Raw genomic sequence first — 114413 nt, 5'->3', positions numbered from 1 at the left:
GTCATTGGTGACAGCGCTGTGGACTACTACGCCTAAGCAGACTATTGCCGGCTCAGGCTTCCTCTTGGGTAAACCCCCGCACAGGTTAGCCATCACCTGAAGCATGTGCTGGCTCAGTGTCAGCGGGTTTATCGGTGAAATCGCCATCACCGTAAAGCACTTGGTTATAGATCTGGCATAACACTTGCTCAAGCCACGTCATCCTCCTTTGAAACCCCGATGGACGACGGATTATTGGCATGGCGAAGAGCGAAGCAGTGAAAGACCCCGCCGCAAAAGGCAAACTCAAGTTGATCCTGCTGCTGGTACTGGCGCTGCTGCTGGCGGTCGGCCTGTCGGTGGGGGCCACCTGGTTCATCATGCACAAAAGTGAACCGGCCCCGGCCGCCGAAGCGGCTGCTTCCAACGTCAAGGCTCCCGCGATCTACGTGCCCTTGGCTCCGGCCTTCGTGGTCAACTTCAATCAGAACGGCCGTCAGCGCTACATGCAGCTGAGCATCACCCTGCAAGGCCGTAATCAGGCCGATCTGGATGCGCTCAGCGTGCATATGCCGGTGATCCGCAACAACCTGGTGATGATGTTCTCCGGTCAAGGTTTCGACACGTTGTCCGCCAGTTCGGTGGGCCAGGAGATGCTGCGTCAGAAAGCCACCGCAGTGGTCCAGGAAGTGGCGCAGAAAGAAGTCGGCAAGCCGGTGATCGACCAGTTGCTGTTCACCAATTTCGTATTGCAGTAGGAGTCCGCAATGGCCGTACAGGACCTGCTGTCCCAGGATGAGATCGACGCCCTGTTGCACGGCGTCGACGATGGGCTGGTACAGACCGAGAGCGTTTCCGAGCCTGGCAGCATCAAGAGCTATGACCTGACCAGCCAGGATCGGATCGTGCGTGGTCGCATGCCGACCCTTGAGATGATCAACGAGCGCTTCGCCCGCTATACCCGCATCAGTATGTTCAACCTGCTGCGCCGCTCAGCGGATGTGGCGGTCGGCGGGGTGCAGGTGATGAAGTTCGGCGAGTACGTGCACTCGCTGTACGTGCCGACCAGCCTGAACCTGGTCAAGATCAAGCCGCTGCGCGGCACCGCGCTGTTCATTCTCGACGCCAAGCTGGTGTTCAAGCTGGTGGACAATTTCTTCGGCGGTGACGGCAGGCATGCCAAGATCGAAGGCCGTGAATTCACCCCCACTGAACTGCGGGTGGTGCGCATGGTACTGGACCAGTGCTTCGTCGACCTCAAGGAAGCCTGGCAGGCGATCATGCCGGTCAATTTCGAGTACATGAACTCCGAGGTCAACCCGGCCATGGCCAATATCGTTGGCCCAAGCGAGGCGGTGGTGGTCTCGACCTTCCATATCGAACTGGACGGCGGCGGCGGCGACCTGCACGTGACCATGCCGTATTCGATGATCGAGCCCGTGCGGGAAATGCTCGATGCAGGCTTCCAGTCCGACCTCGACGACCAGGACGAGCGCTGGGTCAAAGCATTGCGTGAGGACGTGTTGGACGTCTCCGTGCCGCTGACCGCCACGGTTGCGCGCCGTCAGCTGAAGCTGCGCGACATCCTGCACATGCAAGCCGGTGACGTGATCCCGGTGGAGCTGCCCGAGCACCTGGTGTTGCGCGCCAACGGTGTGCCGTCGTTCAAGGCGCGCCTGGGTTCGCATAAAGGCAACCTGGCCCTGCAGATCATCGACCCGATCGAACGCCGCTAACGGCGTGCCGGTCGCTCTTTCCGAATTGAATGCCTGTAGAGGACATCATGGCTAACGAAAACGAGATCACTTCCCAGCAAGACCAGGCCTTGGCCGACGAGTGGGCCGCAGCCCTGGAAGAAACCGGTGATGCCGGGCAGGCCGACATCGATGCGCTGCTCGCTGCCGACAGCGGCAAACCGGGTGCCGGCCGCTTGCCCATGGAAGAATTCGCCAGCTCGCCGCGGCCCAACGAAAACGTCAGCCTCGAAGGGCCGAACCTGGATGTGATCCTGGACATTCCAGTGAACATTTCCATGGAGGTGGGCAGCACCGAAATCAATATCCGCAACCTGCTGCAGCTCAACCAGGGCTCGGTGATCGAGCTCGACCGCCTGGCAGGTGAACCGCTCGATGTATTGGTCAACGGCACACTGATCGCCCATGGCGAAGTGGTGGTGGTCAACGAGAAGTTCGGCATCCGCCTGACCGATGTGATCAGCCCCAGCGAACGTATCAAGAAGCTGCGCTGAGTGAAGAGCACGATGCGCGCCGTGATGGCATCAGCCGCGCTGCTGGCCAGCGAAGTGGCCATCGCCGCGGCAACGCCTTCTGCCAGCCCGGTGGCAACGCCAGCCGCTGCGCCCGGCAGTTTGGGTGGGCAACTGGCGCAAATGGTATTCGGGCTGTTGCTGGTAGTGGGGTTGATCTTCTTCCTGGCCTGGCTGCTGCGCCGCATGCAGGGGGCAGCGCCTAAGGGTGGGCAGGTGATCGAGGTGATCGGCAGTCGTGCCATCGGCCCGCGTGATCGGCTGTTGCTGGTGCAGGTTGGCAAGGAGCAGATTCTCATCGGCCATAGCCCAGGCAGTATCGAGGCCTTGCACGTGTTGGCCGAACCCGTCGAAGTACCCGCCAGCGCCCGTCAGGCGACACCGGAGTTCGCCCAGCGCCTGATGGAGCTGATGGGCAAGGATCAGAAGGACAAGCAGTGATGACCCGCGCCTTGCGCCTGCTGTTGAAAACATCGTTCGGCACTTTGTTGCCCATTGCGCTGCTGTTGGCAGCCCCACTGGCCTTGGCCGCCGACCCGTTGTCGATCCCGGCCATAACCCTGTCAAACACCGCAGACGGGCAGCAGGAGTATTCGGTCAGCCTGCAGATTCTGCTGATCATGACGGCGCTGAGTTTCATCCCGGCGTTCGTCATTCTGATGACCAGCTTCACCCGTATCATCATCGTCTTCTCGATTCTACGTCAGGCCCTGGGCTTGCAGCAGACACCTTCTAACCAGGTGCTGACCGGCATGGCGCTGTTTCTCACGCTGTTCATCATGGCGCCCGTGTTCGACCGGGTGAACCAGGATGCTCTGCAGCCCTACCTGAACGAGCAGATGACTGCTCAGCAGGCAATCGAGAAGGGCCAGGGGCCACTGAAAGACTTCATGCTGGCTCAGACCCGGCAGAGTGATTTGGACCTGTTCATGCGCCTGTCCAAGCGCACCGATATCGCCGGCCCCGATCAAGTGCCGCTGACGATACTGGTGCCGGCATTCGTCACGTCGGAGCTGAAAACCGCGTTCCAGATCGGCTTCATGATCTTCATCCCGTTCTTGATCATCGACATGGTGGTGGCCAGTGTGCTGATGGCCATGGGTATGATGATGTTGTCGCCATTGATCATCTCGCTGCCGTTCAAGATCATGCTGTTCGTCCTGGTCGATGGCTGGGCGCTGATCATGGGCACATTGGCCGGCAGTTTCGGTGGCATTTGACGCCGCCAAGGGGAGCCCCGCATGACACCTGAAGTAGCTGTCGACCTGTTTCGTGATGCGCTATGGCTGACCACTTTGATGGTCGCCGTACTGGTGGTGCCGAGCTTGCTGATCGGCTTGATCGTGGCGATGTTCCAGGCTGCCACGCAGATCAACGAACAGACCTTGAGCTTTCTGCCGCGCCTGCTGGTGATGCTGGTGACGCTGATCGTTGCAGGCCCGTGGCTGGTGCAGAAGTTCATGGAGTACATCACCGGCCTGTACACCAGCATCCCGCAGTTGATCGGTTGAGGCAGCCATGCTGGAACTGACCGATGCGCAGATTGGCACCTGGGTCGCCACCTTTCTGCTGCCGCTGTTCCGGGTGACCGCTGTGCTGATGACCATGCCGATCTTCGGCACGCGCATGCTGCCGGCACGCATCCGCCTGTACGTGGCCGTGGCCATTACCGTGGTGATCGTACCGGCACTGCCGCCGCTGCCCACGTTCGACCCATTGAGCTTGCGCGGCCTGCTGCTTTGCGGTGAGCAGATCATCGTCGGGGCACTGTTCGGCTTTTCCTTGCAGCTGCTGTTCCAGGCATTCGTGATCGCCGGGCAGATCATCGCCGTGCAGATGGGCATGGCCTTCGCCTCGATGGTCGACCCGGCCAACGGCGTGAACGTGGCAGTGGTGAGCCAGTTCATGACCATGCTGGTCAGTGTGTTGTTCCTGCTGATGAATGGGCACCTGGTGGTGTTCGAGGTGTTGACCGAGAGCTTCACGACCTTGCCGGTCGGTCAGGCGCTGTTGGTCAGTCATTTCTGGGAAATGGCAGGCCGCCTGGGGTGGGTGTTCGGGGCCGGCTTGCTGTTGATCCTGCCGGCGATCACCGCGCTCTTGGTGGTGAACATCGCTTTCGGCGTAATGACCCGTGCGGCACCTCAGCTGAACATATTTTCCATCGGTTTTCCGCTGACCCTGGTGTTGGGCATGGGTATCTTCTGGATCGGTTTGGCCGATGTGCTTTCGCACTATCAGGCCTTGGCCAGTGAAGCGTTGCAATGGCTGCGTGAGATGGCGAGGGCGCCCTGAGCATGGCTGAAAGCGAGAGCGGTCAGGACAAGACGGAAGACCCCACCGACAAACGTAAGCGCGACGCGCGCGAAAAAGGTGAGATCGCCCGTTCCAAGGAGCTCAATACCGTCGCCTCGACACTTGCCGGTGCCGGTGCGCTGCTGGCCTTCGGTGGCAACCTGGCGCAGACGTTGATGACGTTGATGCAGATGAACTTCTCCCTGAGCCGCGAGGTGCTGACCGATGAGCGCTCGATGGGCATGTTCCTGCTGGCTTCGGGAAAGATGGCGATCTGGGCAGTGCAGCCGATTCTGATGTTGCTGTTCGTGATTGCCTTCGTGTCGCCCATCGCCCTGGGCGGGTTCATTTTCTCGGGCAGTCTTTTACAGCCTAAATTCAGCCGCATGAACCCATTGTCAGGGATCAAGCGGATGTTTTCGCTGAACTCACTCACCGAACTGCTCAAGGCAATGGCCAAGTTTTTGGTCATTCTGGCGGTGGCACTGGTGGTTTTGAGCAACGACCGTCAGGCACTGCTGGCCATCGCTAACGAGCCTCTGGAGCAGGCGATCATCCATAGCGTCCAGGTGGTGGGCTGGAGCGCCTTGTGGATGGCCGCCGGCTTGCTGCTGATTGCCGCGGCAGACGTGCCATACCAGCTGTGGCAAACGCAGAAGAAGCTGAAGATGACCAAGCAAGAGGTCAAGGACGAATACAAGGACAGCGAGGGCAAGCCGGAGGTCAAGCAGCGCATCCGTCAATTGCAGCGTGAAGTGTCGCAGCGCCGCATGATGGCTGCCGTGCCCGAGGCCGACGTGATCATCACCAACCCGACCCACTACGCCGTGGCCTTGCAGTATGACCCGCAGAAGGGTGGGGTGGCGCCGTTGCTGGTGGCCAAGGGTACTGACTTCATCGCCTTGAAAATTCGTGAAATCGGCGCTGAGCACAAGATCCAGATTCTCGAATCGCCGGCCCTTGCGCGGGCCATCTACTACTCCACCGAAGTAGAGGGCGAGATTCCGGCAGGGCTGTACCTGGCGGTGGCGCAAGTGCTCGCCTATGTGTTCCAGATCCGACAGTACCGGGCAGGCAAGGGCAAGCGGCCGGAGCCGCTCAAAGAAGACCTGCCGATTCCTCAGGATTTGCGGCGTGACAGCTGACATAAGTTCGGTTACGGCAGGGGCCATGCTCTGCCCCTGAGGCTTCAAATCCCTGAAGGCCACCAAAGTTGGAAAGCTTCTTGCAAAGCCACGCCCAAGCGCTCCCTGGGCGTCAAAGTTTTGCATCAAGAGGACTCGCGGTGGATCGCACTCAGTTAATCAGCAATGCCCGCAACAACCTGGCCGGGCTCGGCCGGGGCAACCTGGGTGTGCCGTTGCTGCTGCTGGTGATGTTGGCAATGATGATGTTGCCGATACCGCCGTTCCTGCTCGACGTGTTCTTCACCTTCAACATCGCGCTGTCGATCGTGGTGTTGCTGGTCTGCGTGTACGCACTGCGCCCGCTGGATTTTGCCGCCTTCCCCACCATTCTGCTGGTCGCGACGCTATTGCGCCTGGCGTTGAACGTGGCATCCACCCGGGTGGTGATGCTCCATGGCCAGGAGGGCCATGGCGCCGCCGGTAAAGTCATCCAGGCATTCGGTGAGGTGGTCATCGGCGGCAACTATGTGGTCGGTGCCGTGGTGTTCGCCATCCTCATGATCATCAACTTCGTAGTGGTGACCAAGGGTGCCGGCCGTATTTCCGAAGTGAGCGCGCGCTTCACCCTGGACGCCATGCCCGGCAAGCAGATGGCCATCGATGCCGACCTCAACGCCGGCTTGATCGACCAGGCCCAAGCCAAGGCGCGACGCTCCGAGGTGGCTCAGGAAGCCGAGTTCTACGGTTCGATGGACGGTGCCAGCAAATTCGTGCGCGGTGACGCGATTGCCGGCTTGCTGATCCTCTTCATCAACCTGCTAGGCGGTATGCTGATCGGCATGCTGCAACACAACATGTCGTTCAGCGATGCTGGCAAGGTCTACGCCTTGCTGACCATCGGTGACGGTTTGGTGGCGCAATTGCCATCACTGCTGTTGTCCACTGCCGCTGCGATCATGGTCACCCGTGCCTCGGGCTCCGAGGACATGGGTAAGCTGATCAATCGGCAGATGTTCGATTCGCCCAAGGCGCTGGGGGTTTCCGCCGCGCTGATGATCATCATGGGCCTGGTGCCCGGCATGCCGCATATCGCCTTCCTCAGCCTCGGCCTGCTGGCCGGCGGTGGGGCATACCTGGTTTGGAAGAAGCAGCAGAAGGCCAAGCTCGAGGCGCAGAAAGAGGCCCAGCGGCAACAGGACCTGCTGCCCTCGCCGCAGCGCGCGCTGGACACCAAGGAATTGGGCTGGGACGACGTTACACCGATCGATATGATCGGCCTGGAAGTGGGCTATCGCCTGATTCCGCTGGTAGACCGCAACCAAGGTGGGCAGTTGCTGGCGCGGATCAAGGGGGTGCGCAAGAAGCTTTCCCAGGACCTGGGGTTTCTGATGCCAACCGTGCATATTCGCGACAACCTCGACCTGCAGCCCAGCGCCTACCGTTTGACGCTTATGGGCGTAATTCTGGCCGAAGCCGAAATCTACCCAGACCGCGAGCTCGCCATTAACCCAGGCCAGGTGTTCGGTAGCCTCAATGGCATCGCCGCGCGGGACCCGGCATTTGGCCTGGAGGCCGTGTGGATCGATATCGGCCAGCGTGCCCAGGCGCAATCACTGGGCTATACCGTGGTCGACGCCAGTACCGTGGTGGCAACCCACCTCAACCAGATTCTGCAGAAGCACTGCCATGAGTTGATCGGCCACGAAGAGGTCCAGCAACTGTTGCAGGTATTGTCCAAAGCATCGCCTAAACTTGCAGAGGAACTGGTGCCCGGTGTCATTTCCTTGTCGGGGCTGCTCAAGGTCCTGCAGGCGCTGTTATCCGAGCAGGTGCCGGTACGTGACATACGCAGCATTGCCGAGGCCATCGCCAACAACGCGAACAAGAGTCAAGATACCGCCGCGCTAGTTGCGGCAGTGCGCGTCGGATTGTGTCGCGCCATCGTGCAAAGCATTGTTGGCGTTGAGTCCGAGCTGCCTGTCATCACGCTTGAGCCAAGGTTGGAACAGATCTTGCTCAATAGTTTGCAAAGGGCCGGGCAAGGTCAGGAAGACGGTGTACTTCTTGAGCCAAGCATGGCCGAAAAGCTGCAGCGCTCGCTGATCGAAGCCTGCCAGCGCCAGGAGATGCAAGGCCAACCGGCCATCCTTCTGGTCGCTGGCCCGATCCGGGCAATGCTGTCGCGTTTCGGTCGCCTGGCTGTACCGAATTTGCATGTTCTGGCGTATCAGGAAATACCGGACAACAAGCAAGTTACCATCGTTGCCACAGTGGGCCCCAACGGCTGAGGTAGTGGGTTATGCAAGTCAAGCGTTTTTTCGCCGCCGATATGCGTCAGGCCATGAAGCTGGTTCGTGATGAGCTGGGCTCCGATGCCGCCATCATTGGCAACCGCCGCATCGCCGGTGGTGTCGAGCTGACCGCCGCGCTGGACTACAAGTTGTCCGCGCTGGCCCCGCGCGTGCCCAATGCGGAGCTCGAAGAGGAGCTGCGCAAGACTCAGTCGCGTATAGCCACTGCCCAGGCAGAACTGGATAACCGCGCCGAGGCCAGCGAAGGTAATCGCCAATTGTTCGCCGGCCAGTCCTTGACCGCTGCCGAGCCTTTGATCGAGCCGCACGTCGACGTGCCGCCACCAGCCCCGGCTGCGACGCAGCCGGCAGTCGACCCGCGCCTTTTCGATGCCATGCGTTCGGAGCTGTCTGGGCTGCGCGAGCTGCTGGAAGTGCAACTCGGTTCGCTGGCCTGGAACCAGCTGCAGGGCAGCAAGCCGGCCCAGGCCAACCTCTGGCGCCGCCTGCAACGCATCGGCCTGTCTGGCCCCATCGCCCGCGAGCTGCTCGAGCTGACCAATGGGATCGAAGAGCCCCGCCAGGCCTGGCGCATGCTGCTGGCGCACCTGGCGCGGATGATTGCCGTGCCGCAGGTCGAACCGATCGAGGAGGGTGGCGTCATCGCCATGGTAGGCCCGGCCGGCATGGGTAAAACCACTACCTTGGCCAAGCTGGCGGCGCGCTATGTGCTCAAGTACGGCCCGCAGAGCCTGGCGCTGGTGAGCATGGACAGTTTCCGCATCGGGGCTCAGGAACAACTTAAAACGTTGGGCCGCATCCTCAATGTGCCGGTCACCTACGTCGACCCGGGGCAGTCACTGGCCGCAGCGCTGGAGCCGCTGTTGCGCAAGCGTGTGGTGCTGATCGATACCGCCGGCCTGCAGGCCAGCGACCCGGCCCTGCGCATGCAGTTGGAAACCCTGGCTGGCCGTGGCATTGCTGCCAGGAACTACCTGGTACTGGCCACCACCAGTCAAAAGCAGGTGCTCACCGCTGCCTACCACAGCTACAAACGCTGCGGCCTGGCCGGCTGCATCCTGACCAAACTCGATGAAACGGCGAGCCTCGGCGACGTGCTGAGCCTGGCCATCAGTCATGAACTGCCCGTGGCCTACTTAACCGACGGCCCGCGTATTCCTGACGATCTGCACTTGCCGCGCCCGCACCAGTTGGTGACCCGCGCGGTCAATGTGCAGTTGCAGGACGAGCCCAGCGAGGAGGCTATGGCCGACATGTTCGCTGATCTCTACCACAATCCGCGGCGCGCGGGTTGAGGATGAAACGTATGCAAAGTACCTACATTTCGGGGGCTCAAGTGCTGCCCCGCGTGTGGCTTGGGACCAAGCGAAACAAGGTAAACAATAAACATGGGTAGCATGCATCCCGTACAGGTGATCGCCGTCACCGGTGGTAAAGGTGGCGTCGGCAAAACTAACGTTTCAGTGAACCTGTCTCTGGCGCTGGCCGAGCTCGGCCGCCGGGTGATGCTGCTGGACGCCGACCTAGGCCTTGCCAACGTCGACGTGCTGCTGGGCCTCACCCCGAAACGCACCCTGGCCGATGTCATCGAAGGGCGCTGCGAGCTGCGTGATGTGATTTTGCAGGGGCCTGGCGGTGTGCGCATCGTGCCCGCTGCCTCCGGCACCCAGAGCATGGTGCATCTGGCGCCGGCTCAGCATGCCGGGCTGATTCAGGCCTTCAGCGAGGTTGGCGACAACCTCGATGTGCTGGTGATCGACACTGCTGCAGGGATTGGTGACTCGGTAGTCAGCTTCGTCCGCGCCGCCCAGGAAGTGCTGCTGGTGGTGTGCGACGAGCCGACCTCGATCACCGACGCCTATGCACTGATCAAGCTGCTCAATCGCGACTACGGCATGAACCGCTTCCGGGTTTTGGCCAACATGGCGCAGAGCCCGCAGGAAGGGCGCAACCTGTTCGCCAAGTTGACCAAGGTCACCGACCGCTTCCTTGACGTAGCCCTACAATACGTGGGCGCCGTGCCTTACGACGAAAGCGTGCGCAAGGCGGTGCAGAAGCAACGCGCGGTTTACGAGGCCTTCCCTCGCTCCAAGTGCGCCCTGGCATTCAAAGCCATTGCGCAGAAGGTCGACAGCTGGCCGCTGCCAGCCAACCCGCGCGGGCACCTCGAGTTCTTCGTCGAGCGTTTGGTGCAGCCCACCAGTGCAGGGCCCGTGTTATGAATGCCAGCGGCTTCAAGATGTACAGCAAGGCGTCCAAGGATGCCCAGTTCGAACTGGTCGAGCGCTACGCGCCACTGGTCAAGCGCATTGCCTACCACTTGCTGGCAAGGCTGCCTGCCAGCGTCCAGGTCGAGGACCTGATCCAGGCCGGCATGATCGGGCTGCTGGAAGTGGCGAACAAGTACGACGCCAGCAAGGGGGCGAGCTTCGAAACCTACGCGGGTATTCGCATCCGCGGGGCGATGCTCGATGAGGTCCGCAAGGGCGATTGGGCACCCCGTTCGGTGCACCGTAATACGCGCATGGTCAGTGATGCGATGCGTGCCGTGGAAGCAAGAACTGGCCGTGACGCTAAAGATCATGAAGTTGCTGCCGAACTCCAATTGAGTCTCGATGATTACTACGGGATTTTGAACGATACCTTGGGAAGCCGGCTGTTCAGCTTCGACGACCTGTTGCAGGACGGCGAGCATGAAGGGCTGCACGAGGACGGCGCCAGTGGCCAGATCGAGCCGTCGCGCGACCTTGAAGACGAGCGCTTCCAGGCTGCCTTGACCGATGCGATCGCCAACCTGCCGGAGCGTGAGCGGCTGGTGTTGGCGCTGTACTACGACGAAGAGCTGAACCTTAAGGAAATTGGCGAGGTACTGGGGGTCAGCGAGTCGCGTGTCAGCCAGTTGCACAGCCAATGCGCCGCGCGCCTGCGCAGCCGCCTGGGGGAATGGCGGGCGCGTTGAGCCAAGGTATCGTTGCAGTCGTTTCCACGTTGTACCGAATTAGATGAATACGCGTGCTCGGGGCCGAGCGCGTTTGAGACTGCTTGGAGGTCTACTTGAACAAAGACATGAAAATCCTCATCGTTGACGACTTCTCGACGATGCGGCGGATCATTAAGAACCTGTTGCGTGATCTGGGCTTCACCAACACCGATGAAGCCGATGACGGCACCACCGCGCTGCCGATGCTCGAAAGCGGCCATTACGACTTTCTGGTGACGGACTGGAACATGCCAGGTATGTCCGGCATCGACCTGCTGCGCAAAGTCCGGGCCCATGACCGCCTGAAAACCATGCCGGTGCTGATGGTGACCGCTGAAGCCAAGCGCGACCAGATCATCGAAGCGGCGCAGGCCGGCGTAAATGGTTACGTGGTCAAGCCGTTCACCGCCCAGGTGCTCAAAGAAAAGATCGAGAAGATCTTCGAACGCGTCAACGGCTGAGACACCTCAGGGGGGCGCCATGGAATCAAAACAGTCGTCTTTGGGGGAGTTCGAATCGACCCTGAAGAAGCATGCCCAGGAATTGGTCGAGAGCCTGGAACGGGGCCGTTTCGGCGAGGCGGTGCAGCTGATCCATCAGCTCAACCAGACCCGCGATCGTGGCCTTTATCAGGAGGTCGGCAAGCTCACGCGTGAACTGCACAGCGCGATCGTCAGCTTCCAGATCGACCCGCGCATGCCGCAAGCCGAAGAAGTTTCGCAGATTACCGATGCCACCGAGCGCCTGTCCTATGTCGTCAAGCTGACCGAGGGCGCGGCCAACCGCACCATGGACCTGGTGGAGGAGAGCACCCCGGTGCTCAACGACCTGGCCAGCGAGGCTCAGAGCCTGAGCCTGGATTGGCAGCGCTTCATGCGCCGCGAAGTCGCCGCGCCTGAGTTCCGAGAGCTGGTCAAACGCGTCGACAGTTTCCTGACGCATAGCACCGAGGGTAACCGCAAAGTCGCAGGCCACCTGAACGACATTCTGCTGGCCCAGGACTATCAGGACCTGACCGGCCAGGTGATCAAGCGGGTGACGGCGCTGGTGACCGAAGTGGAAAGCAACCTGCTCAAGCTCGTGCTGATGGCCAGTCAGGTCGACCGGTTTGCTGGTATCGAACATGACCACCAGCAGCTTCGTGCTGAAAAAGATCAAGAAAAACATCCAACTCGGGGTGAAGGTCCGCAGATTCATGCCGATAAGCGTGAAGACGTGGTGTCCGGTCAGGACGACGTCGACGATTTGCTGTCCAGCCTGGGTTTTTAAGGAGCACGTTTAATGAGCTTCGGCGCCGATGAAGAAATCCTTCAGGATTTCCTGGTAGAAGCCGGCGAAATTCTTGAGCAACTGTCCGAGCAACTGGTCGAGCTGGAAAGCCGGCCTGACGATGCTGACCTGCTCAATGCAATTTTTCGCGGTTTCCACACTGTAAAAGGGGGCGCCGGCTTCCTTCAGCTGAACGAGCTGGTGGAGTGCTGCCATATCGCGGAGAACGTGTTCGATATCCTGCGCAAGGGTGAGCGCCGGGTCGACGCGGAACTGATGGATGTGGTGCTCGAAGCACTGGATACGGTCAACAGCATGTTCGGCCAAGTGCGTGAGCGCACCGAGGTGACACCGGCCACACCCGAACTGTTGGCAGCCTTGTCGCGCCTGGCCGAACCTGCCAGCGCCGATGCCCCTGCCAGCGCCGATGCCCCTGCCAGCGCCGATGCCCCTGCCGCGCCGGTGCCACAAGCAGCGCCCGAGCCCGAGCCTGCGGCCAGCGAAGCGGACATCACCGACACCGAGTTCGAACAGCTGCTCGACTCGCTCGACGCGGTGAAAGCCGAAGCTGCCGCCTTCGACGCACAGATGCAGGGCGAGACCTTGAGCAACTCGGGTGACGACATCACCGATGCCGAGTTCGAATCGCTGCTTGACCAGTTGCATGGTAAGGGCCAGTTCTCGCCAGAAGTTACCGCTACGCAATCGGTAGTCGTCGCCACGCAACCTGCGAGCGATGAGATCACCGACGAAGAATTCGAATCGTTGCTGGACCAGCTGCATGGCAAGGGCACCTTCCAGGCCGATGCCTTGCCAGCCGCCAGCGCTGGGGCACAGACCGCCAGTGCCGCCGCCGCTGGCGATGAGATCACCGAGCATGAGTTCGAAGCCCTGCTCGACCAACTGCACGGCAAGGGTAAGTTCACCGGCGAAACGGCTGCTGCCCAGGCACCTGCTGCGGTGGCTGCACCGGTTGCGCCCAAGGCGGCCAGCAAGCCGGTCGCCAAGCCTGCCCCAGCTGCGCCTGCCGAGGCCAAGCCTGCAGCTGCCGCGCCAGCTCGCTCCCCGGCACCGGTTGCAGATAAGCCTGCCAGCGAGGCGGAAACCACCGTGCGCGTCGATACCGCGCGCCTGGACGAAATCATGAACATGGTCGGCGAACTGGTGCTGGTGCGTAACCGCCTGGTGCGCCTGGGCCTGAACAGCGGCGACGAGGCCATGTCCAAGGCCGTGTCCAACCTCGATGTGGTCACTGCCGATTTGCAGACTGCGGTGATGAAGACCCGCATGCAGCCGATCAAGAAGGTCTTCGGCCGCTTCCCGCGCCTGGTCCGTGACTTGGCGCGGCAGCTTAAGAAAGAAATCAACCTTGAGCTGGTCGGCGAAGAAACCGACCTGGACAAAAACCTTGTCGAGGCCCTGGCCGACCCGCTGGTGCACTTGGTGCGCAACGCCGTCGACCATGGCGTCGAGATGCCGGACGAGAGGGAAGCTGCCGGCAAACCGCGTACCGGCCATGTGGTGTTGTCGGCCGAGCAGGAAGGTGACCACATCCTGTTGTCGATTTCCGACGACGGCAAGGGCATGGACCCGAATATCCTGCGCGCCAAGGCCGTGGAAAAAGGCCTGATGGACAAGGACGCGGCCGATCGCCTGAGCGAGTCGGACTGCTACAACCTGATCTTCGCCCCAGGCTTCTCGACCAAGACCGAGATTTCCGACGTGTCCGGCCGTGGCGTGGGCATGGACGTGGTGAAGACCAAGATCTCCCAGCTCAATGGCTCGATCAACATCTACTCGGCCAAGGGCCAGGGTTCGAAGATCGTCATCAAGGTGCCGTTGACCCTGGCGATCATGCCGACCTTGATGGTGATGCTGGGCAATCAGGCGTTCGCCTTCCCCCTGGTCAACGTCAACGAAATCTTCCACCTCGACCTTTCGCGCACCAACGTGGTGGACGGCCAGGAAGTGGTGATCGTGCGCGACAAGGCGCTGCCGCTGTTCTACCTCAAGCGCTGGCTGGTCCAAGGGCAGGTGCACGAGGAGCAGCACGAAGGCCATGTGGTGATTCTGTCGGTCGGTACCCAGCGCATCGGCTTTGTGGTCGACCAGCTGGTGGGCCAGGAAGAAGTGGTGATCAAGCCCCTGGGCAAGATGCTGCAGGGCACCCCGGGCATGTCTGGCGCCACCATCACTGGCGACGGCCGCATCGCGCTGATTCTTGACGTGCCGAGCATGCTCAAGCGTTACGCGGCACGGCGTATCTGATTTTCGGCGGAGCACCCTGGCCGGGTGCCCCGCCTAATGGAGTGTTTATGGCAGTCAAGGTCCTGGTGGTGGATGATTCCGGTTTCTTCCGCCGCCGCGTTTCGGAAATCCTCTCGGCGGACCCGACGATCCAGGTGGTCGGCACTGCGACCAACGGCAAAGAAGCGATCGACCAGGCACTGGCGCTCAAACCCGATGTCATCACCATGGACTACGAAATGCCCATGATGGATGGCATCACCGCCGTGCGGCATATCATGCAGCGCTGCCCCACGCCGGTGTTGATGTTTTCTTCGCTGACTCACGAAGGCGCGCGCGTCACCCTCGACGCGCTGGATGCCGGTGCGGTGGATTACCTGCCGAAGAACTTCGAAGACATCTCGCGCAATCCAGAGAAGGTCAAGCAGATGCTGTGCGAAAAGGTGCATACCATTTCGCGCAGCAACCGCCGTTTTGGCAGCTACGCAAGCCAAGCCCCAGCGGTCGCCGTGACATCTGCCAGTGCTCCGGCGCCGGCCAGCGTAGCGCCAGTGCGCAGCGCCATACCCGCCCGTGCCCCGGCACCAGCTCCTGCTGCGGCGCATACCCCAGCGCCCAAGCGCAAGCCTTACAAACTGGTGGCGATCGGTACCTCCACCGGTGGCCCGGTGGCGCTGCAGCGCGTGCTGACTCAGTTGCCTGCTAACTTCCCGGCGCCCATCGTGCTGATCCAGCACATGCCTGCAGCGTTCACCAAGGCCTTCGCCGAACGCCTGGACAAGCTGTGCAAGATCAGTGTCAAGGAAGCTGAGGATGGCGACATGCTGCGCCCTGGGCTGGCGCTGCTGGCCCCAGGTGGCAAACAGATGATGATCGATGGCCGTGGCGCGGTGAAGATCTTGCCTGGCGACGAACGCCTGAACTACAAGCCGTGTGTGGATATCACCTTCGGCTCGGCGGCCAAGTCCTATGGCGACAAGGTGTTGTCGGTGGTGCTTACCGGCATGGGTGCCGATGGCCGTGAGGGTGCCCGCCTGCTAAAGCAGGGCGGCAGCACCGTATGGGCTCAGGATGAGGCCAGCTGTGTGATCTACGGTATGCCCATGGCGATCGTCAAAGCCAACCTCGCCGATGCCGTGTACAGCCTGGACGAGATCGGCAAACACCTGGTCGAGGCGTGCGTCTGATGGACGTGCTGAGCCTGATTGGGCTGATTCTGGCCTTCGTCGCCATCGTCGGCGGCAACTTCCTCGAAGGCGGCCATGTCGGTGCCTTGCTCAATGGCCCGGCCGGGCTGATCGTACTTGGCGGTACACTGGCGGCGGCTTTGTTGCAGTCACCGCTGCCGGCGTTCAAGCGAGCGCTGCAGATATTGCGCTGGATTTTTTTTCCGCCGCGGGTCGACCTGGCTAGCGGCATCGACCGCGTGGTCAACTGGAGCCTGACGGCGCGCAAGGAAGGCCTGCTCGGCCTGGAAGGCGTGGCCGATGCCGAACCGGACCCCTATGCCCGCAAGGGCTTGCAACTGCTAGTCGATGGCGCCGAGCCTGAATCGATCCGTAGCATCCTTGAAGTCGACTTTCTGACTCAGGAGAGCCGCGATATACAGGCCGCCAAGGTGTTCGAGAGCATGGGCGGTTACGCGCCGACCATCGGCATCATCGGGGCGGTGATGGGCCTGATTCACGTGATGGGCAACCTGGCCGATCCTTCACAGCTGGGCAATGGTATCGCCGTGGCGTTCGTCGCGACCATTTACGGGGTGGCCAGTGCCAACCTGATCTTGCTGCCGATCGCCAACAAGCTCAAAGCCATCGTTTTGCGCCAGTCGCGTTATCGCGAAATGCTGCTCGAAGGCTTGCTGTCGATAGCCGAGGGTGAGAACCCGCGCTCGATCGAGCTGAAGCTGCAAGGCTTCATGGAGTAGCCATGCGCCGTCGCCGTCATACCGAGGAACATGAAAACCACGAACGCTGGCTGGTGTCGTATGCCGACTTCATCACCTTGCTGTTCGCCTTCTTCGTGGTCATGTACTCGATTTCCTCGATCAACGAAGGTAAGTACAAGGTCATATCCCAAGCGCTGCTTGGGGTGTTCAACGACCCCGAGCGAAGCATGAAGCCGATCCCGATCGGTGATGAGCAGCCGCTGAGCGTGAAACCGGCACAGCCATTGATCAAGGACAGCGAGCAGACCGATGCCGGGTTGGCGCAGACCAGCGTCGACCCGCTTAAGGCGATCAGCGAGGATGTGCGCGATGCCTTTGGCGACCTGATCAAGTCCGACCAGATGACCGTGCGTGGCAACGAGTTGTGGGTGGAGATCGAACTCAACTCCTCATTGCTGTTCGGCAGCGGCGATGCGATGCCCAGCGACCAGGCGTTCGACATCATCGAGAAGGTCGGCAACATCCTCAAACCGTTCGCCAACCCGGTGCATGTCGAGGGCTTTACCGACAACCTGCCGATCCGCACGGCGCAGTACCCGACCAACTGGGAGCTGTCAGCGGCGAGGGCGGCGAGTATCGTGCGGTTGTTGGCCATGCAGGGGGTCAACCCCGCGCGCATGGCCTCGGTGGGGTACGGCGAATACCAGCCGGTAGCCAGCAACGACACTGCTGAGGGGCGAGCGCGTAACCGCCGCGTGGTCCTGGTGATCTCCCGCAACCTTGAAGTGCGCCGCAGCCTGACCGGCTCGGGCACTGCCAATGCCACCCCGGATGCAGCGCTTCGCCGTGCTGGCACACAAAGTGCACCGCCAGCCCCAGCCGCGACGACGCGCCCGTGAGCCGTCAAATCTCTGTCATAGCAAACCAATTGGGGGCAGTTGTCTTGTTAGATTCATCGAAGCCTGCGCGATCATTGCGCGAGCGGGTTCATCGAGACGTCGAGCCGGTGCTTTCACAGGGGCCCTGCAACGCCTTTCAGACAAGAGTGGTGCCATGAGAGTCTGGGCAGTAGCCAATCAAAAAGGTGGCGTGGGCAAGACCACGACGACCATCGCCCTGGCCGGCCTGCTGGCCGAGGCCGGCAAGCGCGTGGTCGTCGTCGATCTCGACCCGCATGGCTCGATGACCAGCTATTTCGGGCACAACCCGGACGCGCTGGAGCACAGCTGTTTCGACCTGTTCCAGCACAAAGGCAGCGTTCCTGAAGGCCTGCCGGGGCAGTTGCTGTTGTCGACCAGCGATGAACGTATTTCGTTGTTGCCCTCTAGCACCGCGCTGGCTGTGCTGGAGCGCCAGTCGCCGGGGCAGAGTGGCCTGGGCCTGGTGATCGCCAAGAGTCTGGCGCAGTTGTGGCAGGATTTCGACTTCGCGTTGATCGACAGCCCGCCCTTGCTTGGCGTGTTGATGGTCAATGCCTTGGCGGCCAGCCAGCAGTTGGTGATTCCGGTGCAAACCGAGTTTCTCGCGGTCAAGGGCTTGGAGCGCATGATCGGCACCTTGGCCATGGTCAACCGCTCGCGCAAACAAGCGTTGCCCTACCAGATCGTGCCGACCCTGTTTGATCGCCGTACCCAGGCCTCGCTGGGCACGTTGAAGGTGCTTCGCGATACCTATGAGCAGCAAGTCTGGCAGGGTTACATCCCGGTCGACACGCGTCTGCGCGATGCCAGCCGCAATGGCGTCACGCCTTCGCAGTTCGACAACAAGAGCCGTGGTGTGATTGCCTACCGAGCACTGCTCAAGCATATGCTCACCTACAAGCCGGCCGCGCAGGTGGTTTCATGACTCTACTGGTTGGCACCAAGCCGCAAATGGCCCTGCAGTCCTACCTTGATGGGCTGTTGCAGGAGGCCACCGAGGCAGAGCAAGGCCTCGAACTGCCAGCGCTGGCCGAAGCGAGCCGCGCCGATGACGAATTTGCCGCAGCGGTGCGTGAAGAGCAGGCACGTGATGCCCGCCAGGCACCGCAGCTGGCGCCGCCTTTCGCCGAGCCCCAGCTAAGGGTGCTGCCCGCTGTGCTGCCGGTGCAAGAGCCGGTGGTGACAGTGGTCGAGGCCGACGTGCTGGCCGAGGCGAGCATTCCTGTGCTGACTGAAGTGCCTGAGCCTGCGCCGGTTGCGCCGCTGGTGGATGTGCACCTGCCGGCCGCGACCATGAACGACGCACCGGTCCCGCCGGCCAGCGTCGATGGGCGCCCGGCCTGGGCCGCAGAGCCGTTCGAATGCCTGCTGTTCGACGTGGCCGGGCTCACCCTGGCGGTGCCGCTTGTGTGTCTGGGCTCGATCTACAGCCTGCAGGGTCAGGAGCTGACGCCGCTGTTCGGCCAGCCGGACTGGTTCCTCGGTATCCTCACCTGCCAGGCAGGCAACCTCAAGGTGCTGGACACTGCACGCTGGGTGATGCCCGACCGCTACCGCGAGGATTTCCGCCAGGGCCTCAATTATGTGATTTCCGTACAAGGCTACGAGTGGGGCCTGGCTGTGCATCAGGTCAGCCGTTCGCTGCGCCTGGACCCCGCCGAGATCAAGTGGCGCAGCCAGCGTGGCCAGCGGCCCTGGTTGGCCGGTACGGTCATCGAACACATGTGTGCACTGCTTGACGTCGCAGAACTGGCCGAGTTGATCGCCAGCGGCGCGGTCAAGCAACTGCACGCCACACAGAAATAACTGCGAACACAACCGCCAACGGCGGATTAAGAGGGCTAGGGCAATGAAAAAGTCGTCTGGGCAAGGTTCTGAAGATCCGATCCTGCAATGGGTAACCTTCCGTTTGGACAATGAGTCCTACGGCATCAATGTGATGCAGGTGCAGGAAGTGTTGCGCTACACCGAAATCGCACCGGTGCCAGGCGCGCCGAGTTATGTGCTGGGCATCATCAACCTGCGCGGCAACGTGGTGACGGTGATCGACACCCGCCAGCGTTTCGGCCTGATGCCTTCGGATGTCACTGACAATACGCGCATCGTCATCATCGAGGCCGACAAGCAAGTGGTGGGCATCCTCGTCGACAGCGTCGCTGAAGTGGTGTACCTGCGTCAGTCGGAAATCGAGACGGCGCCGAACGTGGGTAACGAGGAGTCGGCCAAGTTCATTCAAGGTGTGTGCAACAAGAATGGCGAACTGCTGATTCTGGTTGAGCTGGACAAGATGATGACCGAAGAAGAGTGGTCCGAGCTGGAGAACATCTGAGTTGATCTTCGAGGTAGCGGTGATCTTCCTGGCGCTGCTGTGGGCCCTGAGCCTGTGGTTCTTCCTCAACTACAGCAAACGCCAGCGTGAGCTGGCAGCGCAACAGGCCGTGGGCGACGCGCTACGTGACCAGCGCATCAAGGACCTGGCCAAACGCCTGGACGACTACCAGAACGGTACTGTGCGGATGGGGGAGGCCATCCATGAACTGCGTGCGACCGTGGCGCCACTGCCGGAAAAACTTCAGCAGCTGGAGCAGCGCGACCCCAGCAGCGCCACCTTTACCCAAGCCGCAAGGTTGGTGGGTATGGGCGCCAGCGTGGCAGAGCTCACCGAAACTTGCGGTTTGACCCAAGCTGAGGCTGAGCTGATGAGCAAATTGCATCGTGCCGATTGAGGCCGTACAAGGCGGCGTCATGCCGCCTTGTCATTGCTCGCCGAGAGCGTCACGGCCTCAAGGCTTGGCCCACGAGTGGTTGCTGCCGATTTTGGCGATACCGTTCAGTGGCAAGTAGCGCTCCATGGCCGCTTTGTAGGCGGCGCGGTCGATGAATTGCTCAGCATTGATCGTCGATAGCGAGTCGAGGTTGGTGATTTGCCTGATCGTTTTGAGGTCAGGCAGCAGGCGGTCGGTCATGTCAGTGAGTAAAGTTGGCCCGGTCAGCCTGCTGAGGGTATTGGCGTAGCGTGCGAAACCCACCGGGTCGAGCATGGGGTCCGGCTTGCTGTTGTAGAAGTCAGGGTTGGCCTGGAACCGCGCATGCATTTCTTCGCTGATCGCCAGCAATGTCGGGTTATTGGCATGGCTGCCGATCAGGCTAGTGTTGTAGATACAGTGGATGTTCATCCGCTCGTTGGCGATCGGAGGGTAGAGCAACAGTCCATCGGGTGTGCTTTGCAGGGAGGTGGCGTCTAGGGCCTTGGCCGGTGGCCCATAGTTACGGCCGTTGATGGTCACTGCATGCTCACCCTCGGCCAGCAGCCGGTCGTCGATGTCCATGTACAGGCCCCCCTCATGGTTGAGCAAAGGGAAACGCAACACGTCCGCTGCGCTGGAGAAGTTGCGCCCGATGCCTCCATTGCCATCGATCGCGGCCCGATACTGAGGATAGTTCGCACTTTCCCTGAACTGGGCATAGAACGGCTGCTCTTCCAGCGTCAGCACCCTGACATTGGGGGCGTGCTGGGCCAGGCGTTGCAGGTTGCGCGCATAAGCAACGGGTGACTCGTTGGAGAGGTACAGGCGCAGGCTGAAACGTGAACCGGCCACCGTCTGGCTATTTTTGGCGAGGTTGGCGAGCAGGTTGTCGGGTATCGCTCGGTCGCCCACCCAGATGCTGAGGATCTGCTCAGGGATTGTGCTGCTCGCTTGCAGCGGGAATTCTGGCACCGTTACCGGCAGTGGCAGATCCACACCCAGGGCGCGCAGGCTGGCCGTGCGCATTTGATCGGTTACCGCCCTGCCTTCGGGGACTCGCACCAGGTTTCTGCTGCCCACTTGGCCACGATACAGTGTCGGGTTTACCGCATTGCGGTCGCCGCGCTGTATGAACGCATCGGCCTGGACGTCATAAAGCATATCGGCCGTATAACCTGCGATCACTCCAGTCAGGGTGTCGGGTTCGCCGTTGAATCGCGTGAGGCGGATGATCGCGTCACGAGTGGCTTGGTCAGCACCTTCGAGCGGCGCGACGGGGTCTGGGAGTTGGAAATATTCCAGGGCCTGGTCGGCGGGCAAGACAGGTGGGTCCATCGGACTCAAGGGATAGCCTAGTTGGCCATTGACCTCGCGCGGGGCAAGAAACCCCTCGGACTTGAACCGATACAGCGCCGGAGCCTTGGCCGCCCCGGCGATCAACAGCGGCAGGGCGTTGAGTACCCCGAACGAGGCTTCGCCGGCCCCAGCCGCCTGCTGGTCGACCCCCTTGGCATTGATGGCCGCGTCCAGCCCTAGGCCGAACTGAGCAATGCCGCCCACAGCGAACAGCGGCGCCAGCTCCGGCAGCACGATCGCCAGCGGCCCAAGCAGGCTGAGGGCCGAGTTGAAGTAACCGCGCCAACGCCCTTTGCTGACCTCGCTGTCGTCGGTGATCAGCGTGTCGGCATCCTGATAGCTGCGCGCCCGCTGGCGGTCAGTCAGGGCCTGGAACAGATCGCCGGTGATGGCCGGGCTGTACTTGTCGGCTCGGTAGTTGACATAGGTGCGGGGCGACCAGACGCCGTTGGTAGTGAAACCAGGGCGGTTGGGGGACAGCCGGTAAACGGCCGGGTAAACGGCAAGGCCTTCCAGTGCCGTGTGCAGGCCGCTGAAGTCCAGGCCGTCAGGCCTATCGGCGAGGGCAAAGTGCTCGGCCAGGGCGGTACGTTTGACGGGGTCTTTGCATTGCTCGGCCACCCAGTCCTTAAGGCCAGCAGGGCCGGCGACAGTGTGAAAGGGCGAGTCATTGCCTGGCACATACAGCAGAGCGTTGAGCATCTTCTTGTCGTACATGAACACCAAGTCGGTTGCACTGTAGCCATAGACGTTCAGCACGCGCATACCGAAATTGGCAGACCTGGGGAGTAGGCCTGCGGCCTGCCAGGCTAGCTGACGCCCGGTGTCGTCCAGGCTGCCTTCGCTTACCTGCTTGTTGCAGGCGGCGATGAAGGCCATCTTGGCCAAGGTCTGGTGGCTGTGGCGCGCCTCGGTCCAGTAGCGATCGAGCATGCTTTTGTAGGCGCTGTGAAAGTCCATGTTCCAGATGAACCGCTGCAGATCCTCGGCCGGAAGGCCCAGCAGGGTTTGTGGGCCATATACCTGTGGCACGGTGCGCCGGAAGACACCATTGAACACTTGGTAATTGGCACCGGCGGCGTTCCATGCCGGCGGGCGCAAGGCATCGACCACAGTGATAAGCCCTGGCAGATGCCCGGCCCACGGTTCACCAAACAGACCACCGATCAGGTTGTTGTTCGACTCGCCCTGCCAATTGGAGAGCATCGCTTGGGTCAGCGTGCTTTTGGCCGTGATCACACCGTCGATATGTACTCGATCGGCGCTGGGCTGGTAGTGAAAGGTGACCACGTCGGTTTGATCGGGGTCAAGCGCTACGCCGCGGTTGCTTGCCCACTGTTTGAGCGCGTCGTGGGCAGCGCGGTCAGGCCGTGGGAAGAGGCTCAGGTGCTGGCGAGCGAACTGGATGCCAGCGTCATTGATGAAGGCGTTGGTCATGGCTGTGGCCTTTGCTTGCGTAAGGAGCCGCAAAGGTGCCTAGCTCGGCCTTGCACGGGGTACTAAACATGTACCGGCTGCACTCAGCGTGGATGCGGCAAGCCGTTCAAGGCCGGGGTGATGTCGCGCTCTTCGGGAGGGCAGTCGACGAAGTCCACCGGGACCCTGCCGCGTAGTTGCCAGGCGAAAGCAATGATCTCGGCGATGGTCAGGTACAGTGCTTCAGGAATCTGCTCACCCAGTTCCAGGCGTGCCAAAAGGCGCACCAGGTCCGCATTCTCGTAGATCGGCACTTCGTGTTCGCGGGCCAGTGCCAGAATGGCTTCGGCCAGTTCGTCGTCGCCTTTGGCGCTGAGGGTGGGTGCCTGTTGGCCATCATAGCTAAGGGCAATGGCCTGGCGCGGTTGCTTGCTGCTCATGCGGTTTCGTCCACCCAACGTTGCTCCACCCGCGTGCGCGGGCCCTGTGGTGGGATGCCGGTATGGCACGCTAGCTCGCCAACGTCCAGGCCGCGTGCCAGCAGGCGGGCGCGTAGGTCGCCAAGCTGGTGGTCGATCAGTTGGGCAGTTTGCTCACGCTCGGCCCAAAGCTGGCCTGATAACCGGCCCTGACTCAGTTGTGCCTGCACCTGTAACGGCCCCAGCGGTGCCAGGTCGAATGCCAGGTCGATGCGCCAGAGTGCTTGCAACGGATCATTCTGCTCGCGTTGCTGGCGCTCGGCTTGTTGATCCGGGGTTTCTTCGCGCTGCAACTTTACCTGCAAGGGCACGAACTCCTGGCCGTGGCGGATGGGCACTTCGGTTTGCCATGTGCTTTGCAAGTTGCCGTTATCCAGGGTGCCCGATTGCTGCAGGCTGCTCAGGGCGTGGCTTTGCAGGCGCGAGATGGCAGCGGCGGCCAAGCGCAGCAGTTGTTGCAAGTCGCCTTCGTCCTCCATTGCCTGCAACAGCCGCGACGGTAGCGGAAAGGCGCCGGGCGGTGTTCTGGGGCTTACTCTATCGAGCATGCCCAACGCGCTGCGGGCCATGGCTGGCAGGGCCTGGGCCAGCGGGCTTGCTGCTGTTAGCGGGGTGCCCGGTGCGTTGACCGAAGCCTGCGCCACCAGCCGCAACAACTGGGCTTTTAAGTCAGTGGCGACGTTGGCACCCAGGCCGCCGAGCAGCTTGGCTTCGAGGAAGGCACCGCTGTTGTTCAGGGCCTGGGCCAGCGTTTTGCCGTCAGCCAGCTGGCGGGCATCTGGCAGGCTGGCCAACACGCTGCTGGCAGTGCTGCGCAGCTCACCATCGCTGCCCTGGCTGTCGGCAATTTGCTGCAGGGCAGCGAGCAGGCCGGGCAGGGAGGCCTGGCGGCCTTGTTGCGCCGGCAACTGCTGGGCGATGCTCAATTGATCCTGGCGACCGCTGAGCGGCACGAAGCGCAGCGACTGGTCGCCCTGCACCAAAGCGCTGAGCAGACTGCCGATCGGCAAGGGTCGCGGGCTGTCGATGGTGAGGGTGGCGCCAGCCTGGGCGGTGTTGAGCAAGCTGACCAACGAACGAAAGCTGGCCGCTTCGCCAACTGCCTGGGGCAATGCTTGGTTGGTCAGCACCTTGCCCTGCAGCAACGTGCCAATCGGCACCTTGCTGGTATCGAGCTGGGTGAGGGTGGCGACGTTGCTGGCATTGGCCTGTTGCACCATGATCGCCAGGCGGTTGCTTTCAGGCTGGCTGACGGTCAATTGGCTGCCTTGTGCGAGGGGCTGGCTGGCAGTGGCCTGCAGTTGGGTCTGGCTGCCGTTGGCCTGAATCACTTGCAACACCAACTGAAAGCTCGTGCCGCTCTGACGCATCGTTAGCACTTGGGCCTGAGCCGTCTCGCCCGGCTTGAGCAGGCCAGGTTGCGCCTGGGTCAGCTTGAGCAGTTCACCGGTCAGTTGGGCCTTGATCGCTTGTGAATTGATGGCGGTTTGTGCGCCGAGACTATTGATTTCAGTCATGATTGTATACAACCTGTGGGGCCCGCCCTCTTGGCAGCGTGGCAGCACATGCAATAATGCCTGCCGCCTGTCACTGCCAGTATAACGGCAGCAACGTTGGCGACTTGAGACGCATATAGATAAGGCGATACCGTGACCCTTCACCTCCAAGCCGCGGGCCTGGCCTGCGAGCGCGACTGGCGCCTGCTGTTCGAGCACCTCGATTTCGAGCTGCGCCCCGGCGACATGCTGCAGATCAGCGGCCCCAACGGCAGTGGCAAGACCAGCCTGCTGCGCCTGTTGGCGGGCCTGATGCAGCCCACTGCTGGGCAGATCCTGCTGGCAGGTCGGCCTCTGGGTGAGCAGCGCCATGCCTTGGCTAGCATTCTGCTGTGGATTGGCCACGCCGCCGGCATCAAGGACCTGCTCACCGCCGAGGAAAACCTTACCTGGCTTTGCGCACTGCATCAGCCTGCTACCCGCGATGCCATCTGGGGGGCATTGCAAGCGGTAGGCCTGCGCGGTTTCGAAGACGTTGCCTGCCATACCCTGTCTGCCGGCCAGCAGCGCCGTGTGGCGTTGGCCCGGCTGTACCTGCCCGGCCCGCCACTGTGGATTCTCGACGAACCTTTCACCGCCCTCGACAAGCAGGGCGTGGCCCAACTGGAAGCACACCTTGCGGCGCATTGTGAACAGGGCGGTACGGTGGTGCTGACCACGCACCACACCCTGGAGCGCAAGCCTTGCGGTTACCGCGAATTGAACCTGGGGCAGTGGGCGGCATGAGCGTATTCATCCTATTGCTGCGCCGTGAAGCACGCCTGCTGTTCCGTCGCCCTGCGGAGCTTGCCAACCCGTTGGTATTCTTTGCCATCGTGGTCGCGTTGTTTCCTTTGGCGGTAGGCCCGGAAAGCCAGTTGTTGCAAACCTTATCGCCAGGGCTGGTGTGGGTTGCGGCCTTGCTGGCCGTGCTGCTGTCCCTCGATGGCCTGTTTCGCAGCGATTTCGAAGACGGGTCGCTTGAGCAGTGGGTGCTGTCACCCCACCCGCTGGCCATGTTGGTGCTGGCCAAGGTGCTGGCGCACTGGATCTTTTCCGGCTTGGCGCTGGTATTGTTGGCGCCATTGCTGGCCTTGATGCTGGGTTTGCCCAGCCATTGCCTGCCGGTGCTGCTCGGCTCGCTGCTGCTGGGTACGCCGGTGCTGAGCTTGCTGGGTGCGGTGGGCGCTGCGCTGACGGTTGGCCTCAAGCGCGGTGGTTTGTTACTGGCATTGCTGATTCTGCCGTTGTATATCCCAGTATTGATCCTGGGCAGTGGTGCCTTGCAGGCTGCGTTGCAGAATATGCCGGCCACCGGCCAGCTGCTCTGGCTGGCCAGTCTGGCCGCCCTTGCCGTCACTCTGGCCCCCTTTGCGATCGCCGCCGGCCTAAAGATCAGCGTTGGCGAATAACGAGTCCCGGGCTACCAAGCCCGGCCAATACCGGATGCACCTGATGAAAATAAGCTGGACGTGGTTCCACAAACTGGGTTCGCCTAAATGGTTCTATGCCATCAGCGGCCGCATGCTGCCCTGGTTGGCCATTTCGGCTGCCCTGTTGCTGGTAACAGGCGTGGTCTGGGGCCTGGCCTTCGCCCCTGAGGACTACCAGCAGGGCAACAGCTTCCGCATCATCTATATCCACGTACCGGCGGCGATGCTGGCGCAGTCCTGCTATGTGTTGCTGGCCGTGGCTGGTGCGGTTGGGCTGGTGTGGAAGATGAAACTGGCCGATGTCGCCCTGCAGTGCGCAGCGCCCATTGGCGCCTGGATGACGGCCGTGGCGCTGGTGACCGGGGCCATCTGGGGTAAACCGACCTGGGGCAGCTGGTGGGTATGGGACGCCAGGCTGACTTCGATGCTGATTCTGCTGTTCCTGTACTTCGGCATCATCGCCCTGGGCCAGGCCATCAGCAACCGCGACAGCGCCGCCAAGGCCTGCGCGGTGCTGGCCATCGTCGGGGTGATCAATATTCCGATCATCAAGTATTCGGTGCAGTGGTGGAACACGTTGCATCAAGGTGCGACCTTCACCCTCACGGAAAAACCTGCAATGCCCGCCGAGATGTGGCTGCCGCTGCTGTGCACGGCACTGGGCTTCTACTGCTTTTTTGGCGCCGTACTGCTGCTGCGTATGCGCCTGGAAGTGCTCAAGCGCGAAGCCCGTGCCAGTTGGGTCAAGGATGAGGTGTTGAACAGCCTCAAGCGCAGGGCCGTACGATGAGTTTCGCAAGCTTGGGCGACTTTCTCGCCATGGGCCATCATGGCCTGTATGTCTGGTCGGCTTATGGCATTTGCCTGGCGGTGCTGGCGGTCAATGTCGCCGCCCCGCTGTTGGCCCGGCGCCGCTACCTGCAAGAAGAGGCGCGCCGTTTGCGCCGGGAGAACAACCAGTGAATCCGCAGCGCAAGAAACGTCTGTTCCTGATCCTCGGCCTGCTGGTCGGGGTTGCGGTCGCCGTGGGCTTTGCCCTGAGCGCCTTGCAGCAGAATATCAACCTGTTCTACACCCCGACCCAGATCGCCAACGGCCAAGCGCCGCTGGACACACGCATCCGTGCAGGCGGTATGGTCGAAAAGGGCTCTGTGCAGCGCTCCCAGGATTCGCTGGACGTGCGTTTCGTGGTCACCGATTTCAACAAATCGGTGCCGATTACCTACCGCGGTATTCTGCCGGACCTGTTCCGTGAGGGGCAGGGCATCGTTGCCCTTGGCAAGCTCAATAGCGAGGGTGTGGTAGTGGCCGACGAGGTGTTGGCCAAGCACGATGAGAAGTACATGCCACCTGAAGTCACCAAGGCCCTGAAAGAAAGCGGCCAGGCGGCCAGCGGCGCGGAGGCCAGGCCATGAATGCGGCATTGGTGATTCCTGAACTCGGTCAGCTGGCGATGATCCTGGCGATCTGTTTCGCCGTCGTGCAGGCCACGGTGCCACTGCTCGGCGCCTGGCGCGGCGACAGCCTATGGATGGGGCTGGCGCGGCCCGCAGCCTGGGGCCAGTTCACCTTCCTGGCATTGGCCTTCGCCTGCCTGACCCACGCCTTCATGACCGACAACTTTTCGGTTGCCTACGTTGCCAGCAACTCCAACAGTGCTTTGCCTTGGTACTACAAATTCAGTGCAGTGTGGGGCGCCCATGAGGGCTCGCTGCTGTTGTGGGCGTTGATTCTCGGTGGCTGGACCTTCGCCGTGTCGATCTTCTCGCGCCAGTTGCCGCAGGTGATGCTGGCCCGGGTGCTGGCGGTCATGGGCATGATCAGCGTCGGTTTCCTGAGCTTTCTGATCATCACGTCCAACCCGTTCCAGCGCCTGTTGCCGCAAGTGCCGGCCGACGGTCGTGACCTCAACCCGCTGTTGCAGGACTTTGGCCTGATCGTCCACCCGCCGATGCTGTACATGGGCTACGTAGGCTTTTCGGTGGCCTTCGCCTTCGCCATTGCCGCGCTGCTTGGTGGGCGCCTGGATGCAGCCTGGGCCCGCTGGTCGCGGCCTTGGACCATCGTGGCCTGGGCTTTTCTGGGGGTTGGCATCACCCTGGGGTCGTGGTGGGCTTACTATGAACTGGGCTGGGGTGGCTGGTGGTTCTGGGACCCGGTGGAGAACGCCTCGTTCATGCCGTGGCTGGTGGGCACTGCACTGATTCACTCGCTGGCGGTGACCGAAAAGCGCGGGGTATTCAAAAGCTGGACGGTACTGCTGGCGATCGCCGCCTTCTCCCTGAGCCTGCTTGGGACCTTCCTGGTTCGCTCCGGCGTGCTGACTTCCGTGCATGCCTTCGCTGCTGATCCTGCGCGTGGGGTGTTCATCCTGATCTTCCTGTTGGTGGTGGTCGGCGGCTCACTGACGCTCTTCGCTTTGCGTGCCCCGGTGGTCAAGAGCCAGGTGGGCTTTGGCCTATGGTCCCGTGAAACACTGTTGCTGGCTAACAACCTGGTGTTGGTGGTGGCGGCCTCGATGATACTGCTTGGCACCCTCTACCCATTGGTGCTCGATGCTCTGACCGGGGCCAAGCTCTCGGTTGGCCCGCCGTATTTCAATGCCTTGTTCCTGCCATTGATGGCGCTGCTGATGCTGGTGCTGAGCCTGGGTGTGGTGGTGCGCTGGAAAGACACACCTGGTCGATGGCTGGCCAACATGATGACCCCGGTTCTGCTGGGCAGTGCGGTGCTGGCGCCACTTGCAGGCATGCTGGTGGACGACTTCGACTGGCCGGTGTTGAGCACATTCGCCCTGGCGGCCTGGGTGGTGCTCGGTGGCCTGCGCGACATTCTCGACAAGACCCGCCATAAAGGCTTGGTCAAGGGTGTGGGTGGCCTTACGCGCAGCTACTGGGGCATGCAGCTGGCGCACCTGGGGCTGGCGGTATGTGCCCTGGGCGTGGTGCTATCGAGCAACAACAGCGCCGAACGCGATTTGCGCATGGCGCCGGGGGAGAGCGTAGAACTTGGCGGCTATCACTTCCTGTTCGAAGGCGCCAAACACTTCGAGGGCCCGAACTTCATCTCCGACAAGGGCAGCATCGTCGTCACCCGCCAAGGCCGCGAGGTGACCACCCTGCATCCGGAGAAACGCCTGTACACCGTTCAGCAGTCGATGATGACCGAGGCTGGCATCGACGCCGGCTTCACCCGCGACCTTTACGTGGCGCTGGGCGAACCGTTGGAAAATGGCGCCTGGGCTGTGCGCGTGCATATCAAACCTTACGTCCGTTGGATCTGGCTGGGCGGTCTGCTGACCGGCCTGGGTGGGTTGCTGGCGGCCTGCGACCGGCGCTATCGCGTCAAGGTCAAGACCCGGGTGCGTGAGGCCCTGGGCGTGTCTGGAGCTGCTGCATGAAGCGTTGGATCATGGTGGTGCCACTGGCGGTATTCCTGCTGATGGCGGTTTTTCTCTACAAAGGGCTGTTCCTCAAGCCCGACGAGCTGCCATCGGCGATGATCGGCAAGCCGTTCCCGGCCTTCGCCCTGGCCAACACCCAAGGCGACCGCAACCTGACCGAGGCTGACCTGAAGGGGCGGCCGGCGCTGGTCAACGTCTGGGCCACCTGGTGCCCGTCGTGCAAGGTCGAACACCCGTACCTGAATCAGCTGGCCCAGCAGGGCGTGGTGATCCACGGTATCAACTACAAGGATGACAACGCCGCCGCGCAGAAGTGGCTGGCCGAGTTCCATAACCCCTACCAGCTGGACATTCGTGACGAGCAGGGCAGCCTGGGGCTGGATCTGGGCGTTTATGGCGCACCTGAAACTTTCCTCATCGACGCCAAGGGCATCATCCGTTACAAACACGTCGGTATCGTCGATGCCACTGTGTGGCGCGAGCAACTGGCGCCGCTCTATCAGGGCTTGATCGATGAGGCCAAGCCATGAAGCGCTGGCTGGTAGCTGCCGCGCTGGGCTTGAGCGTGACCTGCGTGGCCAAGGCAGCCATCGACACCTACCAGTTCCGAGATGACGCCGAGCGCGCGCGTTATCAGCAGCTGACCAAGGAACTGCGCTGCCCCAAGTGCCAGAATCAGGACATCGCCGACTCCAACGCACCGATCGCTGCCGACCTGCGCCGTGAAATCTTCCGCATGCTCGGCGAGGGCAAGAGCAACCGTCAAATCGTCGACTTCATGGTCGATCGCTATGGCGACTTCGTGCGCTACAAGCCGGCGCTTAGTGGCCGCACCTGGCTGCTGTGGTTCGGCCCTGGCATTTTGCTGGTCGGTTGTTTCGTTGTGCTGGCGGTAATTGTCCGCCGGCGCCGCGGCGCTGCAGCACTGGGAGCTGCGCAACTGTCCGTCGAAGAACGCGAACGTCTCGCCAAACTGCTGGAAAAAGAACAGACCCATGACTGAATTCTGGCTTAGCGCGGGCCTGATGCTGCTCGCCGCCCTCGGCTTTTTGCTGATCCCGACCCTGCGTGGCCGCCGCCAGCAGCAGGAAGAAGACCGCACCGCCCTGAACGTGGCCCTTTACCAAGAGCGCATCGCCGAATTGTCTGCCCAGCAGGCTGCTGGCGTGTTGGACCAACGGCAACTGGCCATGGGGCGTGACGAAGCGGCTCGTGAGTTGCTGGCCGATACCGAAGGTGCCGAACCTGCGCGTCAGAGGCAATTGGGCAAGGCGCTGCCTCTGCTTGCCGCAATACTGGTGCCAGCCCTGGCGCTGGGGCTTTACCTGCACTTCGGTGCATCAGACAAGGTCGAGTTGACCCAGGAATTCGCCGCTGCGCCAAAAACCATGGAGGAGATGACCTCCCGGCTTGAGCGTGCCGTACAAGCGCAGCCGGACTCGGCCGAGGGTTTGTACTTCCTGGGGCGGGCCTACATGGCGCAGCAGCGTCCGGCAGATGCGGCACGTACCTACGAGCGCGCGGTGGCCTTGGCCGGTCGCCAGCCTGAACTGCTCGGCCAGTGGGCACAGGCGCTGTACTTCGCGGCGGACAAAAAGTGGAGCCCAGAGGTCCAGGCACTGACGGACGAGGCACTCAAGGCCGACCCCAACGAAGTCACCAGCCTTGGCCTACGGGGCATCGCGGCGTTCGAAGGTGAGCGCTATCAAGAAGCCATCGACTACTGGAACCGTCTGCTGACGCAACTGCCTGAAGGCGATGCGTCGCGCGCAGCGCTGCAAGGCGGTATCGACCGCGCCGCAGAGCGCCTTGGCCAGCCTCAGACCCAGGCTATTGCGCCGGTTCAGCTCAAGGTCCGGGTGGAACTGGCGGCTGCGCTCAAAGACAAGGTCAAACCTGACGACACCGTGTTTATCTTCGCCCGCGCCAGTAATGGCCCGCCGATGCCCCTGGCGGCCAAGCGGGTGACCGTGGCGCAATTGCCTCTTGAGGTGGAACTGACCGATGCGGACGCGATGCTGGCGCAGATGAAACTGTCGCAGTTCGCCGAAGTCCAACTTGTTGCACGTGTTTCCCGGGCTGGGCAGCCGACCCGCGGGGAGTGGATAGGCCAAAGCCCGCCGTTGGCCAACACCACTCAGGGCACCCAGCACCTGACCATCGACAGCCCTGACCAGTAAGAGAACAATGCCATGCATAGCGCCGTCCGCCTGACCCTGATGACCCTAGCCCTGGGTTTGTCCGCGTGTACCGTGCATCAACCGAACCAGGAGCCGTCGCCGCCGATCGAAACCGTGCCGCCGCGTCAGGGCCCGGTGGTCAAACCGCTGCCTGGTGGCCAGCCATCGACCCAGCCGAGCAAGCCTAGCGCTCCAGCCAAGCCGGTACCGCGCACCTCCGCCAGCTTCGCGCCACCGCCTGGCGGGGCTAGCCACTGGGACCCGAAGCTTGGGGTATATGTGTTGGACAACAAGACCAACGTGTTCTACCGCCAGCGCACCTACTACCGTTATGACAATGGCTGGAGCTGGTCGCTCAAGCCAGATGGCCCATGGCAGGACACCGACAGCAGCGGCGTGCCCGGAGGCCTGGGGCGCGCATTCAGCCAATAGCGGTCCTAGGGCGCATCCCTGCGGTGAGCACTGCTAGGGATGCGTCGCTGCCAGGCTCTACCAATACAGTACAGTTGATCTCTATTTAATCGATTGACTGTACCGCTCACCTTCCCCGCATAATGCCTCTCCCCTATCTGAGGAGTCGGCATGAACAAGACCGTCTTGGTGCTGGTAGAAACGGTAGATGATTATCTGCCTCTGCTTGAACAGGCAGGTTATCGGCTGATTCGCGCACCCACCGCGCAACTGCGAGCCGATGCCATCGAGCACCGTGGCGCCGAGATCGACGCCGTGCTCACCCGCGGCCCGCTGGGCCTGAGCGCCACCGAGATTGCCGCACTGCCCAAGCTGCAAATCATCTGTGTGATTGGTGCAGGTTACGAGCAAGTCGATTTGGCTGCAGCTGCTGCGCGTAGCATCACCGTCACCAATGGGGCAGGCGCCAACGCTACAGCCGTTGCCGATCACGCCATGGCCATGTTGCTGGCGCTGCTGCGCGACATCCCCCGCGCCGACGCCAGCACTCGCCAGGGTGAGTGGCGTCGCGTGATCAGCCCTTCGGTCAGCGGCAAGCGCCTGGGCGTGCTCGGCCTCGGTGCGGTTGGCCTGGCGATTGCCAAGCGCGCCAGCCAGGGCTTCGACATGCCTATCAGCTACCATGGCCGCACCCACCGCGCGGACGTTCCCTACACCTGGTACGCCACCGCGCAGCAGTTGGCTGAAGCGGTCGACATTCTGGTGGTTGCCACCCCCGGTGGTGCCGCTACTCGCCATCTGGTCGATGCCCAGGTCATCGCAGCCTTGGGTGCCGAGGGCTACTTGGTCAATATCGCCCGCGCCAGTGTCGTCGATACCCAAGCCCTGGTAACTGCCTTGCAGCAAGGCCAGCTCGCTGGCGCTGCGCTGGACGTGTTCGATGAAGAACCCACAGTAGCGCCGGCCCTCAAGGCATTGAGCAATACGCTGCTCACTCCCCATGTGGCGGGCCAGTCGCCGGAGGCTGCACGTGACACGGTGAGCCTGGTACTACGTAATCTGCAGGCCTTTTTTGCCGGTGAGCCAGTGCTTACGCCGGTCCATGCATAGGTCTGTTCATGACATACGCCGGCCCTGCCGGATCACAAGGAGCGTTTGATGCAACTCGAAATTTTCCAGGTCGATGCCTTTAGCACCGAGCCCTTCGGTGGCAACCCGGCAGCGGTCGTGCCGTTACAGAGCTGGCTGCCAGACGCTGTGCTGCAGCGTATCGCTGAAGAGAACAATCTTTCCGAAACGGCTTATTTCGTGCCCAACGGCCAGTCTTACGACTTGCGCTGGTTCACCCCGGCCGTCGAAGTCGACCTGTGCGGCCACGCAACCCTGGCGTCTGCCTATGTGCTGTTCGAACAGCTCGGGGAGCAAGCCCAGGTGCTGCGCTTTAATACCCGAAGTGGCGAGCTTCGGGTCAGCCGGGGGGCTGATGGCCTGCTGGCCATGGACTTCCCGGCCAAGCAACCGCAAGCGCTGGATGCTCCGGCCGGTTTGCTCCAAGCGCTTGGCCTGAGCCAGGCGGCAGCGGTATATCGCTCTGACGATTATGTGGTAGTGGTTGATGACGCTGCGTTGCTCGACCCACTCAAACCTGATTTCGCCGCACTGTCGGCCTTCGACGTGCGCGGTATCGCGGTCACTGCAGCCGGACGGGGGTTCGACTTCGTTACCCGGTGGTTTGGCCCGAGGGTGGGGGTCAATGAAGACCCGGTCACAGGTTCGGCGCACACTTCCCTGGCGCCACTGTGGGCCGAGCGCCTGGGCAAGACGGCGCTGACCTGCGAGCAGGGCGGGGCGCGCAAGGGGCAGTTGCACTGTGAAGTGCCTGGTAATGGGCGGGTGATCATCAGCGGGCGTGCGGCGCTGTACCTGCGCGGTAGCATCTACATCTGATCACTTGCCAAATTTGTACATTCCTGAGAAAAGGGCGGCTTTGTCTTTAACGATGGAGCCTGCCCATGAGCAGCGAACTGCAGATCACCGACCTGATCGAAGGCCAAGGTAAAGCCGCTGTCAAAGGTGCCCTGATCACCACCCAGTACACCGGCTGGCTGGCCGACGGCAGCGAGTTCGATTCGTCCTGGTCGCGGGGCAAGCCGTTTCAATGCGTCATCGGCACTGGCCGAGTCATCAAAGGTTGGGACCAGGGGCTGATGGGCATGCGCGTGGGCGGCACACGCAGGCTGCAAGTGCCGGCTCACCTGGGGTATGGCGAGCGCAGCATGGGCTCGATCCCACCGAATTCGGACCTGACTTTCGAAATCCAGTTGCTCGAGGTGCTGACCCGGGATGAATGACATTAGTGGCACCAAGGGTGACACATTCTTGCAACACGCCGGCGCTAAGTTCACCCATGCCTAGGGAACGGCATGCACGTCCAGGGAGGAACCAAACGGGATCGGGGCACTCTTAGTCCTGCTCGTTGCCATGGATGGCAATCACTGCACCGATGCCCCTGGCACATCCCGTAGGGCAATGTGGCGAGTGACCCGCTACTTTTTGCCACAAGAGCCCGCCTACATGCAGTTGCCCGCTTTCTTTCGACGTCGTCGCCACTTACTGGCCAGCTTGGCCTTGGTCGCCGCAGCCGTCCCTGTGGCCTTGGTAGTGCTGGACAGCCGTTCTCAACCGGTCGACGGTACCCAGACCTTGGTGTTTCTGCGCCATGCCGAAAAGCCCGGGGAAGGCCTGGGGCAACTGAATTGCCAGGGCCTGAATCGTGCGATCGACCTGGCCACCTTGCTGCCACAGCGTTTCGGTAAAGCGGATTACGTGTTTGCGGCCAACCCGACTCGGCATGTAGAGGAGGGCAGCGAGGATCAGAGTTACAGCTATATCCGCCCGCTGATGACCATCACCCCAAGCGCCATCCGCCTGGGGTTGCCGGTCAATATCGACTTTGCGGCCAACGACACCGACGAGCTTGCCGCTGAGCTGGTCAGCGAGAAATACCGCAATGCCACGGTCTATACCGCCTGGTCCCATGGTTACCTGCCAGCATTGATCAATGCCGTGGCTGGCAAGGCGTTGGGCGATCAGCGGGTAATCACCGAGGACTGGGACGGCGACGATTTCGATACGCTGTATGTGCTGACCCTGACTTGGCATGACGGTAAAGCCAGCTTACTGAGCCGCAATGTCCGCCAGGGCCTGAACGGTGGGGAGCACCACTGCCCGACCTGATCCGAGCAAGCCGGGCAGTGGTTGGCGTTATTTGGCTGCCTTGCACGCCGGGCAAGGGCTGGGGCGGCGCTTAACGCCCGAACTTCATCGGCCAGCCCAACACCTTCTTCGGCCGTGGTGTAGCGAAGGTGCGCACCTTGGACGTACTCAGCCCCATCCGCACCAACGACTCGGCAATGGTCACCGCGGCGCTCACTCCATCGATCACCGGCACTCCAGTGCGCTGGCGGATCAGTTCGTCCAGCCCGGCCATGCCACCACAGCCCAGGCAGATTACCTCGGCCTTGTCTTCACGCACGGCGCGTTCGGCTTGCTCGACAATAGCCTCGACAGCGCGCTCAGGGTGCTCTTCCAATTCCAGTACCGCCAAGCCACTGGCCCTGACCGAGGCGCAGCGGTCGTACAGGCCGGAGAGCTTCAGTCGGTCCTCGATCAGCGGTACGGTGCGGTCCAGGGTGGTGACCACCGAATAGGCGTGGCCCAGGTACATCGCCGTGCTGGCGGCGGCATCGGTGATGTCCACCACCGGCACCTCGAGCAACTCCTGCAACCCTTCGCGGCCATGCTCGCCGTACCCGGCTTGGATCACTGCATCATAAGGGCCTTCATAAGCCAGTACACGGTCCATCACGGCGATGGCGGCCAGGTAGCTTTCGAAATTACCCTCTACCGATTCGGCCCCAAACCAGGGTGTCAGGCCGATGATCTCAGTGCCTGGCGCGGCCACGCTACGCGCTTGCTCGGCGATGGCCTGGGTGATGGTTTCGGTAGTGTTCACGTTCGCGATAAGAATACGCATGGGGCAGTCTTCCTTGATCAATGGCTGCTGTGGTCGACGGCGATGCACTCGCCGCTGACATCGTGGTACTGGCGGTTACGCGGGGCGATCAGCAGGTACACCGCAGCGGCGATGCCCGCACCGATCAGCCAGGAAAACGGCGCGATGACATGGAAGCTAGGCACCAGCGCGAGGATGATCGCCAACAGCGCCGCAGGCCCAAATGCGGCCAAGGCGCGCACGTTGATGCCTTTGCTGTAGTGGTAGGCGCCTGCAGGGTGCTCGGTGTACAGCTCGGGTACGTTGATCCGGCCTTTGCGCAGCAACCAGTAGTCGGCCATGATCACCCCGTACAGCGGGCCAAGCAGTGCGCCCAGGCCCGACAGGAAGTACACGATCACCAGCGGGCTGTTGTAGAGATTCCACGGCAAGATCAGCACCGCAAGGGTTGCGCTGATCAGCCCGGCGCGGCGGAAGTTCAGATGACGCGGCGCCAGGTTGCTCAGCACGAAAGCCGGTGCCACGAAGTTGGCCATGATGTTCACCGCCACGGTAACGATCAGAAAAGCCAGGCAGCCGAGTACCAAAAATGCTGTGCTGGGGATGCTGGCGACGATTTGGGTAGGGCTGTCGATGATCTGGCCGTTGATCTGGAACTGCGCGCCGCACAGCACCACGGTGATCACGGCGAACACCAGGATGTTCACCGGCAGGCCCCAGAAGTTGCCGACGCGAATGGTCTTGGAGCACGGCGAGGAACGGGCGAAGTCACAGAAATTCAGCACCAGGGTGCCGTAGATCGCCAGCCAGAGCGCGCCACCGGCGAAAATGTTGCGCCACATCTCATAGCCGGCTAACGGCTCGGCAACCGACCAGGCGATACGTGCATCGGCCTTGAAGTACATGAATACCGCCAGGCTAGCGACGGTGAGCAGTATCACCGGGCCGGCGAAAGCTTCGTAGCGACGAACCATTTCCATGCCGTAGGCAAGGATCACCAATTGCACCAGCCAGATCGCCACGAAGCACACCCATCCCAGGCTGGACAGCCCAAGAATGCTGTCGTGGTCATAAGCGGCCACCTGGGGCCATACGGCAGTCAAGAGCACGCGCAGCACTACCGAGGCCAAGTAGGTCTGGATGCCGAACCAGGCGATGGCGATCACCGCGCGGATCAGCGCCGGTAACTGCGCGCCGTGGATGCCAAAGGCAATGCGGCTGATAACTGGGAAGGGCACGCCGGTCTTCTGCCCCATGTACCCAGAAAGGTTCATGAAGAAGTACACCAGCGCTGCGCCGATTGCTAGCGACAGCAGAACTTGCCAGCCCCCAAGGCCCAGGGCAAACAAGCCCATGGCGAAGGAGTAGTTGGCAATGTTGTGCACATCATTGGTCCATAACGCGAAGATGCTGTAGCGGCCCCAGCGCCGGCCCTGTAGTCGCGTCGGCGCCAAGTCCCGGTTGTGCAGGCGTGGGCTGAGCGCCAAGGGCGGCATCCCGTCGATATGGGTGGAGGATGGGCTAATGCTGGCAACGGAAAGTTCAGGGGCAAGATCGATGCTGGTACTCATTCCGGCAGGCTCCTGATGCACGTGGACTGCGATGAGCGGGCATGCGCACGGGCTCGCCATCTCGTCGGTGCAGCTTGGCATCACTGGGTTCTGGGCGCAGCTGCCGGTATCAAGCCGACGCTGCGGGTTATTGTGTATTTATGTTTTGTTGGTCTTGTATACAAAACACAAGCACACAAAAGCGAGTTCCATGCCAGTGTGGATACGGATTTGCGGAATCGAACTTGGCTACTAGTTCTATATGGAAGTTAAGTGGCTGTTATTGATCAAATATAAGTTGACCAATTAATCAGCTTTATTTTTCAGGAAGTAAGATTTTTTGATCGTTCGGTCAAAGTTAGGTGTCTGGGGTGTGTCACTTAACGGGGCATTGAACTGTAATCTTGCACACAAAAATGGCACCTATGGTGACATTTGTGTGTACAAAAAAAGATCTGTAAATCGATTTTATGCATACACTCAGTCCATCGGCGGCAGTCGACGTTTGACTGAGGTTTTCTTGATGATCGCGGTGTTGGTGACCGCGAGCACATTGATTCGATCAAGCAGAATGTCGAGTTGCTCCATCGAGCGCACGTGCAGACGAGCGATGAAGCAGTCCTCGCCAGTCACCTTGTCGCATTCAGTGAATTCAGGGATCGCGATGATTTGCCGCTCCACTTCCTGCAACTGGCCCGGCAATGGGCGAATGCGCACGATCGCTTGCAGCTGATAGCCGAAACTGCGCGGGTCGACATCCACCGTATAGCCGCGCAGCACCCCACGTTCCTCCAAGCGTCGCAAGCGCTCGCCGACACTGGGGGCGGAAAGGCCGCTGATCTGCGCCAGGGCTTTGAGCGAGCGACGTGAGTCTTCCATCAGTGCGTTGATCAACAACTGGTCGATTGTGTCAGTCATGTTTTTCTCAGTAGGCGGTTGAGTCAATATGCCTTGATAGTAAAGGTGAAATCGCTAAAGCGCCTTGTTTATCCGCTGGATGGCCTGGGGTGGCCATGCGCATACTAATGCCCTCATCCAAAGGAGGTGCGAGATGGACAGTTCATTACGTCGGGGCTCGTTGGAGATGGTCGCAGCCATGCTCATTTCCGGCACCATCGGCTGGTTCGTGCTGGTGTCGGGGCAGCCGGTGCTGGACGTGGTGTTCTGGCGCTGTGTATTCGGGGCGGGCACCTTGCTGCTGATCTGCGCGGCGCTCGGCTTTCTCAGGCCGGGTGTCGTAACGGGCAAGGCAGTGCTGCTGGCGATTGTCAGTGGCATGGCCATCGTCGGTAACTGGGTGCTGCTGTTCGCCTCCTATTCGAAAGCTTCTATCGCTATTGGTACGGCGGTTTACAACGTCCAGCCGTTCATGCTGGTTGGGCTGGCGGCTGTGTTCCTGGGCGAGAAAATCACTGCCGCCAAGTTGACTTGGTTGATCGTCGCTTTCTTGGGAATGCTGGCGATCATCGGTGCCCATGGTGCAGGGCAGGGCAGTGGTGAGGACTACCTGCAGGGTGTCGGCCTGGCGCTTGGCGCTGCGTTCTTGTATGCAGTTGCGGCCTTGATCATCAAACGCCTCAGCGGCACACCGCCACATCTGATCGCGCTCATTCAGGTCGCCACCGGCGTGCTGCTGCTGGCCCCCTGGGCCAGGGTGAGCGCTTTGCCGAGTGACCCAGCGGCGCTGGCAAGCCTGGTGACCCTGGGCATGGTTCATACCGGTGTCATGTATGTGCTGCTGTACAGCGCCATTCAGCGCCTGCCGACGGCGCTTACCGGTGCATTGTCGTTCATCTACCCGATAGCAGCGATTCTGGTCGACTGGCTGGCTTTCGGCCACAGGCTCACGCCGCTGCAATGGTCAGGGGTGGCCTTGATTCTGCTGGCGGCGGCAGGTATGCAGCAGGGCTGGTGGTTTCGTTCGGCGCAGGTGGCGGTCAGAGAGTAGAATGCCTGTTTTATTGCTTGCGACCTGCCATGACCTCGCCGATACAGACCCTCGAGAAACACCTGCTCACCGCCCTTGACCCTGCTCCGGCGCAAACCCGCCGCCTGTTCCACGGCCGCGGGCGGTGCTGGGAGGGTCTTGAGCAAGTCACTGTGGACTGGCTGCAAGGGGTGCTGTCGGTCGCCCTGTTTCGCGAGCCGCCCGCAGGGCAATTGCCAGCGCTCGAAGCCATGTTGCTCAGCCTGGCCGAGCGCCCGCAGTGGACGGGCCAGGCGATTCTGATTCAGCACCGGTACCTGCCCGACAGTCCAGGCCAGTGGCTGCTTGGTGAGCCCTGCCAGCAGCGCGAGGTGATCGAAGATGGTTTGACTTACCTGCTCGATCTGGGCGTGCGGCAGAACAACGGCCTGTTCCTGGACATGCGCTACGGTCGGCGATGGGTGCGGGAGCAGGCAGCGGGCAAGCGTGTACTCAATCTGTTCGCCTATACCTGCGGCTTTTCGGTAGCGGCGATCGCAGGCGGCGCCGAGCAGGTTGTGAATCTGGACATGGCCAAGTCGGCACTGGCCAGAGGCAGGGACAACCACCGCCTTAACGGGCACGATGCCTCAAGGGTCGCCTACCTTGGGCACGAGTTATTCAAGTCTTGGGGCAAGGTGCGCAAGTACGGGCCCTACGACCTGATCATCATCGACCCGCCGACCTTCCAGCGTGGCAGTTTCGTGCTGACTCAGGACTACGCCAAGATCCTGCGGCGGCTGCCGGAGCTGCTCAACGAGGGTGGCACGGTGCTGGCTTGCGTCAACGATCCTGGGGTTGGACCGGCGTTTCTGATCGACGGGATGGCCGAGCACGCGCCTGAGCTGGGCTTTGTCGAGCGGCTCGAAAATCCGCCGGAATTTCCCGATGCCGACCCTGAAGGCGGACTCAAGGCGCTGGTGTTCCGCCAGCGGTAAAACCAGGCGCTGGGTGAAGGCTGCTTACTGGTCTAGCTGCTCCGGGCTCTTCGCGGCTGAAGCCGCTCCAACAGGTCACCTCATACAGGTGCAATCCTTTTGGGGGCTTTAGCCGCGAACAGGCCCGTAGCATTGTTTGCGATTACTGCTGGTTGGTGTAGATCTGGTCGAACACGCCACCATCGTTGAAGTGTGTCTTCTGCACGGTACGCCAGTCACCGAAGGTTTTTTCTACCGACAGGAAGTCGACTTTCGGGAAACGGTCGGTGTACTTGGCCAACACGGTCGCGTCGCGCGGGCGCAGGTAGTTCTGCGCGGCAATTTCCTGGGCGGCTGGCGACCACAGGTATTTCAGGTACTCTTCGGCCACAGCCTGAGTACCTTTCTTGGCTACTACCTTGTCGACCACGCTCACCGGTGGCTCGGCCTCGGCCGACACACTCGGATAGACCACTTCGAACTGGTCGCGGCCAAACTCGCGGGCAATCATTTCCGCTTCGTTTTCGAACGTCACCAGCACGTCACCGATCTGGTTGGTCATGAACGTAGTGGTGGCAGCACGGCCACCGGTGTCGAGCACTGGCGCCTGTTTGAACAATTTGCCGACGAATTCGCGAGCCTTGTTTTCGTCGCCACCTTGCTTGAGCACATAACCCCATGCCGAGAGGTAGGTGTAGCGCCCGTTACCCGAAGTCTTGGGGTTGGGCACGATTACCTGCACACCGTCCTTGAGCAAGTCTGGCCAGTCTTTGAGCGCCTTGGGGTTACCCTTGCGCACGATGAACACGGTGGCCGAAGTGAACGGCGCGCTGTTGTTGGGCAGGCGGCTCACCCAGTTGTCCGGTACCAGTTTGCCGTTGTCGGCCAGGGCGTTGATATCGGTCGCCATGTTCATGGTGATGACGTCTGCCGGCAGGCCATCGATCACTGCCCGTGCCTGCTTGCTCGAGCCGCCGAAGGACATCTGCAGGTTGACCTTCTCGTTGTGTTCGGCTTCCCAGTGCTTCTGGAAGGCTGGGTTGTAGTCCTTATAGAAGTCGCGCATCACGTCGTAGGAAACGTTGAGCAAGGTAGGAGCAGCCTGGGCCAGGTTACCCATGGCCAGGCCTGCGGCGAGCAGTGAGGCGGTGACGAGTTTTTTCACGAAGCGTTCCTTGTCGTAAGGCAGCAGTTTGGCAATGTGCCAGCGACTATAGCGTTTCGGCGACGAGCGTTTAAAGACCCAATCGGTCTTTGCTTATGCTTTGGGTATTAAGTATCTAGCGGGGTTTGCCAAGCAGCGCTGGCTACCCTCACGGGCTCTTTTCCTGGAGCCCGAGACCATGCATAACCTACCTGCTCATCCGTCCATCGCATCAGCGTTGGAACGCCATGCACAGGCGTTTCATGACCGCTTCATCGAAGGCCGATTGCCAGCCTGGCTCAAAGCCGCCAGCCCCGAGCAGCTGCCTGGTCTGTGCCAGGCGTTGCAGCGCAGCCTTGGCCTGCGCCATCAACTGAGCGCTACCCTGGCCGGTATCGAGGGTATCGAACGTTTTGCCCAGCAGCGGCTAGAGGCGGCCTTGCAAGCGCGTTTCCAGCAGCCTTTTACGGTCAACCGCTGGAAGTTCATTACCGGTTCACGCCAGCCGGTGATCAATATCCAGCCGGTGGGTGCGCACCTGACCGAAGTGGTCTACACAGACATGCCGCTGCTCGAAGCGGCACTGCGCAATTTCACTGCCGAGCAGGCCAGCGAGGCGGGTCAGCCCCGTGGCAATCGCCTGACCAGCGCCCGCCAGGGTGGCATCAAGCCACCTTCGGCCATCGAATTTGCCCAACTGTGCCGTAGCCTGGACATCGGCGCGCAATACCAGCGCCACCTCAACAGCATCCTTTTGGCACCGGCCGCTGATGGGCAGCCGGTGTCAACCCTGCTAGGCGAGCTGCAGCGCCAGCAGATGTTGGTCGATGCTTATCGGGCTCAGCAGGCCGGGGTGTTGAATGATCAGGAGCTGCAACTGGTGGTTGGTCTGTGCCGCGATGGTACGCCGCCGCGCCTGGGGGGCGATCCTGTTGTTGCCAAACGGCTGCGTCTGCTCGACTGCGACCTTGAGCAAATCGTGCTGCTCGAGGTGATAGACGAAGGGTTGCTGCTCAATACCACCCGGCGGATCCTCGCGTACGTCCCTGGTGACCCCCATGGGCCGTGGTCGGTTTTCGACAGCCTCAGGCGTTTGGCCAACGGGTTGGGCAAACGCTTGCGCAGCAGCCAGTATCAGCAGTTTTTCAGCCGCTTCGTCCGCCGACGCGATAGCCAGCGTTTCTTCTCGATCATCATTCCGGGCTATGCCGGCCTGGCAGCGTTCGCCAACATCGACCTGGATGAACGCATGTATGCCTACCGGCTTCCGCTTTTCGAGACCCTGGGCGCTGGCCGCATCAAACAGATCAAGGACGATGCCGCCATGATCGCGGTGCCGGTGGCAGACCTGGACCGTCAGGTGCAGCAAGCCCACGACCGGCGCCTGGCGGCCGAAGGGTTGGCGTTGCTGAACCTGGCCGGGCTGTTCATTCCTGTCGTCGGTGCAGGCCTACTTGCGCTCACCGCCTGGGAGCTGCTGACCGAGGTCTATCACGGCGTCGAAGCCTGGCACGAAGGTGATACCCAGGGTGCCTTGGAGCATATGATGCACGTTGCGACTGATCTTGCCGTCATGGCTGCGCTGGGTGTTGGGGTTACCGTGGCCCGCCGTGCTTGGACGCGCTCGAGCTGGGTCGATGGTTTGTTACCTGAGCGCTTGGAGGATGGCACCACGCGCCTGGGCAATCCGCGCCTTGAGCAGTATCGCAGCCCTTTGCCGGCGCTTAAGGAGCAACCCGATGCGCAGGGCGTGTATCGCCTTGGCGAGCTGGCGTGGGTCGAAATGGAGGGGCACCATTATCCGGTCGTGCAAAGCGCCTTGGACGGGCAGTGGCACTTGCGACCGCGTGGTGGGTGCGGGCCAAGGCTCATTCATAACGGGGCGGGTGCGTGGCGGGTGTGGTTCGAGCAGCCTGGCCAATGGGAGGACCGTCTGCGCTTGTTCCGCCGCCTGGGCGGGCACCTGGGCGAGCTTGATGACGAACAGATCGAACAGTTGCTGGTTGCCCATGACCTGCAGGCCGATCACCTGCGGGCACTGCACGTCTATGGTCAGGCGCCTGATCCTGCATTGCTCGACAGCGCCCAGCGCATGCGCTTGGACCTGCGAATCAGCAGGCTGATCAGCGCCCTACGCTCGGGCGTGCAAAGCGATGACGATGGTTTGCTCGCTCAGGCCAGGGCTTTGCCGCAGGCCTCGGGCCTTTCAGACCAAGCATTGGCCGAACAGATAGCACGTCAGCGCCAGGTTTTGTTCAGCAACGCCTACCAAGCCAGCCAAGGTGCTGGCGATACGCAGAGCCAGGCATTGCGCCGCGCGTTCCCAAGCTTGCACGAGGGCGCTGCTCGCGCGCTGTTACGCGATGCCCATGTGAGCGACCGCCAGCGCTTGGCTGAAAGCGGCAGAGTGCCGCTGCGCCTCGCTGAAGCGGCGCGCGAGCAGGCCGCCCGCATACGCTTGGCCCGGGTGTTCGAAGCGCTTTACCTGCGGGTGCCGCAAACCACCGATCTGGCTCGCGTGGTCCTGGGCCTGCTCGAGCGCATGCCAGGTGGCACGCAGGTGCGTTGGTCGTTGTTCGACGGCACTGTCGATACACCGCTACAGGTCAACGCACATAGCGCTGCAGATCATTTCGGCGTGCGTCACCAGCAGGGCCAATTCACCCTGCTCAATGCCCAGGGGGCAGCGCTGGGTGAGCCGGGGGAGCTGTTCGAAACCCTGGCGGCGGCGTATGACGACCGCCAGCGGGCAGCGTTTGCAGTCGCTGAGCCATTTGCCCACAACCTGCGCGTACTGATCACTCGGCAGGCGGCGCGGCAGCGCACCGAAGTGCAGCAGTTGCTGGCGCCGGCAAGGCCCACAGGCTGGTTCCGGCCTGTGCAGCGGCTGCCCGATGGGCGGCTGGGGTATCCGTTGAGTGGCCGCCTGCCTGGCACTGGCAGCCAGACAGCCAACTACGCATTATTGGCTATGGTGCGCGAGTTGTACCCGACCTATACCGATGCCCAAGCCTTGGCCTGGGTGGAAGAGGTGCGCGGCAGCGCAGGGGATGTGCACCGAGAAATCAACCGTTTGGGTAATCAGCTAGCCATGCTCGAGCGTCAGCTTCGCCGCTGGGCACGTCAGGCACCACGCGGCGCCCAGCGTGAAGAGCGACGTTACGTTTTGCGCAGCTTGCTGGACTGCTGGCAGCGACGCGTCACAACCCATAACGACAGCTTGCTGAACACATCAAATTTTCGCCTGGCCATTTTCGCTGCAGAACCGGGCCAGTTGCCCGACCTGCCGCCGCAAGTCAGCTTTGCCCATGTCCACGAGCTGGCGTTATTGGGCATGCGCCTTGATGCGGTGCCAGAGAGTTTTCTGAGCAGGTTCCCCAACTTGCGCATTCTGGAACTCAACGGCAATCGCCTGACTCGCCTGCCGGCTGGCCTTGAGCACTTGACGGAATTGCGCGAACTGGACCTGTTCGGTAACCGCATCGTCTTGGATACGGCGCAGGCGAACGTGTTGGCGCGCTGCGAATCGCTGGAATACCTGAACCTCTCATTCAACCCACTGGGCCGCGGGTTCTCCCTTCAGCAGTTAGGTCGCCTGCGGCGCCTACATCTAAGGGGCACTGGCCAAACCGAACTGCCGCCCTCAATCTTGCGGTGTGCAGACTTGTTGCAGGTTGACCTGCGTGATAACCAGATCAGCCGGCTGCCTGCCTGGTTCGCTCGTTCGCCGGTCTGGACAAGGCGCATGATCATGTTGTGGGGCAACCCGCTGCCTGCCGCTGACCTTGAGTTGTTACGCGCGGGCACGCCATCGCTGGGCGCAGATCTTAGCGCGCCAGGTGGGACTACCCAGGTGCGGCTGCGCTGGCTGGATGCGGCCAGGGGCCTGACCCGCGACGAGCAATCGGCGTGTTGGGAGGCGGTACAGGTCGAACCTGGCAGCGCGGACTTTTTCAATTTGCTGGCGCGCCTTTTGGAAACGGCTGACTTTGCCCAGCGCCCCGAAGCACTGGCCGAGCGGGTGTTCACCATGCTTGATGCGATGCAGGAGCATACCAGCCTGCGTGAAGCCCTGTTCGAGCAGGTGACCCGCCAGCTTACCTGCCAGGACAGCGTCGCCCTGAGCTTCAGCAACCTGGAGTTGAGCTTGTTGGTCTGGCGCGCCCGGATCGAAGCCGGTGCTGGCGCCGAGCAAGCGGCGCTGTTGCAGTTGGGCCGCCAGTTGTGGCGGCTGGATGAAGTCGAGCGGATTGCATTGGCCGATATCCAGGCGCGGCGAGCCTCAGGCGCCGACCCCGACGAAATCGAGGTGGGCCTGGCCTACCGGATCGGTCTGCGCGATGCGCTGAACCTGCCAGCGCAGCCGGGTGACATGCTGTTCGCGCAAGTGTCCGGGGTGGATATGGCGCGCCTGGAAGCGGCCCGTGACCAGGTGCAGGCTGCCGAGACTGACGATGCGATAGCTGCCTCGCTGGTTCAGCGCGAATTCTGGCAGACGTTGTTGGAGCGCACTCAAGCCGATGCCTTCGAGGCCGCCGATCAACCCTTCCACGAGCGCTTGCAAGCGTTGCTCGATACCGCCGAATCGGTACCTGAGGCCGAGTACCTGGCGCGGGTAGGGGCTGTGCACGCCGAGCGTCAGGCTGCCCGCGAACGGTTACTGTTGGAGCTGACCCTCAAGGCCCTGGCCGAACCCGCTAACCCTGCTTCCTGAACAGCGCGCTGCCGCAGCGCGAACAGAACGCCGCAGCCGGCTCATGGGCCGGCTTGTGGCACGTCGGGCAGTCATGGCGTAGCTGCTCGCCGCGCATCGCGTTGGCCAGTTCAGCGGTGAAAATGCCAGTGGGCACGGCGATGATCGAGTAGCCGGTAATCATTACCAGCGACGACAGCACCTGGCCCAGCGGTGTCTTCGGCACGATATCGCCAAAGCCTACGGTGGTGAGCGTGACGATGGCCCAGTAGATGCCTTTGGGGATGCTGGTAAAGCCATGCTCAGGGCCTTCGACCACGTACATCAACGTGCCGAACACGGTGACCAGCGTCGATACACTGGCCAGGAACACGATGATCTTCTGCTTGCTGCCGCGCAGGGCTTCGAGCAGGTAGTGGGCTTGTTTGAGGTAAGGGCTGAGCTTGAGCACGCGAAAGATGCGCAGCATTCGGATCACCCGAACGATCAGCAGGTACTGGGCGTCGCTGTAGTACAGAGCGATGATCCCCGGCACGATCGCCAGCAGGTCGACCAGGCCATAGAAACTGAAGGCGTAGCGCAAGGGCTTGGGCGAGCAGTACAGGCGGGTGAGGTATTCGGCCAGGAAGATCGCGGTGAAGCCCCATTCGATACCGGCCAGCAGGCCGGCATAACCCTGGTGCACTTCGTTGATGCTGTCGAGGATCACGGTGACCAGGCTGGCCAGGATGATCAGCAGGAGAATCTTGTCGAAGCGACGGCCGGCTACGGTGTCGGTCTGGAAGACGATTACATAGAGCCGCTCGCGAACTGATTGCGGGGTTTGCATGGTTTGTGTTCCGGGTGCGTAAGCAGCAAGCCTAGAAGGTCAGTGTCCGATGCTGCAACAGGCTGAACTGGCAAAAATGCCAGTTTCAGGTATCTGAGTGTTGGCCGCAGAATGGCGTCAGGCTTGGGCGGGTGTGTGAGATGGTAATGAAAAGGAGAACTGAACTACGGGGCTTGGTATGGCGCATGCTGGGTTATACCGCTTATGGGTATTCGCAAAAGGAGCCAGCCGCTGCGTTGGGGTTCAATGGTGAGCGCAAGGACGAACTGCTGCAAGCCTATGCACTGGGCAATGGGTATCGGTTCTACTGCCCTGCACTTTTGCGCTTTTTCAGCCCGGATGTATTGAGCCCGTTCGGTAAGGGAGGGGTCAACACTTATTCCTATTGCCAAGGTGATCCGGTCAATCGCTTAGACCCGACTGGGGGAATAGGCACTTTGAGACGCTTGCCGGGGCGGGCAAGGCCAGTGGCGGTGGTCAGGCCTGTAGAAGCGATTGAAAAACGAAATTCCCCGAAGGCGATTGAGCAACGAATTCCCCTGGGGTTCAAAAATGGTCCCGGCAAGTATCAGCTTGCGAGCACTGTTCCGCGCGAAGTTGCCAAATACACCGACTTTCGCTTTACCGAACACTTCACTGAGGCGCCTGTCAAGGCGCGTCCCGTAGAAAGGGTAACAGGCGTACAGTCACAAGGGCCAACTATTGATGAGCTTGGAGAGTCTTGGTACTGGCAACACAGGCCTGGCACACAGCCGATGAGGCTGCGAGAGATGATTCCCAATCATCAGCGGGCCCAGAGCTCTCAGATTGCCGAGATCGAGCAAGCCTTGGCGTCTATCAGGGAGCAGGAAATACTCCGGGAAATAGAGATTGAGGTGCTGGCATCCTCAGGTTATTAGTAATTGACACAAGGGCTGACAAAGCCCTGCACACCTGATGTTCTGGGCCTTCAGTTATGTAGATGCCAAATATCCCGACTCAGCAAAAGCTGCCAGAAGTGCTTGCCCGAATGCATCAGCCAGCAGGCCAGTACGAACGGCGCTGTAAGCCCGGCAATGGGCATCAAGCTGAACAGCGGATGGAGCATCAAGGCCAAGGCAATGGCCAGCAGGGTCACCCAGGGCTTTTCGCCTTGTCGGCTGAAGGCCAATGCTGCCAGCGCGGCATTGAAGCCATACAGGCCCAGCCAGGCGGCTTGCACCTGGTCAGCCAGCAATGCCACGCCGCCGCCGATGGCCGAGCCGATCACGGCCCACATGGCGGCGTACGGGCTGGCGATGAGCATCCCGAGGATGATCACCAGGCCGGCCCAGGGGTTGTCGAGCAAAAAGATCTGCCCCACGCCACGCGCCAGGCCATGCAGCGGGTCGGCTTCGACTAAGCCGTTGGCTGCCGGGCTTGCGAACAGCAGAGTGACCCAGCCGAGCAGCACGAACGGTGCGGTATAGGCGATCAGCAGCTTGCCGCCACGCTTGCGCCATTGGTGGGTGATGATGCTCGACAAGCCGCCCGCGGCAATGATCAGCGGCGGCACCATGGCTGACCAGGGCAGCACGGCGCTGATCAGAATGCCGATCAGCACGCCGTTATAGCAGTACAGCCCAGCCTGGCGGTCGGCGCGGTCGTAGCCGCGGCGTTGGGCAGTGAGTAGCCCTGCCAGAGCACCGAGCAGAGCGCCGCCGACCAGGTCAGGGGCGGTCAGCAGGATGGCCAACAGGCAGCACAGGCCGCACAGTGGGTGGCGCAGCAGCAGCACTTGGCTGAAGCCGTTGAGCAGCGCCGTGGCCCAGTCCGGGCACGGGTTGACGAAGTTTTTGGTGTACATCGGGGCAGTCGATAAGGTTGATTGGGGAGCGGTGGGCCTCTTTGGGCTCCGGTTTTCCGCCGTCGCAGGGCGCGGCAACATTGCCATGGGAGCAGGCTTGCACGCTCCCACGGCAGTGATGCAGACCTTTAAACCAGGGTCTCGATCCGCAAGGTGTTGGTCGAGCCCGGCTTGCCAAACGGTACGCCGGCGGTGATCAGCAGCGTGTCGCCACGGCTGGCCATGCCTTGTGCCTGGGCAATCTCCAGCGCCGTGGATACCACCTCATCGACCTGGCGCAGGCGGTCGTTGACCACCGAGTGCACACCCCAGGCCACGCTAAGGCGGCGGGCGGTCTTGAGGTTTGGCGTCAGATTGAGAATCGGCGCCCGTGGCCGCTCGCGGGACGCACGCAGGGTGGAGGTGCCCGATTCGCTGTAGTTGACCAGCACTGCCACCGGCAGGATGCCGCTGATGCGGCGGATCGCGCAGCTGATGGCGTCCGACACGGTGGCCTCGGCCTTCGGCCGGCCGACGTCCAGTTGAGCCTGGTAGTCCGGGCCGTTTTCCACCTGGCGGATGATCTTGCTCATCATCTGCACGGCCTCCAGCGGGTAGTCACCGGAGGCGGTCTCGGCTGACAGCATGACCGCATCGGCACCTTCTGCCACGGCGTTGGCCACGTCGGTGACTTCGGCACGGGTCGGTGCCGGCGAGAAGCGCATCGACTCGAGCATCTGCGTGGCTACTACCACCGGTTTGCCCAACTGACGGCAGGTGTCGATGATGCGCTTCTGAATTTGCGGCACGCTCTCGGCCGGCACTTCCACGCCCAGGTCACCGCGGGCCACCATGATCGCGTCGGACAGCTCGGCAATCGCCTGCAACTGCTCGACCGCCGACGGCTTCTCGATCTTGGCCATCAGGTAGGCGCGCTCACCGATCAGTTGACGTGCTTCGACGATGTCCTCGGCGCGTTGCACGAACGACAGCGCTACCCAGTCCACACCCAGTTCCAGTCCGAATGCCAGGTCACGGCGGTCCTTTTCGGTAAGCGGCGACAGGTCGAGCACCGCTTGTGGCACGTTCACGCCCTTGCGGTCAGACAGTTCGCCACCATTGAGCACTTCGGTGTCGATGGCATCACTGTGCTTGGCGGTCACACGCAGGCGCAGGCGGCCGTCGTCCACCAGCAGGTCCATGCCCGGCTCGAGCGCGGCGATGATTTCAGGGTGGGGCAGGTTGACTCGGCGGCTGTCCCCAGGCGTCTTGTCCAGGTCCAAACGCAATGCCTGGCCGCGTTGTAGCTGCACCTTGCCCTCGGCCAGGCGACCTACGCGCAGCTTTGGCCCTTGCAGGTCCATGAGGATGCCCAGCGGGTAGTTCAGTTGCTGCTCGACTTCGCGAATCCACTGGTAGCGCAGGGCGTGGTCGGCGTGCTCGCCGTGGCTGAAATTGAGGCGGAAGATGTTCACCCCCGCTTCGACCAGCTGGCGGATGTCGTCGATGCCTTTGATCGCAGGGCCGAGGGTGGCGAGGATCTTTACTTTTTTATCAGGCGTCATGATTGGGCAGTCTCGAGAATCAGAATGGCGCGAAAGTCGTTGACGTTGGTGCGCGTTGGCTCGGTGACGATCAGTGCGTCGAGCGCCGCGAAATAGCCGTAGCCGTTGTTGTTGTCCAGCTCATCGCTGGCCGACAGGCCCAAGCCTTCGGCGCGGGCGTAGCTGTCCGGCGTCATGAAGGCGCCAGCGTTTTCTTCCGAACCGTCGATGCCGTCGGTGTCACCGGCCAGTGCATACACCCCAGGCAGGCCCTTGAGGCTTTCGGTAAGGCTGAGCAGGAACTCGGCGTTGCGCCCGCCACGGCCATTGCCGCGCACGGTCACGGTGGTTTCGCCGCCGGAGAGGATCACGCAGGGTGCCTTGAGCGGCTGGCCGTGCAGGACGATCTGCCGGGCGATGCCGGCGTGGACCTTGGCCACTTCCCGCGACTCACCTTCCAGGTCACCGAGAATCAGCGGGCTGAAGCCGGCCTGGCGGGCTTTCACCGCAGCAGCTTCGAGTGACTGTTGGGGCTTGGCGATCAGCTGGAAGTGGCTGCGGGCCAGGGCCGGGTCGTCGGCCTTGACGGTCTCCGAGGCGGGGTTGTTGAGCCAGTCGATCACCGATTGCGGTGCTTGGATGCCGTAGCGCTTGAGAATCGCCAGGGCATCGGCCGAGGTGCTCGGGTCGGCCACGGTCGGGCCGGAGGCGATGACCGTAGCCAAGTCCCCTGGTACGTCGGAAATGGCATAGGTGTAGACGGTGGCCGGCCAGCAGGCCTTGGCCAGGCGGCCGCCCTTGATCGCCGAGAGGTGCTTGCGCACGCAGTTCATCTCGCCGATGGTGGCGCCGGATTTGAGCAGCGCCTTGTTGATCTGTTGCTTGTCGGCCAGGGTCAGGCCTTCGGCAGGTAACGCCAGCAGGGCAGAGCCACCGCCGGACAGCAGGAAGATGACGCGGTCGTCTTCGGTCAGGTTGCTGACCAGTTCCAGCACGCGTTTGGCCACGGCCAGGCCGGCGGCGTCGGGGACCGGGTGAGCGGCTTCGACCACCTCGATCTTCTGGCAGTTGGCGCCGTGGCCGTAGCGGGTGACGACCAAGCCAGAGACTTCGCCCTGCCAGCATTTCTCGACCACTTCGGCCATGGCGGCTGCGGCTTTGCCGGCGCCGATGACGATGACCCGGCCGCTACGATCGGCGGGCAGGTACGGCTCGAGAACTTGGCGTGGGTGGGCGGCGGCGATGGCTGTGTCGAACAGGTCGCGAAGAAGGGTTTGCGGATCGACCGACATGGCAGGCTCCCAGTTATTGTTGTTCTACAGAATCGAAAACGCCCCTGGAACTGCCTCCGTGCAGGCCGAACCAGGGGCGGGTGTTGCTCGGTGTCACTGCCTGGCCTGTGGTCGCAGGGCAGGCAGCGTGTGCTTCATCGCGAGCTTTGCTCGCTCCTACGGGCCTTACGCTGATCCTGTAGGAGCGAGCGCAGCTCGCGATGAGACCAGTAAGGTCTTACTTGTCGTCGCGAATCGAGAAGTTGGCCATGTGCTCCAGGCCTTTGATCAGCGCCGAGTGGTCCCAGTTGCTGCCACCAATGGCCGCGCAGGTGTTGAACACTTGCTGGGCATTGGAGGTGTTGGGCAGGTTGATGCCCAGCTCCTTGGCGCCTTGCAGGGCCAGGTTCAGGTCCTTCTGGTGCAGGCTGATGCGGAAGCCTGGGTCGAAGGTGCCTTTGATCATGCGCTCGGCATGCACTTCGAGGATCTTCGACGAAGCGAAGCCACCCATCAGTGCCTCACGTACCTTGGCCGGGTCGGCGCCGTTCTTGGCGGCGAACAGCAGGGCTTCGGCAACGGCCTGGATGTTCAGGGCGACGATGATCTGGTTGGCGACTTTGGCGGTCTGGCCGTCACCGTTGCCACCGACGCGGGTGATGTTCTTGCCCATGGCTTCGAACAGCGGCAAGGTGCGCTCGAAGGCTTTCGGGCAACCACCGACCATGATGCTCAAGGTCGCGGCCTTGGCGCCGACTTCACCGCCGGAGACCGGGGCGTCGAGGTAGGCTGCGCCGGTTGCCTTGATTTTCTCGGCGAAGGCTTTGGTGGCGGTTGGGGAGATCGAGCTCATGTCGACCACCACCTTGTTCGGGCCCACGCCTTCGACGACGCCGTTTTCACCGAACAGCACGCTTTCGACCTGCGGGGTGTCCGGCACCATGATGATGATGAACTCAGCTTCCTGGGCCACTTCCTTAGGGTTGGCCAGGGCCACCGCGCCAGCGGCGAGCAGGTCGGCTGGGGCTGGGTCGTGGTGAGTGGAAACGAAGATGCTGTGACCTGCTTTCTGCAGGTTCTGGGCCATGGGCTTGCCCATGATGCCGGTGCCGAGGAAACCGATTTTAGCCATGAGAAATTACCTCTTTTATATTTGTTCGCGTGCCCGGTGCGAGCAGGTGATTCAGATCGCGTTGTGTGATTTCAGCCAGCCCAGGCCCGCTTCGGTTGTGGTCAGCGGCTTGTACTCTGCGCCTACCCAGCCCTGGTAGCCGATGCGGTCCAGGTGCTCGAACAGGAAGCGGTAGTTGATCTCGCCGGTGCCGGGTTCGTTGCGGCCTGGGTTATCGGCCAGCTGGATGTGGTTGATCAGGTTCAGGTTGGCTTGCATGGTGCGAGCCAGGTCACCTTCCATGATCTGCATGTGGTAGATGTCGTACTGCAGGAACAGGTTGTCGCTGCCGACTTCGGCCTGGATTTCCAGGGCCTGTTGCGTGGTGTTCAGGTAGAAGCCCGGGATGTCGCGGGTGTTGATCATTTCCATGACCAGGCGGATCCCGGCGGCCTTGAGCTTGTCAGCCGCGTAGCGCAGGTTTTCCACGAAGGTCTTGCGCACGGTGGCGCAGTCGGGGCCTTGCGGACGAATGCCGGCCAGGGCGTTGACCTGGGTGTTGCCCAGCACCTTGGCGTATTCGATGGCCTTGTCGACACCGGCGCGGAATTCTTCGATGCGGTCAGGGTGGCATGTAATGCCGCGCTCTCCTTTGGCCCAATCGCCGGCCGGCAGGTTGAACAGCACCTGCGTCAGGCCGTTGGCATCGAGCTGCTGCTTGATTTCGGCTGCGCTGAAGTCATAGGGGAAAAGGTATTCGACGCCGCTGAAACCAGCGTCGGCGGCAGCCTTGAAGCGGGCCAGGAAGTCCTGTTCGGTGAACAGCATGGACAAGTTGGCAGCGAAGCGAGGCATGGGTTGTCTCCTTGCGATGAAGGCCCCCAGCGCAGGCGCATGGGGGCGTCAGGCGATCAGTCCAGCAGCGAGATGGCAGTCGGCGCGTCGTTGCCGACCAGAGCCAGGTCTTCGAATTCGTTGACTGCGTTGATCTCGGTGCCCATGGAAATGTTGGTGACGCGTTCGAGGATCACTTCGACCACGACCGGTACGCGGAACTCTTCGGCCATCTTCTGCGCTTTGAGCAGGGCAGGGGCGATTTGCGCCGGTTCGAATACGCGGATGGCCTTGCAACCCAGGCCCTCTACCACAGCGACGTGGTCGACCCCGTAGGTGGCGGCGTCGGTCGAGTTGATGTTCTCGAAGGCCAGTTGTACACAGTAATCCATGTCGAAGCCACGCTGTGCCTGACGGATCAGGCCCAGGTAGGCGTTGTTCACCAGCACGTGGACGTACGGCAGGTTGAACTGCGCGCCAACGGCCAGCTCTTCGATCATGAACTGGAAGTCGTAGTCACCCGACAGCGCGACGACCTTGCGTTTCGGGTCGGCCTTGACCACACCCAGAGCCGCAGGGATGGTCCAGCCCAGTGGGCCGGCCTGGCCGCAGTTGATCCAGTGGCGTGGCTTGTACACGTGCAGGAACTGCGCGCCAGCGATCTGCGACAGGCCGATGGTGCTCACGTAGCAGGTGTCCTTGCCGAATACCTGGTTCATTTCTTCGTACACGCGCTGCGGCTTGACCGGCACGTTGTCGAAGTGGGTCTTGCGCTGCAGGGTAGCCTTGCGCTGCTGGCAGTCTTCCAGCCAGGCTTTGCGGCACTTGAGCTTGCCGGCGGCTTTCCACTCGCGAGCCACTTCCAGGAACGCATCCAGCGCTTTGCCTGCGTCGGACACTATCCCTAAGTCAGGGGTGAACACGCGGCCGATCTGGGTCGGTTCGATGTCCACGTGTACGAACTTGCGGCCTTCGGTGTACACGTCGACGGAGCCGGTGTGGCGGTTGGCCCAGCGGTTACCGATACCGAACACCAGGTCGGATTTGAGCAGGGTGGCGTTGCCATAACGGTGCGAAGTCTGCAGGCCGACCATGCCGACCATCAGGGCGTGATCGTCAGGGATGGTGCCCCAGCCCATCAGGGTTGGGATCACCGGCACGCCGGTGAGCTCGGCGAACTCCACCAGCTTGTCGCTGGCGTCGGCGTTGATGATGCCGCCGCCGGCGACCAGCAGCGGGCGCTCAGCGTCATTGAGCATGGCCAGGGCTTTTTCAGCCTGTACGCGAGAGGCGGACGGTTTGTGTACTGGCAGCGGCTCGTAGGCGTCGATGTCGAATTCGATTTCGGCCATCTGCACGTCGAATGGCAGGTCGATCAGTACAGGGCCAGGGCGGCCGGTGCGCATTTCATAGAAGGCCTTCTGGAAGGCGTAAGGCACCTGGCCCGGCTCCAGAACGGTAGTCGCCCATTTGGTGACCGGCTTGACGATGTTGGTGATGTCGACAGCCTGGAAGTCTTCCTTGTGCAGGCGCGCACGCGGCGCCTGGCCAGTGATGCAGAGAATCGGAATGGAGTCGGCCGAGGCGCTGTACAGGCCGGTGACCATGTCGGTGCCGGCTGGGCCGGAGGTGCCGATGCACACACCGATGTTGCCTGGGTTGGCACGGGTGTAGCCCTCGGCCATGTGCGAGGCGCCTTCGACGTGACGAGCGAGGACGTGATCGATGCCACCCACTTTCTTCAGGGCCGAGTACAACGGGTTGATGGCAGCCCCTGGGATGCCGAACGCGGTATCTACACCTTCACGGCGCATGACCAGAACGGCTGCATCGATTGCTCTCATTTTGCTCATGGTTTGTGCCTCATCGATTTTGTAATTGTATACAACTTGCTTTGTGCCAGAGTGTATTCATGGCTGGCCGCTCAGGTCAACGGATTTTCGTCGGGCAGGAGTGCTTTCCACTTAGCGCCCGTGAAAACAGCAGTTTGCGATCTCGCATACGATCGTTTCAAATTATTGTATACAAAAACATTGCTGGTTGTGTTCTATTGGTTCATCCGTTTTTCATCTGCCCTTAGGGCTTCTCACAACAATAAGAGGACCTTTCCATGAACGCTTTGAACCTGAAAATCGCTGTCAGCCTGGTCAACGCCGCGCTGGCGGCGGGCCGCAAGATCAACGCAGCGCCCCTGACCGTGGCTGTACTCGATGCCGGCGGTCATGTCTTGGCTTTGCAAAGAGAAGACGGTGCCAGCCTGATTCGCCCCGAGGTGGCCACGGGCAAAGCGTGGGGGGCGATTGCCTTGGGCAAAGGCTCGCGCCTGTTGGCGCTTGATGCACAACAGCGTCCGGCCTTTTTTGCGGCATTGAATGGGTTGGGTGAGCGGCCGGTAGTGCCAGCGCCCGGGGGCGTGCTGATTCGTGATCAGGACGGCAAAGTGCTCGGTGCGCTAGGCATCAGCGGTGATACATCGGATATCGACGAGCAATGCGCGATCAGTGCGATCGAAGAGGTGGGGCTGAAGGCGGATGCGGGGGTGGCGGCCTGAACCCAGGCTGCCTGAACTGGCTTTTTCGCGGGTAAACCTCACACACGTTAGCCACAGGCTTGAAAACTGTGGGGAGCCGGTGGGAGCGGGTTTACCCGCGAAGCGGCCTGCGCTGGCTGTCAGGCTGCTTCTGGCTCACATCCTTTGAGCACCATGCGGATGATGGTGTCGGCCGCAGCGTCATAGTCGCTATCGGCCAGCTTGGCTTTGCCGGTCACTGCCGAAATTTGCCAGTCGAAATCGGCGTAGGTCTGGGTCGCGGCCCAAATACTGAACATCAGGTGGTGGGCATCGACATGCGCGATTTGCCCACGATCGATCCAGCCCTGAATGCACTCGATATTGTGCCGCGCCTGCTCGTTCAGTTGTTCCACCTGGTTGGGCGACAGGTGCGGCGCGCCATGCATGATCTCGCTGGCAAATACCTTCGAGGCATGGGGCAGATCCCGCGAGATGCGGATCTTGGAGCGAATGTAAGCACTCAACACCTCTTTGGGGTCGCCGTCGGCGTTGAACGGCGTGGATGCCTGCATGATCGGCGCGATGATGCTTTCCAGAACCTCGCGGTAGAGGTTGTCCTTGGATTTGAAGTAGTAATACACGTTCGGCTTGGGCAGCCCCGCCTTGGCGGCGATATCGCTGGTTTTGGTGGCGGCGAAGCCCTTGTCGGCGAATTCTTCACTGGCTGCGCGCAGGATCAGCTCCTTGTTGCGCTCGCGAATGGTGCTCATGGTCAGGGATCTTCCTCGTGTCTGGCCGCCTCGAAGAGGGATCGGGCATGGTAGCACCGCGCCCGACGGGGGCTCAAGGCAGGGGCCTTGGCGCCTTAGGGCAGCGCGTAATCGCTAGCTGATCCGTCCAGGGTGCCTGGCTTGGTTTCGACTGAGGCCACAGTTGCCCGGCAGTACTCAACGATGGTTTGCATTCAGACGCTCCTGCATCCGTTCAATAACCCGCCTGGCCCTGGAAGACAAAGGCCACTCTGACCTGTAGATCAGCCAGAGCGTATCCACCACAGGGTTACCACATTCAACGACCTGCAATTTATCCTGTTGGTGGAAGGCGAGCCTGGCGAACCTTGGTAGCACGGTGAAACCCAAGCCTCGTGATACCGGCTCCAGGATCAGGCCTACCTGATTGCTAAAGCCCTTTGCCTGGATCGCTCGCATCCCTGGTGTGTCTGGATACCGTCGGCTAAGTAAGCGTGTTGCCATCCCGACTCCGTCTGGGTGGTCGACAAAGCCCAGCTCCAACAAGGTTTCGAAGCCTGCATAGGGATGTGCAGCTGGCAGTATCAGCTCCAGGGGCTCCTCGGTGAAGGTCTGGGATTCGATCCTCTCGTCTTGCGGCTTGAACGTCACAATCCCCATCTCGAAGCGATTGCTCAGTACTGCCTCCAGCACCTCTGAGTCCGGGGCAAACCTATGGCGGATAATGAGGCCTGGATGGGCTTGTTGATAATCCAGCAGCAGCGGATACAGGGCCAGCCCTATGCTGCCAGGTGTAACTAAGCTGATGTCACCAACCTCCAGTTGGTCAGCATTGAGGCGAGCATCAAGCGCGCGGCTAGCGCGTTCCACTTCTCTGAAGTATTCCAACAAGGCAGTTCCAGCAGGTGTCAGCTCCACATGCCGGTGGTGGCGGATGAGCAAAATACCGTACTGATGCTCCAGGTTGCGTATGTGCTGACTCACTGCAGCTTGGGTGAGATTCAGCTGCTCAGCCGTGCGAGTGAAATTTCCACGTTCGGCAAGCACTGCGAAGGACCGGAGCCACTGCGGATTAACCATCATGAAGTCTTATCGTAACCATAACCTGATCATGGTTTTCATTATAGATCGCGACCGATAGGGTAGTGCCAACTCTTCTGGAGGTTCGCCATAATGTCCGTTTATCCACGCAACTTCTCTCACATCGGCCTGTCGGTCACCGACCTCGACGGCGCCGTCAAATTCTATACAGAGGTACTGGGGTGGTATCTGATCATGCCACCGACCACCATCACTGAAGACGAAAGTGCAATTGGTGTGATGTGCACCGACGTATTTGGTCCTGGGTGGGGCTCGTTCCGAATCGCTCACCTCTCGACGGGGGACCGTATCGGCGTCGAAATATTCGAATTCCGCAATGCCGAACGTCAAGAAAACAACTTTGAGTACTGGAAAACCGGTGTCTTTCACTTCTGCGTGCAAGATCCAGATGTCGAAGGCCTAGCCGCCAAGATCGTCGCCGCTGGCGGTAAGCAGCGGATGCCGGTTCGTGAGTATTTCCCAGGCGAGAAGCCGTATCGCATGGTCTATATGGAAGACCCATTCGGCAATATTCTGGAAATCTACAGCCACAGCTATGAACTCACTTATTCTGCAGGAGCTTATCAAGCATGACCCTGCCACCGTCCTATCGCGCGTTTACCTGGCAAGGCAGTGCGGACCCAGCGCAACTGCAGCTCACTGAATTGCCGATGCCGAAGCTACAAGCGGACGACGTGCTTATCCGCAATATCGTGATCGGGCTCAACCCCGTTGATTGGAAAGTCTTGGGTGGCAGCCTGGTCAATTGGCAGCCAGGGCACGTACCAGGTGTCGATGGTGCGGGTGTTGTGGTAGCTACCGGTGATAATGTCCCCGCGTCCTGGGTCGGGCAGCGTGTCGCTTACCATCAAAGCCTTGGTCGTCACGGTAGTTTTGCGCAATATACCCCCGTCAATGCCAGGGCATTACTTCATGTTCCCGCAGGCGTCAGTTGGGAGCAGGCTGCCAGTTTCCCCTGCCCATCACTGACCGCTTGGCTGGCTTTAGAAAAGCTGCCGTCGGCATGTCGCACATTGCTGGTGAGCGGGGCTGGTGGTTCGGTTGCCAATCATCTGATTCAACTAGCTGTGCGGCGAGGGTTGAAGGTCACCTCGCTCAGCCACCCCAGGCATTGGAAAAGGCTGGCCGATCTGGGCGTGATCGAGCGCATGGCAGGCCCTCTGACTGAGCCGTGGTCAGGGCCGGCGGTATTCGACGCGGTCATTGATACGGTGAGCGCTGAGCACGCGGCTAGCCTTGTCCCCGCCCTTAGAGCCAATGGCCACTTGGTCTGTGTTCAGGATCGTCTGGATGTATCGCCGTTACCACCGTTCACTCGAACGATATCGATACACGAAGTTGCTCTGGGGGCAGCCCATGCATACGGTGATGACCGCACCTGGAAAGACCTTGTCAATGCGGGCAATGAGATCCTCACCTTATTGGGGCGTGGTGAGTGGGAGCCTGACCATTTCAATGTCGTCTCCTTCGAGCATCTTGCAGACCATCTCAGCGGCCTGCAGCATCGAACTTTCAGTGGTAAAGGCCTGGTTCGCATAGTGAGTGATGAGTTGGGTGAACTTGCCGCGACAGTGAGCAGTGATTGATGCCTGAGTACTGAACCCAGTGCCGATGATTCTGGCAGTTTCCACCGCCTCAGCGCTTGAAGCGGTGGTTGTTAATCAAGAGGTAGTGCAATGAGCAGTGCGTGCGAAGCACCTGAGATCATCATTGGCGCAGATTTGGGCGGGACTAAATTGTCCCTTGTATGTGATGGGTATTCGCGACGTTTTACAACGGGCCTGAACTACACACCCGAAGATTTTGCCGCCCAGCTTTGCGCCTTCGCCGAAGAACTGAACCTGCGCCCGACTCGCCTTGGTATTGCCGTACCTGGCCTAGTCGCCTGCGATGGCCGGGTCGTGTCCTGCGACGTGTTGCCCGGCTTGACGGGGTGGCACCCAGCAACTTCGCTCAAGGCCCTTGGGTGTCAGGTAGCTGTGATCAACGATGTCAAAGCGGCTCTCTTGGAGGAGATGCACGATGCCTGCGACGATTTCACCGGTGGCGTCATCATGGCCGGCACTGCCATAGGTGCCGCATTCATTGCTCAGGGGCGGCAATTGGAAGGTGCCAATGGCTGGGCAGGCGAGCTCGGTTACCTGCCACTGTACATAGATGGGGCAGTCAAGCGACTGGATGAGATAGCCGGCGGGGGGGCGATGGCCGGTCTGCATGGCATCGACGGCGAAGCTTTTGCACGGTTGGCTAATGCAGACGATCCTTCTGTAATGTTGACGGTTAAGGCTGGAGGCCAGGCGCTGGGTCTTGGAATCGCGAGCGTGATAAACATGCTCAACCCCTCGCGCCTGGCAGTCGGTGGGGGAGCGGTCAAGCTCAAGGGCTACTGGAAGGCGGCTTTGCTGACAGCCCAGGCTCATACTATTGCCCCACTATGGGACGCTTGCACGGTGACGCCAGTAGCGTCCGGTGATTTAGTCGTGGCGCGCGGCGCGGTGCGGGCCGCTCAACGGTAAGCGGCCTGGTCTGGTTGGCGGTGGCCTGGGTGGACCGTGCTCTGCATTGGATGTGCATCTGGGCAAGGTGCCTCAGTCTCCCGACCGCTGCGCTGTGGCGCGCAGCAAGGGATGCGGTAGCCCTTGCTGTGGGACATGAACTGTTTTGCCCACAGCAGGTCCTTATGAAGTCTTTGTCTCGCGAGTACGGTTCTTGTGAGCGCTGGGTGAGCCGGGTGCTTCAAGCGAGTAGGATGCGCGCTTTTACCGAGGATTGGATGTTATGGCTGGCAGCAGCTTTTTTGCTTTATTGGATGATATCGCGGCGCTGTTGGACGACATCTCGTTGATGAGCAAGGTCGCGGCGAAGAAGTCTGCCAGCGTGCTCAGTGATGACCTGGCTGTGAATGCCGAGCAAGTGACAGGCATGAAGGCAGACCGTGAACTCCCTGTCGTTTGGGCAGTGTTCAAAGGGTCGCTCAGGAACAAGGCGATTCTGGTGCCTTGTGCCCTTGTGCTCAGTGCAGTACTACCAGCAGCGGTCAAATGGCTATTGATGGCAGGCGGCATTTACCTATGCTACGAAGGCTACGAAGCGATCAAGGACAAGTTTTCACGCAAGGGGCACGGTTCGTCGGAACAGGGTAAGCAGGCCACGCCCAAAAGCCCCGAGGCGCTGGCTGACTACGAAAAACGCAAGATCAAAGGCGCCATCAAGACTGACTTCATCTTGAGTGCCGAGATCATCGTCATCACGCTCAATGTCGTTGCGCAGGCCCCTTTGTATCAGCAGATTCTGACCCTTGTGCTAATTGCGGTAATCATGACCGTGGGCGTGTATGGCCTGGTTGCGGGCATTGTTCGCCTGGATGACGCCGGCTTCGCACTGTCTAAATCCAAGGCTCGGGGTGGATGGGGCAGGGCAGTCAGAAAGCTCGGCCAGGTATTGGTAGCGGCTGCGCCATTTTTGATGAAGGCGCTTTCCTGGATCGGTACGGTAGCGATGTTTCTGGTCGGCGGCACCTTCGTGGCTGAAGGCATACTGCCGCTCGAACACGCCGTTGAGGGTGTGGTAGCAGCGAGTGCAGGTTGGGGGCCGGTCGTGAAATACGCGTTATTTGGTGTGATTGGGGCAGTGGCTGGCTTTGTAGCGGCGGTGGTGGTCAGCGGGTTTTCCTGGGTTCGCCGAAGCTCTGCAACTTAGGCCCGCCTTGAGCCGCGATTGCGACGCTGCACGGCGTATCAGGCGCCTCGAGAATGAAGCCCGCAGCAGATTATGGCTATGAAAGCGCCGCCAAACGGCGGCGCTGTCATATTCAGCAGAATTAGAAGTGCACTTTGACCAGGAAGCTCATGGTGTTCTGATCGGTAGTGAAGCCATCGCTGTCCTTGATACCGTACTTGTTCTTCCAGTAGTCGTACTCGACGCCCACGTACAGTTGTTTCTCGCCCAGGTGCAAAGCCTTGCCCAGGTCGTACTTGATCTGCGGGTTGAAGTGCAGGTTGGCATGGTAGGTGCCGCGACGGTTCTCGTCGTTGTCCACCACCCAGTCCATGAAACCATCGATCAATACATCGGAGTCGCCCACAGGAATGGTGTAGGACCATACCGGGGTGATCTGCCAGACATTATCACCGGCGCGGCTACCGTCGGTAGTGCGGTTGTAGAAGTTCAGCTGGAAGTAGTCGAAGCCTGGGATGGCCAGGTCGAAGCCCGGGCCGATCAGATAAGACTCGGTGTCCCCTTCACCGAACTCGTAGGTCATGGCCAGCAGCACGTCCTTGACCGGGCCGAACTCAAGCTTCTGGTCGAAGATCTTGTTGAACGACAGGCGCGGGCTGAATTCACCGTAGTACGTGTTGGGGCCGTTGTTAGCGTCTTTTTTACCCTGATAGAAGATTTTGTCGACGAAGAAGAAGTTGTCGCCGTACTTCCAGCCATCAGCATGTTCGAAGGTGAAGGTTTGCTGAGTCTCCGGGTTGACCTTGAAGTTCTTGCCCCACAGGTAGGTCAGGCTGTTGTTCTGCCACTGCAGCAGGTCGCCGGCAAAAGAAGTGCCGCAGGCCAGCAGGCCGCCCGCGAGAATCAGGCTATTGATGGTACGCATTGCGAGTGTCGCTCCCTTGATTGGTTATTGTCAGCGCTCGAGAGGCGCTTTTTGTCTTTTGAGTCAGCTTTTTTCGATTGGCCACACTTGATTGGCAAGAGCTGCGCCAACTTTTCGGGGTTAGCCGCTGTCTTCCTGCTCGACTCGTTCTGAACGGATGAAAATGGGTATTTCAGGCTGGCAACACGTCGGCCAACCGCCCGAATTCATTGACTGAGCGGTCAGTAAACGCAGGCAGAATCCATCCTGCCTCAATCGAGGGGGCGCGCAGATTACTGGCTTGCGCGCCGCGTCTCAAGTGCTCCGTCCTGGCGCACTGTGATTCAAACCTGGGCGTTCGATCAGGTTTTCAGAAATGTACCTTGATCAGCGCGCTGGCAACACTCTGGTTGCTCTGTAGGTTGCCGCGGCTGTCGATGCCGTACTTGTCTTTCCAGTAGCTGTATTCGAAGCCCACATATAGCTGTTTGGCCCCCAGGTTCAGGGCCTTGCCGAGGTCGTATTTGACCTGTGGGTTGAAGTGCAGGTTGGCGTGGTAGGTGCCGCGTTTGTTCTGGTCGTTGTCTGGCACCCAGTCCATGTAGCCGTCGATCAGCACGTCGGATTTGCCTACGGGGATGGTGTACGACCAGCCAGGGGTTATCTGCCAGACATTGTCGCCCGGGCGGCTGCCTTCGGTGTTGCGCACGTAGAAGTTCAGGGTGAAGTAGTTGAAGCCGGGGATGTCCAGGTCGAAGCCGGGGCCGATCAGGTAGGCCTCGTTGTCGCCTTCACCTCGCTCGTAAGTCATGGCCAGCAAGACGTCCTTGACCGGGCCGAAGGCAAGTTTCTGGTCGAGGATCTTGCCCAATGACAGGCGCGGGCTGAATTCACCGTAATAGGTGGTCACGCCTTTGCCAGGGTCGGCTTTGCCGTTGTAGAAGATCTTGTCGACAAACAGGAAGGTGTCGCCGTACTTCCACTTGTTAGCGTGTTCGAAGGTGATGGTCTGCTGGATATCAGGGTTGACCTTGAAGTCCTTGCCGTACAAGTAGGTCAGGCTTTCGCCATGCCACAACAACCATTGGCCTGCGTGGGCGGGGAGGGCGGCCAGCAAGCTGCTACCCAGTAGCAGGGACGAGGTGATGCGCTTCATGTTGTGATTCCCGGACTTATTGTTTTTGTTAGCGGTTTTTTTGGCGCACGGGCGCCCCGAGCGGCCCATTCCGGCGGGCCGACGGTGAAGCGGTTACTGCCCAAATGGAGCATGGGGCGGCAGATGACGCCGCCCCAGTTGGCTCAATGTTGGTGGCAGGCGTCGTTATGCACGGCGCGCTCTGCACCACCCAGGATGTTGAACAGCACGTTCAGTACCAGCGCACTGACCGTGGCCATGGCGATACCGCTGTGGGTGATCGGTTCCATCCACTGCGGCATCTGGGCGAAGAACTCCGGCCTGACCACTGGGATCAATCCAAAGCCGATGCTCACCGCCACCAGCAACTGGTTGCGACGGTCGCCGATGTCGGCTTCCTGCAGGATCTTGATACCAGTGGCGGTGACCATGCCGAACATGGCGATGGACGCGCCGCCCAGCACCGCAGGCGGGATCGAGGCGATCAGGTAGGCGGCCTTGGGTAGCAGGCTGAGCACGATCAGCAGGGCGCCTGCCATGACCGTGACGTACCGGCAGCGCACACCCGTCATTTGCACCAGGCCGATGTTCTGGGCGAACGAGGAATGGGTGAAGGTGTTGAAGAAACCGGCGATGAACGACGCGCCGGCATCGCACAACAGCCCACGGCGCAGCATTGCTGGGGTTACTTCACGATCGGTCACCTTGCCCAGAGCCAGGAACATGCCCGTGGACTCGACGAAGATGATCACCACCACCAGACACATCGACAGAATCGGTGCCAAGCTGAAGGTCGGCATGCCAAAGTGCAGTGGCGTCACCACTTGCAGCCACGGCGTAGTGCTCAGGCCCGACAGGTCGACCATGCCGATGGAGCCAGCCAGGATGTAGCCCAGGCCCATTCCCACCAGCACTGAAACGTTGACCCAGAAGCCGCGCATGAAGCGGTTGATCAACAAAATGACCGCCAGCACCAGGCCGGCAACCAGTAGGTAGATCGGCGAGCCGAAGGTCGATGCGCTTTGGCCGCCACCGGCCCAGTTGACCGCCACGGGGAACAGCGACAAGCCAATGGAGGTGATCACCGTACCGGTGACAAGCGGCGGGAAGAAACGTACTACCTTTGACATGAAGGGTGCGATCAGCATGCCGAAGAACCCGGCAGCGATGGTCGCGCCGAAGATCCCTTGCAGGCCCACACCCGGCATCCCGGCCATGGCCACCATGCTGCCAACGGCGGCGAAGCTGGCGCCCATCATCACCGGCATGCGGATGCCGACCGGGCCGATACCGAACGACTGGATGATGGTAGCGACACCGGCGACCAGCAGATCGGCGTTGATCAGGAAAGCGACTTCTTCACGTGACAAGCCAGCGGCCTGGCCGATGATCAGCGGTACGGCAATCGCACCCCCGTACATCAGAAGCACGTGTTGCAGGCCAACCAGAATCAATTGGAACAGGGGCAGGGGCTGTCGCGGCGGCGCAACGGGAATGTACGCCTTGCGTGACTCGGACATGCAGCACCTCGAGTTTTGTTTTTATTCTCGGATCCAAGCGTCAGTCGCAGGCGCTAGGCCCCATGTCAGCGGCCAGGGTTCGCGCGTGCAGTCGAGCGCTCGATGCTTGCTTGTTGCGTGTGACGTGAAACCAAGGCCGGCGTCGCCGGCCTCTTCGCGGGTGCGTCCGTTCTGTGGAGCGCAGCCCGGTGGATCAGTTGACTTGCGCGCCCTTGGCGATCCAGTCACCGACGAGCTTGCGCTCTTCGGCAGTCATCTGGGTGATGTTGCCCAGCGGCATGATCTGGCTTGCGACCGCTTGCGCTTGAATGCGCGCGGCCTGGGCCTGGATCTGCTGCGGGGTGTCGAACATCACGCCGGCAGGTGCTGCGCTGAACAACGGGCTGGTCGGTTTCGACGAGTGGCACACGCTGCAGCGTTCCTGGATGACTTTATGGATCTTGTCAAAGTCGCCACCGGCTGCCTGGGCGCTCGCCTGGGCGGGTGCCTCGGCAGGCGCGGCAGGCGCTTGGGCGGCCTTGGCAGCTTCCTCGGCACGCAGCTCGGCGGCGGTCTTGCCACCGACGGCGGTCGCTGGTAATGGCTGATACTCGATCTTCGCCGCTGCCTGTTCAGGGCTCACCGCCATCGGCTTGGGACCGGTGACGTAGGCAAGGCAGATCATCGCCAGTGCACCCACGGGCAGGGTCCAGGCGTACTTGTTGCTGTCATGGCGGGTGTTGAAGTAGTGGCGGATCAGAACCGCGGCTACTGCAATACCCGCCAGTATCAGCCAGTTGTACTGGCTACCGTAGGTGCTCGGGAAGTGGTTGCTGATCATGATGAACAGCACCGGCAAGGTGAAATAGTTGTTGTGGCGCGAGCGCAACAGGCCCTTGGCCGGCAGAACCGGGTCAGGCGTCTGGTTGTTTTCGATCGCCGCTACCAGCTGGCGCTGGGCCGGCATGATGATGCGGAATACGTTGCCGACCATGATGGTGCCGATGATCGCGCCGGTATGCAGGTAGGCGCCACGGCCGCTGAACACCAGGCTGAAGCCCCAGCAGGCGGCAATGATCAGCACGAACAGCACGGCACCGAGCAGGGCAGGCTTTTTACCCAGCGGCGAATCGCAAAGGAAGTCGTAGATGAACCAACCGGCCACCAGCGAACCGATACCGATCGCCACGCCTTCGGCGCCGCTGAGGGTGCTGCCAGGGGCCAGCAGGTACAGGGTCGGGTTCCAGTAGAACACTACGCACAGCAGGGCGATACCGGACATCCAGGTGAAATAGGCTTCCCATTTGAACCAGTGCAGGTTCTCGGGCATTTTCGGGGGCGCGAGCTTGTATTTCTCCAGGTGGTAGATCCCACCGCCGTGAATTGCCCAGAGATCACCCGACAACCCATCGCGCGGGTTGCTTCGGTTCAGGTGGTTCTCAAGCCAGACGAAGTAGAACGATGCACCGATCCAGGCGACACCGGTGATCATGTGAACCCAGCGAATGCTCAGGTTCAGCCATTCGTGAAGGTGTGCTTCCACAGTATGTACCTCTGCCGATCACCGTGAAGGATGATCGACCTTTTCTTATTGGTGGGGATTGAGGATCAGCATCTGTTCCTCGGTGAAGTAATGCTCATCGCAGTTGTTGCCAGAACCGCTGCGATCAACCACCAGGAAATCATCCCGCTTTTCGATCGTCAGCACCGGGTGGTGCCAGACGCCGCGATGGTAATTAACGCCCTGCCTGCCATTACTACGGAAGGCACGGACCAAGCCTGATACAGGTGCATCGCCAACGGGCGCGACCACGATCAGAAAGGGGTTGCCGAGCAGCGGGATGAAAGCCTGGCTGCCCAGCGGATGGCGTTCCAGCATGCGCACGGTCAGCGGCATGTCCAGCGCGTCGGCGCGGAAGATGCTGATGATCGCCTTGTCTTCAGGCTCGGCGGTCTCGACCGTGGCGAGCTTGTGAAAACGCATGGTCGAGCCGTTGTTGATCATGAAGTGGTCGCTGCCATCGGTTTCGATCACGTCACCGAAAGGGGCGAATGCTTCTTTGCTCAGGGGCTCGATCATCAGGGTGCGCATGGGTTATCTCTTCTCTTGTGCGTTGTTCTAAATGGGGTTCGGCTGCGGTTTACAGTTGCAGCAGGCGGAACAGTGCAATCAGGTTGATCTGCGCCAGGGCTTCCTTGAATTCGGCCTCGGCATCGTTGTGAATGCGCTTTTCGAAAGAGGCGAGGATCTGATGCCGGTTGCTGCCTTTGACCGCCATGATGAACGGGAACTGGAACTTGGCTTTGTAGGCGTCATTGAGTTCGGTGAAACGGGCGAATTCTTCAGGGGTGCATTGGTGGATGCCCGCGCCCGCCTGCTCATTGGTGCTCGACTCGGTCAATTGGCCTTGCACGGCGGCTTTACCGGCCAGGTCCGGGTGAGCGTTGATCAGCGCCAGTTGGTCAGCGTGGTTGGCGCTCAGCAGGATATCGCTCATGCGCTGGTGCAGTACCTCGATCTCGTCCAGCTCACCCAGTTGGCCCAGGTCGTAAGCCTTTTCGGCAACCCACGGCGAGTGCTCGTAGATGTCGGCGAATGCCTTGACGAAGGCATCACGGTCCAGGGTGGAAGGCTTGAGTGTGTTGAAAGCGGTCATCAGGCGTTCTCTTTCTTGTACGGGTGGGTGGCGTGCCAGTGGCGAGCGATGTCCACACGACGGGCGAACCAGACCTGGTCATGGCTTTTGGCGTAATCGACGAAGCGCTTGAGCGCAGCCAGGCGCGCCGGGCGGCCGACCAGGCGGCAGTGCAGGCCGATGGATAACATTTTCGGGGCCTCGGCACCCTCGGCGTAGAGCACGTCGAAAGCGTCCTTGAGGTACTGGTAGAACTGCTCGCCGCAGTTGAAGCCCTGGACCTGGGTGAAGCGCATGTCGTTGGTGTCCAGGGTGTAAGGGATCACCAGGTGCGGTTTGCCGGTAGGGTTGTTCGGCTCCCAGTAGGGCAGGTCGTCGTCATAGGTGTCGCTGTCATACAGAAAACCACCTTCTTCCATCACCAGGCGGCGAGTATTCGGCCCGGTGCGGCCGGTGTACCAGCCCAGTGGGCGCTCGCCCGTGAGTTCGGTGAGAATGCGGATGGCTTCGAGCATGTGCTCGCGCTCCTGCGCTTCGTCCATGTACTGGTAGTCAATCCAGCGGTAGCCGTGGCTGCAGATCTCGTGGCCGGCTTCGACCATGGCGCGGATCACGTCGGGGTGGCGCTGGGCGGCCATGGCCACGGCGAAGATGGTCAGCGGTACGCCGCTGTCCTTGAACAGCTTGAGCAGGCGCCATACGCCAGCGCGGCTGCCATACTCGTACAGCGACTCCATGCTCATGTTGCGCGCGCCCTGCAGCGGCTGGGCGGCGACCATTTCGGAAAGGAAGGCTTCGGACTCTTTGTCGCCGTGCAATATGTTGCGTTCACCGCCTTCTTCATAGTTCAGAACGAAAGACAGCGCGATGCGAGCGTTGCCCGGCCAGTGCGGGTGAGGGGGAGTGTTGCCGTAACCGATCAGGTCGCGAGGATAGTCAGCGCTCACTGCAGTCTTCCTTCTTGTGTGTTGGTGCGGGGTGGGCGAGCCGCGTCGGGATGTCGCACCACCAGATGGGATGATTGTATACAACTTCTGAAATCATTTGTAAGCCTGTTTTTCCGCATTTCTCCCCTTTTGTCGCCTGAGGCTGGGTTACAAATAGGCCTGCAAGAAACCTGCCTAATTGGTCAATAATTGACCCGAGACGCTGCACGGTGTCTATATCTGGGTCTAGCCGCTGGTTTGCCGGCGGCGCAGCCAAGGGATTCAAAAAATTGTGTACAATCTCACGCTGAAATGTCTTAATGGCGTCATTCCCGCACATCGCAAGCCCTGAATTGGGGCGTCAGCTGTGTATTTTTTGCCCATAGATTGAACAAGAGGCGACAAGCAGATGGGACGTTTGACCACTCACGTACTGGATGCCGCGCATGGCTGCCCAGGCAGCTCGATCAAGGTCGAGCTGTACCGCGTCGAAGGCCAGCAGCTGGAGCTGGTGAATACTGCGTTGACCAATAGCGATGGGCGCGTCGACTCGCCGTTGCTGCAAGGTGATGACTACCGCACAGGGGTATATCAGTTGCAGTTCAGCGCAGGTGATTACTACCGCGCCCGCGGCGTACAACTGCCGGCCCAGGCGTTTCTGGATGTTGTAGTGCTGCGTTTTGGCATCGACGAGCAGCAAGAGCACTACCACGTGCCATTGCTGATCTCGCCTTACAGCTATTCGACCTATCGTGGAAGCTAGTTGGTCGCTAGAAGAATCTTCGTAGGTCCTTTAGCCCGCTCTCACACTGGCGGGCTTTTTTTCGTCTAGAGATCGATGCCATTGCGAATTCCATTTCCCCTGACGTGCAGTGACTTACCCGTCTTCATCAATACGTGATCTTCAACGCCGGCACCCAAGGCTCCTCCCAGATTGAAAAAGGTACCGACCACGCGCGTTGGCCCTTGCTCTTTCATCCATTCCTGGCTAGCAAGCACATGGGCTGAAGTGTTGGAAATACTCCCGCTTTTAGTGCGTTGTGCAATCCTGACGTAGGCATCTGCGTGATCGCGACTCAAGGAACCATCACCATGGCTTGCCAGGTTGTTGTTCACGGCGGCCAGCTTATCTATGAAGGGTGTGCCTGAAGAGAGTTTCTTGACGTATTCATTGATCACGTATCTTCCTTCGATAAAGCCTTGCTCGGACTGCGAACGACGTGGGAACAGGGATTTTTCAGTGAGGTCCCACGTGTCGGCTACGAGCTTTTTGCCTGGCTTGAACCAGCCTTTGACTTGCGCGATAAGAGCGGGGGCCCGACCAGAAGGGTCTGTCAGGTTTATCGGGTCACACAGGCAGAAACCATAGGGATTGGCCCCTCCTTCGCCGAAAGGGCTCAGGGCGTCTGGGCTATGGAACCTCATGAGCGATGGGCTGTAGGTTCGGTATCCGTTGCCTAACTGATAAAGACCGGTCAGCGCCTCTTGATACTCACCGTTGAACCCCAGCTGGCTTTTGCGCGGCTGGCTGTAGCCATAAGGCGTATAGGAGCAGGCAGGGAAGGCCGTATCGCGCATTGATTAGCCTCCGGTGATAACGCTGACGAGGTCTGCACGATTTGTATCAAACACCACTGCTGCTGGCACCTGACAAAAATATCAGTCTGTGGGGATCGCTTTAGATGCTCTGAAAACAGCCAGAGGCGCCGTGGCGCCTTTGGCTGATGCAGTTGGGGTCAGAGAAACACGAATTTGGCAATGAAGATCGCGCACAACACCCACAGGCTGGCCGAAATTTCCTTGTACTTGCCGGTCCCCGCCTTCAACGCCACATAGCTGATGAAGCCCAGAGCAATGCCATCGGCGACCGAGAAGGTCAGCGGCATCATGATCACCGTGACGATCGCCGGAATGCTGTCGGTGGCTTCGTCCCAATGGATGTGTGCCATGCTGCCCATCATCAGCATCGCCACATAGATCAGTGCGCCGGCAGTGGCATAGGCGGGAATCATGCCCGCCAGGGGGGCGAAGAACATCGCGGCGATGAACAGGATGCCGACGACTACGGCGGTAAGGCCAGTGCGACCACCTGCCGCGACCCCTGCGGCACTTTCCACATAGCTGGTGACCGGTGGCACACCCACCACAGCACCGAACACGCTTGAAGCACTGTCAGCCTTCAACGCCTTCGACAAGTTCTCGATACGCCCGTCCGGCGCCACCAGGTTGGCCCGCTGGGCCACGCCCATCAACGTGCCGGCGGTGTCGAACATGTGCACGAACAGAAACGCCAGCACCACGCTGATCATGCTGACGTTGAACACACCGGCTACGTCCATGGCCATCCAGGTGGGTGCAAGGCTTGGTGGCATCGACATCACACCGTTGAACTTGACCAGGCCCAGCCCCCAGCCGGCCAGGGTGACACCGATGATGCTGATCAGGATCGCGCCGAATACACGCTTGTAGCTGAGAATGGCTATAAGCAGGAAGCACACCGCCGCCAGCAGTGGCCCAGGCTCGTGCAGCGACCCTAGCTTGATCAAAGTGGCTGGGCTGTCGACGATGATGCCGGCGGTCTTCAGGCCGATCAGCCCGAGAAACAATCCGACGCCGGCCCCCATGGCATGGCGCAGGCTGACCGGAATGCTGTTGAGCAACCATTCACGCACTTTCGACAAGGTCAGGAACATGAACAGCACACCCGAGACGAACACCGCCCCCAGCGCTGTTTCCCAGTTGTAGCCCATGGTGCCGACCACGGTATAGGTGAAGAAAGCATTGAGTCCCATGCCCGGCGCCAGGCCGACCGGCCAGTTGGCATACAGGCCCATCAGCAGGCAGCCCAGGGCTGCGGCGATGCAGGTGGCCACGAAGGCTGCACCATGGTCGATGCCAGCGTCGGCCATGATGTTTGGGTTGACGAAGATGATATACGCCATGGTGATGAAGGTGGTCACCCCGGCGATCATTTCGGTTTTGACGGTGCTGCCATGTTGCTTGAGTTTGAAAATCCGTTCCAGCCAACTCGTTTCGAGTGGTGGCGCGAGATCCAGCGTAGGTGCTTCGGATTTGCGGCTTTCCACAGCGGTACTCCTCAAGTCTTTCTTGTTGTTGTGGGAGCCGGTCCTGAGCAATGCACTTGGTGGCTCCTCGAGGGAAGGCAGACGTCTGACGCGCTTAGTTGACTTACGGGTCAAGAAGTTGCTCGATGGATTATGCTTTTGTGTACAAAGAATGCAAATAATGTTTTATCTTTTGTGCGCGCAGTGCGGCGTATAACGGCTATATGGCTTAAACGCCCCTGCTCAATCGCCTCAGCCTGTGTACAATGGCGTCATACTTTCTCTTCGTGCTTCGAGAGCCCATGAACGAACAGCTGCAACCTCTGAAAAAACCTGCGCGTACTGGCAAGGCCGGCCGCAGTGGTACCCAGGATGACATCGTCTACGCGCACATTTTCGAGGCGATCCTCGAGCAGCGATTGGCGCCGGGCACCAAGTTGAGCGAGGAAGCGCTGGGTGAGATCTTCGGCGTCAGCCGCACCATCATTCGCCGTGCCTTGTCGCGCCTAGCCCATGAAAGTGTCGTACTGTTACGGCCGAACCGCGGCGCGGTGGTGGCCAGCCCAACGGTCGAAGAGGCGCGTCAGGTATTTTTCTCCCGCCGCATGGTGGAGCGCGCCATCACCGAGCTGGCGGTGCAGCATGCTACCGTGGAGCAGCTCAACGAACTGCGCCAGATGGTGCGTGAGGAGCGTGACAGCTTCTCTCGTGGTGACCGTGGAGCCGGTATTCGTCTGTCTGGCGAATTTCACCTGAAACTGGCTGAGGCCGCAGGCAACGCCCCACTGGTCAGCTTTCAGCGCAGCCTGGTGTCGCAAACCTCGCTGATCATCGCCCAGTATGAAAGCGGCACTCGCTCGCATTGCTCCTATGACGAGCACATGCAGTTGATCGACGCCATTGAGGCGCGCGATGCCGAGCAGGCCGTGAGCCTGATGATGCACCACATGGATCATATCGATAGCAAGCTGAACCTGGACGACGAAAGCGCCTCGGACGATCTGCACGCCGTGTTCTCGCACTTGCTCAAAAAGCCCAAGGTTTCCGTCAAGGGTTGATCGTTCGGCCCACGTGATGGCTGTGTGGGAGTGCCCCCACAGCCATCGACGCTTCGCCGCTTATTTCCGAAAAGCCGTATTACCCCACCTTACGCAGGTGCCTTAGCGCTGATGCACGCAGCGCCCTGCCGCGTAAGTTTCGCGCACGGTACGGTCGTCGCCCAAAGTAGTCAGCACGAACAGGGTTTCTTCGATGCTGGCAGACTGCTGAATGCGGTAGTCCAGCAGCGGTGTGGCCTTGTAGTCGAGCACCACGAAGTCGGCATCGTTGCCTGGGCGCAGGCTGCCGATGCGGTCATCCAGGCGCAACGCACGGGCGCCGCCAAGCGTTGCCAGGTACAGCGACTTGTAAGGGTGCAGACGCGCGCCTTGCAGTTGCATCACTTTGTAGGCTTCGTTCAGGGTGTTGAGCAGCGAGAAGCTGGTACCGGCGCCAACGTCGGTGCCCAAACCCACGTTGACCTTGAAGCGCTCGGCCTGGGGCAGGTTGAAAAGGCCACTGCCCAGGAACAGGTTGGAAGTGGGGCAGAACGCCACGGCCGAACCGGTTTCGGCCAGGCGTTGGCATTCACTGTCGCACAGGTGCACGCCGTGGGCGAACACCGAGCGCTCGCTGAGCAGCTCGAAGTGGTCATAGACGTCCAGGTAACCCTTCTGCTCCGGGAACAGCTCCTTCACCCAATCGATTTCCTTAAGGTTTTCCGACAGGTGGGTGTGCATGTAGAGCCCGGGGTGCTCCTTGAGCAATTGGCCGGCCAGGGCCAGTTGCTGCGGTGTGCTGGTTGGAGCGAAGCGCGGGGTCACCGCGTAATGCAGGCGGCCCTTGCCATGCCAGCGTTCGATGAGCTGCTTGCTTTCGGTATAGCTGGACTCGGCAGTGTCGGTGAGGTAGTCCGGGGCGTTGCGGTCCATCATCACTTTGCCGGCGATCATGCGCAGGTCGAGGCGCTCGGCTTCCTCGAACAGGGCGTTGACCGATTGCGGGTGCACGCTGCCGAACACCAGGGCAGTGGTGGTGCCGTTGCGCAGCAACTCCTTGAGGAAAATTTTCGCGACCTTGTCGGCGTGATCCTTGTCGGCGAACTGCTTCTCGCATGGGAAGGTGTAGGTGTTGAGCCAGTCCAGCAGCTGTTCGCCGTAGGAGCCGATCATGCCAGTCTGCGGGAAATGGATGTGGGTATCGATGAAGCCCGGGGTGATCAGTGCGTCCTGGTAATGCACCACTTCGATGTCGGCCGCCAGGCTCGGCAGCAGCTCGCTGGCATGGCCGACAGCGCTGATGCGGCCGTCGTCGATCACCAGCAGGCCGTCCTCGAAGTATTCATGGGAAGCGTCCAGGCCTACCTCGGCCGGGTCGGCGATGCTGTGCAGGATGGCGGCACGGTAGGCTTTGCGGGTAGCGGTCATATCACACTCGTCAAATGGCTTGGCTGCGCCGGGAGGGGGGCAGCAACTGGGCAATGGGGCCGGCATTGGCGGCAGCGTCATGCTGGCCAAAGCAAGCGTTGTAGGTGGCAATGATTTCGCCGGCGATGGACACGGCAATTTCGATCGGCAGTTTGCCCTTGACTTCAGGCAAGCCCATCGGGCAACGCATACGCGCCAGCAGAGCATCGTCATAGCCGCGTTCGCGCAGGCGATGCTCGAATTTGACCCGCTTGGTTTTCGAGCCGATCAAGCCAAACCAGGTGAAATCGTTGCGCTTGAGAATGGCGGCGGTCAGTTCCAGGTCGAGCTGGTGGTTGTGGGTCATGACGATGCAGTAGCTGCCTGGTGGCAGATCTGCAACCTCGTCGACCGGTTCGTCACTGACGATCTTGCTCACCCCGTTGGGGATGAACTCGGGGAATTCCTGCTCACGCGAGTCGATCCAGCGCACTCGGCAGGGCAGCGCGGCGAGCAAGGGTACCAGAGCACGGCCGACATGGCCCGCGCCGAAAACGGCGATCTGCGCTTGCACCGCGGCCATGGGTTCGAACAGCAGCACAGTGGCACCACCGCAGCACTGGCCAAGGCTGGCGCCGAGGCTGAAGCGCTCGAGGTGCGGTGTGCTGCGGTGCTCTTCGAGCATCTGGCGGGCGATGTGCAGCGCCTTGTATTCCAGGTGGCCACCGCCGATGGTGTCATACAGGGCTGTGGCGCTGACGACCATTTTCGAACCTGCGTTGCGCGGGGTCGAGCCGCGTTCCTCGATGATAGTCACCAGCACGCAGGCTTCACCACGGGCCTGATGGTCGGCGAGGGCGTTGATCCAATGGTGCATGATCCATAACCTCTTGAAGGGGCTATCCAGTCCACAGTGGGGGCAGGTTTGCCCGCGAATGCGAGGGAGTCGCACCGCCGTCTTGGCCGGTGCCCCCACTGTGATTCTCGCTGTCAGTGAGTCACGGTTTCCAGTTCTTGCTCGGCGGATGGTTGCTGAGCCACCGCTTTGCGCATCTGCTCACAGCCCCACAACACCCGCTCCGGCGTGGCCGGCGCGTCGATATTGGGTTGCACACGGTAGTCGGCGATGCTTGCCACCGCGTCCTTGAGCGCGCACCAGGCGGCAATGCCGAGCATGAACGGTGGCTCGCCGACGGCTTTGGAGTGGAACACGGTGTCTTCCGGGTTCTTGCGGTTCTCCACCAGCTTCACCCGCAGGTCCAGCGGCATGTCGGCCACAGCCGGAATCTTGTAGCTGGCAGGGCCGTTGGTCATCAGCTTGCCTTTGGCGTTCCACACCAGCTCTTCGGTCGTCAGCCAGCCCATGCCCTGAATGAACCCGCCCTCGACCTGACCAATATCGATGGCCGGGTTCAGCGAATCGCCCACGTCATGCAGGATGTCGGCGCGCAGCATCTTATATTCGCCGGTCAGGGTGTCGACGATCACTTCCACACAGGCAGCGCCGAAGGCGAAGTAGTAGAAGGGGCGGCCGCGTGCCTGGCTGCGGTCGTAGTAGATTTTCGGCGTGCGGTAGAAACCGGTGCTCGACAGCGATACCTGGGCGAAGTACGCCTGTTGCACCAACTGTTCGAAACTGACGATCTGGTCACGCACCCGCACATGGCCGTTGCGAAACTCGACGTCTTCCTCGGTCACCTGATAGTGCCGTGCGGCGAACTCGGTCAGGCGCTGCTTGAGGATCTGTGCGGCGTTCTGGGCAGCCTTGCCGTTCAGGTCGGCACCGCTGGAAGCCGCAGTCGGCGAGGTATTGGGAACCTTGTCGGTATTGGTGGCGGTGATCTGGATACGGCTGAAATCAACTTGGAACACCTGCGCCACTACCTGCGCCACCTTGGTGTTGAGGCCTTGGCCCATCTCGGTGCCGCCATGGTTCAGGTGGATGCTGCCGTCGGTGTAGATGTGAATCAGCGCACCGGCCTGGTTCAGGAACGTGGCAGTGAACGAGATGCCGAACTTGACCGGCGTCAGCGCCAGGCCCTTTTTCAAAACCGGGCTATTGGCGTTGAAGCGGCGGATCGATTCGCGACGCTCAGCGTAGTCGCTGCTGGCTTCGAGCTCGGCCGTCATTTCTTCGAGCATGTTGTGCTCGACCGTCTGGTAGTAGTGGGTGACGTTGCGTTCGGTCTTGCCGTAATAGTTGGCCTTGCGCACCGCCAGCGGATCGCGGCCCAGATGGCGGGCGATGTGGTCCATCACTTGCTCGATGGCGACCATACCCTGAGGGCCGCCAAAGCCACGGTAGGCGGTATTGGAGGCGGTGTTGGTCTTGCAGCGGTGGCCGTGCACGGTCGCATCGCCCAGGTAGTAGGCGTTGTCGGAGTGGAACATGGCACGGTCGACGATCGAGCCGGACAGGTCTGGCGAGTAGCCGCAGTTGCCGGCCAGGTCCAGATTGATGCCATGCAGGCGGCCGTCGTCGTCGAAGCCGACGTCGTACTCCACGTAGAATGGGTGGCGCTTGCCGGTCATAGTCATGTCTTCGACCCTTGGCAGGCGCATCTTGGTTGGCTGGCCGGTCAGGCGCGCAATCACCGCGCACAGGCAGGCCGGGCTTGCTGCCTGGGTTTCCTTGCCGCCAAAGCCGCCACCCATGCGGCGCATGTCCAGCACCACTTTGTTCATGGGGACGTCGAGCACTTCGGCGACCAGCTTCTGCACTTCCGTTGGGTTTTGGGTGGAGCAGTAGACGATCATGCCGCCGTCCTCGGTAGGCATCACCGAGGAGATCTGAGTTTCCAGGTAGAAGTGCTCTTGGCCGCCGATGTGCAGCGTGCCTTGCAGGCGATGCGGGGCGCTCGCCAGGGCTGCGGCAGCATCGCCGCGCTGGTGTGTGTGGCTGTCGAGCACGAAATGCTTCTTGCGCAGCGCCTCGACCACGTCCAGTACCGGCTCCAGGTCTTCGTACTCGACAATGGCGGCCATAGCGGCACGCCGTGCAGTGTCCAGGTCACGGGCCGCCACGGCCAGCACCGGCTGGCCGAAGAACTCGACTTTATCGATGGCCAGCAGCGGGTCGCCAGCGACCACCGGGCCGATGTCCTTGAGGCCCGGAATATCCTCATGGGTAATGGCGATTCGCACGCCCTCGAAGGCATAGCAAGGGCTGGTATCGATGCGCAGGATACGCGCATGGGCGCGGTCAGCGGTGCGAGCGTATACGTGCAACTGGTTCGGGAATTCCAGGCGGTCATCGATGTAAATCGCTTCGCCAGACACATGCTTGTCGGCACTGTCGTGCTTGATGCTGCGCCCGACCCCGCTGGTCAGGTCCTGGCGGAACAGTTCGGCCATCTCGGCCTGGCTCTTGGCAACGTGATGGTTAGACATAATCGGTCACCCGTGTCTCGATGTAAGGCGTTTGCTGTTCGATGAAGTATTTGCGCAGCAGGTTTTGCGCGGTGAGCAGGCGGTATTCCTTGCTGGCGCGGAAGTCGCTGAGCGGGGTGAAGTCTTCGGCCAGAGCCAGGCAGGCGCGCTCGATGCTGGCCTGGTTCCAGGGCTTGCCGCGCAAGGCTGCTTCGCAAGCGCGAGCGCGTTTGGGGATGGCCGCCATGCCGCCGAAGGCGATGCGCACGCCGCTGACTACGCCATCTTCGATGCTCAAGTTGAAGGCTGCGCAGACTGCGGAGATGTCGTCGTCCAGGCGTTTGGACACTTTGTAGGCGCGAAAGGCCCAGTCTTTGCTGGCGCGTGGCACGATGATCTTCTCGATGAACTCACTCTCCTGGCGGGCAGTGATGCGGTAGTCGATAAAATAATCTTCCAGCGGCATGACCCGCTGACGTTCGCCCTGGCGCAAGACGACCTGCGCATCCAGGGCAATCAGCAGGGGAGGCGAATCGCCAATCGGCGAGGCGTTACCGATGTTGCCACCCAGGGTGCCCTGGTTGCGGATCTGCAGCGAAGCGAAGCGGTGCAGCAGGTCGCCGAAGTCCGGGTACTCCTCGTTGAGTGCGCCGTAGCAATCGGTAAGCGCGGTGGCGGCGCCGATTTCCAGGTGGGTGGCGGTCTTGTCGATACGTTTGAGCTCAGCGACATGGCCCACATAGATCATCACCGGCAGGGCCTTGTGGAACTGGGTGACTTCCAGTGCCAGATCGGTACCTCCTGCCAGCAGACGCGCTTCGGGGTGCGAGCTGTATAGATCGGCCAGATCGGCAACGGTCAGCGGCACCAGGCAGCGCTTGTCGCCGGTATTGAGTTCGCCGGTCTGAGTTGGCGCGATGGCTTTCAAGCGGGCTATGGTCTGCGCTTGCTGGGCATCGAACTGGTCGCGGCATGGCTGGCGGCAGCTCTGCTCGGCCGCGTCGAGGATCGGCCGATAGCCGGTACAGCGGCACAGGTTGCCGGCAAGGGCTTCCTGAGCTTGCTGCAGGTCGGCGCCCTGGCTGTTCTTCTGCAGGGCGAACAACGACATGACGAAGCCAGGCGTGCAAAAGCCGCACTGCGAGCCGTGGCAGTCGGCCATGGCCTGCTGCACACTGTGCAACTGGCCGTTGTGCTTGAGGTCTTCGACGCTGATCAATTGCTTGCCGTGCAGGGAAGAAACGAACGTCAGGCATGAATTGAGGCTGCGGTAGCGCAGGCTGTCCTCGCCAGCTTCGTTCTGCACGAGCTCGCCCACCACTACGGTGCAGGCGCCACAGTCGCCACTGGCGCAGCCTTCTTTGGTGCCGGGTTTGCCCAGGTGCTCGCGCAGGTATTGCAGCACCGTCATGTTAGGGTCCAGGGCATGCTCGCTGCGCAGCACCTGATTGACGAGAAACTGGATCACGGGGATGGCCTCGCAATGGTTTTATTGTTGTTGAGCGGACAATAAGCAGACCTGTCGCGATGGTCAATAATTTTCTGACTCAAAGGTCAGGAAATTGTGCGTGTCGACGCTCAGCCGTACATGGTGCCTTGTACAAGCATAGATCGCGCCGCCTTGCTTGTCTGACCGGTCAAATAAAGGCCAATGCCCCTCTGCGCGAGTGCCAGGCAAGTGCGCTACAATCGCTTCCTTGTGCCCAGTTCAATGATTTTGAAGGAAAACCATGACGTTCAAGGCGCCGGACAGCCTCTCCGAGCAAATTGCCGACTACCTGGCCGAACGCATCATCCGCGGTGAGCTTGCGCCCGGTGAGCGTATCCAGGAGCAGAAGGTCACGCAGGCCTTGAGTGTCAGCCGCGGTTCGGTGCGCGAGGCGTTGTTGATCCTCGAACGTCGGCATTTGGTGGCAATCCTGCCGCGACGTGGCGCCCATGTCACCGAACTTGACGAACGTGGCGTACGCAGCCTGTGCACCCTGATGGGCGAGTTCTACATTTTGCTGGGTAACGCGGTAGCACAAAAATGGCGCACCGAAGCCGACCTGCGACCGTTTCTGGACATTCAGCAGCGCCTGCGTCTGGCCAGTGAACGGCAGGATATCAAGGCGTTCGTCGCCGAAAGTTTCGCAGTGATGCGCGCAGCCTACCCCTTCGCCGATAACCCCTACCTGCAGGAGACCGTTGAAAACCTGCAGCCGGCCATGAGCCGCGCCTACTACCTGGCCCTGGATCAGCGCCAGGCCAACATGGATGACTACCTCGACTTGTTCGCCCGCCTGCTCGAAGCCGTGGTCGCCCGTGACCTGCCGCATATCCGCGAGGTGCTCACCGCTTATGGCCAGCGCAGTTGCGAGCTGGTGCTGGCGGCGCTGGCGCGAGGCTGACCGATGCGCCTGAAGTGCATTCGCCTGGCCGGGTTCAAGTCGTTCGTCGACCCCACCACGGTCAACTTCCCCAGCAACATGGCGGCGGTGGTTGGCCCTAACGGTTGCGGCAAGTCCAACATCATCGATGCGGTGCGCTGGGTGATGGGCGAAAGTTCGGCGAAGAACCTGCGCGGCGAGTCGATGACCGACGTCATCTTCAACGGCTCCACCAGCCGCAAGCCGGTGAGCCAGGCCAGTATCGAGCTGGTGTTCGACAACAGCGAGACCACCCTGCTGGGCGAATACGCGGCGTACGCCGAAATTTCCATCCGCCGCAAGGTCACCCGAGACGGGCAGAACAGCTATTACCTAAACGGCACCAAGTGTCGCCGCCGCGATATCACGGACATCTTCCTCGGCACCGGCCTGGGCCCGCGCAGCTATTCGATCATCGAGCAGGGCATGATCTCCAAGCTCATCGAGGCCAAGCCAGAAGAGCTGCGCAATTTCATCGAAGAGGCGGCGGGTATCTCCAAATACAAGGAGCGCCGCCGCGAAACCGAAAGCCGGATTCGCCGGACTCAGGAGAATCTTGCACGCTTGACCGACCTGCGCGAAGAGCTGGAGCGCCAGCTCGAGCGCTTGCAGCGCCAGGCCCAGGCTGCGGAGAAGTACCGTGATTACAAGGCTTACGAACGCCAGCTCAAGGCCCGCCTGGCAGCGTTGCGCTGGCGCGACCTGGATGAGCGTGTGCGCCAGCGTGAGGCGGTGATCGGTGACCAGGATATTGCCCACGAGGCGCTGGTGGCGGAGCAGCGTAACGCCGATGCCAGTATCGAACGCCTGCGCGACGGCCACCACGAGCTCTCCGAGCGATTCAATCAAGTGCAAGGCCGCTTTTACTCAGTGGCCGGTGACATTGCTCGGGTGGAGCAGAGCATCCAGCATGGCCAGCAGCGCCTGCGCCAGTTGCAGGACGATTTGAAGGAGGCCGAGCGTAGCCGCCAGGAGACCGAATCTCACCTGGGGCATGACCGCACCCTGTTGGCCACACTCGGTGAAGAGCTGGCGATGCTCGAGCCGGAGCAGGAGCTGACCCTGGCTGGCGCCGAAGAAGCTGCCGCTAGCCTTGAAGAAGCCGAGCTGGGTATGCATGGCTGGCAAGAGCAGTGGGACAGTTTCAACACTCGCTCCGCTGAACCACGGCGCCAAGCCGAGGTGCAGCAGGCCCGGCTGCAGCAGCTAGAAGCCAGCCTGGAGCGCCTGGCCGAGCGTCAGCGCAAGCTGGCCGAGGAGCGTGAGCAACTGGGCGTGGACCCGCAGGATACCGGCATGCTGGAGTTGGCCGAGCAACTGGCCGCCAGCGAGATGCTGCTTGAGCAGTTGCAGGTGTCGGAGCAACAAGTGGTCGAGCGCCTGGAGCACGTGCGCGAGCAATTGCAGCAGGCGATTCACGCCCAGCAGCAGCAACAAGGCGACTTGCAGCGTCTGGGCGGCCGCCTGGCCTCGCTCGAGGCGCTGCAGCAGGCTGCTCTGGAGCCTGTGGGCGGTACTGCCCAATGGCTTCAGGACCATGGGCTGGACCTGCGTCCGCGCCTGGCTGAGGGCCTGCGCGTTGAGCCGGGCTGGGAGCTGGCCGTGGAAACCGTGCTGGGCGCCGATTTGCAAGCCGTGCTCCTGGACGATTTTGCTGGCTTGAACTTCAGCGCCCTGGAGCAGGGTGAGCTGCGCCTGCTGCTGGCAGCCGAAGGTGGTGAGCGCCAGCCCGGCAGCCTGCTCGACAAGGTCGAAGGGCGCACCGACTTGGCGCCGTGGCTAGGCCATGTGCAACCAGTACAAGACCTTGCCGAGGCGTTGGCCAAGCGCGCCGCGTTGAGCGACGGGCAAAGCCTGGTGAGCCGCGATGGCTACTGGGTGGGGCGGCATTTTCTGCGCGTCAGCCGCGGTGCCGAGTCTCAAGGGGGTGTGCTGGCCCGTGCCCAGGAAATCGAACGGTTGGGTGAGGAGCAACAGGCACTTGAGGCGGCGCTGGAACAGCTGGAGCACGAGGCGCAGATCACCCGCGAGCAACAGCTTGAACTGGAAGAGCAGCGCGAGCAATTGCGCCGCCGTAGCCAGGAAGAAAACCGCCAGCACGGCGAGCTCAAGGCCAGTCTGTCCGCTGAGCGCGCTCGCGCCGAGCAGCTCGAGCTGCGGCGGCGTCGCCTGCAGGAAGAACTGGCCGAGCTTCAGGAGCAACGGGCGCTTGAGCACGAGCAACGTGGCGAAGCGCGCCTTCTGCTGCAGGAGGCGCTGGACCTTATGGCCCAGGACACCGAGCAGCGCGAGCAACTGATGGCGCGCCGCGACACGCTGCGTGAAGGCCTTGACCGCATTCGCCAGCAAGCCCGGCAGCACAAGGACCACGCCCATCAGTTGGCCGTGCGCCTTGGCTCGCTGCGCGCCCAGCATGACTCCACTCGCCAGGCATTGGAGCGCCTGGAGCAGCAGGCCGCACGGCTGAGCGAGCGTCAGGAGCAACTGAACCTGAACCTCGAAGAAGGTGAAGCACCGCTTGAAGAGCTGCGCCTTAAGCTTGAGGAACTGCTGGAGCGGCGCATGAGCGTCGACGAGGAAATGCGTCAGGCGCGGCTGCACATGGACGAAGCAGATCGCGCATTGCGTGATGCCGAAAAGCGCCGCACCCAGGCCGAACAGCAAGCCCAACTGCTGCGTGGCCAGCTGGAGCAGATGCGCCTGGAAAACCAGGGCCTGGATATACGTCGGCGCACCTTGCAGGAGCAATTGTTGGCTGATGGCTACGATTTGCAAGGCGTGCTGGCCACGCTCGAGGCCGACGTCAGTGAGCAGGGCACCGAGCTTGAGCTGGAGCAGGTCGAAGGCCGTATCCAGCGCCTGGGCGCGATCAACTTGGCGGCCATCGAGGAATACGAGCAGCAGTCCGAGCGCAAGCGTTACCTGGACGCCCAGGATGCCGACCTGGTCGAGGCCCTTGATACCTTGGAAAACGTCATTCGCAAGATAGACAAGGAAACCCGCAACCGCTTCAAGGATACCTTTGATCAGATAAATGCAGGATTACAGGCACTTTTTCCAAAAGTTTTCGGTGGTGGCAGCGCTTATCTGGAACTGACGGGCGAAGATCTACTCGATACAGGGGTGACGATTATGGCGCGTCCGCCGGGCAAGAAGAACAGCACCATCCATCTTCTATCCGGCGGCGAGAAGGCACTGACCGCTTTGGCGCTGGTGTTTGCCATCTTCAAGTTGAACCCAGCACCGTTCTGCATGCTCGACGAGGTCGATGCGCCACTGGACGATGCCAACGTTGGGCGGTACGCCCGGCTGGTCAAGGAAATGAGTGAAAGCGTGCAGTTCATCTACATCACCCATAACAAGATCGCCATGGAGATGGCGGATCAACTGATGGGGGTGACCATGCATGAGCCGGGCTGTTCACGTCTTGTTGCAGTTGATGTAGAGGAGGCCCTGGCCATGGTGGACGCCTGATGAACGAAGATCGGGATGAAAAGCGTAGGCAAATGTCCCCTGACATGTGCGACAGACGGTGTAAAGTTGTCTTTGGTCGTGCTAGCTTAATGTCACTCGTTTTTTGCGTGGGTAAAACGCCTGTCAGAACATAGAGTTGGCGCCACGTGTTAAAGGGCTTTTGAACCCTTTGTTTTCAAGCATATTTTTATAGAGGCACGGGATTACATGGAAATCGGTCTGCGCGAGTGGCTGATCGTCATCGGCGTCATTGTCATCGCCGGTATTCTTTTCGACGGCTGGCGCCGTATGCGCGGCGGAAAAGGCAAGCTGAAATTCCGTCTGGATCGCAGTTATTCCAACCTGCCGGACGAGGAGGGCAGTGCGGAAGTGCTCGGCCCGTCGCGGGTACTGGAAACCCAGAAGGAGCCAGAACTGGACGAGGCCGACCTGCCGTCGCTCAGTGCCCCGGCCCGGGAGCGCGACCGCGAGCGTGAGCCGAAACCGGCCAAGGCCAGCAAGCGCAACAAGCGTGCTGCCCAAGAGCAGGGCGACCTCGACTTGGTCGCTGAACCGCGCGAGCCTGACCTGTTCGCCGATGCCGACGAATCGTTCACCGCTGACAACAGCCGCAACAATGGCTTTGCCGCCGCTGGCAACTCGGCCAAGGAATTGCCGCCCGTCGAGGAAGTATTGGTGATCAGCGTCATTTCCCGCGACGAAGGTGGTTTCAAGGGGCCAGCTCTGCTGCAGAACATTCTTGAAAGCGGCCTGCGTTTTGGCGAAATGGATATTTTCCACCGCCACGAGAGCATGGCCGGTCACGGCGAAGTGCTGTTCTCCATGGCCAACGCAGTCAAGCCGGGTATCTTCGACCTTGACGATATCGACCACTTCAGCACCCGTGCAGTGAGCTTCTTCCTGGGTCTGCCAGGCCCACGTCATCCGAAGCAGGCCTTCGATGTGATGGTGGCGGCGGCGCGCAAGCTGGCCCACGAGCTCAATGGCGAACTCAAGGACGACCAGCGCAGCGTGCTGACGGCGCAAACCATCGAGCATTATCGCCAGCGCATCGTCGAGTTCGAGCGCCGCGCGCTGACCCAAAAACGCTGATGTAGACCAGTGGGTGGCCTGGCCTTGGTCTTACCCACCCCGTTTCAAGCGCAAGAGCAGCCCAGGGCTGCTCTTTTGCTTTGCAAGAGAACCTGAAAAATGACCGCCGAAAACCGAATCCACGCTTTGCGCGCCGAGCTCGATCAGCACAACTACCGCTACTACGTGCTGGACGAGCCCAGCGTGCCCGATGCTGAATACGACCGCCTGTTCAATGAGCTCAAGGCCCTGGAAGCCGAATACCCGCACCTGATTACCCCCGACTCGCCCACCCAGCGGGTCGGTGGCGCGGCGCTGGCGGCTTTCGCCCAGGTGCGTCACGAAATACCGATGCTCAGCTTGGGCAACGCCTTCGAGGAGGCGGACCTGCGTGAATTTGGCCGTCGCGTGGTCGATGGGCTCGATCAGCCTGGCACGGTGGATTTCAGTTGCGAGCCTAAGCTCGATGGCCTGGCCGTGAGCCTATTGTATCGGGATGGCTTGTTGGTGCAGGGTGCAACCCGTGGCGACGGCACCACCGGAGAAGATATCAGCGCTAACGTACGTACCGTGCGCAACATTCCGCTCAAGCTGCAGGGCGAAGGGTGGCCTGCGGTGCTGGAGGTGCGTGGCGAGGTCTACATGAGCAAGGCTGGCTTCGACCGGCTCAACGCGGCCCAAGCCGAGGCCGGCGGCAAGACATTTGCCAACCCGCGCAACGCCGCAGCCGGCAGCCTGCGCCAGCTGGATTCGAAAATCACCGCCAGTCGCCCGCTGGAGTTCTGCTGCTATGGCGTCGGGCAGGTTTCCGGGAGCATTGGCCAAAGCCATATCGGCATCCTCGAACAGCTCAAGCAGTGGGGCCTGCCGATCAGTCGCGAACTCAAGCATGCAGCAGGGATCGAAGAATGCCTGGCCTACTACCGTGACATTGGCGAGCGGCGCAACAGCCTGCCCTACGAGATCGACGGTGTGGTGTTCAAGGTCAACAGCCTGGCTGCCCAACGCGAGCTGGGCTTTCGCGCCCGTGAGCCGCGCTGGGCCATCGCCCACAAGTTCCCGGCTATGGAAGAGCTCACCGAAGTACTGGACGTGGAGTTCCAGGTCGGGCGCACCGGGGCCGTCACGCCTGTGGCGCGTCTGAAGCCCGTCAAGGTCGCTGGCGTGACTGTGTCAAATGCCACGCTGCACAACATGGACGAAATCGCCCGGCTGGGGCTGCGCATCGGTGACACGGTGATCATCCGCCGCGCCGGCGATGTGATCCCGCAGGTCATGCAGGTCGTGCTCGAGCGCCGTCCAGACCATGCCCGCCCGGTAGAGGTGCCCAGCGCATGCCCAGTCTGTGGCTCGCAGGTCGAGCGCACCCAGCTGATCAAGCGCAGCAAGGGTAAGGAAACCACCAGCGAAGGGGCGGTATACCGCTGCGTTGGCCGCCTGGCCTGCGCTGCCCAACTCAAGCAGGCGATCATTCACTACGTATCGCGCCGGGCCATGGACATCGATGGCCTGGGTGAAAAGAGCGTCGAGCAGTTGGTGGATGAAGGCCTGATTAGCTCGCCCGCCGACCTGTACAAGCTCAAGTTCGAACAGATCGTCGGCCTGGAGGGCTTCGCCGAAGTCTCCAGCAACAAGCTGCTGGACGCTATCGAAGCCAGCAAGCGCCCGAGCCTGGCCCGCTTCATCTACGCCCTGGGCATTCCTGATGTGGGTGAAGAAACCGCCAAAGTACTTGCCCGCACGCTAGGTAGCCTGGCCCGTGTGCAGCAGGCACTGCCCCAGGTGCTGACCTATTTGCCGGACATCGGCCTGGAAGTGGCCTACGAGATTCACAACTTCTTCGAGGACGAGCACAACCGCAAGGTCATCGAGCAATTGCTGGCCAGCGGCATGCAGTTGCAGGATGAAGGGGAGTTGGCAGCCGAGTTTGCGGCAAGCACCACGCTGGCTGGGTTGATCGCCAAACTGGACATACCTTCGGTGGGCCCTACTGGCGCGCAGAAGCTGGTGGACAAGCTTGGCAGCTTGGACAAGATCATTGCTGCCGATGGTATCGACTTGCGCCAGGCCCTGGCGGCGAAACAGGCCGAAGCCGTGCGCGAGTTCTTCAAGGACCAGGCCAATCAGCAACTGGCCCGTGATATCGAGGCGCAACTGCTGGCCTTTGGCATGCACTGGAACAGCGAGAGGAAAGTTGCCGAAGGCCTGCCGCTGGCCGGCCAGACGTGGGTGCTGACAGGCTCTCTGGAGCGCTTTAGCCGCGATATCGCCAAAGAAAAGCTTGAGAGCCTGGGCGCGAAGGTCGCCGGCTCGGTTTCTGGCAAAACCCACTGCGTGGTAGCAGGGCCTGGTGCTGGTTCAAAGCTGGCAAAGGCCAGTGAGCTTGGGGTGAGGGTGTTGGATGAAGAGGCGTTTGTTGCCTTTCTGGCCGAGCATGGCATTACCGTCTGATCGGTGGAATATTGTTGAGGGCTGAGTTGCAGGCCTAGATATGCCATGGGCGGGACAAGTCATTGAGAAATGATGAGTTTTTCTTATCTTAAAGGTTGTATCTTCGCCCCAGAGCGGTACAATGGCGCGGCTCGCTGCTCAGCGAGCCGCGTAGTGGTGGCCCCATCGGTCCCCCCGCATTGATTACCCGTTAACCTGGTCAGGCCCGGAAGGGAGCAGCCATAGCGGGAACATCGAGTGCCGGGGTGTGGCTGGTGGGGCCGCCTCCATTACGCAAGTCCTTAATTCTAAAGGAATTTTCCCTCTCAAATTCTCGAAGTGGACCAGTGCCGTAGTACACCTATGCGGTGCACCGTGCTGAGTATTCTAGCTTCGTCATCTCGCCTCTCCAATCCCCTCTCTGGTTACGCCAATCTCGGCGCCGCCCTGTCATCCGCTCATGTGGCGCTTATCCCCCTTCACTCGCTGTGATTTGTAATTGCCAGTACGGCAGCACTGCTACTAGGATGTGGCATCTGAGCGAGGAGCGAGACATGGAATTCGTAGAGCGACTGAACGCATTATCAGCCAAGATCCGCCAGCAGGGCCCTGCTATCCAGACAGAAGAGGCGACCAAGATTGCCTTTGTCATGCCCTTCATCAACTCCGTCCTAGGCTACGACGTTTTCGATCCCTCAGAGGTTACGCCAGAGTACGTCTGCGACGTGGGGACGAAGAAGGGCGAGAAGATCGACTACGCCATCATGAAGAACGGCGAGATTCAGATCCTGATCGAGTGCAAGAAAATCGGCGAGCCGCTGCATATCAATCACGCGAGCCAGCTCTTCCGGTATTTCCACGTCACCACCGCCCGTATCTCCATCCTTACCAATGGCCAGGTCTACCGATTCTTCACCGACCTCGATGCCCCTAATAAGATGGATGAGAAACCATTCTTGGAGCTGGACCTTCTCGATCTGGACGAGCACGCCCTTCCGGAGCTTCAGAAGCTAACCAAGTCCGCGTTCGATGTTGACTCCATCATCAGTGCTGCTGGAGAACTGAAGTACGTTGGTCAGATCAAGAAAGAGATGGCTTCGCAGTTCAGTCAGCCTAGTGACGAGTTTGTGAAGTTCTTCGCTACTCGGGTCTACGACGGGATCATTACGCAGAAGGTGAGAGAGCAGTTCACCACCTTGACTAGGAAAGCGGCAATCCAGTTTCTAGGAGATCAGATCAACGACAGGTTGAAATCAGCTATGAGCGGTGCAGTCGAGCCGTCTTATGCAATGATGGCCGTTCAAGCATCAACGGCGCCTGAGTCTTCTGAGGAAGCCGGCGACGACGACCGTATCCAGACTACTCTTGAAGAGCTTGAAGGTTTCCACATAGTCAAGGCAATTGTGCGGGCGGTTGTGGATGCAAAGCGGATCGTTCATCGTGATACCCAAAGTTACTTCGGAATTCTGCTGGACGATAATAATCGTAAACCGATTTGCCGGTTGCACTTCAATCGCAGCCAGAAGTACATAGGTATATTCGACGCTGAGAAGAGCGAAACGCGCCATCCGATCACATCTGTGGACGATATTTACGGTTTTGCAGATCAGTTAAAAGGGACTATTTCGCTATATGAGTAGTGCTTGTTGATGTTGCAGGTTTGATGTCCTTTTAGTTGTGTTTTCGCGTTATGTTTCGTTGGGGGGGGTGCATGAAGAAGTATCAGGTTTTTGTTAGTTCCACTTACCAAGATCTTGTAGGGGAGCGGGAGCAAGCTATCAAGGCTATTTTGGAGATGGGTCATATCCCGGTTGGGATGGAGATGTTTAGTGCTGCTGATGAGGAGCAATGGAAAATTATTGCTCGTCAGATAGATGAAATAGATTATTACGTTCTAATCGTTGCTCATCGATATGGTTCCGTTACTGCGGAAGGTGTTGGTTACACAGAGAAAGAATATGACTATGCGGTTGAGAAGGGAGTTCCTATCTTAGGATTCGTTATAGATGACTCTGCTCCCTGGCCTCGAGACCTATGCGAGACAGAAGCTAAGGCGCTTCAGCGCTTAACTAGGTTTAAATCAAAGGTCAAGTCAAGGCTGGTAAATTTTTGGTCGAATAAGGATGACCTTCACGGAAAGCTATCAATAGCTTTAATGAAGGCAATTACCGCAAACCCCCGCACTGGATGGACTCGGGCGGATCAGGTGACCGGTGCTGAAGTTACTAAAGAGCTGACTCGTCTTAGTAGTGAGAACGCAAGTTTAAGAGAGCAGTTGGATGCAGTTAGAAAGAAAGAGGAGACGCAGCATGATGAGGTGCGTTCGGCTATTAAGGTGCTAAATGCCAACAAAAGGAAGCTGGCAGCAAGAACTCAGGATAAACCACGTTGGGAAGATGTTGAGCCAGTAACCGTTACTCTTGCAGACGTATTTCACTGGGTTGCCAAAAATCTACTCGTAGAAAATTCGAGCGCCGAGGTCGGCAAGAATATAGCTCTTCATTTGGTGGGGACGAAGTATGTGCAGAACCACCCTATAGGTGTGAATATCGTAACTGATATACTTGCTGACTTTGCAGCATTGGATTTGGTGGAGCCATCAAAGAAGAAACATCCAGTAAGTGATAGCGCCAGATACTGGTCTTTGACCAAGCTCGGCAAGCAGGTGCTGAAGGAGTTTCGACGCGTTTTGCTTGAGGAAGGCATTAAGGCAGCTGACTCTATTACAGAGGAGGCTTAGTTCTTCTTATGCGGAACGCGTTAGTGATATTAAGCACCTTGCTTCTCATTTCTTGTGGTGCGAAATCAATTGAGCAGCTGAGAGAAACTGTCCCGGCAGCCACGTTAACGACCGAGCGCTCGCCAGAAGACTTTTCTGCGTGTGTAGTTGGAGCATTCAATGAGAACGCTCGCGGGTTTGAATTGATCCGGTTTGACGGTGCGAAGAGCTATCGTCGAGGCGATACGACCACTGTAACTGCGGATACGGGGATTCCGATGTACTTCCTCGATGTGATCCCGAAAAGCGATGGTGCTCCGGGCTCCGTGGTTAAGGAGCGACACGCTATCCCTGCCCGAGACGCTGGGGGATACCTGAAGCGGTTTCAGGGGCTGACAAGAAGCTGTTTAGCGTGAAATCCTTTTTCACGTGTGGGTCGGTGCCTAACCCTAAGTCGATCTACGTACTACCCGCACCAGCAAATTTCAGAATATCGCAGGTAGCATAAAGCCGCCAAAAGGCGGCTATGAGCGTAGGCGATCTATCGCTGAAGCGATAGCGTCTGCGTTGGCATCAAGTGCCTGTAGGCATGTCATCGTGTTTTCGTGGGCAATTACAGACCCACGCTGCCTGATCCATGTACTTACTTCCTCGATGGCTGCCCTCAGGGCGGTCTGGTTTATATGCGGCAGCTCTAGGGCGTCGGCTGTAGCAGCGGCCTTATCATCCATGTGGCGTTTCTCGTTATAGGACAGATACCGCAGCGTAGGGCCTTACAGCGCCTTGTTCCAGTGCCGTTTGACCGTGGCGATACCGATGTTGAGTTCGGCTGCCACTTCCGCCTGTGTCATGTTCTTGGCCTTGGCCTTCTGCACCGCCTTGGTCGTATCAACCGCTTCAGGGCGCCCCAGTTTCTTACCTTCGGCCTTGGCACGCTTCAGACCGGACTGTGTACGCTCGATCAGCAAATCCCGCTCGAACTCTGCGACAGCACCAAGCACCTGCATGGTCATCTTGCCCGCTGCACTGGTCAGGTCTACGCCACCAAGGGCGAGGCAGTGAACGCGGATGCCGGTTGCTGCCAGTTGCTCGACTGTCTGCCGTACATCCATAGCGTTGCGTCCAAGGCGGTCCAACTTTGTGACGATCAGCACATCACCTGATTCCATCCGTTCCAGCAACTTCTGGAAACCGGGACGCTCGCTTGCAGGGACGCTACCGGAAATCGTCTCTTCAATCACCCGATTGGCCTGCACATCGAAGCCGGCATTCTTAACATCCTGTACCTGGTTCTCGGTGAACTGATACGACGTACTAACGCGGCAATATAGGAAGGTACGGGACATCGGCGTCACCAAGGGATCATTTAAGGTGGGATCATGGTAAAGGTATCATTAACTGCTTGCAAGCCTATTTTAATGGTCCCATTAAAGGGCAGATACACGGGTATTGTTAATCGGTCGTTTGATGATGCTGCTGTTGGCAGCGCTACCCGTACCGCTTGGGAATGCAGTACGTTAGGAGCGGGTGATCCGCATAGGGGGATAAACATGAGTTTCTCGCAGCGTATGGGTTTAGAGCCGGCCAGCAAAGCCATTCAAATAGAACGGGTGGACGACAATCTTCGAGGGGCCCTCTGGAACGTCCTGACTCTCTCATTTTGGGAGAAGTACAGAAACGGATACCAAACTAATTTGTTACGCTATTCGAACTTCGACACGTTCTCAAAAGCCTATGCTTTCCACCACGACATTAGCATTGATGAGCTTCCCGACTACTGGTCCGAGCTAAATCGTCACATCCGTGCACGATTCATGGCCATGCCCTGGAATAAGATATACGATTTCCTAGAATTCATGGCCGACTACGGACCCGAAGAAAGAGACCACTCGCGTCGCTGGCGCGATTCTTTCATCGAGTTCGCAAATTTGGTATTGGAAAAGCAGAATTCCGGGTATAGGTTCATCGAGCGGCAAATTGCACCAATAACGTCGGAAGTTGAGCTTGAAGAGATTGACAGTGCCCTGCGTGCAGCCCAGCCTTACGCTGGGGTTAAGCAGCATCTTCAAACGGCTCTCGGGATGCTTACAAATCGAGATGCACCAGATTATCGCAACTCGATAAAGGAAAGCATCAGTGCCGTCGAGTCGTTGGCGAGACATATCACCGGCAATCCGAAAGCGACTTTGGGCGACGCCCTTAAGGTATTGGAAGACAAACATCGGCTCGAACCGATAGTGAAGCAGGCTTTTAATAAACTCTATGGTTATGCGAGCGATGGTGACGGAATTCGGCACGCGATGATGAAAGATGACGCTACTACGACTAAGGCTGACGCTCGCTTCATGCTGATCTGCTGTTCTGCGTTCATAAATTTTGCCATTGACACTTGCGAACGCTGACTTGGCTTGACCCAGGCCTAGCATAAGCCCCATAAATAGGGGCTTTCTCGGGTGTAGCGGAATCAAGAAGGCTCAGAGAAGTGACCAGCTGGATTAGTTATCTAGTTAGTTTTCCATTAGTTAACTATAGCGTCTATGCCGCCCTAGGTACCGCCTCTGCTGTGACTGATAGGATGTGGTGTACCGGGTAACCTGTAAAGTCCCACTAGCTGTCATAGCGGCTACGATACGTTTGCTTGAGGTGGGGCAGTGTCAAGAGTCTTTACGGCCTTTCGTCGATATAGGCGTGCAGAGAATCAAGCAGACTCGACCACATCCAGACGCTTGAGCAGGCGAGCACATAACAACCCCTTCGGGATGATTGCACTGGACAGTGCGTGGCAGCACTGATAAGTGACGCTCTTGATCAGCAACCGGTGGTCTGCATCATTTAACTTCCGGTTGGGTTTGCACCAAACAACAGGCTTGAGTGTGAACTGGTTGATGTGATCTTAGTGGGCGTTCTCGACAGGATTATTGAGGATGACCAGCTTGCATCAAGCAGCTGCTCATCAGTGCAAAGGACAGCATTCAGCAGGGTTCGCTATATGAGTTTATTTGAGGCGGTGACTATGTGACGCTTCGTCACGATTCAGTGGTCTTCTACGTGCTCTCATTAGTTTTGGTGGGTGGTGATGCACCACACCCCTCTGCATGATTACAGTTCCTGTAATGCCTTACGGCATAGTACCTGCGGAAGCGGGGGCAGAAGCGAAAGCCCCCGATCTACTTAGTCTTAACTGTAGGGTTAAATGTAACGTACCGTTCCGGTGTTATGCTGCACCCGCTATCTGTAGAGATAGAAGCAAGATCAAGAAAGGGGTGTCACCCCTATCTTCCCCTGCTTAATAGAATTGTTGTTCGTGCTTCAGGCACCGAATGTCCTGTTGTGGCGTAACGCCACAAAAATAATGTATAGAGACGATAGTTTCAAAGCTCCGCTTTGGCGAAGTGCTGCTAGTGCTGCCTTGTCGGATAGTTGGTAAGTTCTTATTATAATAGAGTTTTGTCGCGCCCCTTGTGCTCCGGGGCTTCCGCTCCGATTCTTGCGTAGCTTTTTTGAGTTACCTACGCAGCTATGGTGAGGGAGTCTGGTGCCTCGGGAAGCTCAGTCGTTCCTTTATGCAAGTATCCAGTGGGTTGGTACCATCTCTCAATGTATTCGCCACGGGCGTAATCATCGCCCCTGAAAATCAGTCGTGGATTCACGCTTAGCTTTATCTCGCCCTTACGCATACTGCTGTCTCGTGATGTAAAGACCCGCAGCATGTGGCTATCAGTCAGTAGCCTTAACTTCTTCATTAAATTTGATTCGGCGACTCCTAACGATTGGGCTAGATTGGCCTGGCTCGTGATGATAATGTTTCGGTAAAGGATAAGTCCGTGAAGTTGTTCTAATAATCGCAGTTGCGGAATGGTGATGCGGCAGTCCATGCCAGTGCGACGCCATTCTCCGTGAGCATGGTCCACTTCACTTCGTAATGAGTGCAGTGCGTGGGGTGGAAGTTTACGTCGATCAACGAAGCTTAGGTGATCCTCAAAGTCATCAGTGCTTCGGCACTTACCAAGTTCGCATTTGTATTTGGCAGGGCCAGTAAGTACTGATGGTGTGTCATCGTGTCCAAGGATCTCGCCAGTGCATTTATCGATAATTAGTCCATTAATACTGAGGTGGTTGGGTGGGGCGGTGAAGATGGCGGTTTTCAATTAATAATTCTCTGTGATTAAGCGCTGTATGCGTACGAGGGCATTGCATATTGTTTGTTGCTTGGTCTGTTGCTCTATATCGCAGGCAGCACGAAACCCGCTCTGCTCAGTGGCCTATAGGCTTGAACAAACGAGGTGTGGTGGTCTGGTAAGGTGAGGTATTGCTGGTGTCTGCGTAGGCAGGTGTGAAAATAGTACAGGCTATTTCAGTCGCGTCAATAGGTCTGTTTTATATACATGTCAATTGCATAAAGTAAAGTTTACTTATATGTGTATTGTTCCATTTTACTGGTGGAAACGCCTGTAGTGATGTGTTCGAGCCTGTACTGAAGCTCTTGGCCATCAGCGACAAGCTCGCCACAGATTGCAACCGCCGGTGCGGGCTGCTGGGTGCTACAAAGTTACTTGCACCAAAGCTTCCAGCATGGCTTTTGTAGGGCTGCGACTTCCGTAGATGCTGAATGTGACGGCCCCATCCTCGTGGCCAGCGATACGCTTGATCAGTGAGTCCTGCACCCCAGCGTCACGCAGGTCATCAATGAGCGTATGGCGAAAGCTGTGGAAGGTCTTTCGGGGATCTGTGATTCCCAGCTTCGTCTTGAACCGACCGAACCACTTCGACGGTGCGTGACCCAGCTTCCCACGTACTGCTTCCAGCTCAGGGAATGCGCGATCCGCCCCCTTGGTCCTGACAGACTCAACGTACATAAGTAGGCCAAGGTCTAGCAGGGCAGGGTGCAGGGGAAGTACTCGTCGGCTGCTGGCGTTCTTCAGGTTCTGGCCTTCACGGCTGTCATCAATACGGATGCACTGGATTCCCTGTTGCTCAATGAAGTCCTCGACACGCAGTTGGCATAGCTCTTCTAGTCGTGCCCCAGTGGCTCGCCCAAGCAGGGGTAGCCAATAACGCCATGGATGCTTGCGGGCTTCTTTCTTTAAGGCTTCATGGTCGAGCAGGGCGACTAGATCAGGGCGGTCAAAGGACAGTCGTGCCTCTTTTCCCGATCCCGTCATCACTTTCATTCCGGCTAGCGGATTCTCCTCTATGTAGCTGTTGGCCTTGCACCAGTTCAGGAAGGCAGTGAGCTTGCGTAGCCGATTGTTAACGGTCACTGCATTGATGGTCTTGTAGTTGTTACCTGACTCGATCACTTGCTTCAGCGTCTTGCCCTTGAACTCTGGCCGTAAACCGAAGTACTGGGGGCAGCGGCTGAGTCGTTCTTTCAGCAGGCGAGCTTGATGAGCGTCGAAGGCTAACGCAGGCATATCACCCATTAGCTCGAACAGGTCAGCTAGGGCACGCTCGATGTCATCGGTACTGCCTTGCCGCCATGTGCCGCCGCGTTTGCCTTCTTCTATATAGAGTTTGGACAGGGTGGCGAGGGTAGGACCGTCGCTTTGTGGCTTCGCTGTGGCCGCTGTAGGTCTTCGTGGTGCAGCCATGGTGATTGGCTGAGGGGTAGAGTCTCGCCACTGCTTACACAGGGCACGCAGCGTCTCAGGGGCTGTCAGAGGATGTTCAGTTAGGTGGTAATGCACTTGCTGAGCTAGAGAGCTGGCAAGGAACAATGCAGCCTGACGTTCTCGCACACGCAGGCATATGCGTAAGGTTTGACGCTGATGGAATAGATGCTTCGGTAGTCGTAGATTAAGGTAGTAAACGGATTGGCGACGGACGATGTAAGCCATAGGAGAGCGCCAGAGTGGACCAATAAAGTGGACCAATTGAGTGGAACAATTCTGGTCACACCCCAAGCTTTGAGCACCCGTGCTGGATATCTGCACGGGAGGGCGGCGAACTACCCAATCAGCCTGAAACCCTTGCCCCATCGGTCCCCCCGCATTGATTACCCGTTAACCTGGTCAGGCCCGGAAGGGAGCAGCCATAGCGGGAACATCGAGTGCCGGGGTGTGGCTGGTGGGGCCGCCTCCATTTCCGGGGTCTGAAAATATAGTTGCTCCAGCATGGTCTGCGGGTGATGCAGATTGCCGTGGGGCAGGTGGGTGCTCGGCATAACATTTTTGGTGCCTGTAAGATCGAGCGCCGCCGGCGCTCGATCTTACAGTCGCTTCATACGCCAGGGGCGCTAAAGCTCAGAGGTTGTACTTCTCTTCAATCTTGCGTTTGTCGAGTGCGTATCGCTTGATGTCGATCGCCTCAGACTCAAGCTGGGCATCCAGCGCGTCCATATCGTGCTTTTTCAGCGTTGCCACATGCGCTTTGGTGGCTTGGTAGTTGATCATTTCTGCAGCGTCATGCCCGCTCACCGGATCCCAAAGAATGGAGAGCGGCCAGAACAGCAGGTTCACCACGCCAAAGCCGTATGCGCGGCCGTAGAACGATCCACCACCTGGCAGCAGGCCAAGGCCTGCGGCAAGCCCGGGTTTTTTTTCTTCAACCGAGAGGTTCCTGGCGCGGTAGCCAGCGAGTTCCGACTCCTGGACCGAGTTGAGGCCGGTAGCACAGCCGGTGGTCAACACGATGAGGGCGGCAGCGGTCAGATTTCGAACGGTGGACATGCAACTTTCCTAAATGTGGTTACGGTCTCGCCCTTCACTGGGCATTGAGGCGCGCAACTTTACACTGGATGATGGCCTATTGATATTATTTCGTCCCGGCGTGATAGGCATGCGGCTGGCAAAGGATTGCTCTCTACTCCGGTTCAGGCTGGGCTGCCAAAGCCTTTCCCGAATAAGTAGCCGCCCCGTAGCGCTGGATAATCCGTTCGATATCCCCCGACTGCTTCATCCGCACCAAGGCCCGCAGTATTCCCTGGGTCGGTATCGCCGGATCATTTCTAACCAGGCATCCCAACGCTTGCTCCTCCACCACCGCCTGCGCTTGCAGCCGCTGTGCGGGCGGTAAATGCTGGTTGAACCACTGCAGCGCCAGTTGGTTGCTGACCGCATGCCGGTATCGCCCAGCCTGCAGCTTTTGCAGCGCCAGTTGCTGGCTACGGCTGTCCTCGCGCTGCAGCTGGCCTTGAGCAAACAGCGGCTCGAGGGTGCCGTAGGTGTACCCCAGCACCGTACCGATCGCCTGGGGTTGCAATTGCTCGGGGCGAGTCGAATCGCTGTCGCCCGGGCGCCCGACCAGCACATCGCGCTGCTCGATCAATGGGATGCTCCACACGAAATTCCCCGGCCGATCATTGAACCATTGAGTGCTGACGTAACAGCGCACGTCGATATCACCCGCGTCCATGGCCTGCTGCATGCGTAGGCGCGCCAGTACGTGGTATTCCGGGCGCACACCAGCTTCTTGTGCCAGCGCCTGAACAAGATCGAACACCAGGCCCTCCACAGGTTGATCGCCTTCGATACGCACCAGCGGCATGCTCCAGCTTTCGGCCACAGAAAAACGTACCACCGGTTGCTCTGCCAGGCTGTAGGTGGCCCAGAGCAATAACAGGGCCAGCAGTCGTTGCAATGCACATCCTCCTTGAACAACGTACCTGTCGCTTAGCTTAGACGAGCCGTGCAGGGTGCAATTTTGCCCCCGCTCCGCTAGCATTAGCGATCTTCCGCTCGTTCAGGCTACGATGGTTTTTCGATGAGTTATCAGGTTCTTGCACGTAAATGGCGTCCGCGCTCGTTCCGCGAAATGGTCGGCCAGACCCATGTGCTCAAGGCCTTGATCAACGCCTTGGACAACCAGCGTCTGCACCATGCGTACCTGTTCACCGGTACGCGGGGCGTGGGCAAGACTACCATCGCGCGAATCATCGCCAAATGCCTGAACTGCGAAACCGGTATCACTTCGACACCCTGCGGCACCTGCTCGGTATGCCGGGAGATCGACGAAGGGCGCTTCGTCGACCTGATCGAGATCGACGCCGCCAGCCGCACCAAAGTCGAGGACACCCGCGAACTGCTCGATAATGTGCAGTACGCGCCAAGCCGTGGGCGCTTCAAGGTCTACCTGATCGACGAAGTGCACATGCTCTCCACCCACTCGTTCAACGCCCTGCTCAAGACGCTGGAAGAGCCACCGCCCTACGTCAAGTTCATCCTTGCCACCACCGACCCGCAAAAACTGCCGGCCACCATCCTCTCGCGCTGCTTGCAGTTCTCGCTGAAGAACATGAGCCCGGAGCGGGTGGTGGAGCACTTGAGCCACGTGTTGCAGGCCGAAAATGTGCCATTCGAGGCTGATGCCTTGTGGCTGCTCGGGCGTGCCGCCGATGGTTCGATGCGTGACGCCATGAGCCTTACCGACCAGGCGATCGCCTTCGGTGAAGGTAAGGTGCTTGCTGCCGATGTGCGGGCCATGCTCGGCAGCCTTGACCACGGCCAGGTTTATGGCGTGCTGCAGGCGCTGCTCGAAGGCGACGCGCGTGCACTGCTTGAAGCGGTGCGCAACCTGGCCGAGCAGGGGCCGGATTGGAGTGGTGTACTGGCGGAAATGCTCAATGTGCTGCACCGAGTGGCCATCGCCCAGGCGTTGCCTGAGGCAGTGGACAACGGCCAGGGCGATCGCGAGCGTGTGCTGGCGCTGGCCGCAGCATTACCGGCAGAAGATGTGCAGTTCTATTACCAGATGGGCCTGATTGGTCGTCGCGACCTACCGCTGGCGCCCGACCCACGCGGCGGCTTCGAAATGGTCCTGCTGCGCATGTTGGCGTTTCGCCCGGCAGATACCGACGATGCGCCGAAACCGGTGCTAAAGCCAATGGGGATCAGCCAGGCCACAGCTGATCCAGCAACCTCGGTGGCAGTGCCAGAGGTGCCTGCACAGGCGCCTGCCGTTGCAGCGGCGCAGCCTGCGCCGCAAGACGCCGCCACTGTTGTCGCGCCGGTCCCTGAGCCGGCAGCAGAACCACAACCAGAACCCGCGTCGCCTGCGCCAGAGCCTGCGCCGGTGGAAGAGGTGATCGACCTGCCTTGGGAGGAGCCCGCCGCGCCGCATGAGCCTGCTCCAGCACCAGCCCCGGTTGTTGCCTCGTCAAGCGCGCCACCGGTGTACGACGAGCCGCCCTTCGACCCGTCAGCCTACGCCTCGGCCGGCATGGATCGTGACGACGAACCGCCGATGGATGAGGAATACTACGCGGGTGAAAGCGACCCAGTAGGCTTCAGCTATTTGGATGAGCTGGCCGAACACGTTCAGGAAGCTGCCCCTGTGCCAGCGCCCGAACCACTGCCGGCTGCTCAGCCTGCTACCGGTTTGGCACTGCAATGGCTGGAATTATTCCCACAGTTGCCTGTCTCGGGTATGACAGGCAACATCGCAGCGAACTGTACCCTGATAGCCGCTGACGGTGATGATTGGTTGCTGCACCTGGACCCTGGTCAGGGCGCACTGTTCAACACCACTCAGCAACGCCGGCTGAACGAAGCGCTCAACCAGCATCTGGGGCGCACCCTGAACCTGCGGATCGAACTGATTCGCCCAGAACAGGAAACCCCGGCCCAGGCCGCAGCTCGCAAGCGCGCCGAACGCCAGCAGGGTGCCGTGCTGTCGATCGAGCAGGACCCACTGATCCAGCAGATGATCAAGCAGTTCGGTGCCACGGTGAGGCAGGATACTATTGAACCCGTAGAGGCTCTGGCCAGCCAGGGCCAATGATCGACAACCATGCGGCCGGCCCTTTGCCTGGCTGCATCACATGACCCAATCGAGGTATACCCCATGATGAAAGGTGGCATGGCCGGCCTGATGAAGCAGGCCCAGCAGATGCAAGAAAAGATGCAAAAAATGCAGGAAGAGCTGGCCAACGCCGAAGTCACCGGCCAGTCCGGTGGCGGCCTGGTAAGCGTGGTGATGACCGGTCGTCACGACGTCAAGCGTGTCAGCATCGACCAGAGCCTGATGTCTACCGATGAGGACGACAAGGAAGTGCTGGAAGACCTGATCGCCGCTGCGCTGAACGACGCGGTGCGCAAGATCGAGCAGAACAGCCAGGACAAGATGGGCAACATGACTGCCGGCATGCAATTGCCACCAGGCTTCAAGATGCCATTCTGATCCGGTTCTTGCTTTACAGGGGGAGTAACGGCCTGCCGGTCGTTGCTCCCTCGTTCATTTTGTTCCCAAGACTTGCAGGCCTGTCTACATGAGCTTCAGCCCCCTGATCCGCCAACTGATCGACGCCCTGCGCACGCTTCCAGGCGTTGGCCAGAAAACCGCCCAGCGCATGGCCTTGCAACTGCTCGAGCGCGACCGCAGCGGCGGCATGCGCCTGGCCCAGGCGTTGAGCCAAGCCATGGAGGGGGTTGGCCACTGCCGCCAGTGCCGCACCCTGACCGAGCAGGAATTGTGCCCGCAGTGCAGCGACCCGCGCCGCGATGACACGCAATTATGCGTAGTAGAAGGGCCGATGGATGTGTACGCGGTGGAGCAGACCGGCTATCGCGGGCGTTACTTCGTGCTCAAGGGGCACCTCTCGCCACTCGACGGCTTGGGGCCGGAGGCGATTGGCGTGCCGCAGCTGATGGCGCGGATCGAAGAACAGGGCAGCTTCACCGAAGTGATCTTGGCGACCAACCCTACCGTGGAAGGTGAGGCGACTGCGCATTACATCGCTCAATTGCTGAACGAGAAAGGACTGGTGGCTTCGCGCATCGCCCATGGCGTGCCGCTGGGTGGGGAGCTGGAGCTGGTCGATGGTGGTACCCTGGCCCACGCCTTTGCCGGGCGTAAGCCGATCTCGTTGTAAAGGCCAGGGCCGTAGGCGGCCCCGGCCAGCGCATCAGTATTCGCTCAAGGAAAACTCGGTCAGGCAGAAGGTCGGCACCCCGGCCGCCTGCAGCCTGCGCGAACCCTCAAGCTCCGGCAGGTCGATAATCGCTGCCGCTTCGAACACCTGGGCCCCGGTGCGGCGCACCAGGTTGGCCGCAGCCAGCAGCGTGCCGCCGGTGGCAATCAGGTCATCGAAGATCAGCACCGAATCACCTTCGCACAAACTGTCGGCGTGCACTTCCAGGAAGGCTTCGCCGTATTCGGTCTGATAGCCCTCGCTCAGCACATCGGCCGGCAGCTTGCCCTGCTTGCGGAACAGGATCAGCGGCTTGTTCAGCTGGTGGGCGATGATCGAACCGATCAGAAAGCCACGGGCATCCATCGCGCCGATATGGCTGAACTCAGCCTCGACATAACGCTCGATGAATTGGTCGGCGACGAAGCGCAGCCCGCGCGGCGACTGGAACAATGGGGTGATGTCGCGGAAGATCACGCCGGGTTTGGGAAAGTCCACTACCGGGCGGATCAGGGCTTTGAGGTCGAAGGCATCGCTGTGCATTGGTGCGGGTATCCTGGGAAAACGAATGCCCAAGTATACCCGCTAAACGCCGGTGTCAGGCTTCCATTGCTCCGCCCGCCAGCGCGCACAACTGGATCGGGTCGAGGATATGCACCTCCTTGCCTTCGGCTCGCAGCAAGCCGTTTTGCTGGAAGCGCGTGAACACCCGTGAGACGGTCTCCACCGCCAGGCCCAGGTAGTTGCCGATCTCGTTGCGCGACATGCTCAGGCGGAACTGGTTGGCCGAGTAGCCGCGGGCGCGGAAGCGTGCGGACAGGTTGACCAGGAAGGTGGCGATGCGCTCGTCGGCGGTCTTCTTCGACAGCAGCAACATCATTTGCTGATCGTCACGAATTTCGCGGCTCATTACCCGCATCAGCTGCCGTCGCAACTGTGGCAGCTGGACGGACAGCTCATCGAGGCGCTCGAAGGGAATTTCGCAGACCGAGGTGGTTTCCTGGGCCTGGGCCGATACCGGGTAGGCCTCGGTATCCATGCCGGACAACCCGACCAGCTCACTGGGCAGGTGGAAGCCAGTAATCTGCTCTTCACCGCTGTCGCTGAGGCTGAAAGTTTTCAGCGCCCCGGAACGTACGGCGTACACCGAGCCAAAATTGTCACCCTGACGGAACAGGAATTCACCTTTCTTCAGCGGGCGCCCGCGCTTGACGATTTCATCCAGTGCATCCATGTCTTCCAGATTGAGCGAAAGAGGCAGGCACAGGGGGGCCAGGCTGCAGTCCTTGCAATGGGCCTGGGTGTGAGCGCGCAGTTTGACTGGCTCGGACATATGAATCGATCCTTGTGGAAAAGCACACATAAGTCGTAAGGGTAACCCACGACAGCAAGTGTAGGCCAGTGTCCGCTAGGGTGGTGCGAACTGGCCAAGCCCCGGCAGGATGAATGCCGGCAGTGCTTGTGGGCCCATAGTGTGCCTGGCAGGCAGGGTTGTCCATGCGGTTGAGTGGCTCGCGTGTCAGATAACCCGCGAAAAACGCTGGCGGTTGTGCATCGCCAGGTAAGCGTCGAACACCATGCACACCGAGCGTGCCAGCAAGCGCCCGGCCGGCATGATACGGATGCCTTTGTCGTCGAGCTTGATCAACCCATCGCGCTGCATGCGCAACAATTGCGGCCAGAGGTCATTGAAATAGCCGCGAAAATCCACCGTGAAGGCTCTCTCGATTGGTTCGAAATCCAGCTCGAAATGGCAGATCAACTGCTGAATGACTGCCCGCCGCAGGCGGTCGTCATGATTGCAGACCAACCCTCGCTGAGTCGCCAGTTGCGTAGTGGACAACGCTTGCTGGTAGGTGTTGAGATCGCTGCTGTTCTGGCAGTACAGGTCACCGATCTGGCTGATCGCCGAGACGCCCAGGCCGATCAGGTCGCAGTGGCCATGGGTGGTGTAGCCCTGGAAGTTGCGCTGCAAGGTGCCTTCTTCCTGAGCCATCGCCAGCTCGTCGTCTGGCAGGGCGAAATGGTCCATGCCGATGTAGTGATAGCCAGCGGCGGTGAGCTGCTCGATGGTGTTGTGCAGCATTTCCAGCTTCGCTGCCGGGGCCGGCAAGTCGTTGCTGTCGATGCGGCGCTGTGGCATGAAACGCTCGGGCAGGTGGGCGTAGTTGAACACCGAAAGGCGGTCGGGTTGCAGGCGGATCACTTCTTCGACCGTGCGGGCAAAACCGTCCACGCTCTGTTTTGGCAGGCCGTAGATCAGGTCAAGGTTGATCGAGCGAAACTGCAAAGTGCGGGCCGCCTCGATCAGGGTGCGGGTCTGCTCCAGGCTTTGCAGCCGGTTGATCGCTCGCTGCACTGCCGGGTCCAGGTCCTGCACGCCGAGGCTGACGCGGTTGAAGCCCAACTCGCGCAGCAGGCCCATGGTCGACCAGTCGGCCTCTCGGGGGTCGATCTCGATGCCGTAGTCGCCGGAATCATCATCCAGCAGGTTGAAGTGCTGGCGCAGGGTAGCCATCAACTGGCGCAGTTCCACATGGCTGAGGAAAGTGGGTGTACCACCCCCGAAATGCAGTTGTTCAACCTGCTGTTTAGGGTCCAGGTGGCAGGCGATCAGCTGGATCTCCTGCTCCAGGCGTTGCAGGTAAGGTGCCGCGCGCCCGCGATCCTTGGTGATCACCTTGTTGCACGCACAGTAGTAGCAGATGTTGGCGCAGAACGGCACGTGTACATACAACGACAGCGGGCGCACGGCCCTGCGGCTCTCGCGCAGGGCATGCAGCAGGTCGAACGAGCCTACCTCGCTGTGCAGTTGCACGGCGGTTGGATAAGAGGTGTAGCGTGGGCCGGCCAGATCGTAGCGATGAATCAGGTCGGCATCCCAACGTAAGTCGGCGAGCATGTGGGCAATCCCCGGATGATGCAGCAATGTCCGGAGTCTATGGCCGTCTGTAAGCAACTGTGTTGATTTGTATCAAAGCTAGACAGCGCCGTAGAGCGGCGCGGTCAGTGGCCCATCAGCCAGTGCTGATGTGGGCCAGGCAGCGTCCACAGGCCAAACAGGATGACCAGCAGCCCGCCTGCCACCCGCACACTGCGCCGTCTCAACAACGCGTTTACCCGCTGAGCGGCAAGCCCTGTGGCCAGCAGTATGGGCCAGGTGCCCAGCCCGAATGCCAGCATCAGCGCTGCGCTGTAGCCGGCACTGCCCTGGCTGGCCGCCCACAGCAAGGTGCTGTAGACCAAACCGCATGGCAGCCAGCCCCACAGCGCCCCCAGCAGCAGCGCCTGCGGCAGGCTGGACACCGGCATCAGACGGGAAGCTGCCGGTTGAATAACGCGCCACAGGCCCCGGCCTAGTGCTTCGATACGGGTCAAGCCATTCCACCAGCCTGCCAGGTACAGGCCCATGGCGATCAGCAGCAGTGCAGCCACTACCCGCAAGGCCATGGCGGCGGGGCTGCTGGCCACTGCCCAGCCGGCCAGCCCCAGCAGCAGGCCTGCGCAGGCATAGCTGAAAACCCGCCCCAGGTTGTAGGCCACCAGCAAACGCAAACGCCGGCCACGTTGCTCGGGAGGTATGGCCAGGGTCAGCGCACCCATCAGGCCGCCGCACATGCCCAGGCAATGACCACCGCCGAGCAGGCCCAGGATCAGCGCTGAACCGAGCAGGGGAACGAGATCAGGCACGAGGAGGGACATCCTTATCGTCAGGCCCCGGGGCCTGTTCAGGTTCAGGTTTGACGGCCGCCTGGTGCCGTGGATCCTGGTCGTCGAACAGAATGCTGTGGGCAGGGCCATCGAGATCGTCGTACTGGCCGCTGTCCACCGCCCAGAAAAAAATGTACACCGCCACGCCGACCAGCAGCAGGGCGGCCGGGATCATTACGTAGAGCGCGGGCATGGCGTTTTCCTTGGGTGGGCGGTCGTGTCGCTCGCCGCTGGCCCCAGGGGCGCCGGCAGGCTAGCCAGGCGGGTCAGGCGCAGGGCGTTGAGCACCACGATCAGGGAACTGACCGACATGCCGACCGCCGCCCACACCGGGGTGATCCAGCCAAGCGCGGCGAACGGCAACATCAGGCTATTGTACAGGGTTGCCCAGAGCAGGTTCTCGAGGATGTTGCGGCGGGTGCGCCGGGCGAGGTCGAAGGCACTGACCAATGCCTGCAAACGGTTGGACAGCAGCACGGCATCGGCGCTGGTCTTGGCAAGGTCGGTTGCGCTGCCCATGGCGATACTGATGTCGGCTGCGGCGAGTACCGGCACGTCGTTGACTCCGTCCCCCAGCATCAGGACCTTGCGCCCGGCTGCCTGCAACGCTTTCAGGCGTTCGAGTTTGTCGTCCGGGCGCAGCCCCCCAACGGCCTGGTCGATACCCAATTGCGCGGCGACCTCGGTGACCATCGGCGAGCTATCGCCGGACAGCAGGAGGGTGCGCCAACCCCGAGCCTGGCAGGCCGCGAGCAGGGCTGGGGCATCCTCGCGCAGGCGGTCGTCCAGGCCGAACCAGGCCAGTGGGCCCTGGCGGTTGCCCAGCAGCAGCCACTGGCCGCGTGGCTGCGGCACCGAGGGGATCTCGGCGCCGCTCAGGGCGCAGACGAACGTGGCTTGGCCAATGCGCAGCAGTTCATTGTCCAGCTTGCCTTCCAGCCCCAGCCCCGGAATCGTTTGAACGTCGTCTGCAGGGCTTGCAGTACGGCCAAAGGCGCGGGCGATCGGGTGTTCGGAGCGGTTTTCCAAGGCGGCAGCCAAGGCCAGGCAGCGCTCGGCAGGCAGCGCGGCCAGCGGATGAATGTGGCGCAGGGTCAGGCGGCCTTCGGTAAGTGTGCCGGTTTTATCGAAGATCACCGTGTCGATCTGGTTAAGGCCCTCCAGCACATGGCCGCGGGTCACCAGCAAGCCTAGCTTGTGCAATGTACCGGTGGCGGCGGTGAGCGCGGTGGGCGTGGCCAGGGACAGGGCGCAAGGGCAAGTCGCCACCAGCATGGCCAGGACAATCCAGAATGCCCGCGGCGGGTCCTGAAGCCACCACCACAGGCCGATGGCCACCGCCGCCAACAGCGAAAACAGCAGAAAGTACTGCGAGGCGCGGTCGGCAATTTCTGCCAAGCGTGGTTTCTCGGTTTGCGCGCGCTCCAGCAGGCGAACGATGGCTGACAGGCGTGAGTCTTGGCCCAGGGCCTCGACTTGCACGTGCAGCGTGCTCTCCACATTCAGGGTACCCCCGGTGACCCGTTCGCCAGCACGCCGGGGAAGGGGCAGGTACTCACCCGTCAGCACCGACTCATCCACGCTCGAGTGGCCTTCGACGATGCACCCGTCGGCCGGTATCACCGCGCCGGGCAGCACCTGCACGGTGTCGCCACGCTGCAGCTCGCCCAGCAGGATGCGCTCGGTGCGGCCGAATGCGTCCAGGCGCAGGCACGAGGCAGGCAGCAGGTTGACCAATTGTGCGGTGGCCGCAGCGGTGCGCTCGCGGGCGCGGCGTTCCAGGTAGCGGCCGGTGAGCAGGAACAGAGCGAACATGCCGACGGTATCGAAATACAGCTCGCCATGGCCGGTCACGGCGGTCCAGATGCCTGCGCCGAAGGCCAGGGCAATGGCCAGCGATACCGAGACATCCATGGTCAGGTGACGGGTGCGCAGGTCCCGTGCAGCTCCCTTGAAGAAAGGGGCGCAGCTGTAGAACACGATGGGGATGGTCAGGAACAAAGCGACCCAGCGCAGGATGGTATGGAGTTGCGGCGACAGGTCGATGTTGAACTCCGGCCAAGTGGCCATGGTCGCCATCATCGCTTGAAACCACAGCAGCCCGGCGACCCCCAGGCGGCGCAGCGCGCTGCGGTTTTCCCTGGCCAACTGCTCTGCCGCCTGATCGGGTTGGTACGGGTGGGCGGCGTAGCCGATCTGACGCAGTTCGGCGAGCACCTGTGACAGCGGTAGTTGCTGTTCGTCCCAGTTCACCAGCAGGCGATGGTTGGACAGGTTCAGGCGCGCTTGGGCGACGCCTGGCAGCTGACGCAGGTGTTTTTCAATCAGCCAGCCGCAGGCAGCGCACGTGATGCCTTCGACCAACAGGGTGGCCTCGGCGAGTTCGCCTGTGTGGCGCACGAAGCGCTGTTGCACATCGCTGCGGTCGTACAGGGCCAATTCGTCTTGCAGTTGCCTGGGGAGCGCTTCGGGGTTGGTACTGCTGTCACTGCGGTGTTGGTAGTAGTGCGCCAGGCCGCTGGCGACGATGGCCTGGGCCACTGCCTGGCAGCCTGGGCAGCAGAACGGACGGGGTTCGCCGAGCACCACGGCGGTGAAGCGGTTGCCGGCAGGTACGGGCAGGGCGCAGTGGTAGCAGGGGGTGGGTTGGGTCATTGCTGGTGCTCGGCACCTTGCAAGGCTTCGTCACCCAGCTGCAAGGTCACGCCATGCTCGACCTTTTCTTCTTCGAACAGTCGCCATACCTGGCCATCCTGGTTGCCCAGCAGCTCTACGAAACGACGGCCCTCGACCTGATCCTGAAGCTGCCCGACATAGCGCCCGGCCTCGACCCGGCTGAGCAGCACCTTGCGGTCCTTGTCTGGCTGGGTGGGTGAAATCAGGTTCAGCTCCAGGCCCTGGGGGTCACTATCCCCGTTCAGTCGCACAGCCACCTCGCCGGTCAGCTCATCCAGGTGCACGCTAGCTTTGAGCTTGAGGGTCTGTGCCAGCAGTTCCCGGTCCAGTGAACGGTTGATGCCTTTGCCCGCCTCGTAGTAGTTGTCGTTGACCAGGTTGTCGGGGTTATGCACAGCGATGCTGACCATGGTCAGGCTCAAGCATACCGAGGTGGTCAGGATGCCGATGATGATCCAGGGCCAGAGGTGCTTGTACCAGGGGCTGGCGGCGGTGGCGGCAGGCATTGTGAGTGTTCTCTCTGTCAGCGGATCTGTGGGCCGATGAAGCGGCTATTGGCTTCAACCGTAGCGGTGCCGTCATCGGCGCTCTTGAGGATGAAGGTGATTTCGTTGGTGGTCGAGGGCAGCTTTTCGGGGGCGATCGATAGCTGCACGGGCAGGCTGACGATGTCGCCTGCGGCAACGCGAATTTCCTGCTGGCCTTCCAGGCGCAGGTCAGGCAAGCCGGTGGCGTCCAGCACGTAGACGTGGTCGCGCTGATCCTTGTTCATGACCTTGAGGCTGTATACGTTCTCGATGCGGCCTTGGGCATTTTCGCGATACAGCACGCGGTCCTTGCTGACATCTAGGCCCACCAGCGGGCGGGTGGCGAAGGCAGTGGCCAAAGCAATGATCATGACCAGCAACACCACGGCATAGCCGATCAGTCGAGGCCGCAGCATGTGGGTCTGTTGCCCGGAAAGGTTGTGCTCGGTGGTGTAACTGATAAGCCCTTTGGGATAATTCATCTTTTCCATCACATTGTCGCAGGCGTCGATGCACGCCGCGCAGCCGATGCATTCGATCTGCAGGCCGTCGCGGATGTCGATGCCAGTGGGGCAGACCTGTACGCACAAGGTGCAGTCGATGCAATCGCCAAGGCCTTTGGCTTTGTAATCACTGTCCTTCTTGCGCGGGCCGCGTACTTCGCCGCGGCGCGGGTCGTACGAAACGATCAGGGTGTCCTTGTCGAACATCACGCTCTGAAAGCGCGCATAAGGGCACATGTGAACGCACACCTGCTCGCGCAGCCAGCCAGCGTTGCCGTAGGTGGCAAGGGTGAAGAAGCCGACCCAGAAGTAGGCCCAGCCATCGGCATCGCCTGTGAAGAACTCGATCAGCAGTTCGCGGATCGGCGAGAAGTAGCCAACGAACGTGATGCCGGTGACGAAGCCGATCAGCAGCCATAGGCTGTGCTTGGCGAACTTGCGCAGAAACTTGTTGCCGCTCATGGGGGAGCGATCGAGCTTGATGCGCTGGTTGCGGTCGCCTTCGGTGACTTTTTCGCACCACATGAAGATCCACGTCCACACACTTTGCGGGCAGGTGTAGCCACACCACACTCGGCCTGCGAATACGGTGATGAAGAACAGGCCGAAGGCGGCGACGATCAGAATGCCTGACAGCAGGATGAAGTCCTGGGGCCAGATGGTGGCGCCGAAGATATAGAACTTGCGCTCAGGCAGGTTCCACCACACCGCCTGGTGGCCGCCCCAGTTCAGCCAGACAGTGCCGAAGTACAGCAGAAACAGTACAGCCCCACCGACCATTCGCAATCTGCGGAATAGCCCGGTGAAAGCGCGGGTGTAGATTTTCTCGCGGGATGCGTAGAGGTCGACGGAATCCTTCCCTTTGCTGGCAGGCGGGGTGACGTCATGTACCGGAATTTGCTTGCTCATCATCAAGTCCCACGGCAGTGGAGAAAAGCCGCGGCCAGTGCGTGCCGGCCGCAGTCTCGCGCATGCTGCGTTGCGCTGCGAACCATGATACGCCGCTGATAGCGGTATGGGTTCGCGCTGCGACCTTTAGCCGCGTTGGGTTGGGGGCATGAATCGTGTTATGGAAACTGTCAATTGATCCAGGTCATCGGTTTGTAAAATATGCGCTGCCAGTAACGGCCCCTTCGCAGGTTCACCTGCGAAGGGGCCAGGCCCTGGCTATTGAGCCTGAGCCGGTTCCGGCTGATGCGACAGGCTGTAAACATAAGCCGCCAGCAAGTGCACCTTGTCGTTACCCTGCAGTTGTTCCTGGGCTGGCATCTGCCCTTGGCGGCCGTACCGAATGGTCTGCTGCAGTTGAGCAAAGCTCGAACCGTAGATGAATGCCTGGGGGTGGGTCAGGTTGGGCGCGCCCATGGCGGGCGTGCCTTTGCCTTCCGGCCCGTGGCAAGCCACGCAGTTGGTGGCAAAGATCTTCTGCCCGTTTTCGACATCGGCCTTGACGCCTTCGGGCAGCGTGCGGCCATCGAGCTTGCTGACCACGAACGCCGCCACATCAGCCACCCCTTGGTCACCGATGACCTGGCCCCAAGCCGGCATCACGCCGTGGCGACCGCCCATGATGGTGGCCTTGATGGTTTCAGGCTCGCCACCCCAACGCCAGTCGTTGTCGGTGAGGTTAGGGAAGCCGAAGGCGCCCTTGGCGTCGGAGCCGTGGCACACCGAGCAGTTGGAGGCGAACAGGCGTGCGCCCATTTTCAATGCTTGTGGGTCCTTGGCCACCTCCTCGATGGGCATGGCGGCGTACTTGGCGAAGATTGGCCCGAAGCGCGCGTTGGCCTTGGCCATTTCCTTTTCCCACTCATGCACGCCGGTCCAGCCGGCCTGGCCGTTGGAGAACTCGGTCTGCTTGTCGTTATCCAGGTACGAGTAGCCCGGCAGAATGCCTTTCCAATTGCCCAGGCCGGGGTACAGCACCAGGTAGCCCAAGGCAAAGATGATGGTGCCGACGAACAGCCAGAACCACCACTTGGGCAGTGGATTGTCGTATTCCTCGATACCGTCGAAGGCATGCCCGACGGTTTCGTCGGTGACCTCTTCACGCTGGCCCTTGCGGGTCGACAGCAACAGCCAGGTCAGGGCGAAGATGGTGCCCAGGGTCAGGACGGTAACGTACAGACTCCAGAAGGTTGTCATTGTTGTTTGCTCCCAGAAGCTTTCACTTGCTCGACGTGCTTGCTGGCCTCGGGATCATCCGCGAAGGGCAGTTGGGTCGCTTCGTCGAAATCCTTCTTGCGCCGTGGGCTGAATACCCACAACGCCAGGCCCACGAAGGCCACCATCACCACGACGGTACCCAGGCCACGAATCATCCCGATGTCCATTGAGCCTCACCGTTTGCTTTTGATGATGGTGCCAAGGCCCTGCAGGTACGCCACCAGAGCGTCCATTTCGGTCTTGCCTTTGACCGCGTCGCGGGCGCCGGCGATGTCGGCGTCGCTGTACGGGGTGCCGAGGGTGCGCAGCACTTCCAGCTTTTTCGCGGTGTCCTTGCCGTCGAGCTTGTTCTCTACCAACCATGGATAGGCAGGCATCTTCGATTCCGGCACCACGTTGCGCGGGTTGTACAGGTGCGCACGGTGCCAGTCGTCGGAGTAGCGGCCGCCGACGCGGGCAAGGTCCGGCCCGGTGCGCTTGGAGCCCCACAGGAACGGGTGGTCCCAAACGCTTTCACCGGCAACCGAATAGTGGCCATAGCGCTCGGTTTCGGCGCGGAACGGGCGGATCATTTGCGAATGGCAGCCGACACAGCCTTCACGGATGTAGATATCGCGGCCTTCAACTTCCAGGGCGGTGCGCGGCTTCATGCCTTCGACCGGTTTGTTGGTTACGTCCTGGAAAAACAGTGGGACGATTTGGGTCAGGCCACCGACGCTCACGGCGATGACCATGAAGAAGGCCAGCAGGCCTATGTTCTTCTCGACGGCTTCATGCTTCATCAGTGCGCTCCCACGACGACGATCTTGGCGGCTTCCTCAGCCTGCACCGGGTTGGCGGCCCGAACGGTACGCAGCACGTTGTAGGCCATCAGCAGCATGCCGCTGGCGAAGAACGCGCCGCCCAAGGCGCGGACGATATAGCCAGGGTGGCTGGCCTGCAGCGCTTCGACGAAGGAGTAGGTGAGCGTGCCGTCATCGTTGATGGCGCGCCACATCAGGCCTTGGGTGATACCGTTGACCCACATCGAGGCGATGTACAGCACGGTGCCGATGGTCGCCAGCCAGAAATGTGCGTTGATCAGGCCGATGCTGTGCATCTGCTCGCGGCCGTAGAGTTTCGGGATCATGTGGTAAACCGCACCGATCGAGATCATCGCTACCCAGCCCAGCGCGCCAGCATGCACATGGCCGATAGTCCAGTCGGTGTAGTGCGACAGCGAGTTCACGGTTTTGATGGCCATCATCGGGCCTTCGAAGGTGGACATCCCGTAGAACGCCAGCGATACCACCAAAAAGCGCAGGATCGGGTCGGTGCGCAATTTGTGCCAGGCGCCGGAGAGCGTCATCATGCCGTTGATCATGCCGCCCCAGCTTGGCGCCAGAAGAATGATCGACATCACCATGCCCAGCGACTGCGCCCAATCCGGCAGGGCGGTGTAGTGCAAGTGGTGTGGGCCGGCCCAGATGTACAGGGTGATCAGCGCCCAGAAGTGAACGATCGACAGACGATAGGAATAGATTGGCCGCTCGGCCTGCTTGGGCACGAAGTAGTACATCATCCCCAGGAAGCCCGTGGTGAGGAAGAAGCCTACCGCGTTATGGCCGTACCACCATTGAATCATCGCATCGGTGGCGCCTGCATAGGCCGAGTACGACTTGAACAGGCTGACCGGCAGCGAGATGTGGTTGACGATATGCAGCATCGCGGTGACCACGATGAAGGCGCCGTAGAACCAGTTGCCGACATAAATGTGCTTGGTCTTGCGCTTGACGATGGTGCCGAAGAACACCAGCCCGTAGGTGACCCAGACAATGGCCAGCAGTATTGCCAGCGGCCATTCGAGCTCGGCGTATTCCTTGGTCGTGGTCAGGCCCATCGGCAAAGTGATCAGCGCACCGACGATTACCGCCTGCCAACCCCAGAAGGTGAAGGCGGCCATGCCGTCGGAGATCAGCCGGGTCTGGCAGGTACGCTGCACCACATAATAGCTGGTGCCAAACAGCGCACAGCCACCGAAGGCAAAAATGACCAGGTTGGTGTGCAGTGGGCGCAGGCGGCCGAAGCTGGTCCAGGGCAGATCCAGGTTCAATTGCGGCCACACCAGCTGCGAGGCGATGAAGACGCCCAGGCCCATGCCAAGGATCCCCCAGACCACCGTCATGATGGCGAACTGGCGGACGACCTTATAGTTGTAAGCAGTCGGACTGATTGCTGTGCTCATGCTAAGGTTCCACGGTTTTGGTGTTCTTGTTGGTCGAAAATCGGCGCCGGTCGCGTTGACCACTGGGGTTACGGCAACGCAAGGCTGTAGGCGCCGACCCGTGTCCGGGCCCTTTCGTCGATGTCCCACGTGAAAGGGTCGGGACAATTGTACACAAATAAATATTTGTAATGTGTACCGTTTTTCAACTTTTTCTGATCGATCGGTCAGGCTTTTTTTGCGGTGGCGTCGGGCTGTGCAGCCTGTCTGCTGCGCGGTTTGCACAGCGATCACCACTGAGGCAACAAGCTTAGTTGTGTTCGGAGGGGGTGCAAGAAAGGGGGCAGGAGGGGGTGGGGCCGCAGGACGGCCCCGAGGTGTTACTGGGCGGAGAGCGATACAGCAGGCTGCGACAGGCTATACACATAAGCTGCCAGCAAGTGCACCTTGTCATTGCCTTGAATGTCCGCCTGGGCCGGCATCTGCCCTTGGCGGCCGTAGCGAATGGTCTGCTGCAACTGGGCAAAGCTCGAACCATAGATGAACGCCTGCGGGTGGGTAAGGTTCGGCGCTCCCATGGCAGGTGTGCCTTTGCCCTCTGGCCCATGGCAGGCCACGCAATTGCCGGCGAAGATTTCCTTGCCCTTGACCGGGTCGGCCTTGACCCCTTCGGGCAGGCTGCGGCCGTCCAGGTTGGTCAGCACGAAGGCGGCAACATCGGCCACGCCCTGATCACCGATTACCTCCACCCATGCAGGCATGACGCCGTGGCGGCCGTTCATGATCGAGGCCTTGATGGTTTCAGGATCACCGCCCCAGCGCCAGTCCTGGTCGGTCAGGTTGGGGAAGCCATACGCCCCTTTGGCATCCGAGCCGTGGCACACCGAGCAGTTGGAGGCGAACAGGCGGCTGCCCATTTTCAGGGCTTGTGGGTCCTTGGCGACCTCCTCGACCGGCATGGCGGCGTACTTGGCGAAGATTGGGCCGAACTTTGCGTCGGCCTTTTCCATTTCCTTTTGCCATTCATTGGCGCCGGTCCAGCCATTTTCATAGCCAGGCAGGATGCCTTTCCAGTTGCCCAGGCCCGGATACAGCACCAAGTAGCCGGCGCCGAACACCAACGTGCCAACGAACAGCCAGAACCACCATTTGGGCAGCGGATTGTCGTATTCCTCGATGCCATCGAAACTGTGCCCCATGGTCTGGTCAGTGGTGCTGTTGCTCTGGCCCTTGCGGGTCGACAACAGCAGCCACGCCAGGCCGATCAGGCTGCCGAGGGTCAGTACGCTGATATAGGTACTCCAAAAGGTGCTCATTGCGCTTTGCTCCTCACAGCCGCAGTCTTGGCAGCAGGTTCCTGCCCGGCAGGGGGCAGGCGGTCGTCGACGAAGGGCAGCAGGCGCGCTTCGGCGAAATCATGGTCGCGGCGACGGTTGAATACCCACAGCGACAGGCCAATGAAGGCGACCATCACCACCAAGGTGCCCAGGCCACGGATCATGCCGATATCGATTTCCATGGGGTTACCTCTTGTTCTTGATAGCGGTGCCCAGCACCTGCAAGTAGGCGACCAGGGCGTCCATCTCGGTCTTGCCTTTGACCGCGTCACGGGCCCCGGCAATGTCCTGGTCGGTGTATGGCACGCCCAGTGTGCGCAGGGTGCGCATCTTGGTGTCGGTGTGGCTGTTGTCGACCTTTGCGGCCACCAGCCAGGGGTAGGCCGGCATCTTCGACTCCGGT

Annotated in this window: 106 protein-coding genes and 2 other RNA genes (2 of these 108 running past the window's edge); 60 read left to right on the top strand and 48 right to left on the bottom strand. The window is 60.5% G+C overall.

All coding sequences use genetic code 11. The features are described 5' to 3' along the window. The 23 genes from HU725_RS15930 to HU725_RS15820 all read left to right on the top strand — a co-directional run. On the top strand, positions 1 to 36 hold the 3' end of the coding sequence (locus HU725_RS15930) for a flagellar hook-length control protein FliK (protein WP_186478504.1). It extends 1269 nt beyond the left edge of the window; only the last 36 of its 1305 coding nucleotides appear in the window; the start codon falls outside the window, past its left edge; the stop codon is at positions 34 to 36. Between the two features lie 203 nt (positions 37 to 239). Continuing rightward, on the top strand, positions 240 to 737 hold the full coding sequence (gene fliL / locus HU725_RS15925) for a flagellar basal body-associated protein FliL (protein ID WP_186478503.1): 498 nt from the start codon (positions 240 to 242) through the stop codon (positions 735 to 737). Between the two features lie 9 nt (positions 738 to 746). Then, entirely contained in the window at positions 747 to 1715 is a 969-nt protein-coding gene (fliM, locus tag HU725_RS15920) for a flagellar motor switch protein FliM (RefSeq protein ID WP_060476913.1), read from the top strand. Between the two features lie 47 nt (positions 1716 to 1762). Then, positions 1763 to 2227, top strand: a complete 465-nt coding sequence (fliN, locus tag HU725_RS15915) for a flagellar motor switch protein FliN (RefSeq protein WP_060476912.1) — start codon at positions 1763 to 1765, stop codon at positions 2225 to 2227. A 12-nt stretch (positions 2228 to 2239) separates the two neighbouring features. Next, a complete protein-coding gene (gene fliO, locus HU725_RS15910; protein WP_186478514.1) occupies positions 2240 to 2686 on the top strand; it encodes a flagellar biosynthetic protein FliO in 447 nt (148 codons plus the stop codon). Further along, positions 2686 to 3465, top strand: a complete 780-nt coding sequence (fliP, locus tag HU725_RS15905; protein ID WP_060476910.1) for a flagellar type III secretion system pore protein FliP — start codon at positions 2686 to 2688, stop codon at positions 3463 to 3465. The genes fliO and fliP overlap by 1 nt, the downstream gene beginning before the upstream one ends. 21 nt (positions 3466 to 3486) lie before the next feature. Then, entirely contained in the window at positions 3487 to 3756 is a 270-nt protein-coding gene (gene fliQ / locus HU725_RS15900) for a flagellar biosynthesis protein FliQ (protein ID WP_186478502.1), read from the top strand. A 7-nt stretch (positions 3757 to 3763) separates the two neighbouring features. Further along, positions 3764 to 4540: a flagellar biosynthetic protein FliR gene (gene fliR, locus HU725_RS15895; RefSeq protein ID WP_186478501.1), complete on the top strand. Its 777-nt coding sequence runs from the start codon at positions 3764 to 3766 to the stop codon at positions 4538 to 4540. A gap of 2 nt (positions 4541 to 4542) precedes the next feature. After that, entirely contained in the window at positions 4543 to 5685 is a 1143-nt protein-coding gene (gene flhB / locus HU725_RS15890) for a flagellar biosynthesis protein FlhB (protein ID WP_186478500.1), read from the top strand. Positions 5686 to 5825: 140 nt separating this feature from the next. After that, positions 5826 to 7955: a flagellar biosynthesis protein FlhA gene (flhA, locus tag HU725_RS15885; protein WP_060476907.1), complete on the top strand. Its 2130-nt coding sequence runs from the start codon at positions 5826 to 5828 to the stop codon at positions 7953 to 7955. A gap of 11 nt (positions 7956 to 7966) precedes the next feature. After that, entirely contained in the window at positions 7967 to 9274 is a 1308-nt protein-coding gene (gene flhF / locus HU725_RS15880; protein ID WP_060476906.1) for a flagellar biosynthesis GTPase FlhF, read from the top strand. A gap of 93 nt (positions 9275 to 9367) precedes the next feature. Next, a complete protein-coding gene (gene fleN, locus HU725_RS15875) occupies positions 9368 to 10201 on the top strand; it encodes a flagellar synthesis regulator FleN (protein WP_060476905.1) in 834 nt (277 codons plus the stop codon). Then, a complete protein-coding gene (gene fliA / locus HU725_RS15870) occupies positions 10198 to 10938 on the top strand; it encodes an RNA polymerase sigma factor FliA (protein WP_060476904.1) in 741 nt (246 codons plus the stop codon). Before fleN ends, fliA begins: the two co-directional genes overlap by 4 nt. A 107-nt stretch (positions 10939 to 11045) precedes the next feature. Then, positions 11046 to 11420, top strand: a complete 375-nt coding sequence (locus HU725_RS15865) for a chemotaxis response regulator CheY (protein ID WP_103446503.1) — start codon at positions 11046 to 11048, stop codon at positions 11418 to 11420. Between the two features lie 19 nt (positions 11421 to 11439). Next, a complete protein-coding gene (locus tag HU725_RS15860) occupies positions 11440 to 12228 on the top strand; it encodes a protein phosphatase CheZ (RefSeq protein WP_060476903.1) in 789 nt (262 codons plus the stop codon). A gap of 12 nt (positions 12229 to 12240) precedes the next feature. Continuing rightward, complete coding sequence (locus tag HU725_RS15855) at positions 12241 to 14496, top strand: chemotaxis protein CheA (RefSeq protein ID WP_186478499.1); 2256 nt, start codon at positions 12241 to 12243, stop codon at positions 14494 to 14496. A 47-nt stretch (positions 14497 to 14543) separates the two neighbouring features. Next, the gene (locus tag HU725_RS15850; RefSeq protein WP_186478498.1) at positions 14544 to 15662 is read left to right on the top strand and encodes a protein-glutamate methylesterase/protein-glutamine glutaminase; all 1119 of its coding nucleotides are present in this window, start codon (positions 14544 to 14546) and stop codon (positions 15660 to 15662) included. Further along, complete coding sequence (locus tag HU725_RS15845; RefSeq protein WP_060476900.1) at positions 15662 to 16402, top strand: flagellar motor protein; 741 nt, start codon at positions 15662 to 15664, stop codon at positions 16400 to 16402. Before HU725_RS15850 ends, HU725_RS15845 begins: the two co-directional genes overlap by 1 nt. A gap of 2 nt (positions 16403 to 16404) precedes the next feature. After that, positions 16405 to 17262 (top strand): flagellar motor protein MotD, encoded by an 858-nt coding sequence (gene motD, locus HU725_RS15840; protein WP_060476899.1) that lies wholly within the window; start codon positions 16405 to 16407, stop codon positions 17260 to 17262. A gap of 154 nt (positions 17263 to 17416) precedes the next feature. Then, a complete protein-coding gene (locus HU725_RS15835; RefSeq protein WP_186478497.1) occupies positions 17417 to 18208 on the top strand; it encodes a ParA family protein in 792 nt (263 codons plus the stop codon). Further along, positions 18205 to 19089 carry a CheW domain-containing protein gene (locus tag HU725_RS15830; RefSeq protein ID WP_186478496.1) on the top strand — a complete coding sequence of 295 codons (885 nt, stop codon included), beginning with the start codon at positions 18205 to 18207 and terminating at the stop codon, positions 19087 to 19089. The genes HU725_RS15835 and HU725_RS15830 overlap by 4 nt, the downstream gene beginning before the upstream one ends. 43 nt (positions 19090 to 19132) lie before the next feature. Then, positions 19133 to 19612, top strand: a complete 480-nt coding sequence (locus HU725_RS15825; RefSeq protein ID WP_060476896.1) for a chemotaxis protein CheW — start codon at positions 19133 to 19135, stop codon at positions 19610 to 19612. Between the two features lies 1 nt (position 19613). After that, the gene (locus tag HU725_RS15820) at positions 19614 to 20009 is read left to right on the top strand and encodes a DUF2802 domain-containing protein (RefSeq protein ID WP_060476895.1); all 396 of its coding nucleotides are present in this window, start codon (positions 19614 to 19616) and stop codon (positions 20007 to 20009) included. Between the two features lie 57 nt (positions 20010 to 20066). Here the strand turns inward: HU725_RS15820 and HU725_RS15815 are convergent, their stop codons facing one another. From HU725_RS15815 to fliK, 3 genes are all read right to left on the bottom strand, one after another. Further along, on the bottom strand, positions 20067 to 22823 hold the full coding sequence (locus HU725_RS15815; protein WP_186478495.1) for a dermonecrotic toxin domain-containing protein: 2757 nt from the start codon (positions 22821 to 22823) through the stop codon (positions 20067 to 20069). An 83-nt stretch (positions 22824 to 22906) separates the two neighbouring features. Beyond that, positions 22907 to 23242, bottom strand: coding sequence for an EscU/YscU/HrcU family type III secretion system export apparatus switch protein (locus HU725_RS15810; RefSeq protein WP_060476893.1), 336 nt, complete (start codon positions 23240 to 23242; stop codon positions 22907 to 22909). Further along, entirely contained in the window at positions 23239 to 24798 is a 1560-nt protein-coding gene (gene fliK / locus HU725_RS15805; protein WP_186478494.1) for a flagellar hook-length control protein FliK, read from the bottom strand. Before fliK ends, HU725_RS15810 begins: the two co-directional genes overlap by 4 nt. A 132-nt stretch (positions 24799 to 24930) precedes the next feature. Here fliK and ccmA point away from each other — a divergent pair, with 132 nt between their 5' ends. The 14 genes from ccmA (at position 24931) to HU725_RS15735 (ending at position 35480) form a co-directional block, all read left to right on the top strand. Beyond that, on the top strand, positions 24931 to 25563 hold the full coding sequence (gene ccmA, locus HU725_RS15800; protein WP_186478493.1) for a cytochrome c biogenesis heme-transporting ATPase CcmA: 633 nt from the start codon (positions 24931 to 24933) through the stop codon (positions 25561 to 25563). Beyond that, positions 25560 to 26228: a heme exporter protein CcmB gene (gene ccmB, locus HU725_RS15795; RefSeq protein ID WP_060476976.1), complete on the top strand. Its 669-nt coding sequence runs from the start codon at positions 25560 to 25562 to the stop codon at positions 26226 to 26228. The genes ccmA and ccmB overlap by 4 nt, the downstream gene beginning before the upstream one ends. Positions 26229 to 26271: 43 nt before the next feature. Next, a complete protein-coding gene (locus tag HU725_RS15790; protein WP_186478492.1) occupies positions 26272 to 27039 on the top strand; it encodes a heme ABC transporter permease in 768 nt (255 codons plus the stop codon). Then, entirely contained in the window at positions 27036 to 27212 is a 177-nt protein-coding gene (gene ccmD / locus HU725_RS15785; protein ID WP_060476890.1) for a heme exporter protein CcmD, read from the top strand. The genes HU725_RS15790 and ccmD overlap by 4 nt, the downstream gene beginning before the upstream one ends. After that, positions 27209 to 27664, top strand: coding sequence for a cytochrome c maturation protein CcmE (gene ccmE / locus HU725_RS15780; protein WP_060476889.1), 456 nt, complete (start codon positions 27209 to 27211; stop codon positions 27662 to 27664). The genes ccmD and ccmE overlap by 4 nt, the downstream gene beginning before the upstream one ends. 11 nt (positions 27665 to 27675) lie before the next feature. Further along, complete coding sequence (locus HU725_RS15775) at positions 27676 to 29649, top strand: heme lyase CcmF/NrfE family subunit (protein WP_186478513.1); 1974 nt, start codon at positions 27676 to 27678, stop codon at positions 29647 to 29649. Next, positions 29646 to 30182: a DsbE family thiol:disulfide interchange protein gene (locus HU725_RS15770; RefSeq protein ID WP_060476887.1), complete on the top strand. Its 537-nt coding sequence runs from the start codon at positions 29646 to 29648 to the stop codon at positions 30180 to 30182. Before HU725_RS15775 ends, HU725_RS15770 begins: the two co-directional genes overlap by 4 nt. Next, a complete protein-coding gene (locus tag HU725_RS15765) occupies positions 30179 to 30655 on the top strand; it encodes a cytochrome c-type biogenesis protein (protein ID WP_186478491.1) in 477 nt (158 codons plus the stop codon). Before HU725_RS15770 ends, HU725_RS15765 begins: the two co-directional genes overlap by 4 nt. Continuing rightward, a complete protein-coding gene (ccmI, locus tag HU725_RS15760; protein WP_186478490.1) occupies positions 30648 to 31832 on the top strand; it encodes a c-type cytochrome biogenesis protein CcmI in 1185 nt (394 codons plus the stop codon). Before HU725_RS15765 ends, ccmI begins: the two co-directional genes overlap by 8 nt. A gap of 12 nt (positions 31833 to 31844) precedes the next feature. After that, positions 31845 to 32264 (top strand): hypothetical protein, encoded by a 420-nt coding sequence (locus HU725_RS15755; protein ID WP_186478489.1) that lies wholly within the window; start codon positions 31845 to 31847, stop codon positions 32262 to 32264. A 150-nt stretch (positions 32265 to 32414) separates the two neighbouring features. Further along, complete coding sequence (locus HU725_RS15750; RefSeq protein WP_186478488.1) at positions 32415 to 33353, top strand: 2-hydroxyacid dehydrogenase; 939 nt, start codon at positions 32415 to 32417, stop codon at positions 33351 to 33353. Positions 33354 to 33401: 48 nt separating this feature from the next. Continuing rightward, positions 33402 to 34190: a PhzF family phenazine biosynthesis protein gene (locus tag HU725_RS15745; RefSeq protein WP_186478487.1), complete on the top strand. Its 789-nt coding sequence runs from the start codon at positions 33402 to 33404 to the stop codon at positions 34188 to 34190. Between the two features lie 65 nt (positions 34191 to 34255). Further along, on the top strand, positions 34256 to 34594 hold the full coding sequence (locus HU725_RS15740) for an FKBP-type peptidyl-prolyl cis-trans isomerase (RefSeq protein ID WP_060476881.1): 339 nt from the start codon (positions 34256 to 34258) through the stop codon (positions 34592 to 34594). Between the two features lie 223 nt (positions 34595 to 34817). Further along, positions 34818 to 35480 (top strand): histidine phosphatase family protein, encoded by a 663-nt coding sequence (locus HU725_RS15735; protein WP_186478486.1) that lies wholly within the window; start codon positions 34818 to 34820, stop codon positions 35478 to 35480. Positions 35481 to 35550: 70 nt separating this feature from the next. Here HU725_RS15735 and HU725_RS15730 read toward each other — a convergent pair whose 3' ends face one another. From HU725_RS15730 to HU725_RS15720, 3 genes are all read right to left on the bottom strand, one after another. Then, positions 35551 to 36279 (bottom strand): aspartate/glutamate racemase family protein, encoded by a 729-nt coding sequence (locus HU725_RS15730; protein WP_060476879.1) that lies wholly within the window; start codon positions 36277 to 36279, stop codon positions 35551 to 35553. A gap of 17 nt (positions 36280 to 36296) precedes the next feature. Next, the gene (locus tag HU725_RS15725) at positions 36297 to 37829 is read right to left on the bottom strand and encodes an NCS1 family nucleobase:cation symporter-1 (protein ID WP_186478485.1); all 1533 of its coding nucleotides are present in this window, start codon (positions 37827 to 37829) and stop codon (positions 36297 to 36299) included. Between the two features lie 459 nt (positions 37830 to 38288). Then, positions 38289 to 38726 carry an Lrp/AsnC family transcriptional regulator gene (locus HU725_RS15720; protein WP_186478484.1) on the bottom strand — a complete coding sequence of 146 codons (438 nt, stop codon included), beginning with the start codon at positions 38724 to 38726 and terminating at the stop codon, positions 38289 to 38291. A 133-nt stretch (positions 38727 to 38859) separates the two neighbouring features. On the opposite strand from HU725_RS15720, the gene HU725_RS15715 reads away from it, so the two are divergent. Beyond that, on the top strand, positions 38860 to 39756 hold the full coding sequence (locus HU725_RS15715; RefSeq protein ID WP_186478483.1) for a DMT family transporter: 897 nt from the start codon (positions 38860 to 38862) through the stop codon (positions 39754 to 39756). Positions 39757 to 39785: 29 nt separating this feature from the next. After that, the gene (locus HU725_RS15710) at positions 39786 to 40712 is read left to right on the top strand and encodes a class I SAM-dependent methyltransferase (protein ID WP_186478482.1); all 927 of its coding nucleotides are present in this window, start codon (positions 39786 to 39788) and stop codon (positions 40710 to 40712) included. A 142-nt stretch (positions 40713 to 40854) separates the two neighbouring features. On the opposite strand, the gene HU725_RS15705 is transcribed toward HU725_RS15710, so the two are convergent. Then, positions 40855 to 41856 (bottom strand): sulfate ABC transporter substrate-binding protein, encoded by a 1002-nt coding sequence (locus HU725_RS15705; protein WP_186478481.1) that lies wholly within the window; start codon positions 41854 to 41856, stop codon positions 40855 to 40857. 178 nt (positions 41857 to 42034) lie between these two features. Between HU725_RS15705 and HU725_RS15700 the strand changes: the two genes are divergently transcribed. After that, on the top strand, positions 42035 to 46549 hold the full coding sequence (locus HU725_RS15700) for an NEL-type E3 ubiquitin ligase domain-containing protein (RefSeq protein ID WP_186478480.1): 4515 nt from the start codon (positions 42035 to 42037) through the stop codon (positions 46547 to 46549). Here HU725_RS15700 and HU725_RS15695 read toward each other — a convergent pair. Then, on the bottom strand, positions 46533 to 47357 hold the full coding sequence (locus HU725_RS15695; protein ID WP_186478479.1) for an ion transporter: 825 nt from the start codon (positions 47355 to 47357) through the stop codon (positions 46533 to 46535). The two genes, HU725_RS15700 and HU725_RS15695, sit on opposite strands and share 17 nt — an antisense overlap. A 185-nt stretch (positions 47358 to 47542) precedes the next feature. Here HU725_RS15695 and HU725_RS23200 point away from each other — a divergent pair, with 185 nt between their 5' ends. Then, positions 47543 to 48256: an RHS repeat-associated core domain-containing protein gene (locus HU725_RS23200; RefSeq protein WP_225915494.1), complete on the top strand. Its 714-nt coding sequence runs from the start codon at positions 47543 to 47545 to the stop codon at positions 48254 to 48256. A 50-nt stretch (positions 48257 to 48306) separates the two neighbouring features. Here the strand turns inward: HU725_RS23200 and HU725_RS15685 are convergent, their stop codons facing one another. The 6 genes from HU725_RS15685 to gcl all read right to left on the bottom strand — a co-directional run bounded on the left by HU725_RS15685 (position 48307) and on the right by gcl (position 55774). After that, complete coding sequence (locus HU725_RS15685; protein WP_186478477.1) at positions 48307 to 49182, bottom strand: urea transporter; 876 nt, start codon at positions 49180 to 49182, stop codon at positions 48307 to 48309. 128 nt (positions 49183 to 49310) lie between these two features. Then, positions 49311 to 50726, bottom strand: coding sequence for a pyruvate kinase (pyk, locus tag HU725_RS15680; RefSeq protein WP_186478476.1), 1416 nt, complete (start codon positions 50724 to 50726; stop codon positions 49311 to 49313). Next, the gene (locus HU725_RS15675; protein ID WP_186478475.1) at positions 50723 to 51997 is read right to left on the bottom strand and encodes a glycerate kinase type-2 family protein; all 1275 of its coding nucleotides are present in this window, start codon (positions 51995 to 51997) and stop codon (positions 50723 to 50725) included. The genes pyk and HU725_RS15675 overlap by 4 nt, the downstream gene beginning before the upstream one ends. Positions 51998 to 52214: 217 nt before the next feature. Next, entirely contained in the window at positions 52215 to 53108 is an 894-nt protein-coding gene (locus HU725_RS15670) for a 2-hydroxy-3-oxopropionate reductase (protein ID WP_060476867.1), read from the bottom strand. Between the two features lie 51 nt (positions 53109 to 53159). Further along, a complete protein-coding gene (gene hyi / locus HU725_RS15665) occupies positions 53160 to 53942 on the bottom strand; it encodes a hydroxypyruvate isomerase (RefSeq protein ID WP_060476866.1) in 783 nt (260 codons plus the stop codon). Positions 53943 to 53998: 56 nt separating this feature from the next. After that, positions 53999 to 55774, bottom strand: a complete 1776-nt coding sequence (gene gcl / locus HU725_RS15660) for a glyoxylate carboligase (RefSeq protein WP_060476865.1) — start codon at positions 55772 to 55774, stop codon at positions 53999 to 54001. Between the two features lie 257 nt (positions 55775 to 56031). Here gcl and HU725_RS15655 point away from each other — a divergent pair, with 257 nt between their 5' ends. Next, complete coding sequence (locus tag HU725_RS15655) at positions 56032 to 56472, top strand: GlcG/HbpS family heme-binding protein (RefSeq protein WP_060476864.1); 441 nt, start codon at positions 56032 to 56034, stop codon at positions 56470 to 56472. 119 nt (positions 56473 to 56591) lie between these two features. Here HU725_RS15655 and HU725_RS15650 read toward each other — a convergent pair whose 3' ends face one another. Together HU725_RS15650 and HU725_RS15645 are read right to left on the bottom strand one after the other, a co-directional pair. Then, positions 56592 to 57203 (bottom strand): TetR/AcrR family transcriptional regulator, encoded by a 612-nt coding sequence (locus HU725_RS15650; RefSeq protein ID WP_186478474.1) that lies wholly within the window; start codon positions 57201 to 57203, stop codon positions 56592 to 56594. Between the two features lie 177 nt (positions 57204 to 57380). Then, positions 57381 to 58265 (bottom strand): LysR family transcriptional regulator, encoded by an 885-nt coding sequence (locus HU725_RS15645; protein WP_202884455.1) that lies wholly within the window; start codon positions 58263 to 58265, stop codon positions 57381 to 57383. A gap of 87 nt (positions 58266 to 58352) precedes the next feature. On the opposite strand from HU725_RS15645, the gene HU725_RS15640 reads away from it, so the two are divergent. The 4 genes from HU725_RS15640 to HU725_RS15625 all read left to right on the top strand — a co-directional run bounded on the left by HU725_RS15640 (position 58353) and on the right by HU725_RS15625 (position 61982). Continuing rightward, positions 58353 to 58856 carry a lactoylglutathione lyase family protein gene (locus tag HU725_RS15640; protein ID WP_060476862.1) on the top strand — a complete coding sequence of 168 codons (504 nt, stop codon included), beginning with the start codon at positions 58353 to 58355 and terminating at the stop codon, positions 58854 to 58856. Further along, entirely contained in the window at positions 58853 to 59869 is a 1017-nt protein-coding gene (locus HU725_RS15635) for a zinc-binding dehydrogenase (protein WP_186478472.1), read from the top strand. Before HU725_RS15640 ends, HU725_RS15635 begins: the two co-directional genes overlap by 4 nt. Before the next feature lie 90 nt (positions 59870 to 59959). Further along, positions 59960 to 60799 (top strand): ROK family protein, encoded by an 840-nt coding sequence (locus HU725_RS15630; RefSeq protein ID WP_060476860.1) that lies wholly within the window; start codon positions 59960 to 59962, stop codon positions 60797 to 60799. A 262-nt stretch (positions 60800 to 61061) separates the two neighbouring features. Beyond that, positions 61062 to 61982: a DUF808 domain-containing protein gene (locus HU725_RS15625; RefSeq protein ID WP_186478471.1), complete on the top strand. Its 921-nt coding sequence runs from the start codon at positions 61062 to 61064 to the stop codon at positions 61980 to 61982. 121 nt (positions 61983 to 62103) lie between these two features. Here HU725_RS15625 and HU725_RS15620 read toward each other — a convergent pair whose 3' ends face one another. The 7 genes from HU725_RS15620 to puuE form a co-directional block, all read right to left on the bottom strand. Further along, positions 62104 to 62886 (bottom strand): outer membrane protein OmpK, encoded by a 783-nt coding sequence (locus HU725_RS15620; RefSeq protein WP_060476858.1) that lies wholly within the window; start codon positions 62884 to 62886, stop codon positions 62104 to 62106. Positions 62887 to 63235: 349 nt separating this feature from the next. After that, on the bottom strand, positions 63236 to 64021 hold the full coding sequence (locus HU725_RS15615; RefSeq protein ID WP_060476857.1) for an outer membrane protein OmpK: 786 nt from the start codon (positions 64019 to 64021) through the stop codon (positions 63236 to 63238). A 143-nt stretch (positions 64022 to 64164) separates the two neighbouring features. Next, positions 64165 to 65520, bottom strand: a complete 1356-nt coding sequence (locus HU725_RS15610) for a nucleobase:cation symporter-2 family protein (protein ID WP_186478470.1) — start codon at positions 65518 to 65520, stop codon at positions 64165 to 64167. Between the two features lie 193 nt (positions 65521 to 65713). Next, positions 65714 to 67042: a urate hydroxylase PuuD gene (locus tag HU725_RS15605; RefSeq protein WP_186478469.1), complete on the bottom strand. Its 1329-nt coding sequence runs from the start codon at positions 67040 to 67042 to the stop codon at positions 65714 to 65716. 45 nt (positions 67043 to 67087) lie between these two features. Beyond that, positions 67088 to 67591, bottom strand: coding sequence for an ureidoglycolate lyase (locus HU725_RS15600; RefSeq protein WP_056801462.1), 504 nt, complete (start codon positions 67589 to 67591; stop codon positions 67088 to 67090). 49 nt (positions 67592 to 67640) lie between these two features. Beyond that, a complete protein-coding gene (gene uraD, locus HU725_RS15595; protein ID WP_186478468.1) occupies positions 67641 to 68156 on the bottom strand; it encodes a 2-oxo-4-hydroxy-4-carboxy-5-ureidoimidazoline decarboxylase in 516 nt (171 codons plus the stop codon). Continuing rightward, a complete protein-coding gene (gene puuE / locus HU725_RS15590; protein WP_060476853.1) occupies positions 68156 to 69082 on the bottom strand; it encodes an allantoinase PuuE in 927 nt (308 codons plus the stop codon). The genes uraD and puuE overlap by 1 nt, the downstream gene beginning before the upstream one ends. A 388-nt stretch (positions 69083 to 69470) precedes the next feature. Between puuE and uraH the strand changes: the two genes are divergently transcribed. After that, the gene (uraH, locus tag HU725_RS15585; RefSeq protein WP_060476852.1) at positions 69471 to 69824 is read left to right on the top strand and encodes a hydroxyisourate hydrolase; all 354 of its coding nucleotides are present in this window, start codon (positions 69471 to 69473) and stop codon (positions 69822 to 69824) included. Positions 69825 to 69889: 65 nt separating this feature from the next. On the opposite strand, the gene HU725_RS15580 is transcribed toward uraH, so the two are convergent. After that, positions 69890 to 70639, bottom strand: a complete 750-nt coding sequence (locus HU725_RS15580) for an RHS repeat-associated core domain-containing protein (RefSeq protein WP_186478467.1) — start codon at positions 70637 to 70639, stop codon at positions 69890 to 69892. Between the two features lie 158 nt (positions 70640 to 70797). Next, positions 70798 to 72147 carry an NCS2 family permease gene (locus tag HU725_RS15575; RefSeq protein ID WP_186478466.1) on the bottom strand — a complete coding sequence of 450 codons (1350 nt, stop codon included), beginning with the start codon at positions 72145 to 72147 and terminating at the stop codon, positions 70798 to 70800. Positions 72148 to 72428: 281 nt separating this feature from the next. On the opposite strand from HU725_RS15575, the gene HU725_RS15570 reads away from it, so the two are divergent. Beyond that, positions 72429 to 73184: a GntR family transcriptional regulator gene (locus tag HU725_RS15570; RefSeq protein WP_060476850.1), complete on the top strand. Its 756-nt coding sequence runs from the start codon at positions 72429 to 72431 to the stop codon at positions 73182 to 73184. 102 nt (positions 73185 to 73286) lie between these two features. Here HU725_RS15570 and guaD read toward each other — a convergent pair whose 3' ends face one another. From guaD to xdhA, 4 genes are all read right to left on the bottom strand, one after another. Further along, the gene (guaD, locus tag HU725_RS15565; RefSeq protein ID WP_186478465.1) at positions 73287 to 74591 is read right to left on the bottom strand and encodes a guanine deaminase; all 1305 of its coding nucleotides are present in this window, start codon (positions 74589 to 74591) and stop codon (positions 73287 to 73289) included. Positions 74592 to 74601: 10 nt separating this feature from the next. Next, on the bottom strand, positions 74602 to 75447 hold the full coding sequence (gene xdhC, locus HU725_RS15560) for a xanthine dehydrogenase accessory protein XdhC (RefSeq protein ID WP_060476848.1): 846 nt from the start codon (positions 75445 to 75447) through the stop codon (positions 74602 to 74604). Between the two features lie 113 nt (positions 75448 to 75560). After that, on the bottom strand, positions 75561 to 77960 hold the full coding sequence (gene xdhB, locus HU725_RS15555; RefSeq protein WP_060476847.1) for a xanthine dehydrogenase molybdopterin binding subunit: 2400 nt from the start codon (positions 77958 to 77960) through the stop codon (positions 75561 to 75563). Then, a complete protein-coding gene (xdhA, locus tag HU725_RS15550; protein ID WP_186478464.1) occupies positions 77953 to 79407 on the bottom strand; it encodes a xanthine dehydrogenase small subunit in 1455 nt (484 codons plus the stop codon). The genes xdhB and xdhA overlap by 8 nt, the downstream gene beginning before the upstream one ends. A gap of 262 nt (positions 79408 to 79669) precedes the next feature. On the opposite strand from xdhA, the gene HU725_RS15545 reads away from it, so the two are divergent. The 7 genes from HU725_RS15545 to HU725_RS15515 all read left to right on the top strand — a co-directional run bounded on the left by HU725_RS15545 (position 79670) and on the right by HU725_RS15515 (position 90062). Then, a complete protein-coding gene (locus HU725_RS15545; protein ID WP_060476845.1) occupies positions 79670 to 80329 on the top strand; it encodes a GntR family transcriptional regulator in 660 nt (219 codons plus the stop codon). Between the two features lie 3 nt (positions 80330 to 80332). Then, on the top strand, positions 80333 to 83821 hold the full coding sequence (gene smc, locus HU725_RS15540; RefSeq protein WP_186478463.1) for a chromosome segregation protein SMC: 3489 nt from the start codon (positions 80333 to 80335) through the stop codon (positions 83819 to 83821). 207 nt (positions 83822 to 84028) lie between these two features. Beyond that, positions 84029 to 84913: a cell division protein ZipA gene (zipA, locus tag HU725_RS15535; RefSeq protein WP_186478462.1), complete on the top strand. Its 885-nt coding sequence runs from the start codon at positions 84029 to 84031 to the stop codon at positions 84911 to 84913. A gap of 99 nt (positions 84914 to 85012) precedes the next feature. Then, complete coding sequence (gene ligA / locus HU725_RS15530; RefSeq protein ID WP_186478461.1) at positions 85013 to 87343, top strand: NAD-dependent DNA ligase LigA; 2331 nt, start codon at positions 85013 to 85015, stop codon at positions 87341 to 87343. A 163-nt stretch (positions 87344 to 87506) separates the two neighbouring features. After that, positions 87507 to 87603, top strand: an RNA gene (gene ffs, locus HU725_RS15525) — signal recognition particle sRNA small type. 273 nt (positions 87604 to 87876) lie between these two features. After that, entirely contained in the window at positions 87877 to 88962 is a 1086-nt protein-coding gene (locus HU725_RS15520) for a type I restriction endonuclease (protein WP_186478460.1), read from the top strand. 71 nt (positions 88963 to 89033) lie between these two features. Continuing rightward, positions 89034 to 90062, top strand: coding sequence for a DUF4062 domain-containing protein (locus tag HU725_RS15515; protein ID WP_186478459.1), 1029 nt, complete (start codon positions 89034 to 89036; stop codon positions 90060 to 90062). Positions 90063 to 90814: 752 nt separating this feature from the next. Here the strand turns inward: HU725_RS15515 and HU725_RS15510 are convergent. Next, positions 90815 to 91387 (bottom strand): recombinase family protein, encoded by a 573-nt coding sequence (locus tag HU725_RS15510; protein WP_186478458.1) that lies wholly within the window; start codon positions 91385 to 91387, stop codon positions 90815 to 90817. Between the two features lie 33 nt (positions 91388 to 91420). Here HU725_RS15510 and HU725_RS15505 point away from each other — a divergent pair, with 33 nt between their 5' ends. After that, positions 91421 to 92443 carry an AbiJ-NTD4 domain-containing protein gene (locus HU725_RS15505; RefSeq protein ID WP_186478457.1) on the top strand — a complete coding sequence of 341 codons (1023 nt, stop codon included), beginning with the start codon at positions 91421 to 91423 and terminating at the stop codon, positions 92441 to 92443. A gap of 2139 nt (positions 92444 to 94582) precedes the next feature. Here the strand turns inward: HU725_RS15505 and HU725_RS15500 are convergent. Beyond that, complete coding sequence (locus HU725_RS15500) at positions 94583 to 95878, bottom strand: site-specific integrase (protein WP_186478456.1); 1296 nt, start codon at positions 95876 to 95878, stop codon at positions 94583 to 94585. 138 nt (positions 95879 to 96016) lie between these two features. On the opposite strand from HU725_RS15500, the gene ffs (HU725_RS15495) reads away from it, so the two are divergent. Beyond that, an RNA gene (gene ffs, locus HU725_RS15495) (signal recognition particle sRNA small type) lies at positions 96017 to 96113 on the top strand. A 170-nt stretch (positions 96114 to 96283) separates the two neighbouring features. On the opposite strand, the gene HU725_RS15490 is transcribed toward ffs (HU725_RS15495), so the two are convergent. Both HU725_RS15490 and HU725_RS15485 read right to left on the bottom strand, forming a co-directional pair. Further along, positions 96284 to 96709, bottom strand: coding sequence for a hypothetical protein (locus HU725_RS15490; RefSeq protein ID WP_186478455.1), 426 nt, complete (start codon positions 96707 to 96709; stop codon positions 96284 to 96286). A gap of 133 nt (positions 96710 to 96842) precedes the next feature. Then, positions 96843 to 97619: a substrate-binding periplasmic protein gene (locus tag HU725_RS15485; protein WP_186478454.1), complete on the bottom strand. Its 777-nt coding sequence runs from the start codon at positions 97617 to 97619 to the stop codon at positions 96843 to 96845. Positions 97620 to 97742: 123 nt separating this feature from the next. On the opposite strand from HU725_RS15485, the gene dnaX reads away from it, so the two are divergent. The 3 genes from dnaX (at position 97743) to recR (ending at position 100848) form a co-directional block, all read left to right on the top strand. After that, positions 97743 to 99758, top strand: a complete 2016-nt coding sequence (gene dnaX, locus HU725_RS15480; protein ID WP_186478453.1) for a DNA polymerase III subunit gamma/tau — start codon at positions 97743 to 97745, stop codon at positions 99756 to 99758. Positions 99759 to 99821: 63 nt separating this feature from the next. Next, positions 99822 to 100157 (top strand): YbaB/EbfC family nucleoid-associated protein, encoded by a 336-nt coding sequence (locus tag HU725_RS15475; protein ID WP_027921266.1) that lies wholly within the window; start codon positions 99822 to 99824, stop codon positions 100155 to 100157. 88 nt (positions 100158 to 100245) lie between these two features. Further along, complete coding sequence (recR, locus tag HU725_RS15470) at positions 100246 to 100848, top strand: recombination mediator RecR (protein ID WP_060479549.1); 603 nt, start codon at positions 100246 to 100248, stop codon at positions 100846 to 100848. A 33-nt stretch (positions 100849 to 100881) separates the two neighbouring features. Here the strand turns inward: recR and HU725_RS15465 are convergent, their stop codons facing one another. The 15 genes from HU725_RS15465 to ccoO (HU725_RS15395) all read right to left on the bottom strand — a co-directional run. Continuing rightward, the gene (locus HU725_RS15465; protein WP_060479550.1) at positions 100882 to 101430 is read right to left on the bottom strand and encodes an adenine phosphoribosyltransferase; all 549 of its coding nucleotides are present in this window, start codon (positions 101428 to 101430) and stop codon (positions 100882 to 100884) included. Between the two features lie 55 nt (positions 101431 to 101485). Then, positions 101486 to 102220, bottom strand: coding sequence for a Crp/Fnr family transcriptional regulator FnrA (fnrA, locus tag HU725_RS15460; protein ID WP_186478452.1), 735 nt, complete (start codon positions 102218 to 102220; stop codon positions 101486 to 101488). 186 nt (positions 102221 to 102406) lie between these two features. Beyond that, positions 102407 to 103789, bottom strand: a complete 1383-nt coding sequence (hemN, locus tag HU725_RS15455) for an oxygen-independent coproporphyrinogen III oxidase (RefSeq protein WP_186478451.1) — start codon at positions 103787 to 103789, stop codon at positions 102407 to 102409. A 104-nt stretch (positions 103790 to 103893) separates the two neighbouring features. Further along, positions 103894 to 104577, bottom strand: a complete 684-nt coding sequence (locus HU725_RS15450) for a sulfite exporter TauE/SafE family protein (RefSeq protein ID WP_186478450.1) — start codon at positions 104575 to 104577, stop codon at positions 103894 to 103896. After that, complete coding sequence (gene ccoS / locus HU725_RS15445) at positions 104570 to 104791, bottom strand: cbb3-type cytochrome oxidase assembly protein CcoS (RefSeq protein WP_060479554.1); 222 nt, start codon at positions 104789 to 104791, stop codon at positions 104570 to 104572. Before ccoS ends, HU725_RS15450 begins: the two co-directional genes overlap by 8 nt. Next, a complete protein-coding gene (locus HU725_RS15440; protein ID WP_225915492.1) occupies positions 104773 to 107253 on the bottom strand; it encodes a heavy metal translocating P-type ATPase in 2481 nt (826 codons plus the stop codon). Before HU725_RS15440 ends, ccoS begins: the two co-directional genes overlap by 19 nt. Then, on the bottom strand, positions 107250 to 107780 hold the full coding sequence (locus tag HU725_RS15435; protein ID WP_060479556.1) for a FixH family protein: 531 nt from the start codon (positions 107778 to 107780) through the stop codon (positions 107250 to 107252). Before HU725_RS15435 ends, HU725_RS15440 begins: the two co-directional genes overlap by 4 nt. Before the next feature lie 17 nt (positions 107781 to 107797). Beyond that, a complete protein-coding gene (ccoG, locus tag HU725_RS15430; RefSeq protein ID WP_186478449.1) occupies positions 107798 to 109213 on the bottom strand; it encodes a cytochrome c oxidase accessory protein CcoG in 1416 nt (471 codons plus the stop codon). A 258-nt stretch (positions 109214 to 109471) separates the two neighbouring features. After that, the gene (ccoP, locus tag HU725_RS15425; RefSeq protein WP_060479558.1) at positions 109472 to 110449 is read right to left on the bottom strand and encodes a cytochrome-c oxidase, cbb3-type subunit III; all 978 of its coding nucleotides are present in this window, start codon (positions 110447 to 110449) and stop codon (positions 109472 to 109474) included. After that, positions 110446 to 110637 carry a cbb3-type cytochrome oxidase subunit 3 gene (locus HU725_RS15420; protein ID WP_186478448.1) on the bottom strand — a complete coding sequence of 64 codons (192 nt, stop codon included), beginning with the start codon at positions 110635 to 110637 and terminating at the stop codon, positions 110446 to 110448. Before HU725_RS15420 ends, ccoP (HU725_RS15425) begins: the two co-directional genes overlap by 4 nt. A gap of 6 nt (positions 110638 to 110643) precedes the next feature. Further along, complete coding sequence (gene ccoO / locus HU725_RS15415) at positions 110644 to 111252, bottom strand: cytochrome-c oxidase, cbb3-type subunit II (RefSeq protein ID WP_054884105.1); 609 nt, start codon at positions 111250 to 111252, stop codon at positions 110644 to 110646. Continuing rightward, positions 111252 to 112694, bottom strand: coding sequence for a cytochrome-c oxidase, cbb3-type subunit I (ccoN, locus tag HU725_RS15410; protein WP_060479560.1), 1443 nt, complete (start codon positions 112692 to 112694; stop codon positions 111252 to 111254). Before ccoN ends, ccoO (HU725_RS15415) begins: the two co-directional genes overlap by 1 nt. A gap of 359 nt (positions 112695 to 113053) precedes the next feature. Beyond that, positions 113054 to 113989 (bottom strand): cytochrome-c oxidase, cbb3-type subunit III, encoded by a 936-nt coding sequence (ccoP, locus tag HU725_RS15405; protein WP_060479561.1) that lies wholly within the window; start codon positions 113987 to 113989, stop codon positions 113054 to 113056. Continuing rightward, on the bottom strand, positions 113986 to 114192 hold the full coding sequence (locus HU725_RS15400; RefSeq protein WP_060479562.1) for a cbb3-type cytochrome oxidase subunit 3: 207 nt from the start codon (positions 114190 to 114192) through the stop codon (positions 113986 to 113988). The genes ccoP (HU725_RS15405) and HU725_RS15400 overlap by 4 nt, the downstream gene beginning before the upstream one ends. 4 nt (positions 114193 to 114196) lie before the next feature. Then, on the bottom strand, positions 114197 to 114413 hold the 3' portion of the coding sequence (gene ccoO / locus HU725_RS15395; protein ID WP_060479563.1) for a cytochrome-c oxidase, cbb3-type subunit II. Its footprint extends 392 nt past the window's final position; the window shows 217 of its 609 coding nt (coding positions 393-609); its start codon lies beyond the right edge, outside the window; the stop codon is at positions 114197 to 114199.

The sequence above is a fragment of the Pseudomonas promysalinigenes genome (assembly GCF_014269025.2).
Classification (GTDB): domain Bacteria; phylum Pseudomonadota; class Gammaproteobacteria; order Pseudomonadales; family Pseudomonadaceae; genus Aquipseudomonas; species Aquipseudomonas promysalinigenes.
This window is presented reverse-complemented; position numbering and strand designations above follow the sequence as displayed.

Bases quoted from the DNA above. Each gene is read 5' to 3' on its own strand.
- fliL (WP_186478503.1), top strand. From the start codon at position 240: ATGGCGAAGAGCGAAGCAGTGAAAGACCCCGCCGCAAAAGGCAAACTC.
- fliM (WP_060476913.1), top strand. From the start codon at position 747: ATGGCCGTACAGGACCTGCTGTCCCAGGATGAGATCGACGCCCTGTTG.
- fliN (WP_060476912.1), top strand. From the start codon at position 1,763: ATGGCTAACGAAAACGAGATCACTTCCCAGCAAGACCAGGCCTTGGCC.
- fliO (WP_186478514.1), top strand. From the start codon at position 2,240: ATGCGCGCCGTGATGGCATCAGCCGCGCTGCTGGCCAGCGAAGTGGCC.
- fliP (WP_060476910.1), top strand. From the start codon at position 2,686: ATGACCCGCGCCTTGCGCCTGCTGTTGAAAACATCGTTCGGCACTTTG.
- fliQ (WP_186478502.1), top strand. From the start codon at position 3,487: ATGACACCTGAAGTAGCTGTCGACCTGTTTCGTGATGCGCTATGGCTG.
- fliR (WP_186478501.1), top strand. From the start codon at position 3,764: ATGCTGGAACTGACCGATGCGCAGATTGGCACCTGGGTCGCCACCTTT.
- flhB (WP_186478500.1), top strand. From the start codon at position 4,543: ATGGCTGAAAGCGAGAGCGGTCAGGACAAGACGGAAGACCCCACCGAC.
- flhF (WP_060476906.1), top strand. From the start codon at position 7,967: ATGCAAGTCAAGCGTTTTTTCGCCGCCGATATGCGTCAGGCCATGAAG.
- fleN (WP_060476905.1), top strand. From the start codon at position 9,368: ATGGGTAGCATGCATCCCGTACAGGTGATCGCCGTCACCGGTGGTAAA.
- fliA (WP_060476904.1), top strand. From the start codon at position 10,198: ATGAATGCCAGCGGCTTCAAGATGTACAGCAAGGCGTCCAAGGATGCC.
- HU725_RS15865 (WP_103446503.1), top strand. From the start codon at position 11,046: ATGAAAATCCTCATCGTTGACGACTTCTCGACGATGCGGCGGATCATT.
- HU725_RS15860 (WP_060476903.1), top strand. From the start codon at position 11,440: ATGGAATCAAAACAGTCGTCTTTGGGGGAGTTCGAATCGACCCTGAAG.
- HU725_RS15855 (WP_186478499.1), top strand. From the start codon at position 12,241: ATGAGCTTCGGCGCCGATGAAGAAATCCTTCAGGATTTCCTGGTAGAA.
- HU725_RS15850 (WP_186478498.1), top strand. From the start codon at position 14,544: ATGGCAGTCAAGGTCCTGGTGGTGGATGATTCCGGTTTCTTCCGCCGC.
- HU725_RS15845 (WP_060476900.1), top strand. From the start codon at position 15,662: ATGGACGTGCTGAGCCTGATTGGGCTGATTCTGGCCTTCGTCGCCATC.
- motD (WP_060476899.1), top strand. From the start codon at position 16,405: ATGCGCCGTCGCCGTCATACCGAGGAACATGAAAACCACGAACGCTGG.
- HU725_RS15835 (WP_186478497.1), top strand. From the start codon at position 17,417: ATGAGAGTCTGGGCAGTAGCCAATCAAAAAGGTGGCGTGGGCAAGACC.
- HU725_RS15830 (WP_186478496.1), top strand. From the start codon at position 18,205: ATGACTCTACTGGTTGGCACCAAGCCGCAAATGGCCCTGCAGTCCTAC.
- HU725_RS15825 (WP_060476896.1), top strand. From the start codon at position 19,133: ATGAAAAAGTCGTCTGGGCAAGGTTCTGAAGATCCGATCCTGCAATGG.
- HU725_RS15815 (WP_186478495.1), bottom strand. From the start codon at position 22,823: ATGACCAACGCCTTCATCAATGACGCTGGCATCCAGTTCGCTCGCCAG.
- HU725_RS15810 (WP_060476893.1), bottom strand. From the start codon at position 23,242: ATGAGCAGCAAGCAACCGCGCCAGGCCATTGCCCTTAGCTATGATGGC.
- fliK (WP_186478494.1), bottom strand. From the start codon at position 24,798: ATGACTGAAATCAATAGTCTCGGCGCACAAACCGCCATCAATTCACAA.
- ccmB (WP_060476976.1), top strand. From the start codon at position 25,560: ATGAGCGTATTCATCCTATTGCTGCGCCGTGAAGCACGCCTGCTGTTC.
- HU725_RS15790 (WP_186478492.1), top strand. From the start codon at position 26,272: ATGAAAATAAGCTGGACGTGGTTCCACAAACTGGGTTCGCCTAAATGG.
- ccmD (WP_060476890.1), top strand. From the start codon at position 27,036: ATGAGTTTCGCAAGCTTGGGCGACTTTCTCGCCATGGGCCATCATGGC.
- HU725_RS15770 (WP_060476887.1), top strand. From the start codon at position 29,646: ATGAAGCGTTGGATCATGGTGGTGCCACTGGCGGTATTCCTGCTGATG.
- HU725_RS15765 (WP_186478491.1), top strand. From the start codon at position 30,179: ATGAAGCGCTGGCTGGTAGCTGCCGCGCTGGGCTTGAGCGTGACCTGC.
- ccmI (WP_186478490.1), top strand. From the start codon at position 30,648: ATGACTGAATTCTGGCTTAGCGCGGGCCTGATGCTGCTCGCCGCCCTC.
- HU725_RS15755 (WP_186478489.1), top strand. From the start codon at position 31,845: ATGCATAGCGCCGTCCGCCTGACCCTGATGACCCTAGCCCTGGGTTTG.
- HU725_RS15750 (WP_186478488.1), top strand. From the start codon at position 32,415: ATGAACAAGACCGTCTTGGTGCTGGTAGAAACGGTAGATGATTATCTG.
- HU725_RS15745 (WP_186478487.1), top strand. From the start codon at position 33,402: ATGCAACTCGAAATTTTCCAGGTCGATGCCTTTAGCACCGAGCCCTTC.
- HU725_RS15740 (WP_060476881.1), top strand. From the start codon at position 34,256: ATGAGCAGCGAACTGCAGATCACCGACCTGATCGAAGGCCAAGGTAAA.
- HU725_RS15735 (WP_186478486.1), top strand. From the start codon at position 34,818: ATGCAGTTGCCCGCTTTCTTTCGACGTCGTCGCCACTTACTGGCCAGC.
- HU725_RS15730 (WP_060476879.1), bottom strand. From the start codon at position 36,279: ATGCGTATTCTTATCGCGAACGTGAACACTACCGAAACCATCACCCAG.
- HU725_RS15725 (WP_186478485.1), bottom strand. From the start codon at position 37,829: ATGAGTACCAGCATCGATCTTGCCCCTGAACTTTCCGTTGCCAGCATT.
- HU725_RS15720 (WP_186478484.1), bottom strand. From the start codon at position 38,726: ATGACTGACACAATCGACCAGTTGTTGATCAACGCACTGATGGAAGAC.
- HU725_RS15715 (WP_186478483.1), top strand. From the start codon at position 38,860: ATGGACAGTTCATTACGTCGGGGCTCGTTGGAGATGGTCGCAGCCATG.
- HU725_RS15710 (WP_186478482.1), top strand. From the start codon at position 39,786: ATGACCTCGCCGATACAGACCCTCGAGAAACACCTGCTCACCGCCCTT.
- HU725_RS15700 (WP_186478480.1), top strand. From the start codon at position 42,035: ATGCATAACCTACCTGCTCATCCGTCCATCGCATCAGCGTTGGAACGC.
- HU725_RS15695 (WP_186478479.1), bottom strand. From the start codon at position 47,357: ATGCAAACCCCGCAATCAGTTCGCGAGCGGCTCTATGTAATCGTCTTC.
- HU725_RS23200 (WP_225915494.1), top strand. From the start codon at position 47,543: ATGCTGGGTTATACCGCTTATGGGTATTCGCAAAAGGAGCCAGCCGCT.
- HU725_RS15685 (WP_186478477.1), bottom strand. From the start codon at position 49,182: ATGTACACCAAAAACTTCGTCAACCCGTGCCCGGACTGGGCCACGGCG.
- pyk (WP_186478476.1), bottom strand. From the start codon at position 50,726: ATGACGCCTGATAAAAAAGTAAAGATCCTCGCCACCCTCGGCCCTGCG.
- HU725_RS15675 (WP_186478475.1), bottom strand. From the start codon at position 51,997: ATGTCGGTCGATCCGCAAACCCTTCTTCGCGACCTGTTCGACACAGCC.
- HU725_RS15670 (WP_060476867.1), bottom strand. From the start codon at position 53,108: ATGGCTAAAATCGGTTTCCTCGGCACCGGCATCATGGGCAAGCCCATG.
- hyi (WP_060476866.1), bottom strand. From the start codon at position 53,942: ATGCCTCGCTTCGCTGCCAACTTGTCCATGCTGTTCACCGAACAGGAC.
- gcl (WP_060476865.1), bottom strand. From the start codon at position 55,774: ATGAGCAAAATGAGAGCAATCGATGCAGCCGTTCTGGTCATGCGCCGT.
- HU725_RS15655 (WP_060476864.1), top strand. From the start codon at position 56,032: ATGAACGCTTTGAACCTGAAAATCGCTGTCAGCCTGGTCAACGCCGCG.
- HU725_RS15650 (WP_186478474.1), bottom strand. From the start codon at position 57,203: ATGAGCACCATTCGCGAGCGCAACAAGGAGCTGATCCTGCGCGCAGCC.
- HU725_RS15645 (WP_202884455.1), bottom strand. From the start codon at position 58,265: ATGATGGTTAATCCGCAGTGGCTCCGGTCCTTCGCAGTGCTTGCCGAA.
- HU725_RS15635 (WP_186478472.1), top strand. From the start codon at position 58,853: ATGACCCTGCCACCGTCCTATCGCGCGTTTACCTGGCAAGGCAGTGCG.
- HU725_RS15630 (WP_060476860.1), top strand. From the start codon at position 59,960: ATGAGCAGTGCGTGCGAAGCACCTGAGATCATCATTGGCGCAGATTTG.
- HU725_RS15625 (WP_186478471.1), top strand. From the start codon at position 61,062: ATGGCTGGCAGCAGCTTTTTTGCTTTATTGGATGATATCGCGGCGCTG.
- HU725_RS15620 (WP_060476858.1), bottom strand. From the start codon at position 62,886: ATGCGTACCATCAATAGCCTGATTCTCGCGGGCGGCCTGCTGGCCTGC.
- HU725_RS15615 (WP_060476857.1), bottom strand. From the start codon at position 64,021: ATGAAGCGCATCACCTCGTCCCTGCTACTGGGTAGCAGCTTGCTGGCC.
- HU725_RS15610 (WP_186478470.1), bottom strand. From the start codon at position 65,520: ATGTCCGAGTCACGCAAGGCGTACATTCCCGTTGCGCCGCCGCGACAG.
- HU725_RS15600 (WP_056801462.1), bottom strand. From the start codon at position 67,591: ATGCGCACCCTGATGATCGAGCCCCTGAGCAAAGAAGCATTCGCCCCT.
- uraD (WP_186478468.1), bottom strand. From the start codon at position 68,156: ATGACCGCTTTCAACACACTCAAGCCTTCCACCCTGGACCGTGATGCC.
- uraH (WP_060476852.1), top strand. From the start codon at position 69,471: ATGGGACGTTTGACCACTCACGTACTGGATGCCGCGCATGGCTGCCCA.
- HU725_RS15580 (WP_186478467.1), bottom strand. From the start codon at position 70,639: ATGCGCGATACGGCCTTCCCTGCCTGCTCCTATACGCCTTATGGCTAC.
- HU725_RS15570 (WP_060476850.1), top strand. From the start codon at position 72,429: ATGAACGAACAGCTGCAACCTCTGAAAAAACCTGCGCGTACTGGCAAG.
- guaD (WP_186478465.1), bottom strand. From the start codon at position 74,591: ATGACCGCTACCCGCAAAGCCTACCGTGCCGCCATCCTGCACAGCATC.
- xdhC (WP_060476848.1), bottom strand. From the start codon at position 75,447: ATGCACCATTGGATCAACGCCCTCGCCGACCATCAGGCCCGTGGTGAA.
- xdhB (WP_060476847.1), bottom strand. From the start codon at position 77,960: ATGTCTAACCATCACGTTGCCAAGAGCCAGGCCGAGATGGCCGAACTG.
- HU725_RS15545 (WP_060476845.1), top strand. From the start codon at position 79,670: ATGACGTTCAAGGCGCCGGACAGCCTCTCCGAGCAAATTGCCGACTAC.
- smc (WP_186478463.1), top strand. From the start codon at position 80,333: ATGCGCCTGAAGTGCATTCGCCTGGCCGGGTTCAAGTCGTTCGTCGAC.
- zipA (WP_186478462.1), top strand. From the start codon at position 84,029: ATGGAAATCGGTCTGCGCGAGTGGCTGATCGTCATCGGCGTCATTGTC.
- ligA (WP_186478461.1), top strand. From the start codon at position 85,013: ATGACCGCCGAAAACCGAATCCACGCTTTGCGCGCCGAGCTCGATCAG.
- HU725_RS15520 (WP_186478460.1), top strand. From the start codon at position 87,877: ATGGAATTCGTAGAGCGACTGAACGCATTATCAGCCAAGATCCGCCAG.
- HU725_RS15515 (WP_186478459.1), top strand. From the start codon at position 89,034: ATGAAGAAGTATCAGGTTTTTGTTAGTTCCACTTACCAAGATCTTGTA.
- HU725_RS15510 (WP_186478458.1), bottom strand. From the start codon at position 91,387: ATGTCCCGTACCTTCCTATATTGCCGCGTTAGTACGTCGTATCAGTTC.
- HU725_RS15505 (WP_186478457.1), top strand. From the start codon at position 91,421: ATGGTAAAGGTATCATTAACTGCTTGCAAGCCTATTTTAATGGTCCCA.
- HU725_RS15500 (WP_186478456.1), bottom strand. From the start codon at position 95,878: ATGGCTTACATCGTCCGTCGCCAATCCGTTTACTACCTTAATCTACGA.
- HU725_RS15490 (WP_186478455.1), bottom strand. From the start codon at position 96,709: ATGTCCACCGTTCGAAATCTGACCGCTGCCGCCCTCATCGTGTTGACC.
- dnaX (WP_186478453.1), top strand. From the start codon at position 97,743: ATGAGTTATCAGGTTCTTGCACGTAAATGGCGTCCGCGCTCGTTCCGC.
- HU725_RS15475 (WP_027921266.1), top strand. From the start codon at position 99,822: ATGATGAAAGGTGGCATGGCCGGCCTGATGAAGCAGGCCCAGCAGATG.
- recR (WP_060479549.1), top strand. From the start codon at position 100,246: ATGAGCTTCAGCCCCCTGATCCGCCAACTGATCGACGCCCTGCGCACG.
- HU725_RS15465 (WP_060479550.1), bottom strand. From the start codon at position 101,430: ATGCACAGCGATGCCTTCGACCTCAAAGCCCTGATCCGCCCGGTAGTG.
- fnrA (WP_186478452.1), bottom strand. From the start codon at position 102,220: ATGTCCGAGCCAGTCAAACTGCGCGCTCACACCCAGGCCCATTGCAAG.
- hemN (WP_186478451.1), bottom strand. From the start codon at position 103,789: ATGCTCGCCGACTTACGTTGGGATGCCGACCTGATTCATCGCTACGAT.
- ccoS (WP_060479554.1), bottom strand. From the start codon at position 104,791: ATGCCCGCGCTCTACGTAATGATCCCGGCCGCCCTGCTGCTGGTCGGC.
- HU725_RS15440 (WP_225915492.1), bottom strand. From the start codon at position 107,253: ATGACCCAACCCACCCCCTGCTACCACTGCGCCCTGCCCGTACCTGCC.
- HU725_RS15435 (WP_060479556.1), bottom strand. From the start codon at position 107,780: ATGCCTGCCGCCACCGCCGCCAGCCCCTGGTACAAGCACCTCTGGCCC.
- ccoG (WP_186478449.1), bottom strand. From the start codon at position 109,213: ATGAGCAAGCAAATTCCGGTACATGACGTCACCCCGCCTGCCAGCAAA.
- ccoP (WP_060479558.1), bottom strand. From the start codon at position 110,449: ATGACAACCTTCTGGAGTCTGTACGTTACCGTCCTGACCCTGGGCACC.
- HU725_RS15420 (WP_186478448.1), bottom strand. From the start codon at position 110,637: ATGGACATCGGGATGATTCGTGGCCTGGGTACCGTCGTGGTGATGGTG.
- ccoO (WP_054884105.1), bottom strand. From the start codon at position 111,252: ATGAAGCATGAAGCCGTCGAGAAGAACATAGGCCTGCTGGCCTTCTTC.
- ccoN (WP_060479560.1), bottom strand. From the start codon at position 112,694: ATGAGCACAGCAATCAGTCCGACTGCTTACAACTATAAGGTCGTCCGC.
- ccoP (WP_060479561.1), bottom strand. From the start codon at position 113,989: ATGAGCACCTTTTGGAGTACCTATATCAGCGTACTGACCCTCGGCAGC.
- HU725_RS15400 (WP_060479562.1), bottom strand. From the start codon at position 114,192: ATGGAAATCGATATCGGCATGATCCGTGGCCTGGGCACCTTGGTGGTG.